The sequence below is a fragment of the Yersinia sp. SCPM-O-B-9106 (C-191) genome (assembly GCF_026183365.1).
GTDB lineage: Bacteria > Pseudomonadota > Gammaproteobacteria > Enterobacterales > Enterobacteriaceae > Yersinia > Yersinia rochesterensis.
Genome location: NZ_CP110791.1, coordinates 516,326 through 631,668, shown reverse-complemented (window position 1 = coordinate 631,668; position 115,343 = coordinate 516,326). Strand labels below are relative to the sequence as shown.

Sequence of the window (115,343 nt, the reverse complement as noted above, 5' to 3'; positions counted from 1 at the left end):
AGCGGTGGCGGTGGCAATGGAAGATGCCCTACGGCTCAACTCCTGCGCCGTGGCAGCACAGGTTTACATTGGCACTGAGCACGAGCATCAATCGATTAAAAATATCATCCAGTTAGTTGACCAGGGCATGCGCTACGGTATGCCGACCATGGCTGTGACCGGGGTGGGTAAAGATATGGCGCGCGACCAGCGTTATTTCTCTCTGGCTACCCGTATCGCCGCCGAAATGGGCGCTCAGGTGATTAAAACTTATTATGTCGACAGCGGGTTTGAACGTATTGCGGCCGGTTGCCCGGTGCCTATCGTGATTGCGGGCGGCAAAAAATTACCGGAACGGGATGCGCTGGAAATGTGCTATCAGGCGATTGATCAGGGCGCGTCCGGGGTGGATATGGGCCGCAATATCTTCCAATCCGACGCCCCGATTGCCATGCTAAAAGCGGTTCACGCCGTGGTGCATAAAAATGAAAATGCAGAAACGGCCTATAAGCTGTTTTTACATGAAAAAGGCTGAGTTAGCTGGCCGTTGACTGGCCAGTAATGACAAGGAAACCCTTGGTGATAAGGGGATTTTTTGCAATAAGGAGGAAGGTATGCATGTCACCCTCGTCGAAATTAATGTAAAAGACGACAAAGTTGAGCAGTTTATTGCGGTTTTCCGTGCTAATCACTTGGGTTCTATTCAAGAGTCGGGAAATTTACGTTTTGATGTCTTGCAGGATGAATCCATCCCAACGCGCTTTTATATCTATGAAGCTTATGTTGATGAAGACGCCGTCGCTGCTCATAAAAAAACGGCCCATTATCTGAAATGTGTCGAAGAGTTAGAGGGGTTGATGACCGGCCCGCGCAAGAAAACTGTCTTTAATTGCCTGATGCCTTAATCCATCCGGGCAGCGGCTCCCTCGCGCTGCCCTTTCTTCTATTTCTTGTTTCTTACTTCTTGCTCAATAAAAACATTCTGCTCAATAAAATACTCAATTTGCGCTTAGTAGAGGTTTATTATCGGCGAGCTAATAAGTTGAAGATCAATGCCAGCAATATCCGCGTTATCAGATAACACCTATCAATAAAATGTTTGCTTTGAGTTATTCTTAGTGCCGAAGATAATAATGACGGTATTGCTCACTCGGTGCTGTAATACCCACCGTAAACAGGAGTTTCTATGAATATGACTCATCGCCTCATGCTCACTTTGGCTTTCTCCGGCACTCTGTTAGCCAGTTCTGCTAACGCCAACAGCTTATTAGACTCAGTAAAAAGTGCCGCAGATCAGTACAGTAAATCAGGCGACAGCTCATCTTCACTGTCATCACTGACCGGTTTACTCAATGGCGGCGATAAAGCTCTCAGCACCAGCACTATGACCAATGCCGCCGGTATTTTGCAGTATTGCGTGCAAAATAATGTGTTATCAGCCAAGGGTACTACGGCGGTTAAAGATCAATTGATGAGTAAACTGGGGATCACCAGCACTGAAAATGCCAAGAGCCAAGACTATCAGGAAGGCCTCGGTGGATTGCTGAAAACCGGTGAAGGAAAGCAACTGAATTTAAATGACCTGGGTAGTGAGCAAATCACCGAAAAAATTAAAACTAAGGCCTGCAATTTAGTGCTGAAACAAGGTCAGTCATTCTTGTTGAAATAACAAAATGAGGAATGACAGAGCGCAGCTTACGGCTGCGTTTTTTTATACTGAGATAGCCAGCTAATCGGAGATAAATATGTTTTTATTTTTTCGCCGGTTCAGGATGAATATTTTTACTGGGTATTTATCTACCACTTAAGAAAATATTCTGGCGGTGATAGGCCATTTGCCCTTCATCGGGGAAGAACTGAATCGGTAACCGCAGTTTTCGCCCTTCATATTTAGCGAAATTCTCTTCACTGATACTGCTTTTGAGTTTTTTGATCTGAGGAGATAACACCATTTCCAGATGTTCATTAAAGGTTATTAATCCCTGATCAAAAGCCCGGTCATGCAAGCTCGACAGGCAGAGGCCATTACTGGGATTAAGCCGATGCTCTACACCCTGGCTCCAGGGGCGAATATGGCTGGCGACTAATAATGCCGGTTCTTCTAACTGCGTAATACAGCAGCGGCTCTCATAAACTTGCAATACGTTTTTACGAAATAGCTGCTGGCCAACCCGCGCTTTAATAATGGCGGTTCTTTCTTTGCCACTGAAATCTTTAATGCCGCTATCAAAGAGTTTGGTCACTGGTTTTTCTAACTGGCCGATGGCCTGCTGACATTGCTGCTCAAAAACTTCAGCATTTTCATTTAGTTCCAGCCATAAGGCACGATCTGCATTAGATGCACCACTCAGCCCTTTTCGGCCCGAGTCGATAATAAAGGGATCCAAACTAGCGAAATTAACTAATTTCATCGCCAATGCCGAGGGTGTTCGGCCAATTAATGCAGCGTAATGAATAATATCGGGATTCTTAGAATGTAATTTGCCAAAAGGAATTTGGCTATACAGCGTAAATGCCACTAACAGTTGATCCCGGGTCCAGTGATTTGCCGCCGCCATACATCGCCATCCAGAATGAGTGAACCGCCTTATTGAATGAGCTAACTATGCCAGGTGTGGGAGGGAATGGCTATGGGGTGTCCCCCGAACACATCACATGGAGAGATAAATATTATGGATAAACAAGACTGGCATCCGGCAGATATTATTGCAGCACTAAAAAGAAGAACGCGGGATTATTAAATCTTGAGCAAAACCGTCGATTGATTATCAATAAATTCCCCCCGCACATCGGGGGAGAATTTATATTATTCACTACAACATTAAACTGTTTCTTCTGATTCAAGCGGCTTTTGATTACGACTGACGACCACTTTGAACACCCAGTAGATAAAGCTGGCAGCAACTAATGAGTTGATAGTTGGGATTCCCCACTCGATCACTAGCCCGACAACACTGCCAACTATGCTGGCTATAATCGCGACCCAGCCAATGACAGGCGTTTGTTTTTCATCAGGTAATTTCCCTTCTTCTCGACTTTTATCCAGAATTTTTCGATGGGAGCGCAGCACATAATAATCCACCAACATGATGCCAATAATCGGTGGGAATACTACGCCGAGCACCGTCAGGAAATCGACAAACCGGTCGAGTATCCCCAACACTGACAATGTGGTGCCCAGCACGCCAATGACCAGTGTGGTTGATATATATTTCAGCCTTTTTCCCGTCAGCCCCTCGACCGCATTAACAATGCCGAGTGAAGAAGAGTATAAATTAAGGTCATTAACCCTTAAGGTGGAGAACACCACAACCAGCAAACCTACGCCACCTGCGGCTTGGGACATGATTGTCACGACATCTGCCGTCCCCAAGGTTTTCGCAATCATGATGGCCAACCCATTGACCACAAACTCGCCCGCAACAATAGTGAAAATCGTCACACCCAGAACATGTTTACCATTTTTGGAGTAGCGCGTCAGGTCTGGCGTCATCAAGCTTGCCACAATAGCGCCCCCAACCACGATAGTAATCCCCGCGCTAATAGACAAAGATTCGCCCGGCGGGATTAATTGAATAATTTCATTTAAATTATGGCCAGATAATGTGCTGATGGAGATATAAGCCACCAGTAAAATAAACATCGGCACCGCAATTCGCGCTGCAATGCGTAATGCTTTAAAACCAAAGGCAACCAGGATGGTCAATAAGCTCCCCGATAATGCAGCCGCTAATCCGAATCCCAGTTTATTACCGAGGGCGAAATCGAGTGATTTGGCAAAAATAGCGTTTTGAATACCAAACCAACCCAGCAAACTGACTGCCACGACAATCCCAATCAGTACCGATCCCAGGCGACCAAACCCACACCAACGGGCCAGTAAACTACCGGAAATCCCTTCGCGCATCCCCGCCAGCCCCAGGCCGTAAGTCACGACACCAAATATAATGCTGCCGATAAGAATTGCGGTAAATGCATCAATTAGCGTCATAGAATTACCGAGTACAGCGCCGAGCATAAATTGATCTAGCGCGGTCAGCATACCCATATGAACAATAGCGACACTTAGAAATGAAACTCTTTTATCTTGCGGTACCCGACTTAATGGATAATCTTCAATTTTGATCACGATGAGGTGTACCTTGTTGTCCAGATAGATTATTGTCCAGATAGCTTGTTGTTCAGATAGATTATTGTCCAGATAGCTTGTTGTTCAGATAAATTGGATTCCTTTTGCCACCAGGCGATCGGGAATGTAATTATCCAAATGCGCCAGTTTGCAAAACTCCTCAAACTGTTGCAGCGTGTGGACATCAGCCTTCTGATAAATTGTATATATTCTGTTTTCTATCGTTTTAGTGCTGATGTTATATATCTTTGCAATTTCTTTAACAGAAAATCTTTGCAGCATTAAAAATATAACATCAAGTTCAGCTCGAGTGAAAATACTGTTATTAATTTCAGTTGTCAGAATACTGGGCTTTTGTTGATTAATATATTTTAGTGGGGATAAGGTATTAAGTGGCTTAGCATTCCACATTACGCCAATAACTTCTTTTCTATCGTTATAGACGGGCAGTTTCTCGCTGATATACGGAGTCAGAGTATTTTTCCCATACCAATAATGGGTTTCTATGACAGTAACCCGATCCTGAGTTTCCTCTGTTTGTTTGTCGTGCTCTATCAGATCGAGAGAAAACTCAGTCCAATCCCCTGGGAAATCATGGTCCATCTTCCCCTCAACCTCAAAATCCAAAGGTGTATTGGTGTAGAGGTAAGCGGCCTTATTCATATAAATATGGCGGGAGTGCAGATCTTTAATGCCCCATGGTTCACTTAAGTTTTCCATCATGGCAATAAGGCCCTTGAAATAAATTTCATTATTTTTATCGGGCAAATCCATGGCAACCTCACCGATGAAGAATGGGTTAAATTTCTTTTGCCAGATAGTGCCGCGTATGCTTTTTAGCATACCCGTCTAAATTGCCATATGCGCGATAGCCTAATTTTTCATAAAAACCTTTGGCTTGAAAATCGAAAGTATCGACATAAGCCATGTGACAACCGCGCTTTAAAGCCTCTTCTTCAGATTTTTCCATTAGCTGGCGGCCATAACCGCTTTTACGATATTCGTCACTGACCCAAAGGTATTGAATTTCAAGCCCACCCCACCAGGTTCTGGCAACCAATCCCGCCACGATTTTGCCATTATCATCCGTCACAGTTAAGAATAGCGGATGGATATCTACCGGTTGTGTTTTATCATTGTGCGCCCAAAGACCATCAATAACATACTCTTCATCTTCTGGGTTTGGTTTATCGGTAACGTTGATATTCATTTTCGGAACATACCTTCCTATCTCAAGAGTTAAAATTGCCATCAGATTAATCGATCACAGCTGTCTGTAATATCATTTTCCTTAAAGTGTTACAAGAGTGGTTTTCACCCGTTCCCACCGCCCCCTTAAGTGTTTATATTTACTGCGACAGAGCTAAAAAACACCAATATGTATTGTAATGGCAATCTTTCTTTCTTGTTCTGTCTGCAAATGCTGATAACGCCTCACCAGGGCCTCATCGGGGAAATCTATACATAATTCACGGCTCCACCCACAGAGCAAGAGTCACTTGCCATAGGGGGAGCCGCTCATCTCTCTTCCAATGCATTAAGTTTATTTCTTAATATTGCCCCTTTAGCCAAGAATGAATTTTTGCGGAGCAAGAACTAAAAAGCCACCTTACGGTGACTTTCTTTTCATATGCATCATGCGAAAATAATACTCGCCAGTTAACGCCAATTAACGCCAATTAATTGAATTATAAGAATTATCTTAATCGAAAATTTAGTCTACCAAAGTGGGTAGCGGCTAATAACAACTTTCCCCACGTTCTGGCGTGGATCAAAGCGCCGCCAGGTCTGTTTAGATTCGGCAAACTTAATGGCTGGCTTGATACTCAAGCGCCTTAGCCAATTTAGAATCTGGTTTTGCCAACTTATTTAAACGTTTTTCATCTATGTTACTCATCTGCCCTAAAGCTGCCGCCGTTTGACCTGAATGCCCTATTAGCTGTTGCTTAGGTACATTGACCATCAATACTGCCGCGTCTTTCAGCGCCTTGATATAATCATCCTGCTTATGCAGGTTATAATGTTTTAAATCCATTTTGTTCTGTAATAGCTGGCCCCAATAAAACTCAAGGAAAGGGACTGCCGGATAAGGCTTACCCGTTTCAGGATTAAGGTTTTTATCTGACTTATCGTAAGAGATACCGCGTAAATAATAGAGCATTGAGCGATACGGATCGTCCTGAAAACCGCTCATGCCTAGGGTATTAGGCAATTGAGAAAAAGTAATGGGTTTTCCCTCAGCATCAATAGGAAGAAAGTGTTTGAGTTCCGTCATCTTTTGTTCGAACTGAGCTTGGGTCAGCGCCTTTCCGTTGCTGTCACGACTAACATTTTGCCCCACCAGGACACTTAAGGTCACATCGCCACCGCCACCAGGTACATCCCAAAAACTATTAAACGCATGATGCCCATCAGTCAGGTAAAGCTTCCCCGCCGGTCCGATATCAACCGTGTTCATATCCGCTTTTTTAGTGCCAATAGCCAGTTTACACCTATATGAAGAGGGATCTTTTGGTGTTGATGACGCATTCATTTCAGCCAGTTTTCCGGCCCCTTGAACTTTACATAACTCATTGAATAGACGCTTAGAATCGTGAGCATAATCAGCTAGATCGCCCGCAATCTGGAGTTTACCTACCGCGATTTGGGTCGGATGCAACTCGCTGAGTTTGATTTGAATAATATCGCCAGATTTAGCCTGTAAATCATTCTGGGAAAGGGATTGTGCTGCGTGCAAATTAACTGAGTAGAGCATCAGCCCAGAAAGCAGCAAAATGAAAGCCGAAAGCACCCCACCAGCCAACCTTGCTTGCATAGGCCCAGTCGGACATAAATCAATCTTATTCAAATACATATTTCACTCCTCAAGTCGGCAGCAATGTTTTCACCATTTCATTGGTTTTAAGCTATTCATGATATTACTGTCCTCTGTTTTTTACCATGAAGACACATGATGATTTTTACTTACTCATTCTGTATCTAAAGGTAATTAAATAATTACAGATTGCACATATAATATAAAAAATAATGAGATAACTTTTTATAAATTATGAAAAAAATTCAGATAATGTTATTTCACATTTAATTTAATAATAAGAAAATTCCACCTATCCATCTTATGTAGGATATTTCACATAATTGTAATGGATAAGTATCACCAGCTTATTTTATCGACAAAAAAACATTGAAAATAACGCTTTTATAAGCATGATGCGCACAAATTATCTTATACTTATCTACCCCAACATATTGGGTAAGGGCCTTTATTGTGTCGCATTCCTGTTATTTTACATTAATTGTTGGCGTATTATCACCAGCATTGACTATTCCGTTCGCCAGTCATGGTGCGGAATTGTCTCCTATTCAACAAAGTATTCATCAACAGGAACGGCAACGGGTACTGGAAGAGCGCTTGGCACCCTCACTTCAGTGCCATTGCTGACTTGCTCGTTGAAAGGCTTGTTTGGCGTAGTATCAGAACTGTGCTGCCCCCACTTTCCTTCTAAAGACAGACCAAAACCATTGGCAAAACGATTGGAAATCAGTAAACGATCTTTATGATCAGATTTACGTGTGTCTTTTATCTCATGTCGATAATCAATTGTTGTTGCAACAGAACTAAAACTGATAATAGAGACTACTACCAGTAGTAAGTGATTTTAATTTCATTTTTATATAATCCTGGTCGGTATTCTGAATTAAATACTGGGGTTTATTTCAGTAAAAAAAACAAATTAGTCGTCAAAAGGTATCTGACATAGTCATGTCAGATACCTTGGTCATAAATAATGGCTAATAGAGACTAAGGGAAACACTTTCGCTCTAGCGGTAAACACACTCAATAATTTCACATTTCTTATTGGTCATATCCCGATCGACCCAACTGCGATCGGCTATACCGGCCTGCGTGGCGGCCAATTTTCCACTGTCGTGTAGCTGATATTTTTGCGCTTCTGCCAATAATCGCTCTGCATCGTGCTGGGGAATAACGATAACGCCGTCACCGTCACCCACAATAATATCCCCAGGATAGATCTGTACGCCACCGCAGGCGATAGGGACGTTCACCTCACCTGGCCCGTCTTTATAAGGGCCAGCGGGTGTACTGCCAGTGCCATACACGGGCAGGGTCATCTGCTGAATGTTGTAGAGATCGCGCACCGGGCCATCCAAAACTACGCCAGCAGCCTGTTGCAACTGGGTGTATGTCAACATGATTTCCCCCATTAGCGCTTGGCTGTTGCCGCCGTCGTTGGAAACCACCAGAACATCGCCAGGCGTCAGCATGTTCAGTGCTTTGTGCACCATCAGGTTATCACCGGCACGTGCTTTTACGGTCAAGGCTACGCCGACCATGTTGTCCGTTAGCGCTGCTGAGAGCAGACGAATCTGACTGTTCATAGCACTCAGTCGCCCCATACAGTCCGCGATATTTGCCGCAGGAATAGTTCTGAAGGCCGCCACCAGCTCTGGGGCAGGCAGAGTACGCTGAGTAAATACTCGGAATCCAACGCTCATGATATTTTCCTTATTTTTTGATCGATGTCCTGAGAGTGATATTCATCCGTGTCATTCTGTTCAGGCTTGAAGGTCTGCTGCATCATTTTTCTGTCCAGAACGCCGTCCCACGCGGAGATAACAATAGCGGCAATGCCGTTACCAATCAGGTTGACAATCGCCAGTCCGGTGCCGACAAAACGGTGGATCCCGAGGATTAATACCATCCCTGCGACAGGTACAACGGGCAGGACGATCAGGGTACTGGTGAGCATCACGAAAGCTGCACCGGTCACGCCTGCCGCGCCTTTGGAGGTGAGCATGGCAACCAGCACCAAAATGATCTGGCTGGTGAGCGACAGCTCCGTATTGGTGGCCTGAGCGATAAACAGAATCGCCATCGTCATGTACAGATTGGTACCGTTAAGGTTAAAGGAGTAACCGGAAGGCACTACCAGCGCCACAACGGATTTCGGGCAACCCATCCGCTCCAGCTTTTCCATCAGGTGGGGTAGCACGACCGACGAGGATCCGGTGCCGAGGATAATCAGCAACTCTTCCTTGATGAATTTCAGATAGGCAAACAGACTGAAGCGGCAGAAGCTGGCAATCGCCCCATAAACGAGCAGCACGAAAACAATCAATAACAGATAAAACCCCAGCACCATCTTGATCAGCGGAATCAATGATGCCATTCCGTAGGCGCCGATCGTATAAGCAATAGCCCCGAATGCCCCGATGGAGGAGAGTTTCGAAATCAGGTGAACATTATGGAAAAATACTTTAGATGCGCTATCAACAAAATTAAAGACCGGTTTGCCTTTATCACCGATAGCGGAAAGCGAATAACCGAACAGAATGGAAACTAGCAGGATCGCCAGCACATTACCTGACGAGAAAGCACTGACGAAAGTTGTAGGAATAATATTCATCGCAAAATCGACCAGATTTACGTCCTTGGCACTTTCGGTATATTTGTTCAGCGCGGAGGTATCCAGTGTGGCGGGATCGATGTTAAACCCAAGGCCCGGCTGAATAATATGGCCGCCGAACAGGCCAATAATCAGCGCCACTATTGACATCACGCTAAAGTAGATTAGGGCCTTACCGCCCACGCGACCAAGTTCTTTCATGTCGCGCATACCAGCAATTCCCGAGACTACCGTACAAAAAATAATGGGGCCGATGATCATCGCAATCAGTTTGATGAAGCCGTCACCGAGTGGTTTCATTTTTACGGCGAGGTCAGGAAAAAAGTAGCCGAGAGAAACCCCGACCACAATCCCAATAATCACCTGAAAATAGAGCTCTTTATAAAATGGTTTTCTTTTCATTTTTATCATCCCATAGTAATAACCAAGCTCTGTACAGGAAGTTATAAAACCCTGGTGAACTGCACATCGCCCTTTGTGTCTATCAATGCTGAGCTTTCAATTATCGGTCAGGTCGTCAGAGCAGGAAAGCCATACAGGCGGGCTGGATTCTCGACCAACAGCTTATTGCGCAAGCTTTCATCTGGACAAAAATCGAGCATCAGATTGACCAGTTCGCCATCGTTGGGCATGTCGTTGCTGATATTCGGGTGCGGCCAGTCGGTTCCCCACAGAACACGGTCGGGTGCGGTCTCGATAAGCGCCTGAGCAAAAGGAATGGCATCATTGAAAGGGCGGATTCCCGCTGAAATACGCTCGGAGCCGCTGACTTTCACCCACGCTAACGGATTGTCACGCATCAACTGCAAGAGCTGCTGGAAGGGTTGTTGCTCGAGACCCTGCGCGGTTTTTGCCCGTCCCATGTGGTCGATAATAAACGGGAGATCGATTTTGCCGATGATCTCTTCATAGGTCAGGATATCCTGCGCATCAAGGTGCAGCACCACGTGCCAGCTCAGCGCTTTCACGCGTTCTAGGATAGAGAAGAAGGTCGGTAAATCGGGAGCCCCCCCGAGATGCTTAACGAAATTAAAGCGAACTCCGCGCACACCGCCCGCATGTAGGCGTTCGAGCTCAGCATCACTTTCGCTGCCGTCCACCATCCCAACGCCCATATAGCGACCGTTGCTGCGGGCGATGGCGTCCAGCATTGCGCTATTGTCTGTACCGTGGCAACTGGCCTGAACAATCACCGCGCGCGCGATACCCAACCAGTCGTGCAGCGCCAGCAGTTGCTCAAAGGGGGCGTCATCGGGAGTGTATTTGCGATTCGCACCGTAAGGGAAGCGCGAACCAGGGCCAAATACGTGGCAGTGGGCGTCGCAGGTTCCGGCTGGCAGCGTCATTCTCGGTTTGACCGGATGCGGATCCGGGGTTTTACATGTCTTCATAATTGATTCCTTGATTGACGTTGATGATTAAGCCAGCTCGCCGCTAACCTGTGGGAAAATACGCTGATAACCTTCGGCATATTTTATTTTCAGGTTTGAGTTACGCGATGCTTGCACACCGCGCTGTAACGCCACTCGGGTATAGTATTCCCAGAGATGTTCCTGTGCTGCCATGGATTCAAAGGCTTTACACTTCTTCTCCCAGACCTCAGAGATATCCAGTAGCACTTCGGGTTTCCATTCGCACTGCTCTGGCTGGTGGGGTTCAAAAAGAAATACCGGTGGTGCACCAATAATTTTCTTTTCCGGGCAGTGACCGTGCGCCTGCGCAATGATCCTTGCTTCCTGTGCTACGTGAGTCGCGAGCGGATGGTCGAAGTTATAAGGGTCTTTCAGGGAGTGGGTCAGCACAAATTCAGGGTTAATGTCTCGATAAAGATCAGCCAGATTGAACAGCACATTATCGCTGATACGCAACGGGTAGTCCCCGGCGTCCATGAACAGAATATTTTTCGCCCCAAGAATTTCAGCGGCTTGCTGCGCCTCTTTTCTGCGCTCCTGCTTCACCGTCGCCATCTCCATACCCGGCTGACGCCATAGTTTGGCCGACTCGCCGCGTTCGCCAAAGGAAAGGCAGACGATAGTAATATCCCAGCCGCGGGAGGCATAAAGTGCAATCGCACCGCCAGCGCGCCAGACGAAGTCAGCGGAGTGGGCACTGACGACTAATGCGGTTTTATTTTTGGTGTTCATAGTGACTCCTGGTAGAAACAAAGTAGAGAACAGGGTTATTTAGGCTTTAGGGAATAAGGGCTTCACCACGCATGATGAGCCGAGCAGTACGCATCAATGCGGCCTGTTCAACGTCACCCGTAGCACTGAGTTTGAGGAATACGCTGAGTTCACCGGAGGGGTGCTCAATAGAAAGGTATTGCTCGTTACCACCGGGTAAGTCGGCCAAATCATGTGCAACACTACCGGGAAGAACTGCGGCGGTCGCAACGGTAACGGCACCCAAAACACCGATTGCAGCGTGGCAGGTGCGGGGAATAAAGGTACGGGTGCAGAGGGTTCCCCCTTTCTGTGGCCGGGCAACCATGCTGATTTTTGGCACGGACTTATTGGCGAGATCCTTAATACCCATCATTGCTCCAGCTTGTAGCCGAAGACGTTCGATGTGGGCAGCCAGCTCTGTATCAGCATTCAACTGCTCTTTCGTTTCGTAACCCGAGATCCCCATATCCTCTGCGGCCACAATAATCACCGGCATACCGTTATCGATGCAGGTCACCCGAATACCATCAATGACGTCGCAAAGCTGGCCGGTCGGCAATAAAGAGCCACATACCGAGCCTGCCGTATCGAGAAAATTCAGCAGAACGGGTGCCGAGGTTCCGGGTACGCCATCAATGTGGGCATCGCCGGTATAGGCCGGTTTGCCGCCGGGGGTTTGCAGCGTCACTTCCGCAATCATATTGGTATTTAACGTGCGGATGCGGATCACCGTCTGATCACCCTGTGCCACGATCAATCCCGCCTCGATCGCTGCCGGGCCTGCCGCAGCCAGCATGTTGCCGCAGTTGGGGGTGGTATCGACGATAGCGTCGTCGAGAGAGACTTGGGCAAAGAGAAAATTGATGTCGGCCAGAGCGTCGTCAGCCAATGAGAGGATCCCGACCTTACTAGTTAACGTTGTTGCGCCACCCAGACCATCGATCTGACGCTCATCGGGCGATCCCATGACGGAAAGAATTATGCGATCGCGTTCGGCGATCTCTTTTGGTAGATCGGTGGCAAGGAAAAAGGGGCCTTTTGAGGTTCCGCCACGCATAAACCAGCAGGGTAATGTTTTCATTACGTCGTATCCTATTTAGCCTGTCAGGTTATGAGAGATAACCTTTCTATTGATATGGACACGTTAACAAGCGCCGAAGTAATGAAAAAGACGCAAAGCGTACTAGCTGATTTGCATTTTTCGCATAGCTGAATGCATGGCAAAGGAGACCCTACTCAGTACATGGCGCGAAGTATGGTGGAAGAAAAGAGAGAGGATCAGGGGAGTGCTTCAGCCCCAATGCTCTGGTGGAGGATGTCGATAGTACGCTGTGCCAAGGGCGTTAATTGGCGTTGGGCTGAGGTCGCCAATACAACCCGATTGAGAATGGGCGGTGACGTTGGGATCGCCACTAATCCTTCTGGACGATAGGGGGCATCCAACGCGTTTGCCGGTAAAATAGCATAGCCGAAGCCTTTTACTACCAGCGCCAGCAGGGAGGATACGGCATCAATCTCCATGACCACATTCAGGGCTACGTTATGTCGGGCGCACTCAATCTCAACCAGATTACGCAGCATATGCTGGCGACTGGGGATGATCAGCGGGTAACGAGCCAGATCCTGCAAAGGGATCACTGTTTCGCAGGCAATGGTCGCAGACGCCGGAGCAATAAGGCACAGTTTCTCCGTCCAGAGCAGTTGGTAATTCAGGTGGGTGCTCGGTAATGGGTTATACAACAAGGCGATATCTAGCTCGCCCAGTATCAGTCTTTTTTGTATCCAATAGGTCAGGTTTTCTGTAATCGCCAACGAAGAGTCAGGAAACTCCGCAAAGAAGGCGGTCACCAGATCCACCGTCAGCAACTTGCCCAGCGTCGGGGTCATCCCGACAGTTACGGTTCCTTTGAGGATCCCACATTCGCCTTGCAGGGCCAATTCAGCGACCTCCACTTGGCGCAAAATTCCCTTGCCGTGCTCCACCAATTGACGTCCCGCAGGGGTTAGCGTGACGCCACGACCATTGCGCTGTAATAGGGTTTGATTGAGATCAATCTCCAACTGGCGCACCTGACGGCTGACTACCGACTGCGACTGATCCAGCGTGAGAGATGCCTGAGTAAAACTCCCCAGCTCCGCAACCCGAATGAAACACTGTAGTTTTTTTAGATCCACGATCGCTTAAGTCCAGAAATAATATGAGCTAATTATCCTTAAGGATAAGCGGTTAATGAAAGACAACGTTGTGAAAGGGTTCACAGATGGCTCATGAGTTTGATAGTTCAGCGGCAACATTCGCTTTTGGCACCCCGCGCCCACCATTTACGGTTTTGTCGAACGCACCTTAGTATCAGTCAGGGCCATGATGGTAATCCTTCCATATGCCGCCGTGAGTATATAAACGTTATCGAACCAACATATATACTCACACGCAGGTTGATGTGGGGTAACTCAGATTGACGTCGGTTGACTGAAAAGAGAGGGAAAGCCTTGCGGGGACTGGATTTTAGGCAAAAAAAAAGCCACCTTACGGTGACTTGTTTTTCATACTAATGGTGCGAAGGCCGGACTCACCAATATCAGACAACCCACTGATATCAATGTAATTTATTTTTAACACTAAGAGCTTGTACCCGCACTTGTACCCACAAACACCATTTCGTACAAAAATTGAGCTATTTCAAACTATTGTTGATAAGAGCCCAAGACTCAAGATTATACTATTTTTTACCGACAAGTAATCGTCTGAAGGATTAACTCCTCTCTGCTAACATCCCCGGATAGTGTTTGGCGATAATGCCATTCATCTTGTCAATCAACTCAGGCTTCCTAAACGTCAGATGTGCAGAGCCTTTCATGAAGTACTTTATCAAAAAGTAATCATCTTGATAGTCCTTTGCCATGTGCGAATTGGCGTGAATATGCTCAGACAACCGGCTTGTCACATCGCCCCGGTTGTCTGGGATCGCTTTACCGTCCAGCAAGTGCAACATGCGCTCTAAATCCGCCAACTGGTCTCGCCGGTAACCCTGGTTCAGGGTAAAGCCCCATTGGTTGCAACTGACCAGATTGCTGATGATCAGCTTTTTACCAAATCGGCATGGGCTATTGGTTTTATAGTGCCAAGACAACCCTTTGAATAAATTGATGACGCCGCGTTCAAATACCTCGTCTTTCTGCTGGTGAAGTTGCTCAAAGGTACTGAGTATGTTGGCTTCGCTGACGGCAGGAATATTATCTCCCTCAAGGTTTCTGTACCACTGGTCACGGGCTTGGGCATCCATCAGGCTCAGCATCCCTGATTTTTTCATCAGGTCTCGCCATATACCACGATCGAGATTGCAGGTAATCACTTTCATGGCTGTTTCTGCTTTCTCCATGAACCAGCAGCCAGTACGGAAGTCTTGCCGCATGGCCCAGTCCTTTGCAATTCCACCGCCGATGCTGCTGGTAATGGCTGAAATATCCTCAAGCTGGTGGATAAGCGCGTCAATCTGCACCAGTGCGGTATTACGTGCGGTGATGATACGTTCAATGCTGGTGGAGCAAATCACATCGGTGTGGCCGGTTAGAATCTGCGGCTCGTCGATAACTGCGCTGAGTGAAGTAGACATCGTAGGAACTCCATAAAAGCAAAACGCCAACTCTTGTTGTTGGCGTCGAGGAAGAGGGATTTTTCAGGTGGCAGTGCCTGCCGTTCAAGACAGTTCCTGATACACCGCGATATAGACATAACCGTGACTGCCCAGCGTATCCGCTTCACAGACAAATTCTCCATGCCGAACCGTAATGCCTTGCTGACGGCGTGGATCCAGCGCCCCGGACAGCAGCTGCGATTCCAGTTTGGTTATCAGCGCGGGGAATACCGCATCAAGAGCCTGAGTGGCTTGAGGGGAAAAGGTGCCGACAATATTGGCTCTGTCACTCAGAAAGTGCAGGTGTGTTCCCTCCTGTACCAGCCTGGCTCCCAAACGTGGCGTAATGTCACGTTTCAGGCCCCATGTTGGGGAAGTAGTAATGTGGTTATTCATGTTAACGGTCTCTGTGGAATAGGATTTAGGGGTTCGGTTGGGTGCAGCAAGGTGGGCGGGAAATGTGCACGCCACAAGCCAGCAGCCTGGCGAGCCCGCACGATATCGCCCTTGCTCAACATCGGGTCTTGCGCCAGTGCGCTGAACCCGTTACGACCAATTCGCACTAATGCATATTTCTCAACCAGTGTGTTTATGGTGTCACCCACGGAAATCTCTTGTTCTATCTGCTGTGCAATCACCTGTTCATCGTGATAGGGCGTATCGTTGAGGCTCAGGCCGTAGTGGTGCTCCAGCAGGAAAGTGAGCAGTCGCTGATAAATAACAGGCACGGGTAATGCGCCCGATGTGATGGGACATGGTTTCATGGGGATGTTCTCAATGTGGATAATGCGGGATTACGTCAGGAGACGAGCGGTGGTATCACCAGTCGAATGTGGTGAAACCGGGCAACACATTGCCCAGAGCATCAATATGTAGGTAGGTTAGCCCATGACGTTTCATCAATGTGATGACCAGACAGCGGCAGGCTTTGGAGAGGCCCAACTGTCTGAGTCGCAATACCGGGTGGTTCCAGGCATTAAGTCGAATCAGGTAGCCTGTGCCGGTAAAATGGATCCATTCGCCATCGCCGAATGCCACCTGACAATGGGATATCCGGTACAGCAGCGCATTGTCACCCTCGGTGATATGTGCGGTACTGCATTGCAGACCGCGAAGGGTCAGGATGTGGGTTTGTTGGATAGTCGTTAACATGGCAGCCACCCCAACTCGGCTAACGAAACCGGCTCGCTCTCACCGATAATCAGGTGGTCCAGTACGCGGATGTCGACCATGTTCAGTGCATTAACCAGCCGGGCAGTCAGTGTACGGTCAGCCTGGCTAGGAGTGGGGTCTCCGGCCGGATGATTGTGGGCGATGACAACGGCAGCACAGCGGTGGTGCAGTGCCCGAATAACGACTTCGCGGGGGTAAACTGTGGTGGCATTAAAGGTGCCGACAGAAACGGTTTCACTGGCCATTAAGCGGTGGCGGTTGTCCAAAAAAAGCACCATAAAACACTCCCGCCCCTGAGGGCGAAGATGGAGTTGCAGCCAGGCTTTCACTGCCTCGGGTGAGGTCAAGGTATAGGGCCGGTGTCGGAGTTGGGTTTCCAGTATCGCCAGTGCCTGGCTGATAATCTGTTGCTGGGCAAAAGGCAAGGTGGGGAGTGAAGCACGCATAGGCTGATGTGGCATGGGGGAACTCCTGCTTGTCAGTCAATCAAGTCAAAAATGGCCTGGCTTTCAGGGTGTTGTAAAGCATATTTGCGCAATCGGTAGAAGTGTTCGGTCATCGCCTCACTTTCCGTTCTGCAGGCACAATGGCTGTAGGTCATCAGGCAGGCGATGATTCCGGCTGCTTCACGACTGACGGTGGCCCCGTTGCCATTGAGTCCGTTAAACAACGCGTAGTCTTGCTCCGTACCCGGCACCATAAATGCGCCGCCGTCGCTGAGCGTATAGTAGTCCCAGAAGTCGCCGCGATAGTCATCACACAATCGATCCAGCCAACCAAACACCTGTGGTTCAATCAAAATCCATTGCGGTATCTCACCAAAATGGTCTGGCCAGAAGTGAATGCGCTGAGAGTCGGTAACCGGCGTGGCGGTTAGTGTATCCATCTGAGTTGTCGTTGGGATATTCATGAGTAATGTCCTTCTTTAATAAAGATAAATAGCAAAACAGGCCCTCCGGGAATACCGGGGAGCCTGTTTATTTAATGAGTTAAGAATTTGATTCAATATTTAAAGTCGTGAGTGAAGATAGGACGCGGGGAGAGGCAGGACCTCTTAGATTAAAAACCCGTTATCGTCGGGATAACGGGCGGTGGTTTTCCCTGAATATTGGCATAAAGTCTGTGCCTGACTGCTGTTTTAAAAACCTTTTGCTGACAGGTAACCCTATCAATTTTATCGATGGGTAAAGAGAAAAGATAATGGGTTGTGCAGATCAATAACACGAAACCGATCGTTGAAATCGATCGTCACTGGAGGTGTAAGGCTGCATCATGCCACTGCTTGCTTAAGTTGTTCAGCCATGACCCACAGTGCCCGATTGAGTTTGATGTCACCATCAATACCACTGATAGCACGGGTCCGGGCACGTTTTCCTCCAGTGCTCTTACCCGATAGCCCGCCTTTGGTCAGATTCTCCTGCACACGCTGAAATGTTGTCCAGAGGTCATCTTTCTTATCTTCCCAGCGACGAGGCATCAGGATTTGGGACTCCGTGACTGGATGGTGCTCCTCACCGTAACGATAGGTCAGTGCGGCGTGGGCCAGTGCATGTTGGTGCTCCGCGGACAGCGTCAATGACTGCATACTTTCACGACTTTCTTCTATCTGGTCAAATATCCCCAGTACTTCGTAGGCCCCTTCAATCACCTTTTCCACCACATCCCCTTTATGCGGTACACGAATTTCGCCAAAACTCTGACCACAAACCAGACCGTTGCTACAAATTTCACGAAACATACCCGGCAGCATTTGATAACTACTGGAGCCATCATGGCTGTTGAGCAGAACAATCTCCTGCACTTCTCTCTGCGTGATTTGCCCTGTTCGGCGTAACCGCACCATATGCTTGGTATGCTCACGTTTATCCAGGTCTCGTACCCGGGTCTGGCAGGCAAAGAACGGCACAAACCCTTCTTCGCGCAATTTATCCAACAAGGTAATAGTGGGAATATAGGTATAGCGCGCACTGCGGGAGGCATGCTTGTCTTCGCCAAATACACTGGGTACATAGTAGGCCAGTTCATCATGGGTCAAGGGGCGGTCGCGGCGAACGGAGTTCACCCGGCCAAAGCGGGACGCTAAACGGGTCATGATTAATTCCTTAACAAAAAGTGGGCATAAAAAAGGCCACCCCGAGGTAGCCCTGATTGAATGACAAAATTGTTTACGGTATCGCGGGAGGTAAAATCGGTTGGGCAATGTGCTCCTTATCAGGCAAAGCTGCGGGCTCTTCAGCCCGGCTTCTTTCATCCCGATAAAGCTGCAGTTTCACCAGAAGCGGTGTCTTACGCGACTGCAGGTAGCTCAAACACCATTCCCGCTTCACCACCATTCTCACCGGTGCGGGTAAAAGCTCATAGGCTTTGGTGAAGACAGATTCAACAAAAATATCGTCGTTTAATTTATCTTCAGCGATATTCAACAGCCCATTGATAACGATATTTTCAAGCAACGGTTTATATTTTGATAAGCGAGAAACTGACGGTTCAACAGAGCTGTCCAGTTCAGGCTCTTCAACTGTTTCAATTGGTATATCGACAGGAGACGTCTTTCGGGCAAAGCTTAATTTATCTTTCAGCCTGCCGAGTTTCCCTTTGGTATTTTCAGGCATATGACTATTATCCTCCAGGCCAGCAGGTCGGGTGTTCAGGTAAGCGTGGCAAGTTTTTTGACAATCCGGATTAGGTGTAACGTCGTGAGCGCTGCCCCCATACTTTTGATTGTTATAGAGTCGCTGCGCATTAAAGTGACCCCTGTAACGATCAACACAACAGGCCAGGTAACATCCGGCATTTCAGGTTTGCAGGTGTCTTTCGGCATAAAGAGTTCCTTTCTATATACTGCTCTGCGGATTGAGGCATTGTTTCCAGGAGATCCCCTTTAACAGTTCAGATAAGCCATGACTGGAAAAACTCCCGTATTCATGACCCATTTGTAATACAACGATTTTACTGCTGGGTGGAAGGTGGCTGAGTGATTCAAAGAATGTCTGGTCCGGGCTAAATTCATCTGCTCCGACCTTCAGGGTCAGCTGTGACATAGGACCTGAAGACGTCCAGTGACCTTCTGTTCCGTATCGGACTGCAAAATCACCATTTTCACCACAGGCCAGTTCAAGCTGTTTACCCGATTCATTTTCTGTCGTGAATATTATTGAGCTTTCATTGCGGGCCATTTTCCAGTCACTGCTTTGTGTCGATGTGATAGAAGGCTGATTATTAGTGGGATCCTCAATGTCCACGGCATCAAAACTATCGCCATCTTTAAAACGAATTAAAGTCGTACCGCGATAAGTCAGCTTGACAGGCCATTGCACTCGCCAGCCAGTACCTGCTTCCGCATAATCAATTTCGTAAGACCTGACGCCGTCGCGATCCATGCCTTTCCCTGTAACCACTTCAATCACTGAGCCACACTGAGGGGGAGATTGCTTATATTTGTTGATGATTGCGCAGCCATTGGCTTTCAGGTCGGCAACGACTTTGCTCACAATTGCCGGATCAGTTTCCTTTGGTGCCGGTTCGGGAAGAGCTTGTGGTTTTAGCGGATGTACTGGAACGAAATTAACAGAATCATCCCGCACAGTGGGATCGTCGTTCTGCAGAGTCAGATAGACAGGGCAATCATTGTCACCCACACGGCAAGACTTGGCTATTGCACTGCGCAACGGCCACCCGTTGAAGCCAATGTATTCTGCACCCACTTCATCCTTGCACCAGGTTCTTTCCATTGTGATATGACGGCTAGCGTGTGGGACCGTGACAGTGGACATCAGGCAAGTCACTGCTTTTACAGGTTGATCGTCGTCACGTACCGTCGATTTCTGGATACTCTCAGGGACAAAAGATGCAATTCCGACCGAGTCATATCCTTCTTTCTGCAAATTACTCATGTTCAGGGCATCATGCATATTACCAGGACGAACCTTGCCAATAGCGCTGACCATCTTATTATTTAAACGCTTTAAATTGTCACCGCCTTTATCATTGAGAAAAAAGGTATAGCGTTCAGGATGAATTTCTCCATAGACATCCAGCGCTGAAGATACGGCGGGAATAAGCAACGTTACGCTGCTGAGTGATAACATAATGAATCTACGCATGAGATATCCTTTCAATTAATTAATGGCTGGTGCAATCCTGCCAGGTGATGTCCTGCAGAGCCTCTTTCAGGCCCTGAGCACTGAAGGGGGCTGATTCCCCACTCTGACGCGAGGAGAAAGTGATATTGTCTTTTGCACTGCTGTATTTGAGTGCGGAAAAGGCTGAACTGTTCAGGCTGTACGCCTTCTTGCCTATTAGCAATTGGACATCATTAAGGCCTTCGCTATTGACACGGTAATGTCCTTTCGTATCTTCATAAGTCACTGCCAATTGACTATCACTGCAACGCAGCGTCAGGGTTTCTCCTGCTTTATTGTTCGTGTTCAACGCAAACTCCATGACATCGATATTGCCGTACCATTTCCCCCACTGCTGCTCCCCGACGACGGCTTGTGTTGTTGCGCTAAAGAGCGTCATTCCTGCAAGTAGCAGTCCTGCACGTATAGTTTTAGTCATTGAGTCTCCTTAAACCCCGTTTAATGGGGGCATGTTGTCGATAGGCTCGATGGCCTAATGTAATGAAAATCAGAATATTCTTTTGATAGATACAGAGAATGCTTCTGTGCAATCGTATTCATTTTTCGGGAGATGGGATAATCGTTAGTGCAGATCAATAAGCTGAAACCGATCGTCATAACCTATTGATTATAACGATCGACTTGTAATAATTGATAGGTATTACCTATTTATGCGTGGTGTTTCGATCGGTGTGTTAGATCAATGAGTTACAAATATCTGGCTAATAAATTACTCAGATAGCATCACCTAAGTGATATAGAACTGAAAAAAACTGAGTTCGCTTTATTAAAAATTCATAGCACAAAGAAAAATAGATATACAAAATAGTATTATTTTCCCTTCTTCTTTTTCCTCTTACGTTTGGAAACTTTACTTCTAATTACAATTTCATTTTCTCTAACTGTAGAATCGGTAGAAGCACTTTCATTAATATGATCAAGCACATCAGGAATATCATGTAAATCAGTAGAGCTTAATATTTTTGGAGTAATTTTCTTTTTATTGATACTGATGAGTTTCCTGCTCTTATGGACCTCCCATGCTTTTTTGAATCGCTTAATAAAAAAATCATCTGCTACATAATTAAAGATATACATGAATTTTATGGCCATGTATTTTTCATAAGACCCTGATGGTCTAAAAATAGACAATAATTCGCCATGATGAGTGGGCGGTGAATTATATATTGCGGATGGAGTGCCATCCAATGTTCTTTTTTGTTTTGTATTCAGCCTGCTCCTGTCCTTCTGTATATAATTCCATGCCCATTCACATTTTTTCTTCTCTTTTGTTGATAACGGAAAGTTAACGTTTAAAGTATAGCGTCGCTCCCATTCCAGCCGGATTAATTTCATAAAATCAAGTTTTGCGCGTAAATTAGTAGGTACTCTGTCAAAAAAATCTATAACAGCTTGTGTGCGCTCTTTGTTATTAACTGGGTATTGAGTAAGTTGAAGTTTGCTGTAAATAAAATCGTGATCTTCTAAGTATGTGCCAGGTCTTAATTTAGAAACAATATTTATATCAGGGAGTAATAATGAATTTTGTTCATGAGGTATGGTTTTTATATAGACCCATGCAAAGTAACATGCGTCTGGACATTTTTTAATCCATGAAAATTCACTTTCTGGCACTTTAAGATTTTTGAAGATATCAAATAAAACGGTGTAAATTGCTTTTACTGATTTGTCCTTTATGGTTATTAATGCCTGATTAATTGCATTTTCCGCAAGTTCAAAATCCTGCCCGAACACATCATTAACATCATAAACCCCCTTAAGATCGGAAAGTATATTGAAGATTATAGCTTTGTCTTTATCGGATAAATACCAGAGAAATAATCTAAGATCTCTTTTGTTATTAATTCTCGCACTATGAATTGACTGAGTCATATCTATCTACCTTCACTATCCGGATTGCTCTTTACACTAAAAATTTAGTGTAATAGCTAGTTAATTAAGTAGTCAATTTTTTAGTGTTTTTATAGGCTAAATTGTAGTGCTTGATATCATTGAGTGACCTGTTTCTTCTGGCTTATCAGCTATTTTATGAATTCATAATTTCAGTGTTTAATGAAATTCTTCTACGCTCCTTCAATTCGATTCATATGTGCAGTCTATAAGCTAGCCACACTTAATGAGATTATGTAAAACCAAACATATTCAACCCATGACATGAAAGGATGCCGTCGGCGTCCTCCTGAATTACACCGGGACCTCTCATGAACATGATTGATATTTATAACGACAAAATGGTCGACATGGCTTTTATCGTCAACTTCACTGGTATGACTGATAAATGGTTTTATAAACTTATCCAGGATGGTAAGTTCCCTGCACCTATTAAAATGGGGCGTAGTTCTCGGTGGCTGGAAAGTGAAGTAGTAAACTGGTTTAAAGAAAGAATTAACGAATCCCGTGTTGAATAAAATTACTCTTTACATCCTGCAGTAATAGTCACTAACTTTATACATACCTTTTAGTCTCTCAAGCCTTTATCTTCCGGGATAAATACCTTATTTCAATTGAGGCTCTTATTTTATTGGTGTTATCATTGTTCATAATTGACATCATAGTAGGATTATGATTACACATTACTATTGTTATCACTATTTATTTCATAGTAGTAATAGTGATTAACCCATTAGTTCAATCGTTACTTAACCGTTCAGTTAAATTACCAGAAAAACAATATAAAGATGCAAGTGTGTATAAATACGTATAATCCTTACCACAATCACCCAGGTGTATTGTGGCTATATCACGGATATAAAAAGCATGAGTAAATCAAAAGATATATTCCTAAACTGCTCTGAGTTCCATAATGAAAACAACTCAACGGTAGTATCCTTAACAGATAACAGTATTAACATTGAAAAGCTCCATCACGTATATACGTTACTAAAAACGATAATACGTAAAAAGACATTGCCCTTTAAAATATTGCTTAATAACTCGAATTATAAACAAACCCATCATGCTATCGATGTATTGGATGTCATGCGTCTGCTTGACCAGATACCGGATACGTTCCTGCAGTTTCGTAAGCTTCATCCATTAATTACCTGTTTCCAACAAGTACGTAAACGCTATGATTTTTATTGCAGAGTTTACAATGGCGTGATGATCAATTCAGATACGACTAATACCGCTATCATGCTGAATAAGCTGGTAACCGAATATCGTGATGAAGAGAGTAAGTCTGCTTTCAGGCAAGACCTCAGGAAATACCAGAGAAATTCAATTAAGAATCTGAAGGGGGTAACGAATTATATTCAGCATCTTTTTAATCAACATGCACGGTTGCTGGTTATTCGTCTGGACCTGTCATGGGCAAAAATACATTCAGGCAGTATTACGCCAGAAATAGCAAAGCAACAACGTCAGCAGTTGCTTCGCAATATGAAAAGAAAGCGACTATTCAAACATGTACTGGGAATGGTATGGAAACTGGAATATGGGTCAGACAGAGGTTTCCATTATCACACCCTGTTCTTCCTCGATGGTAATAAAGCTCGCCAAGATATCCGTATCTGTAAACAGTTTGGTGAGTATTGGACGTCGGTTATTACAGAAGGCAAAGGCACGTACTTCAACTGTAATGCACAGCCTGAACGTTATGTGAAGCCAGGTATAGGAATGGTGAAACATGACGATATCGATAAGCAGGAAGGACTACAGCGTGCCGTGGGATATCTGACAAAGATAGATACCTTTGCACGACTGGCGTTACCCGGCAACGTAAGAACTTTTGGCAGAGGTGAAGTGAAAACCCTCAACAAAACTGGCAGGCCCGGCAGGAAGCGTGCTCAATCTTCGTAATACCTCTACAGACCAACATGATGCCTGCGGTTCTCGTGGGCATTTTTCATTCAATGCCGGAGTTCATCATGTCTGAATTTGTATTTGCGCCACACGCCATCACGCGCCACGGAGAATGGGTTACCCCCTTAACCGCAGCGCAGGAAGATTACGATATTCTGTTTTGTGAATATTGCAGACTGAAAATAAGCGTTGTTATTGATGAGCTTACCGGTGTGAAAAGTTTTGTTCATACACCTGGCAGTTTGGACGGTGTAAAGCGGTTGACTACCTGTTGTTTCAGTTCTGCAAATGACCGTCAGAAATCTAAGGCCGGTGAAAATGCCCAACAAACTGAGTGGGGGATAATCAAACCCCGTCGGCTTTCCTGTAATACCCTCAAACGACGCTGGAAGTGCTGCTGGTGCAATCATCACTGGTACGGGACCAAGCAGTGCCCCAAGTGCCAAGATTGGTTGTACGCGTTACCTGCGTGATGAGCGTTGGCCTTAAGCCGCTTTGCGTGAACTGGTGACGACTAGTAACTGCCAAAATGACATTAACATCTAGAAATATAATGAGTTGTATTGACCAAATATTCTTGGATAACATCTAAAGATACTCAACCTTATAATTTTTATAGCTTAAATTACTTACACAAGCCTGGCTGTGCCACCGATGCTGAAGGATAGATAAGATCCTAGAAATCAATTAGAGTAATCTTATAAAAAATACCGCCCTCCTCGTTACTTATGGTGTAAAAGATGGACATCTTGCTGGCCCCTGGCGTGCTGGTGCGTAATGGCATTTTGCATATTGCTTCAATATTGAAAAATGATGCGGCTCCCGGCTATGTGACTATTCTATTAGTCGCCGCTCTTTGTATTATCATAGTACGCTGGCGAAAGCTGGTTAAGCGCCGTCTTACTGCACTTGGCAGCATCCATGCCATTATTGCCAAAACCCCGGAAGATGAATTTAGCCAGCATGTAACTAATGTCGATGCCAGTATCGCTGCCTTAAATATGACAGAAGAACAGCAAAATGTGGCCGAGGCATGGAAGGAATATCGGGAAACCCATATTGTCGACGATCAGGACGGTAAGCTTGTCGTTCGCAATGCTGTTCGCCCTAGTCAGTTTTTTAATTTGGATGATTTGCATTTCACACAGGGATTCTGGCGCATCGTTCCGGGATTGTTTGTAACTATTGGTCTTTCTCTGACCTTCCTCGGCTTGATTTCTGCGCTTAATTCGATGAGTACCTCTCTGGACGATGGCGGTAGCGCGGCATTAGAAGGTTTACTTACCATCGCCTCAGCGAAGTTCATCATGTCGCTCACGGGCCTTTTCTGCTCAATAGTTTTTACCATAGGCTTGCGTAGCGGCACCTCACAGCTGGAAAAAACAGTTCATAGCCTCAATAGTTTGATTGAAAAACGCCTGACATTTATCAGTCTGGAAGATTTATCCATTCGTCAGCTAAAAGCTACGATTGAAAGTCGAGAACATTTCCGAAAGCTGGGACTTGAGATGGTGGCAGAAATTGGTCGACCACTTCGCGAAGATCTGCCAAGAGCGATTTCGGAATCCATCAGCTCAGCAATTACCCCAGTCATAGAACAAGTTAGCCGCTTAGGTAATGATGGTGTCGGCGAAATGGTACAAAGTCTCTCCTCGCGTTTTTCTGAAGATGTTGGCCGGGCCTTAACACAAGCCAGTGAGCGTATTTCGCTGGCAGGCGATCAAATCAAATTGCTCGCGGAAAGAATGGATCAAAGCTCAGGGAAAATGGGCAACGAAATGGAAAGCGCTATTGGGCGCTTAGGTCTGGCGGTTGAAACACTGCGGGAAGGTATGTCACAAACAGCTGAAACAGCAACGTCTGCATTTAATCAAGGTGCCGAAAATCTGCTGGCAACCATGAACTCAACGCTACAAGGCATTAAAGACAGTACGGGTGATGGCGCAAGAGCAATGGGCGAAGCAGCTGCAGATATGAAAGCCGCCGCCCTGGGGATCCGAACAGAAATGGAAACCGCAGCAAAACAGGGCGCAGAAGCCGCACAAGCTCGCATGTCAGAATCTGCCTCACAAGCGAGTGATGCTATCGGCCAGGCTGCGACAAACATACTGAGCGCATTTGATAATACCGCCGGAGAGATCACCAAAGCGACAGAAACGATGACTCAGAACGCCAGCAGCCAACTTCTTTCCCCTCTTTCTACCATTGCGGAAAAACTGGAAGGCGTCATGGGTATGCTTGACGAAACAAGTACCGCTTTACGTCGTGCTTCAGATGGTATTAAAGAGGGAGCCATTGCCTCTGAAAATGCATCAGGTAGCTTCCGCTCGTCGGCTCAATCACTCACTGACGCAGCTAACCCGATCCGCTCGGTGATGGAGCGTATTGAAATCAGCACGCGTCAACTACGTGAAAGCAGCGAGAATAGCCTTTCAGCTATTGCCAACGCAGCGAAAACGAATGCTGAGCAATCCGCTATGACACTGTCGGCAGCGCAAGAGACATTGGGTGGACAGCAGCGTGCGGTTGAATCCACTCTGACTAACCTTCAGTCTCTGATCACTGCATTACGTGGTCAGGGTGAACGGCTGGATAGTATTGATGAGAAGCTCGGCAAGGCGTTCGACTCTTATCAGGAGCAAGTTGCAACGTCTGTAGAAACACTGTTTGATCACGTTAAAACTATGCAGTCCGCGTTAATGCCAGCACTGGATACAATGCAGGGTATTGTCCACCAGGCCGAAAACTTTGCGCCTAAACAGGGACGCATGTCGTGAGAGGGAACGCCAATCGCAAGCGTTCAAATGAAGAGGAAGAAGAATCCGTCTTTGTTTCAATGACGGACATGACGGTGAGCTTCCTGTTTATCGTTATGGTGCTGCTCGCATTCTTTGCCAGCCGGTATAACGATAAAAATACTGTTCCCCGCGACGAATATGAACAAGCTGTTCAATCACGCGATAAAACGATTGAAGATCTCCGCTCTGAAATAGCAGCATTGAAGCGAGTTGATCCTTTGGAACAGTATATGTCTCGCGCAGCAACAGCTCGCCTTAACCTACTTTATCAGCTACGCGATAATCTCAAACAGTCTTTTCCATTGTTGCCAGTTGATGTGATTCCTGAGGAAGGAACTCTGCGTTTCCAAGGCGAAGGGCTATTTATCAGCAATAGTTTTGCCTTAAACGATGACAAGCGAAAGATTGTCGAAGCGCTGGCAAAAACCCTCGACTCACTCCTGCCCTGCTATACCTTTAACCAGAATACGGGTTGGAACAAAAGCTGTAATCCTTCATTCGCCATCATTGAGGCTGTTCAGATTGAAGGCCATACTGACTCGAAAGGTGATGGTGTTTATAACCTGAATCTTTCGACTAACCGTGCAATAACGACATTTACCAGCATGCTTGCGGCTGCACCGGATTTGGTCGCACATTTCAATATGCGGCATCAGCCGGTTCTTTCGGTTGCGGGCTACGGTAAAATGCGTCCTGTTCGCCCTAATGACACACAACAGAATATGGCAATGAATCGCCGCATCGATCTTCGCATTATTATGCATACACCAGCCAATGCTGCAGAAATTGAAGACATTCGCCAGCGTCTGATTGAACCGTTGAAGAAGAGCATGCCATGAAATTGAGCGATATCTTTCTGAAGCCAGTCGCACTTTTCAAGCCAGCAATAGCGGTATCAAAAGGTTTATCGGCCAAGATTCAAGCCATTCATGAGCGCTGGCCAGATGTAGTTAGAGAGATTGCCGAACACGATCGTGAAAAGGTTTTACGCAAGCTGCTCGGGTATGTAGAAAGCTGGCAATGGGATGAGGTGAAAATGTCATTCATCTGCTCTGGGGCACCGATTGTTTTTGATAAAGAATTCAGAACTCAGGACGACTTTGCCGCGCTGCAAGAGTTTTATCTGCGGGAAACCATTGTTACGGACTCATCATCCTTTATTTCCGCAATGATTTCGGCATACATTCGCAGTTACGAACCTGGTTCAGCGCACACAACCAAAATTAAAAACTGTCTTGATATCTCCAGCGAGCACATGAGCGATAAATGGAAAGATGTTATCGATCAATTACCTGAATTCTTTGACGCTAATCAGGCGCATCAAGCGTTGGCCGAAAAAATGGTGATGATGGACTCACCATGGAAAGAGCTCAAACAGTTTGGCATCACACACCCGCACGAGCCGGGTTTAATGTCGCATGCTCATCTAGCGTATATCGCGTTGCTTAGGCCTGAATTAAATGAAAAAGCAACCATTAAGAAACTATTTGCCTGGTTGAAACCCGATGGCAAAAGTAACGCGTTAATGAGTGGTGCTTCTGAGGCCATCAATGCGTTGTTGTCACATTGGCTGTATAAGCAACCCGACGAGGGGCTCTCACGTTTTCTGACTGAAACACTTGTAGCTTTTTACGAAGATCCACGCCTGAGTCGCGGGGGCGTATGGGGCAGCGTGGATGAAAAATGCCGTAATCTCATCATTAACTGGCTTACGCGTGAGAACATTTTGTTCTTCCTGGATGTGGTCTCGAAAGTGGAAGACAGCCATATGTGGGAACCACGGCGTGAATTTTGGTTAGGGCTTTATAACCAAGGAAAAATCACTGCAGCGTGGGTAGCGTTTAGCAGCATTGCCTCCCAAAAAGCAAAAGAAATGAAAGGTTCTATGAGGGACTCTTCAACGCTGAACTTCGGAATTCAAACGGCTCTTGGTAATCGTGATAAAACCTCATTGCTCATTTTACAAATTGGGAAATGCATCGTAATTGAAGGTTCACACAGTTATAAAGTTCATATTTTCAGAAATGATAACAAACGCAGCCCAGAACTGTACCAATTACAATACAATTGCGAACAAATCCGTATGCTACCGAATCCTGTTGCTATTCCACATTTCAGCGGCTGGCAGGATAAAGTGCGTGAACAAATTGAGTATCTGTCATGACATTTACCTTCGATCATAATGCAGAAACGATCACTCTGAATATTGCTGAAGAAAAACAGAGTTTAATCAACCGTCTGTTTAAACGGCAGCAATCCGCAACATTATCTGGTCTCACACATAACGATCGCGCCTTAGCTTTCGCTATAGCCGATCTGAAAGCCCTGGCGGAAGAATTTGAAGAACATTTGCACATAAGTCATGATTCTATAGAAATGAGTCACCGGTTGACTGGCCTACTTGACTCAGAAACAGCACAGAATCTGTGCTTACCTCCTCTTGTCGATTTGACATTAAAAACCGACATTGAAGGTTCATTAGGTAGCGATAATTTTCGTTTACAACATGAATGGCTACGCAACGGTGTTCGCCAAATACCACAACGAACAGGGGCAATTTTAGCCACATCTCAGGGTTTACGCCGGTTGCCATTATGGATGATGGAGGCCATTGAAGTCGCAGAAAAATTTACACCGGGCGGCGGTGAAGCATCCGACTGGGAATCGCTGGCTCGTTTCAGGCAGTCTCTCGATCCCGGCGTCCAGATGGGCAATGAGCTCAATGCCGTTCGGGTATCGATGACCGATTTTATGCAAGGTTTAGAAGTCTGTATTGCGGATCGTTTTTCTATTTCCACCAGCTCAAATGGCTCTGATGATTTCGAAATAGTCCCTTTCTCTGGCAGGAACATAGAAGAGCTAGAAAATAACGGAAAAGCTGTCAGCGAAGCTGCAGGTGAGCTACGTGAACAAACTTTACGTCGTTTCCAGCAACGTGTCAGAACTCAAGGGGCTCTTTCCGCTTATCGTGTTGGCGAAGGCAATTATCTGGTCATTGACCGAAGCGCACGCCCTATTCTTGACATCATGGTACAGAAGCAAAAGTCTGCACCTGAAGAGCGACGCGCTTTTATCGAAAACCCACGACCTGCAATTACCGATGCTGTTGAAAAATACCTGAGGCAATCAGGTAAGCTGGATGGGCTCGATGAGGTCGGCGAGGAAGAAGCAATTGAAGCCATTTCAGGTCCCGCTTTTATCGAAACCGTTGAGTATTCCGAACGCGTTAAAGGTATTTTGCATTACCGAAAAGGTGCTGTTTCAGCGCACATGACTGGCGAAACGGTCTGGTTACCAGAGGTAATTCCCGACGCTCTAGCCAAAATTATTGATGCGATGGATAGCCACGCGCTGGCAAATGTCTGCGAGCAGATACGTAATGCCATAGATGCATCGCAACAGGAAGTTGAAGTCGCTTCTTATCCAATTAAAGCCACCGAAGACACGTTAGGCGCACTTGAAAAGCGACTGGCTGATCTTAAACAGATCGAGGCCGCGACAGAAATAACAGAAAAGAAAGATAAGCCCACAGTTGATAACCCACATGCTGCTACGGTTATCCTTGATACCAAAGATAATTTTGAAGAAATATCTTGGAGGCCGGACCTTACAGAACGTCCTGTATTTATCGACGAGCAACTGCCTACAGGCGTTAAAACCGCATTGCGATCGCATCAACTAGAGAGCTTTAGCCTGCAACTTTCTTCGTGGAAGTCAGGAATGCCTGGCATCTTGAACGCAGATGAACAAGGATTGGGTAAGACGCTTCAAACCATTGCATTTCTTCGCTGGTTAAAAGAGAACAACCGCGTCAATACTGCCAGCAATAAAGAATGCGGACCGATATTAATTGTGGCGCCCACATCCCTCCTGGAAAATTGGAATGCAGAGGTAGTACAGCATACTGATGGCGAAGGGCTCGGCCATTTGCTCCGCCTATATGGTTCATCATTAAGTCAGTATAAAAATTTCGATGCTAAAGGTGTCGAGACAAAAGATGGTACTCACTTACTGAATTTTCGGCAGCTACATGAAGCGATCGAGGAGGGCAAAGGCCATCGCTTCTGGATATTAACAACTTACACAACGCTCACCAATTATCAGCATTCCCTTGCGAAAATTCATTTCTCAGCCGTTGTCTTTGATGAAATTCAGGCAATAAAAAATCCTGACTCGCTTCGCGCCCGTGCAGCTCGAGCCATCAATGCTGACTATCGAATTGGCCTTACAGGCACACCTATTGAGAATACAACAAGTGACCTATGGGCGGTCATGGATCAACTGGCCCCCGGGTCTCTCGATACGTTACGTAATTTCAATAGCCTGTACAGCGAACCTGATGAACAGAATATGCTTCAACTGTATCAGCTGGTTTTTGAGCCTCGCAATCAGCTACCGCCTTTAGCGTTTCGTCGTTTAAAAGAAGACGTTGCGAAAGAGCTGCCCTCTAAAACACGTTTTCTGCATCCTCGTTTAATGCCTGAAGGGCAGGCAATTGCCTACGAAACCGCCCGGCTCAAACTTTCGCAAGGTGGTCCTGGCGCCGCACTGAAAATACTACAGCATATACGTGGCGTTTCAGTTCACCCGGCGATGGAGATGAGTGGAAACAGTCAGAGTTTTATCGATGCTTCTGCTCGCCTGAATGCATGCTTCAAAATTCTGCATCACATTAAGGCAAAAGGTGAACGTGTTCTGGTTTTCATTGAGCATCGAAAGATGCAATTCCGTTTTATGGAGTTAGCACGACAAGAATTTGGCCTTGAGAAAATTGATCACATTAATGGCGATACGCCTATCCAAAAGCGTCAGACTATTGTACGTCGATTCCAGTGTCATCTTGAACAGGATGGTGGCTTTGACTTATTAGTTCTCGGTCCCAAAGCGGCAGGAACAGGCCTGACATTAACTGCCGCCACTCACGTTATTCACTTGTCTCGCTGGTGGAATCCGGCTGTTGAAGAGCAATGTAATGACCGCGTTCACCGCATCGGACAAAAGTATCCAGTTCAAATCCATATGCCTATGGCCATCCATGCAGGTTATCAGGAGCATTCTTTTGACTGTTTGCTTCAAGGACTAATGTCACGAAAGAGAAACTTAGCACGTGCTGCACTCTGGCCAATGGGCGACAGCGCAGGTGACATCTCGCAACTGCAAGTGGCCTTGAAAAAGGAACAAAGTAAGGCAAATGGAGATGTTCTGGAAATTAGTATTCGAATGATGTTTGAAAGAGATGCTGAAACTGATGGTGCGCAGATGCATGATGGCTCCTATCGGATAAGCTAATTTCCATGATTTGTTTAAATCATAATAGAGGTAACAAGGATGTAACGGTCAACTAATACCGTAGCTCTTACCATCGGAGTTATAGAGCTGCGACTTGCAGACCTATAACCCATTATTTAAATGTGGGAAATTTGAACAATCATAGCGATTGCGATAAAACATTGATTGGGAAAGAATCACAAAGGTGAGGTCAATGGAAAGGAAGCAACAGTCCGAGGTCTGCGTACATCGTCTTGAAAAAGAAAAACCCTATTACTTTCCACCAGAGCAACAAAAATCTACTCCAGATTCCTTTTTCCAGCATACGTTAAAGCTAGCTTGGGATAATCGCGATTACATTGCGACCTGCTGCTGTGATCCGGCTCAGGAACTTAAGCTTTATATCAGAAGCCACAAAGGCTCCGGTCCATTTACTCTCTGCCGTAACCCAAACACCGGCCCCAGGCACAAACCGTCCTGCTCATATCACTCTCGTGTAAATACTGATGGTGGTGCAAAAGCATATTCATCATCGGCTGTCAGGGAAGAGGAGGACGGGACTCTGCGCATCGGGCTGGATTTTTCGTTATACGTATCAGCGGCTGCCCCTGAACGCGCAGCTCCGGCTGCAGTGCATCCCCCAAGGGAAAGAAAGCAAGTCAAACGCCTTAGGAAAATGAAAATGCTAGGTCTTCTTCATTTGCTTTGGGAAAATACGGGGCTTAACGAATGGGCACCCTGGCTGGAAGGTAATAGAAGGCTTACAACAGTAATGAGCCGTTTGTATAAGGAAGCCAGCAACATTAAACAAGGCCGCACAGTTCTGGCCAATGTTCTGTTGTTACAAGGAAACGAGCATGGCAATAAGAAGGCTGTCAATTACGCCTGCACGAAAAGTCGCCGTCTGATCGTCATCTCAGAACTGAATGAGTGGTCTTCAGCTCTGAATGTTGGTAATAATCTGCCTCTGGCAGGAACAACGAAGAACGGCCCCCCTGTCGGGATGCCATATCTAACCATCGATTACTCCCGTTGGGAAAGTTCCTTAGCCAGATTTCCACGTGATGTAGCATGGTGGCGACGTGGTGGTAAAATTATCGCAATTGCAGTTACAGACGTGCCAGAAGAGAGAAAATCTGCGAAGTCTAACAGGGTATATTTTTCCGCAAGTGTTCGTCAGGTTGTTTTAATGATGGTGAGTGAACGGTGGATCCCACTCGATTCATCTTACGAAGGGCTTATTGAAGAAAAGCTAGCTAAGGAACGACGCCAGTTTATCAAGCCATTGATTTATGATTCTGCGGAAGATCAGTATCATCCCGATTTCATACTCACGGATGTTAATGGTTCAGACTTCGTTCCACTTGAAGTTTGGGGGCGCGACACTGAGGATTATTTACAGCATAAAGCAGTTAAAGAAGAATGGTATCAGCAGGAATTTGGTGACTCCTGGTGGTCATGGGACGCTGTAAGGGATCGGAGGAGTGAAGAAATACCGACCTTCCCACCGCGAAAGAAACACTACGAATTCAGATACCCTATCGAGAAAGAGTCTTAGGGAAGTATGTAAGCTGCTGATGTTAATCTAACCCTTTGATTAGCTCAATACAGTTGGAACCCATCACATTAGTCAAAGAATAAGTGATATCAGAGCAGAGGAAACATCACGATGGATCTTGTGGATAGTATTGAAGCAGGCAAACTGACACTCAGTGAATTGATTGATACCCTAGCCGAAGATGAAAGTTATGAAACATCCAAGTGGAATCAGCGATATCGTGAATTTACGGCGCTGCTACAGCAAGCCCCTACATTCATGGGGCCTGAAACGGATGATTTAGTCAAACGACTTTGGTATGAACGTGATAACGGTATCGCCAGCATTCGTCAGGGTGTTCCGTCTTTGGCGGAATATCAGCAAAGCCTACCACTGCTCAGAGAATTAACCGAGCGTATTCGCCAGCAGCCGGATGAAGCAACTTACCAATATGTTGGCGATGCTCTACAGCAGGCTAAAGAGACCGGACTCCTGAAGCGTATGTATTGGAGTTTGAGAAATCGTGTTTTTGCCGCGTTTTCGCCTGAAACCTGCACCAGTACTGTGGATGAGAATGCTTTTAATAAAGCGGCAGAATTCCTAAATAAGCAATTCCACCTCGGTTTGGTACTGACCGGAAATTGGTTACAGAAAAATCATGAATTGAAACAAGCCATACATGCCCAATCTCCCAATGCAGATCCTTATTACGTGAATATGGCTATTTGGCATTTCTATGAATTGCTCCGTGAACGCGATAATGAACAGAGACAGGAGAAAGCCTCCAGCAATATATCCACATCCGACACTGAGTTGACGGATGTTAAACCCCCTTCGCATTCCCCAACTAACGTGATCTACTTTGGTCCACCAGGCACTGGCAAGACCTTCACATTGCAGCAAAAGATGAAAGAGTATACCTCTCATGCTGTACCAGCCGATCGTGATGCCTGGCTGGATTCTCGCCTTGAATCGTTGAGTTGGATGCAGGTTATAGCACTGGTGTTGCTCGATCTTGGTAAACGAGCGAAAGTTCGCCAAATGACGGAACACCAGTGGTTCCAACGTAAAGCGCTGCTGAATGGCCGTAGTAGCAACTTTTCGCAAACTGCTTGGGCGACGTTGCAATCCTTCACCATACCAGGATCAACTACTGTTGCTTACAAAGGTCGTCGTGAACCTGCAATCTTTGACAAAACTGCAGATAGTGAATGGTTCTTGGTTGAATCTCAGTTAGAGCAAGTGGATGAGCTGTTTTCTCTTTATGCAGAGTTAAAGCAAGGTCCTAAATCTGCCGAAGCCATCCAGCGTTTTGCAGTGGTTACTTTCCACCAATCTTACGGCTATGAAGAATTTATTGAAGGTATCCGCGCGCGATCTGACGAAAGTGGCAATATCTCTTACCCTATTGAGCCGGGGATCTTTATGCGCCTGTGTCAGCGTGCCAATGCCGATCCAGCACATCGCTACGCCATTTTCATTGATGAGATCAATCGTGGCAACATCTCCAAGATCTTTGGCGAATTGATCTCGCTCATTGAAGTAGACAAACGTGCAGGTATGTCCAATGCAATGAGCCTGCAACTGTCTTATAGCGGTGATCACTTCAGCGTACCCGCCAATGTCGACATTATTGGAGCCATGAATACAGCAGACCGTTCTTTAGCTCTGATGGACACAGCTTTGCGCCGTCGCTTTGACTTTGTCGAGATGATGCCAGATCTCTCGTTGTTGAGTGGAACTAAGGTGAAAGGCATAGAACTCGAGTCGTTGTTAGAGAAACTCAACAGCCGCATCGAAGCACTTTACGATCGAGAACATACACTAGGGCATGCTTTCTTTATGCCGGTAAAAAATGCACTCGATGCCGGTGATGAAGAGGCTGCATTTAAACAACTGAAGATCGCATTTCAGAAAAAGATCATTCCGCTGTTGCAGGAATACTTCTTCGATGACTGGAACAAGATCCGGCTGGTGCTGGCAGACAACCAAAAGCAAAACGACAGCCTACAATTCGTGATTGAGAAAACCGACGATCTAGATACGCTTTTTGGTAACAATCATGCTTTACGACGCCATGATCAGCAATCGACAGCTTACGAGCTCGAAGCATTTGATGAAGAGATCTGGAATATGCCGCAGGCTTACCGTGCTATTTATCAGCCACAGCAGACCACTCTTAATGAGCGGGCAGTAAACCATGAGTGAAGTGATCTCTGTTTTTGAATATGATCTGTTAGGAAGCGGAAAAGCGGCATCAATTGGCGCAAAACCAATTCCTCAACAGGTCTTTGATTATTTAGAAGAGCTTAGCCTAACCAGTACTCAAGGAAGCCAGTTTCTCAAACTCACCTCCCGCTCAGGTTTCAAATTGCTGCAGGTGCAAAACTACGCGGGGATGCTTTCCACACCTCACGGTTTCCAGCTTGAGATACTGCCCAAGGTTGGTAAAAATCTCACAGCTGTGAATGCACGTGAAACATTGCTGACAATGCTAAGCCATCTGCCTGGGTTTCGACATATTCAAACCCAGCAAGCCACTCTCCAGGCTCAGCGCATGCCTTTGCTTGAAATTTTTATCAGTCAGTTTTTGCATAGCGTCAGCCAATTACTTAAACAAGGTTTACGATCCAACTATATGAGCGAGCAAGGTAACCTGTCTTTTATGAAGGGTAAACTAATGCTTTCCGCGCAGTTGCGACATAACGTGGTGAGTCGTCATAAGTTTTGTGTCGATTATGATGACTACATGCCGGATTGTGCAGCCAATCGGCTCTTACACTCCACGCTGGATAAGCTTCTTAGTCTGAAACTGTCATCAGAGAATCAGCGCTGGCTTTACGAGCTGCGCTTTGCGTTTGACGGTATCCCACTTAGCCGGGATATTGAGAGTGATATAAGCAGCTTACGCCTGGAGCGTGGTATGGCTCATTACACCGAGCCAATGGCTTGGGCGCAGTTGATTCTGAGGGGAATGAGCCCGAGTGCCTTGCAAGGAAACGCCAAAGCCATGTCTCTCTTGTTCCCTATGGAAGCGGTATTTGAGTCCTTTGTTGCTCAAACTCTTCCCGACGAATTGCCCTCTCACTTCAAAGTTAAATCGCAGGCTGCCACTTATTCCTTGGTGAAACATGGGGCTTACGACTGCTTTAAGCTTCGCCCCGATCTGTTGGTTCAATCACGCCAGCCGGTTCAAACCAAAATGGTGATGGATACAAAATGGAAGCTGGTGAATAACAGCCAGCAAAAAAAAACCCTGTATGGACTAGCACAATCTGACTTCTATCAAATGTTTGCCTATGGCCAAAAATACCTTAGTGGAACAGGCGAGATGTATCTGATTTACCCCGCGCATGATGACTTTAACCAACCGATACCGCAGCACTTTGCTTTTTCAGAAACCCTAAAATTATGGGTTGTGCCATACCAGATAACAGCAAAGCCCGGTGAGAGGATGATGTGGGCGGGGGATGTGTCCAATATATAGTGACTAAGCCAGTTGGAATGAGCCAGTCCAAAACATCGAAGCTGTCGCAGCTGAAGATGGCTGTCTTGGTAGGAATCGAGACTGCAGACTCCTCATTTACCCAGACTCGTAAAGCCTTGCCGCTAGCAAGAAGCTCTTATCAAACGTACAATCAAAACCCTAAAATAGCCCTTTCCAAAAAAGAATTGCTTTTAACAGGACTCATTGTGAATAAACAACAACTTGCGGCAAAAATCTGGGAATCTGCCAACCAGATGCGCTCTAAAATTGAAGCCAACGAATACAAAGATTACATACTCGGCTTTATCTTCTATAAGTACCTAAGCGACCAGCTGGTGCAGTTTGTCATCAAACAGGGTATGACGCCCGAAGATATCAAAGCCCTCAATGAAGAAGACGCCGACACCGTTAAATACGTGCAAAGCAACCTGGGCTACTTTATTGCCTACGATAATTTGTTTTCTACCTGGGTTGATTCCACATCCGACTTTGATGAATCTAACGTACGCGATGCGCTCTCGGCCTTTAGCCGTTTGATTTCGCCAACTTACAAAAAACTGTTTGAAGGCATTTTTACCACCTTAGAAACCGGTTTAAGCAAACTGGGTGAAAGTGCTGGCAAACGCACCAAAGCCATCAGCGATTTACTGCACCTGATCAAAAGCATCCCCATGAATGGTAATCAAGGGTATGACGTACTGGGCTACATTTACGAATACCTACTTGAGAAATTTGCCGCCAATGCAGGTAAAAAAGCCGGTGAGTTTTACACGCCTCATGAAGTCTCAGTACTCATGTCGAACATCATCGCCCACGAGTTAAAACACAAAGATACCATCAAAATTTACGACCCTACCTCCGGCTCTGGTTCGTTGCTGATCAATATCGGTGAGGCATTCGAGAAATACGCTAAAAGCAAAGACAGCATCACCTATTACGCCCAAGAGTTAAAAGCCAATACCTACAACCTAACCCGTATGAACCTCATCATGCGCGGTATCAAAGCCAGCAACATTAAAACCCGTAATGGCGACACCCTGGAAGAAGATTGGCCGTATTTTGATGATAGCGATCCTCAAGGCTCATACTACGCCTTGCATGTCGATGCCGTGGTGTCCAACCCGCCTTACTCACAAAACTGGGACCCCAGCTTTAAAGACAGCGATCCACGCTATTCACGTTTTGGCCTGGCACCTAAAACCAAAGCCGACTTTGCTTTTTTGCTGCATGACCTCTACCACCTAAAACCCGATGGCATTATGGCCATTGTTCTGCCCCATGGTGTCTTGTTCCGTGGCGGTGAAGAAGGTCAAATTCGCAAACAACTTATTGAACAGAATCATATTGATACTGTTATCGGTTTACCGGCCAATATCTTTTTTGGCACCGGCATTCCTACAGTGATTTTGATACTCAAGCAAAAACGCCAAAACACCGATGTATTGGTGGTCGATGCCTCCAAACACTTTATGAAAGAAGGCAAAAACAACAAACTGCAAGCCAGTGATATCAAACGCATTACTGATGCAGTGATTAACCGCGAAAGTATCGACAAGTTCTCGCAACTGGTGAGCAAACAAACCCTGCGCGACAACGGCTACAATCTCAACATACCGCGCTATGTGGATTCTTCTGCGGCGGCACCAAGCTGGGATTTACACGCCACCATGCTCGGCGGCATCCCCAACAGCGAAATTGCCGAGCTACATCATTTTTGGCAAGCTTTCCCACAATTGCACGATACTCTGTTTACGCCAAAATCCGCCGCTTACAGTGAGCTGGCTATTGCCAAACAAGACGTCAACGCCAGTATTAGTGGGCATCCGCAAGTGTTAGAGTTTATCAGCGCCTACAACCAAGCCTTTAATGGCTTTGATAACTACCTAAACACCCAGTTAATACAAAACTGGCAAAGCGTAAAGCGTAATCAACAAGAGGCGGTATTAAGTGCCGAGCTATTTACTCGCTTAGCCCCGATTGCCCTCATCGACAAATACCAGGCTTACCAATTTCTAAACAACCAATGGCAGCTCATCAGCGCCGATTTAGAAATGATGCAAACCGAAGGCTTTGCCGCCGCCAAACAAGTTGATGCCAATATTGTTATAAAGAAAAAAAACGGCCTGGACACTGAAGTACAAGACGGCTGGAAAGGCCACATACTGCCGTTTGATTTAGTGCAACAAACTTACTTAAGTGATGATTTACAAGCTCTGGCAACTCAAGAAACCCGCCTGGCAGAAATCGCCAGCACGCTGGAAGAAATTTTAGAATCCCTGACCGAAGAAGAAAAAGAACAAGATACGGTCAAAGAAAGCCAAGACGGCTTTGCCAATGCCGAAGTCGGTAAGGCAGCCAAAGTCTTCTTGAAAGAGCAAAAAGATGCCAAAACTAAATTTGCCGAAGACAGCTATGAAGCCAAAATTATTCGCGCGAACAAATTAATCGATGAAGAAAAATCCCTGAAAAAAACGGTCAAAGATGCCGCCACTGCCCTGCACTTAAAAACCAAAACAACTATCGAAGCATTAACTGATGAACAAGTGAACAACCTGCTGCACCTTAAATGGATTGCGCCATTAAGCACCGAACTCGCTGCTATGCCAAACTCCGTGATTAGCCAACTCACTAGCCAAGTGCAAGCCCTTGCCGATAAATACGCCGTCACTTACTCGCAAGTGGCCAATGAGATAAAAAACACCGAGCAAGCACTGGCACAGATGATGAGCGAGCTCACCGGCAATGAGTTTGATATGCAGGGCTTGGCTGAACTCACCCGCTTATTGAAGGGCGAATAAGATGAGTATGGATAATAAGGTGCCAGAGATTCGGTTTAAAGGATTTAGTGGTGAGTGGGTGGAAAATATATTATCGGAAATTGCAAACGTCATTGACCCACATCCAAGTCATAGAGCTCCTGATGCTGTAGATAATGGGGTACCTTTTATCGGTATTGGTGACATTTCAGATGTTGGTCTTGTCGATTGGAAAAATGTAAGAATTGTTCCTAGCCGTATTTATAGTGAGCATTCGGCGAGATACACCATTGAAAAAGGTGATTTTGCTTATGGTAGGGTAGCCTCTGTTGGGAAAATAATTGATTTATCGAATAATGTTGGTTGCGTATATACATACTCACCAACCATGGCAATAGTTAAGCCTACAAGTTTGTATCCTGCATATCTGAGATACTACCTACAAACGGAAGTTTTTAAGGATCATGTAGCTAACAAAACATCAGGCTCAACACGTAAATCACTGGGTGTTCAAGACTTTAGATGTTTGCCAGTTTGGCTCCCTTTAAAGGACGAACAAACCCAAATCGGCAACTATTTTCAAAAACTCGATGAGCTAATCAATCAACACCAACAAAAGCATGACAAGCTCGACAACATTAAAAAAGCCATGCTGGAAAAGATGTTCCCCAAACAAGGCGAAACCATACCAGAAATCAGGTTTAAAGGATTTAGTGGTGAGTGGGTGGAAAATATATTATCGGAAATTGCAAACGTCATTGACCCACATCCAAGTCATAGAGCTCCTGATGCTGTAGATAATGGGGTACCTTTTATCGGTATTGGTGACATTTCAGATGTTGGTCTTGTCGATTGGAAAAATGTAAGAATTGTTCCTAGCCGTATTTATAGTGAGCATTCGGCGAGATACACCATTGAAAAAGGTGATTTTGCTTATGGTAGGGTAGCCTCCGTTGGGAAAATAATTAATTTATCGAATAATGTTGGTTGCGAATATACATACTCACCAACCATGGCAATAGTTAAGCCTACAAGTTTGTATCCTGCATATCTGAGATACTACCTACAAACGGAGGTTTTTAAGGGGCATGTAGCTAACAAAACATCAGGTTCAACACGTAAATCATTAGGTGTTCAAGACTTTAGATGTTTGCCAGTTTGGCTCCCTTTAAAGGACGAACAAACCCAAATTGGCAACTATTTCCAAAAGCTCGACGCCCTAATCAACCAGCACCAGCAACAAATCACCAAACTCAATAACATCAAGCAGGCCTGCTTAAGTAAAATGTTTGTATAGGGAGAGTACATGACCATCTTTAAAACCGAAGCGCAATTTGAGCGGGCCTTTATAGAGGTACTCACCAACAAAGGTTGGGAGCCGGAGATACTCAAAAATAAAACCGAAGCGGATTTACTGCAAAACTGGGCGTCTATTTTGTTTGAAAATAATCGCCAGCGGGATCGCTTAAACGATGTGCCGCTTACCGCGACTGAAATGCAGCAAATTATTGAGCAAATCAAAGAACTTAAAACCCCGCTTAAGCTAAACGGTTTAATTAACGGTAAAACCGTGGCGATTAAGCGCGATAACCCCGCCGATACCTTGCATATGGGCAAAGAAGTCAGCTTAAAAATATACGATCGCCAGGAAATCGCCGCCGGCCAAAGCCGTTACCAAATTGTGCAGCAACCCAAATTTGAACGCGGCAGCCCTTTGCGCAACGACAGACGTGGCGATGTGCTATTACTGATCAACGGTATGCCGGTTATCCATGTCGAGCTAAAGCGCAGCGGCACTCCGGTTAGCCAGGCCGTAAACCAAATTGAAAAGTACAGTAAAGAGGGCGTATTTAGCGGCCTGTTTTCGCTTATCCAAGTGTTTGTGGCCATGGAGCCAAACGAGACCAAATACTTTGCCAACCCTGGGCCAGACGGCAAGTTCAACCGCGACTATCAATTTACCTGGGCCGATTTTAATAACGAACCCATGAACCACTGGAAAGACATCGCTTCTACCTTGCTTTCGATCCCTATGGCGCACCAGTTGATTGGTTTTTATACCGTCGCTGACGACACCGACGGCGTGCTTAAGGTAATGCGCAGCTATCAGTATTACGCCGCCAATGCGATATCTGACAAAGTGGCCAAAACCAACTGGCAGCAACTGGGTAGCGCTACCAATAACCCTGACCGCCTCGGGGGCTATGTGTGGCATACCACCGGTTCGGGTAAAACCATGACCAGCTTTAAATCGGCACAATTGATTGCACAATCGAAAGATGCCGATAAAGTGGTTTTTTTAATGGACCGGATCGAGCTGGGCACCCAGTCGCTAGCGGAATATCGCAATTTTGCTGGCGATGGCGAAGACGTTCAAGCCACCGAAAATACTCATGTACTCATTACCAAATTAAAAAGCACCACTCCCGCCGATACGTTAATTGTTAGCTCTATTCAAAAAATGAGTAATATTTTTGAAGAAGTTGATGATGAGGGAACAGCAACAAATTCGGCCGACATAGAAAAAATTCGCGCTAAGCGCTTGGTGTTTATTATCGATGAGGCGCACCGTTCTACCTTTGGCGACATGCTGATTATTATTAAACGTACCTTTCCGCGCGCCTTGTTTTTTGGCTTTACCGGCACACCGATTCAAGAAGAAAACGAAAAAAACGGCAATACCACCAGTACCGTATTTGGCAACGAGCTACACCGCTACAGCATTGCCGACGGTATTCGCGACGGCAATGTTTTGGGCTTTGACCCTTACAAAGTCTGTACCTTTAAAGATAAAGATCTACGCCAGGCCGTCGCCCTTGAACAGGCTAAGGCCGATTCGGTTGCAGATGCAATGTCTACGACTGCCAAAAAGAAAAAATTTAATTATTTTATGAATGATGTGCCAATGGCTGGCCATAAAGATGCAACAGGTAAGTATGTCAAAGGCATCGAAGATTATGTGCCAAAAGAGCAATATCTCACTGAAGCCCATCAAGAAAAAGTAGTAGAAGATATTCTGGCTGAGTGGGATGTGCTCAGCCAGGCCAATAAATTCCACGCCATTTTGGCCACTAGCAGCATTGCCGAAGCCATTGACTATTACCGCCGTTTAAAAGCCGCCAAACCTGAACTTAAAGTATCGGCTCTATTTGACCCAAATATTGATAACGACGGCAGTGGCGACCGTGGCCCCACCTTTAAAGGCGATGGCCTGGACGAAATTATGGCCGACTATAACGCGCGTTATGGCCAGGATTTTGATTTTGCCCGCCACGCGGCCTTTAAAAAAGATTTAGCGGCACGCCTTGCCCATAAAAAGCCTTACGAGCGCATCCATACCGAGCCTTCAAAGCAATTAGATTTATTGATCGTGGTGGATCAAATGCTCACTGGCTTTGACTCTAAATGGCTTAATACCTTGTATTTAGATAAGGTAATTAAATACCAAAATATTATTCAAGCGTTCTCACGCACCAATCGCTTGTTTGGCCCCGACAAACCCCACGGCATCATCCGTTATTATCGTTATCCACACACCATGGAGCAGTACATTAACGATGCGGTAAAACTCTATTCCGGCGACAGACCTATCGGCTTATTTGTTGATCGGTTAGAAAGTAACCTTAAAGCCATAAATGAATTAGTGGCGGACATTACCGAGCTATTCGTCAGTGCGGGTGTTGAGAACTTTGAAAAACTGCCAGACGATATAGAAACCTGCGCCCAATTCGCCAAATTATTTAACACCTTTAGCCAACACCTGGAAGCAGCTAAAGTACAAGGTTTTCATTGGGAACAGTCGATCTATTCCTTTACTGAAAATGATGTAGAACATGAGGTAACGCTGGCCATAGACGAACAAACTTACCTGAGCCTGGTTCTGCGCTATAAAGAGCTGGTAGGCAAAGGTGATGGCGGTGGCGCAGGTGAGGACGATGTGCCCTTTGATATCAGTGGTTATTTAACTGAGATAGATACCGGCAAAATCGATGCCGACTACATGAACAGCCGCTTTGATAAATATTTAAAAGAGCTGAACCAACACCAAGACTCTGCGAATATTGAAACCACATTAAATGAGCTACACAAGTCGTTTGCATCGCTCACCCAAAGCGAACAAAAGTACGCCAAGCTCTTCTTGCACGACTTGCAGCGCGGCGATGCGCAGTTAATTGAAGGCCATACTTTTAGAGACTACATCAACACCTACAAAAATAATGCTGAAAACGCGCAATTAAACGCCGTTGTTAATGCTCTTGGTTTAGATAAAGAACGGCTCATAGCATTAATGGCTGATAGTGTTAATGACAAGAATCTCAACGACTTTGGTCGCTTCGACGCATTAAAAGATTCGGTAGATAAAGAAAAAGCCAAGGTCTATTTTGAAAAACAAGACGGTGTAACCCTACCTCTATTTAAGCTGAATATTCGCATTGATCAGTTTTTAAAGCAGTTTATTTTGGCACAAACGGATGATTTCTTAAGTGACAGAGATGTTGTTGGTGATGTGATGGACGTCCCTCCCTCAGCGTAAGTCCTGCCACACTTATGCTGAGTGTTCTTTTTCAGAGGTACTGCATCATGAACTCAATAAAAGTCATTTGTATCGATCTGGCTAAATCTGTCTTTCAGATCTGCGTCTACCGGACAACAAATGTTATTTTCCATCATGATTTCCTTTTACGTTGATTAAAACGCAAAAAGCCCCTGTCTTTTGACAGAGGCTTTCAGTGATATAAAAACTATTGAATGAGACGTATTACAATAAAAGACTGGTGATGGTTATTTGAATAGATTATTTACTTTTGCATAATCAAAAGGTGAGATAGCTTGCTGCCTGTTTGCATCCAGATAATCCGCCCACCACTGAATCATCAGTCTACGTTCATCTAAGTGCTCGGCTTTATGAATATAAGCCGCACGCACAGAGTTACGCTCCTGATGGCTCATCTGCCTTTCTACTGCATCCCTCGACCACAATCCCGACTCTATCAATGAACTACAGGCCATAGTTCTAAAACCGTGGCCACAGACTTCAACCTTCGTGTCATATCCCATAACGCGTAGAGCCTTGTTCACCGTGTTTTCACTCATGGGCTTACGTGGGTCATGATCACCGATAAAGATCAGCTCACGATTTCCACTCATGCTTTTGATCTTTTCCAGAATGGCGAGAGCCTGGCGGGATAAGGGGACAAGGTGAGGAGTGCGCATTTTTGAGCCCCGGTGCGAATGTTTAACACCTTCCAGTGGTTCACGCTCTCCAGGGATGGTCCACATGGCAGTTTCAAAATCTACTTCTGACCAACGGGCAAAGCGTAATTCACTGGAGCGGATAAAGACCAATAAAGTCAATTCTACCGCTAGCCGAGTGAGTGGCCTGCCACTGTAGTAGTCGATGCGATGAAGCAACTCTGAAACGCGGTTTAACTCAAGTGCAGCACGGTGCTTTCTTTTACCAGTAGCAACGGCACCAGCCATCTCCTGCGCGGGGTTATAATCAATTAAACCGCTTTGTACTGCATAGCGCATTATTGCTGTGGTTCGTTGTTGCAGGCGGGAAGCCACCTCAAGACGCCCAGACATCTCTACGGCTTTGATTGGAGGCAAAAGATCACGGGTTCCGAGGTCTGCGATATTCCGTTTGCCAATGGCTTGAAAGAGATTGTCCTCTAAGCTTTTGAGCACTCGAGCACTGTGAGCTTCTGACCATTGACGATTACTGGCATGCCACTCTCTGGCTACCACTTCAAAAGTTATCGCTTCTTGCTCCTGCTCTACCTTAACGGCTTTCTTGCTCTCACTTGGGTCCACACCGTTAGCTAACTGCTTACGAGCTTCGTCACGCCGTGCTCTGGCATCTGCCAACGATATTTCAGGGTACTTCCCCAGCGCCAGCATCTTTTCTTTACCGCCAAAGCGATAACGTAGCCGCCAATATTTGGAACCATTAGGATGAACAAGCAAAACCATGCCTTCGCCGTCAGTGAGCTTATAGGCTTTTGCTTCTGGCTTGGCCGTACGAACCTTCACATCACTCAGAGCCATGTTGAGTATCCTTTCAAGGGTTCTGCGTGGGTACAAACATTATCGAACCGGGATATACCCGCAATTGTACCCACATCAGTAAGTTGATGTAGATTGAATCAGGTTGACTTATGTTGAGTGAAAAAGCGAGAAGAGCCTTGCGGGGACTGGATTTTAGACATAAAAAAAGACCTCAGTTGAGGTCTATTTACATACTGTTGGTGCCGAAGGCCGGAATCGAACCGGCATGCCTCGCGGCGGTTGATTTTGAGTCAACTGCGTCTACCGATTTCGCCACTTCGGCACTGAAGTAGTATGCGGAGAACGAGGTGAATTATACCTACCCGAAGTCCGCATGCAACTGTTATCCCACTAAGTTTAGTCTAAGTGTTGAAAAAACCGCCATCAACGCCGTTTTAGCAGCAAATAAACACTGATTAGGAGGAAAAGTATACTCGGTAACAGTGCGCCGATGACCGGAGGGATGCTGTAAACCAAGCTAAGTGGGCCAAAAATCTGATCCAATACATAGAAAACAAAACCAAAGAAGATACCGGTAACCACCCGAACCCCCATTGGTACACTGCGTAATGGACCAAAAATAAATGACAGCGCCATCAGCATCATCACGGCAACTGAGAATGGCGCAAATATCTTGCCCCACATATTCAGTTCGTATCGGCTCGACTCTTGCCCACTTTGTCGCAGGTATTTGCTGTAATCATGCAATCCGCTGATAGAAAGTGAATCTGGGTTCATAGCAACCACACCCAACTTCTCTGGTGTTAAGTTAGTTCTCCACTCACCGGTTAGTGTCTGTGAACCAGTCACTTTATTTGGATTGCTTAAATCAGATTCATCAACCTGCGATAAGCGCCACAGATTGTCTTCAAACGTCGCGGTAGCGGCATAACGCACCGAAAGCAGGCGATCCTGTTTATCAAAATGATAAATATTGACCCCGGTTAGCTCGTTATCACCCGAAACTCGCTGGATATAGATAAAGTCGGAGCCATCTTTTGCCCACAAACCAGATTGCGTCGATAACAATGACCCCCCGTACATCTGCTGTGCACGGAAGTTACGTGCCATCTGCTCACCTTGCGGGGCAACCCACTCACCAATAGCCATGGTCAGCAACACTAATGGAATCGCGGTTTTCATCACCGAAGCGGCGATTTGCATGCGGGTAAAACCTGATGCTTGCATCACCACCAATTCACTGCGCGTGGCCAAGGTGCCCAGGCCCAATAAGGCACCTAACAGCGCTGCCATCGGGAAGAATATCTCGATATCCTTAGGGATACTTAGCAAGGTGTACATACCCGCGGAAACCGCAGAATAATCGCCCTGCCCGACTTTGCGTAGCTGATCGACAAACTTGATAATGCCGGACAACGATACCAGCATGAATAAGGTCATCAGGATGGTATTGAGGATAGTCCGTCCGATATAGCGGTCTAATACACCAAACATCAGGCAGCCCCTCTCAATCGAGCACGTAACTTACGAGCCGGCAGGCCATCCCACAGGTTCAATATCACCGCCACTGCAAAGTAAACACCGTTCACAGTCCACATCCAAATCAAGGGGTCCAACTTGCCACTACTTGCATTAGAGCGCAGGGAGCTTTGTAACAGGAAGAAAATCAAATAGAGCAGCATGGCGGGCAACATACTCAGAACACGGCCCTGACGCGGGTTGACTACACTGAGCGGCACCACCAGCAATGCCATAATGACCACAGAGACAATCAGTGTTAAACGCCAATGAAACTCCGCACGCGCATCAGGTTTGGTAGAGTCCCACAGCTGTTTCATGGTCATCTGCTCAGCGACATTATTGTTTTGCTGTACTTCCTGATGACCGATAATAGCCTGGTAATCGACAAAATCGGTGATACGAAAATCGCGCAATAATGCCGTGCCTTCATAGCGGGTACCTTTGTTTAGGATAACCACTTGTGAGCCGTCAGGCCGTTTGGTCATATGGCCGCTGTCTGCTACCACGACAGAGGGGCGTTGATTACCGTTTGGCCGCAATTGTGCCAAAAATACACGGTTAAACTCTTTGCCCGTCACATTACCGATAAATAAGGCTGAATTGCCATCAGTTGAAGACTTAAACTGCCCACCAGCCAGAGCAGCCAAGCTAGGGTTAGCTCTGGCGTCATTCAGCACTTTGTCTTGATGTTTAGAAGACCAAGGGCCAAGCCAGATAGTATTGACTACCGCCAGCGCTGAAGTTATCAGTGCCAAAATTAATGCAGCCATAATCAAGGACTTTTTGCCCATGCCGCAGGCATGCATCACGGTGATTTCACTCTCCGTGTACAATTTACCTAGCGTCATCAATAAGCCAAGGAATAAGCTTAATGGCAGGATAAGTTGTGCCATTTCAGGCACACCGAGCCCTAAAAGGGATAAAACCAAGTTTGTTGGGATTTCACCGTCGACCGCAGCGCCCAATATCCGTACTAACTTCTGGCTAAAGAAGATTAATAGCAGGATGAACAGAATCGCAATTTGGCTCTTAAGTGTTTCCCGTACCAGATATCTAATGATGATCACGCTAATACGCCTGTGAAAACTTGTCTTTTTGCAGGAAAATCGATAGTTTCATCGTTAATCCGCCATTTATTCTCATCATATGGCAACCTTCACAGCTAAAATAGTATTACAACATCTAGCGTTTAGGTGTCCTATAGGAACATGCTTATAGTCGCCAAAACAAAACAACTTATGCCGTTAAGGTTAACACACGTCGTTAACACAACGGAGAGAGATCGTTGCGGAGTGCTACATTCTAGCGGTAGCTCCCGCCTTTGTCTTTAAGATTCAGGAGAGTGCATGGAGTTCAGTGTAAAGAGCGGCAGCCCGGAAAAACAGCGCAGTGCCTGTATTGTAGTCGGCGTTTTCGAACCCCGCCGTCTATCTCCCATTGCCGAACAACTCGACAAAATTAGTGATGGCTACATCAGCGCTTTACTGCGCCGTGGTGAACTTGAAGGCAAAGTCGGGCAGACGCTGTTACTGCACCATGTGCCGAATATTCTCTCCGAGCGCATCTTGTTAATTGGCTGTGGCAAAGAGCGTGAGCTTGATGAGCGCCAGTACAAGCAAGTGATCCAGAAGACCATCAATACCCTTAATGACACCGGCTCAATGGAGGCTGTTTGCTTCCTAACTGAACTGCATGTTAAAGGCCGCAATACTTACTGGAAAGTGCGCCAAGCGGTAGAAACAGCGAAAGAGACGCTTTATACCTTTGATCAGCTTAAAAGCAATAAAACCGAGCCTCGTCGCCCGTTGCGCAAAATGGTGTTCAATGTGCCAACCCGCCGCGAACTAACCAGCGGTGAGCGCGCCATCCAGCATGGTCTGGCAGTGGCGTCCGGCATTAAAGCGGCTAAAGATTTGGGTAATATGCCACCCAATATTTGTAATGCCGCCTATCTGGCCTCGCAAGCGCGCCAGTTGGCCGATGCGTTCAGCACCAACATCATCACCCGCGTGATTGGTGAGCAGCAAATGAAAGAGCTGGGAATGCACTCTTATCTCGCTGTTGGCCATGGTTCGCAGAATGAATCATTGATGTCAGTGATAGAATATAAGGGTAATCCAAACCCGGACGCTAAGCCAATTGTGCTGGTGGGCAAAGGATTGACCTTCGACTCCGGCGGTATTTCGATTAAGCCGGCCGAAGGTATGGACGAGATGAAATACGACATGTGCGGCGCTGCAACTGTCTATGGCGTGATGCGCGTGGTGGCTGAGCTGCAATTGCCATTGAATGTAATTGGTGTGCTGGCGGGCTGTGAAAACATGCCGGGTGGCCGTGCTTATCGCCCAGGTGATATCCTCACCACCATGTCTGGCCAGACAGTTGAAGTGTTGAATACCGATGCCGAAGGCCGCCTGGTGCTGTGTGATGCATTGACCTATGTCGAGCGTTTCGATCCAGAACTGGTGATTGATATCGCGACATTGACCGGTGCTTGCGTTGTGGCATTGGGCCATCACATCACCGGTTTGATGTCGAATCACAATCCACTGGCTCACGAGCTGATTGGGGCGTCTGAACAGGCTGGTGACCGTGCATGGCGCTTGCCGCTGGGTGATGAGTTCTATGAGCAGTTGGATTCCAATTTTGCCGACATGGCGAATATTGGTGGCCGTGCTGGTGGTGCCATTACTGCAGGTTGCTTCCTGTCGCGCTTTACTCGTAAATATAGCTGGGCACACCTGGATATCGCGGGTACGGCATGGCGTTCGGGCAAAAACAAAGGTGCAACCGGCCGGCCGGTCGCGTTGCTATCCCAGTTCTTGCTTAACCGCGCAGGGCTAAACGGCGACGATTAATCGTTTGATGTACATTACGTTACTTCAAGGGCACACTTTCGTGCCCTTTTACGTCGTAGAGAACTTATGAAAAACGCCACTTTTTATTTGCTTGAACACGACACGCCCGCTGGTGAGCTACGTGCTCATGAAGCATTGGCCTGCGAGGTTGCGGCTGAACGTTGGCGGGCGGGCAAACGGGTGTTGATCGCCTGTGAAAGTCAGGAACAAGCCCAGCGGCTAGATGAAGCCCTGTGGCAACGGGCACCTGAGCAATTTGTGCCCCATAATCTGGCCGGTGAAGGGCCAAAGTATGGTGCGCCAGTCGAACTGGCGTGGCCAGAACGACGTGGAAATTCTCCTCGCGACCTCCTGATTAGCCTACTGCCAGAGTTCGCAGGTTTTGCCACCGCTTTCCATGAAGTGGTAGACTTCGTGCCTTACGAAGAAAATTTAAAACAGTTGGCGCGCGACCGATATAAGTCTTATCGCAGCGTCGGCTTCCACTTGACCACGGCAACGCCGCCAACTAATTGAAATAAAAAGAAAATGGAAAACACACCTTCTAATATCGACAAAACTGAGCCGTCCCTCGATAAAACATACAGCCCGCAGGAAATCGAACAGCCGCTGTATGAACACTGGGAAAAACAGGGTTATTTCAAGCCGAACGGCGATACCAGCAAAGAAAGTTACTGCATCATGATCCCGCCACCGAATGTGACCGGTAGCCTGCACATGGGTCATGCGTTCCAACAAACCATCATGGATACCTTGATTCGCTACCAGCGCATGCAGGGCAAAAATACCTTGTGGCAAGCCGGGACTGACCATGCCGGTATCGCGACCCAAATGGTGGTTGAGCGCAAAATTGCGGCTGAAGAAGGCAAAACTCGCCACGATTATGGCCGTGAAGCATTTATCGACAAAATTTGGCAGTGGAAAGGCGAATCTGGCGGCACCATTACTCGCCAAATGCGCCGTCTGGGCAACTCTGTGGATTGGGAACGCGAGCGTTTCACCATGGATGATGGCCTGTCCAATGCCGTTAAAGAAGTGTTTGTTCGCCTACATAAAGAAGATCTGATTTACCGTGGCAAACGTCTGGTGAACTGGGATCCGAAACTGCGCACCGCTATTTCTGATTTGGAAGTGGAAAACCGCGAATCCAAAGGCTCTATGTGGCATCTGCGTTATCCGCTGGCCGATGGTGCCAAAACAGCCGAAGGCAAAGATTATCTGGTGGTCGCCACCACCCGTCCGGAAACGGTGCTGGGTGATACCGGCGTGGCGGTAAATCCAGAAGATCCGCGTTATAAAGATCTGATTGGTAAAGAAGTGATTCTGCCACTGGTGGGCCGCCGCATTCCGATCCTCGGTGATGAACACGCCGATATGGAAAAAGGCACCGGCTGTGTGAAAATCACGCCAGCGCACGACTTTAATGACTATGAAGTGGGTAAGCGCCACGCGCTGCCGATGATCAACATTCTGACGTTTGACGGCGATATCCGTACAGAAGCCGAAGTGTTTGATACCAATGGCGAAGCGTCCGATGCTTGCAGCGGCGCAATTCCAGAACAGTTCCAAGGTCTGGAACGTTTTGCTGCCCGTAAAGCCGTAGTCGCTGAATTCGATAAACTCGGCCTGCTGGAAGACGTTAAAGCGCACGATCTGACGGTACCTTATGGCGACCGTGGCGGCGTAGTTATTGAGCCGATGCTGACCGACCAATGGTATGTTCGCACCGCGCCATTGGCTAAAGTGGCCATCGAAGCTGTCGAAAACGGCGAGATCCAATTCGTACCGAAACAGTACGAAAACATGTATTACTCATGGATGCGCGACATTCAGGATTGGTGTATTTCCCGCCAATTGTGGTGGGGTCACCGCATTCCGGCTTGGTATGACGAGCAGGGTAAAGTGTATGTCGGCCGCGATGAAGCCGAAGTGCGCCGCGAAAATAATCTGGGCGCCGATGTGGCCTTGCGTCAAGATGAAGACGTGCTGGATACCTGGTTCTCATCTGGCCTGTGGACTTTCTCCACACTGGGCTGGCCAGAGCAAACTGAAGCACTGAAAACTTTCCACCCGACCAGTGTTGTGGTCAGTGGCTTCGACATTATTTTCTTCTGGATTGCCCGCATGATCATGCTGACCATGCACTTTATGAAAGATGAAAATGGTAAGCCGCAGGTGCCGTTTAAAACTGTGTATATGACCGGCCTTATCCGCGATGACGAAGGGCAGAAAATGTCCAAGTCGAAAGGTAACGTTATCGACCCACTGGATATGGTTGACGGTATCTCGCTGGAAGAGTTGCTGGAAAAACGTACCGGCAACATGATGCAGCCGCAGCTGGCAGACAAAATCCGCAAGCGCACCGAGAAGCAGTTCCCGAACGGCATTGAGCCGCACGGTACTGATGCCCTGCGCTTTACGTTGGCCGCTTTGGCCTCGACTGGCCGTGATATCAACTGGGATATGAAGCGCCTGGAAGGTTATCGCAACTTCTGTAACAAGCTGTGGAACGCTAGCCGTTTCGTGCTGATGAACACCGAAGGGCAAGATTGCGGGCAGAATGGCGGCGAGATGGTGTTGTCACTGGCTGACCGCTGGATTCTGGCCGAATTCAATCAGACTATCAAAGCCTACCGCGAAGCAATGGACACTTACCGCTTCGATTTGGCGGCCGGTATTCTGTATGAATTTACCTGGAACCAGTTCTGTGACTGGTATTTGGAACTGACCAAGCCGGTGATGAACAGCGGTTCTGAAGCTGAATTACGCGGGACTCGTCATACTCTGATTGAAGTTCTGGAAGCATTGCTGCGTTTAGCGCACCCTATCATTCCTTACATCACAGAGACTATCTGGCAGCGGGTTAAAACCCTGAAAGGCATTACTGCGGACACTATTATGTTGCAGCCTTTCCCAGAATATGATGCCAGTCAGGTGGATGAAAAAGCCCTGAGCGATTTGGAATGGATCAAGCAAACCATTATTGCGGTGCGTAATATTCGGGCAGAAATGAACATTGCGCCAGGTAAACCGCTGGAAGTGATGCTGCGCGGAGCCAATGCTGAAGCTCAACGCCGTGTGCTGGAAAACCAGAGTTTCATCCAGTCGCTAGCCCGTTTGTCTTCTCTCACTCTGTTAGCTGACGGTGATAAAGGCCCGGTATCTGTGACCAAATTGGTTGAAGGTGCAGAGGTGTTGATCCCAATGGCTGGCCTGATTGATAAGGCCACCGAACTGGAGAGGCTGGCAAAAGAAGTAGCGAAGCTGGAAGCCGAGATTGAGCGCATCGAAAGTAAATTGAGTAATGAAGGATTTGTGGCGCGCGCGCCAGAAGCCGTGGTTGCCAAAGAACGCGAAAGAATGGCGGCCTGTGCCGAAGCTAAGCAGAAGTTAATTGAACAACAGGCGACTATCGCCGCACTGTAATTCAATCTGACATGAAGTAAGCACTCACTGGGGGCCATAATAATTTGGCCCCCAGTTTTTTTTGCCATTGCATTTAATTCGAGTTGTCGGAAGGCGGCCAACGCACATACAACTTGAAGTATGGCGGGTATAGATGGTATTACAGATTATAACTAAGTTATTACCTTTGGGTTTATAGAGCATGACCACAGCCACACCTATCCGCCTGTTGGTGCGCCCCATCCTCGCCGCAGACAATCTCGCTATCGCTAATGTCATCCGCGACGTTTCGGCTGAGTTCGGCTTAACCGCCGACAAAGGCTATACCGTGTCCGATCCTAATTTGGATCACTTGTATGAGCTGTACAGCCAGCCACGCAGTGCTTACTGGGTGATTGAAGTGGATGGAAATATTGCGGGCGGCGGTGGCGTGGCACCGTTGTCTGGTGGCGAAGCTTCCCTTTGTGAGTTGCAGAAAATGTATTTTCTGCCGATATTACGTGGTAAAGGGCTGGCAAAACAATTGGCATTACAAGCACTTGAGTTTGCCCGCCAGCAGGGTTTTAGTCACTGTTATCTGGAAACGACAGCGAGCCTGACCAGTGCTGTCGGCTTATATGAAAGATTGGGTTTTGAGCATATTAATGGCCCGATGGGAAACACCGGTCATGTTGATTGCGAAGTCACGATGTTGAAAACATTATGATTATTCAGGGCGTATCAAGCGCCCTGAATAATTAGCGGAAACCTATAGCTTCACATGACCCAAAGTCATTGGCGCTATAGCAAGGCAACAAACAAGCAAATCCCGATGAGCTGACACAAGTCAGTGATTCGGGTGAGTGAGTGCCGCTAACACCGCTATAGCGTCAAGCACCAAAAAAATTACCCAAAGTCATTGGCGCTATAGCAAGGCAACAAACAAGCAAATCCCGATGAGCTGACACAAGTCAGTGGTTCGGGTGAGCGAGTGCCGCTAACACCGCTATAGCGTCAAGGACGACGGGGAATTAGTGGCGCTTGCCGTCGTCGTCCTCATCCACCGACTCTTCGTCGTCGAACTCGCCGTCTTCATCATCTTCTGCGTTTGGATCTTCGTAGTAAGTGCCCCAACCGTCGTAATTCACGCCACAGGTTTCAGCCAAAGCAATCAGCTGTTCAACCTGCGCATCAATAATTTCAGCATTTAGAGCAACTTCGCTAATCACATCACAGCACATCACCATTGAGCCGTCTTCTATTTCCAGCTCTTCAGCATCTGTCACTTCATAACCCAGCTTGAATGCTTCAACAGCCGCTTTCTCCAGAACTTCGAATTTCTCCGCAGAAAGATGGTGCTCAATGGTGTACAGCGCATCTGGATCGCTGCCATCGTCCAGCAGTTCTTCGATGATCAGGCGGGTTTCGTCACGTTGTTCGTCCAGCATTTCGCGGTTTGCCATGCCTTTATCCTCAGTCAATGGGCTTAGTATGGCGCTATTTTCCCACACCCACGCTATTGCCTCCACTATAAACGAGAAAGATTTATTGATTAGGGTTGTATTTGAATATTTATCCGTATAAATTGAATTTAAATTCAGTTTAACCCTTCAGGATGAAAAAGATGAACACGATAAGTCAGTTCTATAAACGTCACTTTCTAAGGTTATTAGATTTTACTCCCACCGAGATTATAGCTCTGCTCGATTTGGCTGTTGAGCTGAAAAAAGCCAAGAAATCCGGCTGTGAGCAACAAAAACTGGTAGGTAAGAATATCGCGCTCATCTTCGAAAAAGACTCGACTCGTACTCGATGCTCTTTCGAAGTTGCCGCATATGATCAAGGTGCGCGCGTGACTTACCTCGGCCCAGGAGGAAGCCAAATTGGGCATAAAGAATCAATTAAAGATACTGCCCGAGTATTAGGCCGCATGTATGACGGCATTCAGTATCGTGGTCACGGCCAAAAAGTGGTTGAAACGCTGGCAGAATTTGCGGGCGTACCGGTATGGAATGGCCTGACAAATGAATTTCACCCAACTCAATTACTGGCCGACTTGCTGACAATGCAGGAACACTTACCGGGTAAGCCATTGAGTGAAATGACATTTTCCTACTTGGGTGATGCCCGCAACAACATGGGTAACACTATGTTGGAAGCTGCTGCACTGGTCGGGATGGATTTGCGGTTAGTGGCACCAAAAGCATGCTGGCCGGAGGCCGAACTGGTGGCGGCTTGTCAGGCGCAGGCCAAAAAGACCGGCGGTAAAATCACACTGACAGAAGATATTGCCGAAGGTGTAAAAGGTGCCGACTTCCTGTATACCGATGTTTGGGTCTCAATGGGCGAACCGAAAGAAGTGTGGCAAGAGCGTGTTGCTCTCTTGAAACCTTATCAAATCAATATGGATGTAGTGAAACTGACCGGCAATTCGCAGGTTAAATTCCTGCACTGCTTGCCCGCATTCCACGATGACCAAACCACCGTCGGCAAACAAATGGCGGAGCTTTATGACTTACCGGGCGGCATGGAAGTCACCAACGAAGTGTTTGAATCCGCGCATAGTATTGTGTTTGATCAAGCAGAAAACCGCCTGCACACCATTAAAGCCGTGATGGTCGCGACATTGAGCAAGGCATAAAAACACTCAATTTTTTGCTGATGAATCGCCCCATCAATAGGCGTTATTGGCGCAGATAGTTTGGGCGCAACCAGCGCGGAGAAAACGGAGCGTACACGTAGTACGTGAGTATTTCGAGCACTGCTTGCGTCCAAAATAGCAAGTAAAATAGCCTATTTTACAGATACCTTCACAACAGCTTTGCGCACGTTGGTTGGCTCGCCCACCGCGCATAATGGCTTATGCACTTCCCCTGGGTAAAACACCACGAAATCACCGGTTTTCATCACAAACTGCTTCTCATCAACCCCCGCCGGTAAAAAGGCGATATCTTTATCTGCTAACCAGTCGGTGTCAGGTTTGCCAGCAGGTAAGCTACTGAAAGTCATCCCCTCGACACCCTCCAGGATGATTTGAATATCCAAGTATTTAGCATGATATTCCGCTCGGCGATTTTCCAAGTAGTCGGTGCAGTCATTGGAAATCAATACAAACATATTATTGCCATCAATATCGTGTTTGCCCAATGGGGTTTCTGCGGTGATGTGGCTTTTCACATATTCAATAGCTTCTTTTAATTGCGCAGGTAAATAAGGTACTAATTCCAAATGATGGATGTTTCCGGTGATCATGCTATTCCCTTTCTTATAAATTAAATGAAATGACGTTTCATTATAACCATTTCATTCTTTATTGAGTGAGAAGTCTCTGACATTTATTCATACCGACCACAGGTTTGAATCACCTCAGAATCATTACTTTTTTGTAAAGTTTTTTTATCACTAATTGTTATAACAAATAACTGTTGAGACTTTGACCACAGACAGCAAAGCTATTATCGTGAGAAAATGCGATGAAATAGTTTTAAAAACAATAATTTCCGCGCAATGTTTATAATTTCCACCCGCTATCCATACTTATATATCGATGGTCATGATCCATTTCAGGGAGTCTCAATGAAAGCTAAAATTCTGTCATTATTGGTTTTGACAGCACTATCTGGCAGTGCCTTTGCAGCAACGCCACCAGATACGCTGGTTGTCGTGCAATCCCTGGATGATATTGTTAGCCTTGATCCAGCTGAAAGTAATGAACTCTCCAGTATTCAGACCGTGCCAAGTCTCTATCAACGCCTGGTGCAAGCCGATCGTGATAATCCGGCAAAAGTCGTGCCTATTCTTGCTGAAAGTTGGCAGGGTGATGCCGCCGCCAAAACTCTCACAGTGAAATTGCGTCCAGACGCGGTATTCTCATCCGGTAATCCGGTGAAAGCGGATGACGTGATTTTCTCCTTTACTCGCGCGGTCAAAATGAACCGTTCACCTGCCTTTATCCTGAATGTATTAGGCTGGGATCCGAGTAATATCGACCAACACTTGAAAAAGATCGATAACAATACCGTGCAACTGAGCTGGGGCGCAGATGTCAGCCCTGCGGTGGCACTGAATATTTTATCAACGCCGATCGCCTCCATTGTTGATAAAAAAGCCGTGACCGCCAATGTTAAAGACGACGATTACGGCAATGCTTGGTTGAAAATGCATTCAGCCGGTAGTGGCCCATTCAAAATGCGTGTTTATCAGCCGCATCAGGCCATCGTACTGGATGCTAACCCGACGTCACCTGGCGGTAAGCCACTGATTAAAAATATCATTATTAAAAACGTGCCCGACCCAAGTGCTCGCCGTTTGCTGATTCAGCAAGGTGATGCTGATATCGCCCGTGAATTAGGGCCAGACCAAACCGCAGCACTGAAAACTCAGGCCGGTGTTAAAGTTGTCGAAATCCCGTCTGCCGAACAAAACTATTTAGTCTTTAACACCGCCAACCAGGCGAATCCGCTGTTAAGCAAACCTGAATTCTGGCAGGCTGCCCGCTATTTGGTTGATTATCAGGGCATTACCAAAGATTTGCTGAAAGGCCAGTATTTTGTGCATCAAAGCTTCCTGCCGGTCGGTTTGCCGGGCGCGTTGGAAAGCAATCCGTACACCTTTGACCCAGCTAAAGCCAAAGAGATTCTGACAAAGGCCGGAATTAAAGATGCCACGCTGACACTGGATGTTGAGAACAAACCGCCATTCATTACCATTGCTCAGTCGTTGCAAGCCAGCTTTGCCCAAGGTGGCGTGAAATTGGTATTACTGCCAGCCGCGGGTAGCCAAGTTTATGGCCGCGTACGTGCCAAACAGCATCAATCGGCTATCCGTCTGTGGATCCCAGATTATTTTGATGCGCACTCTAACGCCAGTGCCTTTGCTTATAATGACGGCAAGAGCAGCACGGTTGCCGGTTTAAACGGCTGGGTTATTCCTGAGCTGAATAAACAAACGCTGGCGGCAGTCGCCGAGTCCGATCCGGCCAAACGTATCGAACTTTACACTCAGTTGCAGGAAGAACTGCAAAAAAACTCGCCATATATCTTTATTGATCAAGCCAAAGCACAAGTTGTGCTGCGAGATAACGTAAAAGGCTATCAACAAGGTCTAAATGCCGATATGGTCTATTATGATCGAGTGAGCAAATAGCCCATGCCTTTCATACTTGGCATAACGGGTTGATATATAGATAAATGTAATCATGAAATAGTGAGTTGCTAGTTAATGTCTGTAGCACTAAATCAAACGCCGGGAACTCTATCCCGGCGTCGTCTTTGGGGGTTTTTACAGGGGTTATTGACCCTGGCCCTGACCTTGTTCGGTCTACTGGTTATCACCTTTTTCCTGTCGGCGCTGTCGCCGGTGGACCGGGTGTTGCAAATCGTGGGCGACCACGCCAGTGAGGCCACTTATCAGCAAGTTAAACACCAGCTTGGGCTGGATCAATCGCTACCCGTGCAGTTCTGGCATTATCTCGAGCGGCTGGCTCATGGCGATCTCGGCATTGCCAGCGCTAGCGGTCAGCCAGTGTTGCAAGACTTGCTGACCGTTTTCCCGGCCTCATTGGAACTGGCAACATTATCACTGGTGATTGGTGCCGCACTGGGGGTTATCCTCGGCTTGTTGTGCGCCCGCTGGGCCGGTAGCAAGCTGGATGCCACTATCCGCTTTATGACATTGCTGGGGAACTCCGTGCCCATCTTCTGGCTCGGTCTGTTGATGCTGTTGCTGTTTTATGCCCGGCTGCAATGGAGCCCCGGCCCTGGCCGCCTCGATGATATTTATCAATATACCGTGGAAGCAAAAACCGGTTTTGCCCTGATTGATACCTGGCGCTCCGGTGATGCCGGTGCCTTTGGCAATGCCGTCGCTCATTTGATCTTGCCGGTTGCCCTGCTCTCTTACTACGCGCTGGCCAGTATTACTCGCCTGACGCGCTCGGCCTGCTTGAGTGAGCTGAATAAAGAGTACATTACGTTGGCAAGAGCCAAAGGCGCGGGTGAGATGCGCATTTTACTCACGCACGTGTTGCCGAATATTCGCGGCACTTTGTTGACAGTGATTGCGCTGGCCTATACCAGCATGTTGGAGGGCGCAGTGTTAACCGAAACTGTCTTTGCCTGGCCGGGCATTGGCCGCTACCTCACCAGCGCGCTGTTTGCCGGCGATACCACCGCCATTATGGGCGGGACACTGTTGCTCGGTATGTGCTTTATTTTGATTAACAATGTGACGGATCTGCTGGTTCGCTTGCTGGATCCGAGAACGCGCTGATATGCCAATGACAAAATTCTTCCATGCACTGAAACGTTCGCCCTCCACCAGCATCGGGCTGTTTATTCTCTCCTTGCTGGTGTTCATCGCGATTTTCGCCCCGTGGCTGGCACCCTTTGATCCCAACTGGCAAAACGCGGCTGACCGCCTGCTACCACCGGGTCGCGATCACTGGTTGGGGACTGACAGCTATGGCCGCGATATGCTGTCGCGCCTGATTTACGGGACGCGCCCAACCTTGGGGCTGGTGCTGCTGGTGACCGTGATAACCCTGCCGCTGGGTTTGCTGGTCGGGGTGCTTTCCGGCTATTACGGCGGCTGGCTCGAACGTATTCTGATGCGCGTCACTGATGTGGTGATGTCGATGCCGCGTCTGATTCTGGCTTTTGCTTTCGTCGCCATGCTCGGCCCCGGTTTAATTAACGGCGCACTGGCATTGGCGCTGACCACCTGGCCGGCCTATGCCCGTCAGGCCAGAGCAGAGATTCAATTACTGCGTAAAAGTGATTATCTGGCCGCCGCTGAAATGATGGGAATCAAAGGGTTGCGCCTGCTGTGGGGCCATATTCTGCCTATGTGCCTCCCCTCGGCAGTGGTGCGGCTGGCATTAGATTTAGCCGGGATCATCTTAGCCGCTGCCGGGCTTGGTTTCCTTGGGTTAGGTGCTCGTCCGCCGATGTCAGAATGGGGATCTATGGTCGCCGACGGCATGCAGGTTATTTTTGACCAATGGTGGATTGCCGCGATTCCGGGCTGCGCTATCTTACTGAGCAGCATGGCATTTAATCTGTTAGGCGATGGCCTGCGCGATATTTTGGACCCTCACCATGACTGATAAAATTTTTGCCGTCGACAATCTCTGTGTCGATTTCCAACAACAGCGGGTGGTGGATAATATTTCATTCCATCTCGGCCACGAGCGGGTTGCGCTGGTGGGAGAGTCCGGTTCGGGAAAATCCATTACCGCCAGAGCGTTGATGGGGTTAGTGCGCACGCCGGGCAAAGTCAGTGCCAAAAAGCTGAGTTATTATGCGGATAACACCGACGTACAGGGCAATGCTGGTCAAGTTACTGAACACGATTTACTGCAGTTGAAACCGAAGCAATGGGCCGCATTACGTGGCAGTGAAATTGCCATGGTGCTGCAAGACCCGCGCTATGCACTGAATCCGGTGCGCACCGTGGGGAAACAAATTGAAGAATCTCTGTTGTTGCATAATGCGCTTTCCGGTGCGGATACCCGCGAGCGGGTATTAAATGCGCTCGCCTCGGTCGGGCTAAATGCCAGTGCCTATCACAGTTATCCCGGCCAACTTTCGGGTGGCATGGGCCAACGGGCGATGTTAGCCATCGCTTTGGTGAATAACCCACGGGTATTAATTGCTGATGAACCCACCTCCGCATTGGATGCCAAACTGCGCAACCAAATATTGGAGTTGATTGTCGAGCAGACTGAGCAGCGCAATATGAGTTTGTTGCTGATAAGCCACGATCTTCCGCTGGTTGCCGAGCATTGCCATCGGGTGTTGGTGATGTATCAGGGGAAACTGGTGGATCAAGGCGCAGCGGCTGACTTACCCCATTCAACTCACCCTTACACCCATACTTTGTGGGCCTGCCGCCCGAACGCCAGCACCTATGGCACTGATTTACCAGTATTAGATCGCAGCGCTGATTTCTCTGGAGGTTCCCGTGGCACTGATTGAAGTCAAAAATCTACGGGTCAGTTTTGCCCAAAAAAATCAGTTGAAAACGGCGGTTGAGTCGGTCAGTTTTACCGTTGAAGAGGGTGAAACTTTCAGTCTGATTGGTGCATCTGGCTGTGGTAAATCTACCGTATTACGCACTCTGGCGGGCTTGCAGCGCGAGTGGCAAGGCGAGATAACCTTGCTGGGCCAACCTTTGCAACCAGGGCACCGTTTTACCGGCCAACTGCGCAAAGAGGTGCAGATGGTGTTCCAAGACCCTTATGCTTCTCTCCATCCTCAGCATAATATTCAGCGCACATTGGGTGAGCCGCTAAAGATTCATGGCGAGCAACATATTCAGCAGCGAATTGATCAAGCTTTAGAGCAAGTGGGCTTACCGGCTTCTGCGGCACAGCGCTACCCTCATCAATTCTCCGGCGGCCAGCGCCAGCGGATTGCCATCGCCCGCGCCCTGTTATTGCGGCCCAAACTGTTGCTGCTGGATGAGCCGACTTCAGCATTAGATATGTCAGTTCAGGCAGAAATTCTCAACTTACTCAATCACTTGAAACGCGAACACGGCATGACCTATTTGCTGGTTAGCCATGACAGTGATGTGGTCGCACACATGTCCGAGCGCGCAGCCATGATGGAGAGTGGGAAGATTGTAAGAGAGTTTACGCGGCGGGATTTGGAGTTAGCGGAACATTTTATGGGGTAACATTTCTCCTTCAATTGCCAATCATGCTTCAAGTAAGCTAACAGCAGCTTGCGAAATATCAAATTTATACTGAATTTGTACACACAATCACATCAACTAAAAACCCTCAATCATCGCCACCAATCCGCAGTGGCGCTGACTTATGTCGTCCTGTGTAAAAAGGCGGCATAAAAATGCCTATTTTGGGGTGCTCTGAACAGGGAGTAACCTAACGCCGTTTTCCTTGTCCTAAGTCAAACTTGTTTACCGCCACCTATATATAGTGCTTCTAGTGATTTAAAAACCCATATGTAGTAGTTATCCACAAAATCATCCACACCCCCTCGCAACCCTGATGTGCTGCGGGTTGTCTTGTGGATAACCTTTGCGGCAGTACACAGGAGCGACATTGTGAAAACAGTAGTGATTAAACGGGACGGTTGTCAGGTACCTTTTGATGAGGTGCGAATCAAGGAAGCGGTCGAGCGCGCAGCGCTGGCAGTTGGCGTGGTAGACGCAGATTATTGTGCAACTGTTGCTCGTGTGGTCGCTCAGACGATGGAGAACCAGCCGAAAGTTGATATCCGCGACATCCAAACTGCGGTAGAAAACCAACTGATGGCCGGTCAATATAAGCAGCTCGCCCGAGCTTATATCGAGTATCGCCATGACCGGGATATCTCGCGCGAACTGCGTGGTCGCCTGAATCAGGAAATTCGCGGTCTGGTAGAGCAAAGTAACCAAGCGCTGCTGAACGAAAATGCGAATAAAGACAGCAAAGTCATCCCAACTCAGCGGGATCTGCTGGCCGGTATTGTCGCGAAACATTACGCCAAACAACATATTTTGCCACGGGATGTGGTTTTGGCTCATGAGCGCGGTGAAATTCACTACCACGATTTGGATTACGCGCCGTTCTTCCCCATGTTCAACTGCATGCTGATTGACCTTAATGGCATGCTGACCCAAGGTTTTAAAATGGGTAATGCGGAAATTGAGCCGCCAAAATCTATTTCTACCGCCACCGCAGTGACCGCTCAGATTATTGCGCAGGTCGCCAGCCATATCTATGGCGGCACAACCATTAACCGTATTGATGAAGTCCTGGCGCCATTTGTCACGGAAAGCTTTAACAAACATAAGGCGGTAGCCGAAGAGTGGCAGATCCCCGATGCCGCCGGTTATGCTATGTCGCGTACTGAAAAAGAGTGCTACGACGCATTCCAATCACTGGAATATGAAGTCAATACCCTGCATACCGCCAATGGCCAGACGCCGTTTGTCACTTTCGGCTTCGGGCTGGGCACTAGCTGGCAATCGCGCATGATTCAGCAGGCGATTCTGCGTAATCGCATTGCCGGTTTGGGCAAAAATCGCAAAACCGCAGTGTTCCCGAAACTGGTTTTTGCTATCCGTGATGGTCTAAACCATAAATTTGGCGATGCCAACTACGATATCAAACAGCTGGCGCTAGAGTGCGCAACCAAGCGCATGTATCCAGATATTCTCAATTATGATCAAGTGGTTAAAGTTACTGGCTCTTTCAAAACGCCAATGGGCTGCCGCAGCTTCTTGGGTGTGTATGAAGAAGATGGCAAGCAAATCCACGATGGCCGTAATAACCTTGGGGTTATTAGTCTTAACCTGCCGCGTATTGCATTGGAAGCCCAGGGCGATGAAGCAAAATTCTGGCAATTGCTGGATGAGCGCCTGTTGCTAGCCAAGAAGGCCCTGATGACCCGCATTGCGCGTCTGGAAGGGATCAAAGCTCGCGTGGCTCCTATCCTATATATGGAGGGGGCTTGTGGGGTGCGCTTGCAAGCGGATGATAATATTTCAGAAATCTTTAAAAACGGCCGCGCATCTATCTCTCTGGGCTTCATTGGTATTCATGAAACAGTTAATGCCCTGTTTGGTCATCATGCACATGTCTTTGATGACGAAAAATTACGTGAAAAAGGCGTGGCTATCGTCGAGCGTATGAGACAAGCCACTGATAACTGGAAAGAAGAAACCGGCTACGCCTTTAGTTTGTACAGCACGCCAAGTGAAAACCTGTGTGATCGTTTCTGCCGTCTGGATACCGCAGAATTTGGTGTGGTCGAGGGTGTCACCGACAAAGGCTATTACACCAACAGCTTCCATCTGGATGTTGAAAAGAAAGTTAATCCGTATGACAAACTGGACTTCGAAGCGCCTTATCCACCATTGGCTAACGGCGGTTTCATTTGTTACGGCGAATACCCGAACTTGCAGCACAACCTCAGAGCGCTAGAGGATGTCTGGGATTACAGCTACAGCCGAGTGCCTTATTACGGCACCAATACGCCGATTGATGAATGTTATGAATGCGGTTTTACCGGCGAATTCTCTTGTACCAGCAAGGGTTTCACCTGCCCGAAATGTGGTAATCATGAGCCGTCGAAAGTGTCGGTCACCCGTCGGGTATGTGGTTATTTAGGCAGCCCGGATGCACGGCCATTTAACGCCGGTAAACAAGAAGAAGTGAAGCGCCGCGTTAAGCATTTGGCAAACGGACAACTGGGCTAACCCACCAAAGACGAAGGCCCAAAGTAATTGGAGTTGCAGGTAGGCAGCAAGCGAACTTATCCCGATGAGCTTACTGATGTAAGTGATTCGGGTAAGTGAACGTAGCGAACACCCCTGCGGCTTCAAGTACGAGGGAGGCACTGATTATGAATTATCATCAATATTATAGTGTCGATGTCATCAACGGCCCCGGCACCCGCTGCACACTGTTTGTCTCCGGCTGTGTGCACGAGTGTGTGGGCTGTTATAACAAAAGCACCTGGCGACTGAATTCGGGTAAACCATTTACCCAAGAAATGGAAGATCGGATAGTTGCGGATCTGAATGATTCGCGCATCCATCGGCAAGGGTTATCCCTCTCCGGCGGTGATCCGCTACATCCGCAAAATCTGCCCGCCATTCTGCGATTGGTAAAACGTGTACGCCAAGAGTGCGACGGCAAAGATATTTGGGTCTGGACCGGCTATACACTGGCTGAACTGACCACCGAGCAGCTACAAGTGGTTGATTTAATTAATGTACTGGTCGATGGTAAATTTGTGCAAGACCTAAAAGACCCTTCACTTATCTGGCGCGGCAGCGGTAACCAAGTTATCCATCACCTGCGGTAATTTATTTTAGCCATTCTGTTCACTATTCCATTCTGTGCTTTCCAATGCGCAGAATGGTGGTGGCTATCGCTGTTCATATCTCCCCCCAAAATACACTTTCCCTTGTAAAAATCGCGTTATCAACCGCGTAAAACTTCATCGTTCTGCCATCTCAGCTTAACCCTACTGTCATTAAAAACCGCCAGCATAGCGGTGAGAAAACTTACGGGCTATCACCATGACACTCCGCCACCTGCTCATCAATATTGCTACTTTTGTTGTTTCAGTGTGGATGGCTGTCGGGAGTGTTGATACATAGAGAAGGGTTATCTGCCATGCACTTATCTAGACCACCGACCAGTTATCCCACCCGCTATCAACAAATTGCGGCCCAGTTAGAGCAAGAGTTGCGCGGCGCTTATCGCTGTGGCGACTATCTGCCTTCCGAGCAACAATTGGCTGAACGCTATCAGGTGAATCGCCATACTCTGCGCCGCGCCGTCGATGAACTGGTCGAGCGCGGCTGGCTGCAACGCCGGCAGGGCATCGGCATTCTGGTGTTGATGCGCCCTTATGATTATCCGCTGCATGCCAATGCGCGCTTTAGCCAAAACTTATTAGATCAGGGCAGTGACCCCACCAGTGAGCGCTTACTCGCGGTTTTACGCCCCTGTATTGAGCATGTCGCCAAAGCTCTGTCTTTGGATGAAGGGACGACAGTGATTCATTTGCGCACCTTGCGCCGAGTCAATGGTGTCCCAGTCTGTGTTATTGATCACTACCTGCCAGACCTGAATTGGTGGCCTGCATTACAGCAATTTAACTCCGGCTCACTGCATCAATTCATCGCCCAACATCTACAACAGCCATTAAGCCGTAGCCAAACTCGCATCAGCGCACGCCGTGCTCAAGCCAAAGAGAGCCGCTTGCTGGAAATCGCCACCCACGCCCCATTGCTCTGTGTGCGCACCTTGAATATTGGAGTTGCTAGCCAGCAGGTGGCGGAGTATTCCGTCAGTCTGACCCGCGCTGACATGATTGAACTGACCATGGAGCACTAAATGGAAAGTACCTCGAGCACGCGGCAAGGCTGGATGTCAGTGTTGGCCCACAGCCAACCGGCGCAATTACTTGCCCATTGGCAACCTTTGAATCTATCACCGCAATATCAAGTCATTCGTGCTCCCGAAATTGGTTTAAACCAATTGCAGGCGCGGATGGGCGGTACTGGCCGCCGATTTATTCTGGGCGATATGACCATCACCCGCGCGGTTATCAAACTCGACGATAGCGCGGACACCTACGGCTACAGCTACATTGCCGGGCGCAATAAGCCCCATGCAGAACTTTGTGCCGTGTTGGATGCGTTATTACAGCTTTCAATAATTAACGGTAAACCTGCTGGCCTGAGTGAATTGTTACTGAAAACCGTCATTCACCCACTGGCGGCGATACAGCAAGAACGGCGGGAATTACGCGCCCAAGCTATCGCCACCAGCAAAGTTGATTTCTTCACCTTAGTGCGAGGAGAAGATTAATGAGCTTATTAACCCATTTCGACCAACCGGTTGATGATGCCCAACATGCTTTTCGCCGTATTCTCAAAGCGTTAAGTGAGCCTGGGGTCTTGATTTCGCTACCCCATAGTCGCGGCTGGCCACCATTAAATCCCGCCGCCACCAGTATTTTGCTGACTCTGGCAGATCAGGAAACGCCGCTCTATTTAGCACCAGCGCTTAACAGTGATGCCGTGCAGCAGAATGTGCGTTTTCATTGCGGAGCGCCCCTGACGGCCAGCATCAGTACCTCCAGCTTTGCCTTATTTGACCATGAGATAACCGAAGATTTGCTGGCTAACTGCCCGGCGGGTAATGAACTTTCGCCGGAGCACTCCACCACGGTCATTCTTCAGGCCGAAAACCTGCATCACGGCGTACCTCTGCGCCTACGCGGGCCGGGAATTGAACACTACCGCACGGTCGCGCCGCAATTACCCTCTGCGGTGCTGAATTACTTGCTTAACCGCCCCGCCGCATTCCCTGCGGGACTCGATTTTCTACTCACCTGTGGCGAGAACCTAATGGCAATCCCACGCACTACCCATGTGGAGGTGTGCTGATGTACGTTGCCGTCAAAGGGGGCGAAAAAGCCATTGCCGCCGCCCATCAGTTACTGGAACACCAGCGCCGTGGCGATACACAAATCCCGGCGGTCGATTGCGAACAAATTGAGCAACAGCTAGGGCTGGCGGTGGATCGGGTGATGACCGAGGGCGGAATTTATGATCGCGAATTGGCCGCATTGGCCATCAAACAGGCCAGTGGCGATCTGGTGGAGGCCATTTTCCTGCTGCGCGCCTACCGCACCACTTTGCCGCGTCTGGCAGTCAGCCAACCGCTGACCACTGGCAATATGCGGCTGGAGCGCCGTATTTCCGCCATTTACAAAGATTTGCCCGGCGGCCAAGTGCTTGGCCCGACTTACGATTACACCCACCGGCTACTGGATTTCACCCTGCTGGCCGCAGGAGATGCCCCGCGCCCGCCCAATAGCAGGGAAGCATCGTCAGAAGATTTATCGCAAGTTTTTTGCGCCCATGTGTTTGATTTATTGGCCCAAGAACAATTAGCGCATGTTGAGCAAGATGACGATACCCCGCCGGAAGATATCACCCGCAATCCGCCGGTTTACCCATGCAATCGCTCGGCACGGCTGCAACAACTGGTGCGCGGTGATGAGGGGTTCCTGCTGGCGCTAGGATATTCCACCCAGCGCGGTTATGGCCGCACTCACCCATTCGCCGCCGAGATCCGCACGGGCTACCTGACAATTTCCATTGAGCCGGAAGAACTGGGATTTGCCATTGATATCGGCGAAATCCTGCTGACCGAATGCGAAATGGTGAATGGTTTTGTCAGCCCAGAGTCAGAACCGCCGCACTTTACCCGCGGTTATGGGCTGGTGTTTGGCCGTGGAGAGCGCAAAGCCATGTCGATGGCACTGATGGACCGCGCCCTGCAAAGCCGGGAATATGCCGAAGATGTCACCAGCCCGGCGCAGGATGAAGAATTTGTATTATCCCATGCCGATAATGTCGAAGCCGCCGGTTTTGTCTCTCACCTCAAACTGCCCCATTACGTGGATTTCCAAGCCGAACTCGAGTTACTCAAGCGCCTGCGGTGTGAGCATTTACTTACTTTACAACAGCCATCCACTCAGCCACTCACTTCACAACCGCAGGAGCCGCGCCATGACTGAAATCCTCGCCGGTTATAATCTGGGCTATCTGGATGAGCAAACCAAACGCACCCTGCGCCGCGCGCTACTCAAAGCCGTGGCCATTCCCGGCTATCAGGTGCCATTTGGCGGGCGTGAGATGCCGATGCCCTATGGCTGGGGCACCGGTGGAATTCAGCTAACCGCCTGTTTGATTGGCCGCTATGACGTGCTGAAAGTGATCGACCAAGGGGCTGATGACACCACCAACGCGGTGTCGATCCGCCGCTTCTTCCAGCGGGTCAGTGGGGTCGCCACCACGGAAAAAACCACTGACGCCACCTTGATCCAGACCCGGCACCGCATTCCAGAAACAGCGCTGACTGAAGATCAAATTCTTATCTATCAAGTACCTATCCCAGAGCCACTGCGCTTTATTGAACCGCGCGAAACTGAAACCCGCAAAATGCATGCTTTGGAGGAGTACGGCGTGATGCAGGTCAAACTGTATGAAGATATCGCCCGCTACGGCCATATCGCCACCACCTATGCCTATCCGGTGAAAGTGAATGACCGCTACGTGATGGACCCGTCGCCAATCCCGAAATTTGATAACCCCAAGATGCACATGATGCCCGCGCTGCAACTGTTTGGAGCCGGTAGGGAAAAACGTCTGTATGCCCTGCCGCCCTTTACCAAGGTAGAAAGTCTGGATTTCGACGACCACCCGTTTACCGTGCAGCAATGGGATGAGCCTTGCGCCCTGTGCGGTTCGCGCCACAGTTATCTTGATGAAGTGGTGATGGATGATAAAGGCAGCCGGATGTTTGTTTGCTCGGATACTGATTATTGCCAGCAGCAATTGGCTGAGGCCGCTGCACCAGAGGTAAATATCCCATGATTTCACAAGCCGCTATTTTAGCATCCATTACTTTAAAAACCCCCGTCGCCCATCCGCTGTTGTCGGTGGAGAATCTCACCCATTTGTACGCGCCGGGTAAGGGGTTCAGCGATGTCTCTTTCCAACTGTATCCCGGTGAAGTATTAGGGATTGTTGGCGAATCTGGCTCGGGGAAAACAACTTTGCTGAAATCCATTTCAGCCCGCCTGACACCGCAACAGGGGCAAATTATTTACCGCCCTGATGCACAGCAAGCACTTGATTTATATCAGATGGCAGAAAGCCAACGCCGCCGTTTACTGCGCACTGAATGGGGCGTGGTTCATCAGCATCCACTTGATGGGCTGCGGCCACAAGTCTCGGCGGGCGGCAATATCGGCGAACGGCTAATGGCCATCGGGCAGCGCCATTATGGCGAAATTCGCCAACAAGCAGGCCGCTGGCTGGAGGATGTCGAGATCCCATTATCCCGTCTGGACGACATGCCCACCACCTTCTCCGGTGGGATGCAACAGCGGCTGCAAATTGCTCGCAATCTGGTGACTCATCCAAAACTGGTGTTTATGGACGAACCGACTGGCGGTCTGGATGTGTCGGTGCAAGCACGGTTGCTGGATTTACTGCGCAATCTGGTGGTGGAAATGCAACTGGCGGTGGTGATTGTCACTCATGATTTGGGGGTTGCCCGCTTATTAGCTAACCGCCTGCTGGTGATGAAAGAGGGCCGGGTTATCGAAAGCGGCCTAACTGACAGGGTGTTGGATGATCCTCACCATCCTTATACCCAATTACTGGTTTCATCCGTGCTGCAAAACTGATTGAGAGCTGACTATGAACTCCCTGCAACTGCCCATGACTCCCCTGCAACTCAAAGTTGAAAATCTCAGTAAAACCTTTGTGTTACACCACCAGCACGGCATTCGTCTGCCGGTGCTACATCAAACTTCGCTGGAAGTCAGCAGTGGAGAATGTGTCGTGCTACACGGCCATTCCGGCAGCGGAAAATCGACCTTACTGCGCTCCTTATATGCCAATTATTTACCCGACAGCGGCCATATCTGGGTGAAACATCAGGGTGAATGGCTGGATATGGTGAGCGCCGAAGCTCGGCAGATTATGGCCGTGCGCCGCCATACTGTGGGTTGGGTCAGCCAATTTTTGCGGGTGATCCCGCGGATCAGTGCATTAAATGTAGTGATGCAGCCCTTGCTGGAGCTAGGGATTGACCGGCAAATCTGCCAACAGCGGGCGCAAGACTTGCTAACCCGCCTCAATGTGCCGCCGAGATTGTGGGATTTGGCCCCCTCCACCTTTTCCGGCGGCGAACAACAGCGGGTCAATATCGCCCGTGGTTTTATCGTCGATTACCCTATTTTACTGCTGGATGAGCCGACCGCCTCACTGGACAGCACCAATAGCGCGGCAGTGGTTAGCCTGATTGATGAAGCTAAACAGCGCGGAGCGGCGATTGTCGGGATTTTCCACGATGAAAACGTGCGAAATCATGTCAGTGACCGCCTACTGACCATGACCCCACCGCCCTCTAATGTCAGCACGGAGATCTCATTATGATCCTCAATAACATTAATCTTATTCTCGAGGATCAGGTGGTCAGCGGATCACTGGAAATCCAGCGGGGTGTGATCCGCAGTTTCAGTGATCGCCCGACACAACTTTCAGCGGCTCTTGATGGACAAAATAGCTGGTTATTGCCGGGATTGATCGAGCTGCATACTGATAATCTCGACAAGTTTTTCACCCCGCGCCCCAATGTGGATTGGCCCGCGCATTCAGCAATGAGCAGCCACGATGCGCTGATGGTGGCCAGCGGCATCACCACGGTGTTGGATGCCGTGGCTGTCGGCGATGTACGGGATGGCGGTCATCGGCTGGATAATCTGCAAAAAATGATTAATGCGGTGGTTGAGAGTCAGCGGGCGGGATTGAATCGAGCTGAACACCGGATTCATTTACGTTGTGAATTACCCCATGACAGCACCTTGCCACTGTTTGAAGAACTGATGATGCAGCCAGAGCTTTCATTGGTTTCTTTGATGGATCACTCGCCGGGCCAGCGCCAGTTTGCTTCACGGGCTAAGTACCGTGAATATTATCAGGGGAAATATCATCTTAATGACTCGCAAATGGCAGAATTTGAAGAAGAGCAAATCAGCCTTTCAGCCCGCTGGTCAGGGCAAAACCGGCAGGCCATTGCCGCTCACTGCCGCCAACGGGGCATTGCACTAGCCAGCCATGACGATGCCACTGCCGAACATGTGGCGGAATCACAACAATTGGGCAGCGTCATTGCCGAATTTCCCACCACCGAAGTGGCGGCCAGGGCTTCGCACCAACATGGGTTACAAGTTTTGATGGGTGCGCCCAATATTGTGCGCGGTGGCTCCCATTCCGGCAATGTGGCGGCGCACCAACTGGCGACACTGGGCGTATTGGATATTTTATCTTCCGATTATTACCCCGCCAGCTTGCTGGATGCGGCATTCCGTATCGCGCAGGACTCGACCAACAGCTTCACTTTGCCGCAAGCGGTCAATCTGGTGACACGTAACCCGGCCAGGGCCTTGGGGCTGGAGGATCGCGGTGTCATTGCCGAGGGAAAACGCGCGGATTTGATCTTAGCTCGCACCCATGATGGCCCGCAGGGTCAACATGTTTACGTGCAAAATGTCTGGCGGCAAGGAATACAGGTGTTTTGATGGCGCGCTTAATCTATCTAATGGGCGCTTCCGGTGCCGGTAAGGATTGCCTGCTGTCCGCACTACGGGCAGCAATGCCCGTCAATATGATGGTAGCGCACCGCTATATTACCCGCGAGGCCCACGCGGGCGCTGAAAATCATATTGCGCTGAGTGAGCAGGAGTTTTTATTGCGCGCCGAACAGGGATTATTTGCGCTGTGTTGGCAAGCACATCAGCATCATTATGGGGTGGGAATTGAGATTGATATCTGGCTGCAACGCGGGCTGGATGTGGTGGTGAATGGCTCCCGCGCTTATTTACCTGAGGCCCTACGGCGCTATCACCACCAATTACTGCCGCTGTGTCTGACCGTTTCGCCCGCTATTTTAGCCCAGCGTTTACAGCAACGTGGCCGTGAAAACAGTGAGCAAATCGAGGCGCGTTTACAGCGGGCGCAACATTATCAGCAACAACTGCCAGTTAACTGCTTGCAACTTTGCAATGACGGCGAGCTGTACCACACACTGGGGCAATTGCAGCAATTACTGGCAATCGGCTCGTCATCAGAACACACCAAAGAGAGTCAATCATGGAACTGACATTGTTAGGAACCGGATGCGCCCAACAGGTGCCGGTGTTTGGCTGTGAGTGTGTGATTTGCGCCAAAGCCAGAGTGCAGCCCGCGCTACGCCGTAAATCTTGCAGTGCAATGTTGCGTTATCAGGGGGAAACGACCTTGATTGATGCGGGGTTGCCGACACTGGATCAGCAGTTTGCTGCGGGGGAAATTCAGCGTTTTTTGCTTACACATTACCACATGGATCATGTTCAGGGGTTATTTCCGTTACGTTGGGGGTGCGCAAATGCGATCCCGGTCTATGGCCCTGCGGATCCTGACGGCTGTGACGATCTGTATAAGCACCCAGGAATACTGGCTTTTCAGCCGCCATTAAGGGCATTTCACCCGATTAAATTTGGCAATTTACGGGTCACGCCAGTGCCCTTAAATCACTCAAAAATCACCTTCGGCTATTTACTGCAAAGCACCAACAAAATTATCGCCTATTTGACAGACACCATTGGGTTACCGGCTGATAGCGCGCTATTTTTAACCAGTAAAAACATTGATTTACTGGTGCAAGATTGCAGCCATCCGCCACAGGATCTTTCACAAAATAATCCACCGCCACGTAATCATAATGACGTGACAATGGCGCTCGCCATCAGTGAGTTATTGCAGCCCAAAGCCACTTTACTGACCCACATTAGTCACCAGTTGGATGTCTGGGCGCTCGACAACACACTGCCCGCCGGCATCACTATTGCTCAAGATAATCAGATAATTAGCTTATAATAATTGCTCCCCAAAGTCATTGGAATCGCAGGTAGGCAGCCAGTAAACGAATTCCGATGAGCTTACGCCAGTAAGTGATTCGGGTGAGTGAATGCAGCTAACACCCCTGCGGCTTCAAGTACGAAGGGGATGTTGCATTTGAGCTGATGATAAAACCGTCACGCCCTCTTTCGGCGGAGCAAAAGCTTGATCCAGCAGCGCTTGCGCCACATCTTTGGCTTTAATTAAGCGCCATTTATCAGGTAATAAGGCAAATAGCGGGGCGCTGAGACTTTCCATTAATCGTGGTGCCGTGCGCTGACCCGCCAGCATGGAAGGCCGGGCGAAAGTAAGTTGTGGCCAGCCCTGAGCTTGCAAATCCCGCTCAGCCTCACCTTTGGTGCGGTTATAAAACAGCCATGAATTTGGATTCGCCCCTATCGCGCTCACTAGCAGGAAATGCCGCGCACCAAGCCGCAAACCGGTTTCACCCGCTGCCAGCACCAGCCGATAATCCACCTGCCGAAACGCCGCCTGACTGCCCGCTTGCTTACGGGTGGTGCCCAGACAGCAAAAAACTAAATCCACTGGCTCATTGAGTGTTTTTAGCAACTCGCCGATATTCTCGCCTTGCGGATTAATCAGTTTATTCATAGCAGCCAATGGCTTACGAGTTGGCGCAATAATAGATGTCACGCGGGCATCCAAACGTAGCAAGCGCAGTAATTCGCCCCCTACCAAACCACTTGCCCCCAGTAATAGTACCTTCGCCATCTAACCTCCCAATAAAAACACTAGCACCACCCAACATGGAGACAATCATCAAATCAATTGTTATGAATAATAAATACCAGAAACACCAAGACATAGCGAAGAAACTATGCCCAAAGTCATTGGAGTTTTGCAGGTAGGCGGCAAACGAACTTATCCCGATGAGCTTACTCAAGTAAGTGATTCGGGTAAGTGAGAGTAGCTAACACCCCTGCAACTTCAAGGACTAAGGGCATGTATTCCAATACAATTTCTTGCCAAAACCAAGGGTATTATTGGTCATCTTGATTTCCAGCAAATTGAGCTGCCAGAGGGGAGCGGAGGCGACTTTAGCCACCGGGAAACGGCGGCAATAGCGCTGGCGGGCGAGGTGTTCGGCATCGCCCGTTAATTCAGTTATTTCGCCGCGATATTGAATGCCTTTTATCAAGGCCACGGTACGCGGTTGGGTGGCAATGGTTCCGACAACCTGCGGGTTTACCTGCATCAGCTCGCCGTGGCGAGTGTGTTTTTCTGTCATCAGATAAAGCGCCATTTGGGCTTCATCAAAGACATAAAAACAGTTGGCGCACCACATATCCATACCGCTGCCAGCGCACAGCGTCAGGACATGTTGCTGGCGCAGGAAGCGGGTAATGGAGATCAGGTCATCAGGGTTATTCACGTCACTCATATTCACATCACTTTCCAGCTAAAAACAGCTTTCAGTGTACATCAACTTTAGCTCGATTAACTTTTGCCTCTATTAGCTTTTACCTCTATTAGCTTTGCCACATCAGACGGTCGCGTGATGTCAGGGTGTCTGCTGGCAAAGTGGCGAGCACCGCCTGATAGCGTTTGGCCTCTTGTGGATAGCCCCGAGCCGCCTGTAATAACAGCCGCAATGCGCTGTCATAATCAATGCCGCGCAAATCGCGGTAAGGCCACAATTCGGGTTCCGCAATAAAAGGCAGTAAATAATCAATGCCTTGCTGCACATTACGGCCATCCTGCACCCACTCCCAGCGGCCTATTTCTACATGCTCGCCGTAGCGGCACAGCAGCAAATGCGCCTCCATATTGAATAAGGAATAATGGAAAGGCACGGTGCGCTCCAGTTCCATCCATTGCTTACCGTCTTGCGCTATTTGTGCCGCCAGCCGTTGGGTTATCCCCTGGCGAATAATGGTGGAAACCAGCCCACGATCGCCATAGAACATCGCATTTGCCGCGCGCTGCACGTCATACCAGGTGCCGTGGTTGTTGTGCCAGACATATTCCGAATGGCCCACTTCGCTGTGGAACATCCAGTGGTTAAAGTCACGGAACCACTGCTGCAACACCGCGGTATCCTCGGTATCCAGTAGCTTGGCGGGCAATATCAACCCAATGGTATCAATCACCATCCACATCAGCCGGGTATCGATTAACCCCGTCCCACGGCCAGAAACAATGCCGGGGATGGCCTGACCATAATTCAAGTGCGGGTTCATCCGGGTTTTGGCATCTAAAAACCAACAACGGATCTGCTCTGCCGCCACCTGAGCATAGCGGCTATTTCCGGTAAAATAGTAAGCCAGTCCGAGGGTTAGGCAGCGGTCACACATCCGTTCAATGCGCTGCGTGTCGGTATCGTCATTCTGGCTCTGTGGATTGGTATGTCCATCGCGACGCACATAAGGCAATCCATTGGGCTTACGCGGATTCGGCCACCAGTAAGTGCCAAAACTGTAATAATCGTGAATGTCGCCACTGACGGGCAGTAGCGTTTTGTGTGTCACACTTTCCGGCGGTTGATCGCGCAATGCATCGGCTTCACTTAATAACCGGCGCAATGCCGGTTGTAATGGTGAAAATGGCTGCTGCAATACCGCTTTCGCTTTGGCAAGGCAATCCACATCGAGCGTGTACAATTTCATTGGCGTCATGGGCATTGCTTCCTTTATGCAGCCTGACTGGCAACCCGCACGCCAGTGGCGGCATCAAAAATGTGGATACCGGCCAGCTTAGGCTGCAAATACACGGTCTCCCCTGCATTCACCGCCAAACGCTGTTTGAACACCGAGGTAAAGCGGCCCCCACCAGTGCTGCAAAATAGCTGCATATCCGAGCCGGTATTTTCAATCGCGGTAATGGTTGCTTTCAGTGCGCTGGCGTGGTGCGTTTCATCCACCACATTGACCTGCTCCGGACGAATGGCATACACCACATTTTGCCCATCAGTCACTTGCAAACCGGCTGGCAATGTCAGCAAAGAGCCGTCTTCCAGCCGCAGCAGGAATTCTCCATCCTGTTGTTGATCTCCAGTATTGAGCACTACGGTGCCTTTCAACTGATTGATCTCCGGCGATCCGATAAAGCCGGCGACAAATAGATTGGCGGGACGATCGTAAAGATCCAGTGGCGAGCCGACTTGCTCAATGCGCCCATCGCGCAACACCACGATCATCTGCCCCATAGTCATAGCTTCAATCTGATCATGAGTGACATACACCGACGTGGTTTTTAGCCGCTGATGTAATTCGCGGATCTCGCCCCGCACCTGAGTACGCAATTTGGCATCCAGGTTCGACAAGGGTTCGTCGAACAAGAACACTTGTGGGTTACGCACGATGGCACGGCCCATGGCAACTCGCTGGCGCTGACCACCGGACAAATCTTTCGGGAGCCGCTCCAACAAAGCTTGTAAGCCCAGTAATTCCGCCGTGGATTCCACTTTTTTATTGATATCCGCTTTGGACATTTTGGCCATTTTCAGCGCAAAACCCATGTTCTCGCGCACCGTCATTTGCGGATACAGAGCATAACTTTGGAATACCATGGCAATGTCGCGCATCTTGGGTTCAACGTCAGTGACGTCTTTATCATTGATGCCCACCGTGCCGCCGGAGATCTCCTCCAGCCCGGCGATCATGCGCAGTAAGGTGGATTTTCCGCAGCCGCTCGGGCCAACTAACACGCAGAACTCACCGTCAGGGATTTCCAGCGATACATCGCGGATCACATGGGTGTCACCGTAAGATTTACAGACATTTTTAAGTACAACCGATCCCATTTTGTTTCTCCCTAGCCTTTAACCGCGCCAGACATGATCCCGCGATTGAAATGTTTTTGCAGACCCAGATACACGATGATGCTTGGCAACATCGCCAACAGAGTGATGGCAATAAAGATATTTGGTGTGATGGTCTCGTCAGTGCGTAATGTGCCGAGGATCACCGGAATAGTGTTCAAACTGTCCTGATTCACCACAATCAGTGGCAACAGGTATTGGTCCCAAATCATGATAAAGCCGAAAGTCACCACCGTGCCCAATGCCGGTTTAACCAGCGGTAAGATGACGTGGAAGAAGATTTGCCATTCACTGGCACCATCAATGCGCGCCGCCTCTTCCAGCTCTTTCGGGATAGCCGCCATAAACTCGGTCAGCACGAAGATAGAGAAAGCCCAACCCACGACCGGCAGGATCATGCCTAGATAGCTGTTGTACAGCGAGGCATCAATCACCGGCAGCCGCCAGTTGATTATCATATACAGCGGGATGGCGATAACTTCTTCCGGCAGCATCATGGTCGACAGAATAATCAAGCTGGTCAGCGAGACCCCGACAAACTTTTTACGGGCTAGCGCATAGGCCGCCAGAGCACTGACCGACACCTGTAAAATGGTGCCGAAGAACACCACGACGATGGAGTTCAGCAGGTATTGCCAGACGCCGATATCCATCCAGGCGAAGATAAAGTTATCCCACGAGAATTGATTGGGCCAGGCCAGCAGCTCCCCCGGTTTTACCGGTGTGCCGCTGAATGCGGTGGCAATGATGCCCCAATATGGGCCGACAAAAACCACCAGCAACAGACCATAAATTACCCAGCGGCCGATACTGTTCCAACTTTTACTTTTCATTACCAGTCTCCGGCTCGGGTTAGTAACGGGCTATACGCTTTTTCAATGTGAGATGACAAATAGTCAGCACCACAGTGAAAGCGAATAACAGGAAGGACACCGCTGACGCATAACCATAATCAAACTGTTCAAAGCCCAGCTTGTAGATATGAGTCATTATCATTTCTGTCGCATTAGACGGGCCGCCGCCTGTGGTGGCATAGACTTCAGCAAACACCCGGAAACCACGGATAAATGACAGCATCAGCACCACAGAAAGCGCGGGGATCATGCCCGGCAAAGTGACGTAACGCAGACGGTTCCACCAGTTAGCGCCGTCCACATTCGAGGCGTCGTACAAATCACGGCTAATCCCCACCAGACCCGCAATAAAGATAACCATGTTGTAAGGCACGGCTTTCCAGATATGCAGCAGCATCACGGTCCACAGCGCTTGGTCGGTATCGGCCAGAAAACCCTGCGCTTCAATGCTAAACCACGACAAAATGTGGTTGACGACACCGTTGCTGGTCGGGTTAAACAGAATTCGCCACATTTCGGCGACGATCGCTGCACTGGTCACCGCTGGCAAGAAGATTGCAGTACGGATAAAACGCAAATGCCGCGCTGGCCCTTCCAATAGCATCGCTAAGAAGAAAGCGATAAAAGCGGCCACCACCATGGTGACCACCACATATAACAGGGTGTTGAAAACCGCAGAATGCAGTGCTTCATCACCCATCGCGCGGGAAAAGTTGTCAAACCCGACCCACTCATTTGGCTGGTTAAAGTTAACCTTGTAAAAACTCATCACCAACCCTTGTAGCATCGGGATGAATTTAAACCAGGTGAAGATGACCAGTGCCGGGGCCAAGAACAGCCACGGAACCAGATTACGTTTTAGTCGGGGGGTTAGCGTTATCATGATTTACTCACTGCCCTAAGACATTCTGTTTAGCCAACTCATCATTCACTTTCTGATTCACTGCTTTTAATTCAGCAGGAATATCACCTTCACAGTTGGCTAAGATGCGGTTGAAACCTTCAGCAGTGACCTGACGAATTGGCGTCCAGTTAGGTACTTGCGGAATATAGCGGCCATGTTCGGCGTACAAATCTGCAAACATTGCCCAGCGTGGGTCGTTATAAACTGCTTTGGTATCAACCAGTTTATTAATGGATAAGCGCACGACCGGCATATTGTTGCTGCCCATGCCCATGCCGATTTGTTGGCCTTCAGGTGAAATCATGAATTCTATGAATTTCTGAGCAGCTTCTTTTTTCTCGCTACTTTTCATCATAAATACCGTGGTACCTTCGGCCAGTGTTGCCTGCCCTTTTGGCCCTTTTGGCGGCGGGATCACTTCAAAAGCATCTTTACCAGGATCTTTATCAAATAGAGCAATATGGTATGGGCCGGTGACGAACATGCCGCTTTGACCGGAGCGGAAAGAAGGGATGGCATCGGCGGTGGTGGCATTAATCGCGCCCGGCTGTGCCGTTTTGTCACACACCATGCCGCGAATGAAGCTCAGTGTTTCAACTGCTGCGGGTTCTTCCAGTGAGCCTTTAAATTTGCCCTCACCGGCCGGGCGAATGAAGTCACCACCGGCTTGCCACAGATAGGAGCTGATAAACCAGCTGGTGTAACCACGGGTGGTGGAGGCAGGCAAAATAAAGCCGTAAGTATCATTTTTGCCATTACCATCGGGGTCATTAAAGGTAAAGGCTTTGGCCAGAGTGCTGATATCTTCCCAGCTTTTCGGTAACTCTAACCCCAGTTTTTCGCGCCAATCTTTACGGATAAACAAAGCAAAAGTTTGTGCTGAAGTGGGTACGCCATAATATTTACCATCAATATATTGGGCACTCTCCCAAGCGGTATCTAAGATATCTGACCCGCCAATAATATTTTTCGGTTCAATCGGCTCAACAATACCGAGCTGAACAAACTGCCCGATAGCCGCCGCATCGTTGAAAATCAAGTCCGGCAAAGCATTACCGGCCGCAGCCCTTGCCAGGCGCTGTTCAAAATCGGTGGTGGCATTGAAATATTCAATTTTGATGCCGGTTTTCTTCTCAAAAGTTTCAGCTTCTGCTTTATAAATATTTTTTGAATCATTACTGGCGCGTATCCACACCTGTAATGTCTCTGCTGCGTGGAGAGAAGGAACTCCCATGGCTAAATAAGTTAACACCAGCAAAGATTTTATTTTTACTTTTGACATTATCATTTTTGTCTTCATCTTAGCGTCCTCGTTGAAATCTAATTTTTATGAATTTACCCAGAAGTTTAAATAACAGAATAAAATCACGAAACACTCGACAACATTAGAACTCAGAGGAAAACAAAAAACTACACCATAAAAAACAAAACTTAATTCCATTTTAAAATTTATGCTTAAGATCACACTTGAAAAATGAGACAAAATAACAATTAAGTTAAATTAACATTTAAAAACATGAAGTTATAATCTTCATTTAAAAAAACAAAAAAACCGTGTCATTATTTAAATTGCCTAAAAAATGTCTAAAATAGAGATTTAATTTGATGCCAATCACAATTTAAATCATTTATTCACAGATGATTTATAATATCGATCTAGATCACAAAAGTCCTAAAACTTTACCCTAGAATTCAAATCCATCTGAAATGAAACAGCGTTCTCTTTATTGATAATGCACCAATAAATTTAATAACCTTGTTTTTTGAAAGGTAAGGAAAACTATTCATTAAAAATGAATAAATTAATTAAATTAACCAAGACACTTTATTTTTAATCATGTAAATCATAAAAAATAAGGAAAGTATGATGAAAATGTTGGGTAAAAATAACCTATTACTGGCTATTCTTCTTGGCTCCTCGCCCTTTATTTACGCGGCAGAAAGCCACCCATTATTATTAAAGATGGATGATATAAACTATAGCATTGACCAAATTAAACAAAACAATCCGCTATATGAGAAATCCTATAAAAATCTGATAGCTAAAGCAGACATTGCCCTGAAAGCGCCGCTCTACTCTGTCATGGATAAAAGTCTGTTGGCCGCCAGTGGTGATAAACATGACTATTACAGCTTCCCGCCTTATTGGTGGCCGGACCCAAGTAAGAAAGACGGCATGCCTTATTTACGCAAAGACGGCGAAACGAATCCTGATGCCAATAGCGACGCGACTGATAAAAAACGCATGAACAGCTTCAGTGCCGATGTCTATTATCTGGCATTAGCTTACAGCTTTACCGGCAAGCCAGAGTATGCCGAAAAAGCACGCGATTTATTGGTCAATTGGTTCGTCAACCCTAACACCCGAATGAACCCGAATCTACAATATGCTCAAGCTATTCCAGGCATCAATGAAGGCCGAGGTATTGGCTTGATAGATAGCCGGGCACTGGTAGACGTGATTGATGCGGTGGAATTGATAAGGCCCGCAAATGTCCTCAATGACGCCGACTATCAAGCGATCAAACTTTGGTACAAAGATTTTTATCAATGGATGACCACCAGCCAAAATGGTTTCGAAGAGGATAATTGGCATAATAACCACGGCACCTATTTTGATATGCAAGCCGCCTCTTTTGCGTTATTCAGCGACCAAAAAGCCGCCGCACAAAAACGCTTAGAAATCACGCAACTGCGCCGAATTCCGTCACATTTTGATATGCAAGGCCGCCAAAATGCAGAACTGGAACGCACCCGCCCATGGCATTACAGTAATTTCCATCTGGAAGCCTACAACAAGCTGGGCCGCCTGGGTGAAGTCGCCGATAAAGATATCTGGAACTTTAGCCTTGATGAACACAGTTTGAAAAAAGGCTATCAATATGTCGCGGGCTTTATCAATACCGACCAGGTTTGGCCGTACAAAGACTTGGACGGGGTACAAGATAAAAAAGCCTTGGTCAATATGATAACGGCCGCCCGCGCCTACCCGGCTGACACTGATTTCCAACAGAAAGCGCAATACCTGATTGCCCAATATCCGGATGCCGTTGAAATCCTGCTTTACCCAATAACACAGCCATTGAACACAAAAAAATAAGCACCGCGAGGACACACCAGATATGAAGCAGTTTACGGATCGGCAGATGGCAAAAATCCGCCAGCGCGCTGTGCTACATCAGGAAAATACAGTGCAATATCAAGGAAATCCAGTGCAGCAGCCGGATATTATTGCCACGCTGATTGCGGGTAATCAGGTGATTTTGGACTCAAAAACACAAGTCCCGACCACCGGTATCGCCACCTGGAACCATTACTATTATTGCCCTGATCACGGTGTGATGTTGGAGTGGGATCGCCATTCACCGACTCAACACCGGTGCCCGATAGACTCGCATCTGTTTAGCGGAGAACCCTATGACGGCGCCTGGTGGCGGGCGCTTAATGGCCTCAATGCCAAAGCTTGTAATCAGCTCGGTTTACTGTGGCAACTCACTGGAGAAATACGTTACTTCGAAAAGGTGCGGGATATTCTGATCAATTACGCCCGCTACTATCCTGACTATGAAGTTCACGGGGGGATTCCGTACAACGGGCCGGGCAAAGCCAATGCGCAGACATTGTGTGAGGCCAATTGCCTGCTTGATTTTGCATTGGGTTATGACTTTATTGCCGATGCGCTCAGTCAGGAACAACGCGATTGTATCGCCGGGCGTTTATTGCGGGAGGGTGCGGATTTCTTAATGCAACACCGCACCCGCCAGTTGCATAACCATGAAGTGAAGATCAGCAGCGCTATCGCGGTGATCGGCTTGATCCTCGAAGATGAACACTATATTGAGTTTGCGGTGAATGCCGAGTATGGCCTGCGTTATCAGCTAGAACATGGGTTGTTCAATGAGGGATTATGGTTTGAAGGCTCGGTGCATTATCACTTTTATGCGCTGCAAGGCTTCTGGTCATTTGAAAAACTGGCCGCCGGTAGCCGCTACAGTCTGCTGGCGTTGCCTTATTACCGCGATATGCTCAGCTTCCCTTTAAAACTGCTGATGCCCGATGGCACATTCCCGCGCATCAATGATTGTACTGCGGGTCAAGAGCAACTCAATCATGCCCATTTGTATGAGTTTGCTTTTAAAACCTATGGTAATGATGAATATGCTGCCGCCCTACAGCATATTTATCGCCATGAGCCGCGCCTAAATTTGGATGCTCTGCTGTATGGCGTTGAAGAATTACCACCACAAATGATTGATGTCATTCCAACAGATACACTGCATGCACCGGATTGCGGGCTGACCATCTTGCGCCAACCGCAGTCTGGTCGTGCTTTGTTGGTAAAACACAGCCCTTACGGAGGTGAACACGATCATTATGATCGGCTAAATTTAATTCTGTTTGAGCAAGGGCAAGAAATTCTGCCGGATTTAGGCACCACTGGTTATGGCGCGCAGCTACATTATGGTTACTACAAAAATAGCGCCACTCACAATACGCTTAGTATTAACCAGGCAAATCAGCCGCCCGCTGTGCCAGTGATTCATAACTGGCATCAATCGGCAAAATTTAGTTGGTTGGATACAGAGGTAGATTGGCGTAAAAAAGCGCCCGAGTTAGACAGCCATACTCGTGTTCAATGGGATTGCGAAGCTTATCGCGATGTAAAATTCCGTCGCCGTATTTTGTGGCTGGATGACGCCATTATTGACCTCAGCAGTATCATTAATCCACATCAGCAAGAGTGGAGCTGGACACTGCATATTGACGGCATGGCAATGGAATCAGTCGGGGAAAGTACCACCTTCAGTAACAGTGGGCCGATGCAATATTTACATCAGGTTACCGCCCAACCACTCAATGGCGTGATTCAGTGCCACTATCAAACAGCAGCAGCACACCCATTATCACTTTGGCTCGCTGCGGATGCCACCCTATTCCAAGGGCTGGCACCAGCAAACCCGTCGGTGCGTGATATCAGTTATCTGGTTTTGCGTCATCATCAACCCGAGTCACTGGTCACTTGCGTATTTGATATGAATAACCACGACCCACTGTTGGATGTTCAAGTGGACAATAATGGCGAGATATTATCCATCAAATTAACTCGTCAACAGCAGGTTATACAGGTGAAAATTCCCTTTACCGACAGTAACCTACCGCTATTCAGTTAATTTTATTCCGGATGGGGCAATCATTGCCCCTCTGTGTCGATACTTATCTCTTTTAGCAGAGACATTCCCAGCACATCCCCCCATAGAAAAGGATTTATGGCGAGAAACAGCCTGATAACGTGATTTAGTTAGCATTTACTGCATAAGATACATATGAATTTATATGCAAAATAAGCGTATAAGTTCGGATGTAACAAATAATTATAGATTAACAAATAAAATACAAAATCTATTAAGAAGCCGCACTCATTGCTGGCAATCGCATAATAATAAACCCGCCAATGTATCCGCCATGTTAAATATAATCTTACTGTATTGCATAACATCCAGTACAGTTTTGAATAAATACCGTTAAAAACGAATAAAAATAGTTATTTATTCATTTTTTAGTCAAAAGGTATTTTAAAATCGGATAAAAACGTGACCCAAGTCACAGAACGAATGAGTGTTATGACTAGAATAGCCGCCATCAGTTCATTTTTTGAAAACCTTGTTTAAAACGGCAACCTTGTTTAAAACCAGAAATTTGTTTAAAAAACCAGAGACCTTACACAAATGGAAAATAACAACAAGAAAATGGCACATATAAGGCGAACAACGCATTTAATGATGCCCGCACACCGTAGTTATTTTAATTTTTCTTATTACCATTATAGATAATCTCCCTCCTGCGATGACATCCATTTTTATTGGATAGTCATTGTCTATGCTCAATTTTTAACAGCGACGAAAAGCGCGTTCTTGCCTTGGCGTAATGTTAACTATTGTCTGCGTTATTCGAAAAGACGAACAATCGTAATATTTTCATGCCTAACAGATGGGTGCATTTTATGACTCAATCTCTATTAGTGCGATGTTTACGTCTTTCAGCAGAAACATAGCTATCTCGTAAAAAATTAATGTCACCTTTGTCATCGATGCTTCATGACATAAGGACAACTGCGCCTTAAATTCAGTCCTTTTTTACACCAAAGAAATGAATGATATAAAGGCAACGTGTGCGCAGACAAGCAAACCATTTATTAATGAATATTAATTCATTGATACGGATTGCTATACACAGAATTTATTAAACGACTAAATCCAACTTGAAAAAATGTTGGACGGGTTCATATACCCTAAATAAAAAAAGAGAGAAAAATAAATGAAAAAGTTAAATATCGCGGCCAGTACCTCAGCAATACCCTGCTTTGAAACTCAACGCGAAGTAGTAGATGTTTTACACACAGACTTTACTGATGTTGCTGCTGTGGTGCTTTCTGTTCAGGATATTAATAATGATGTCATTGAAAGCATTCATTCATTAGGTCTGGATATTCCTATTTTTGCAGCGGTTTGTTGTGAAGAAGAACTAAATACTGATGTATTACCGTCTTTAAATGGGGTGTTTGAGCTGTGCGGTGACAATACTGATTTTTACGGTAAACAGCTGGAATCCGCCGCTGAAAAATATGAGAAAGAATTACTGCCGCCCTTCTTCAATACATTAAAAAAATATGTAGAAATGGGAAATTCCACTTTTGCCTGCCCAGGACACCAAGGGGGCCAATTCTTCCGTAAACATCCCGCTGGCCGTCAATTCTTTGACTTCTACGGCGAAACTATTTTCCGTTCTGATATGTGTAATGCTGACGTCAAATTAGGTGATTTACTTATTCATGAAGGCGCACCTTGTGATGCTCAAAAACATGCAGCAAAAGTATTTAATACCGATAAAACTTATTTCGTACTGAACGGGACTTCTGCCTCGAATAAAGTGGCCACTAATGCTCTGTTAGCCCGTGGTGATCTGGTGCTATTTGACCGTAATAATCACAAATCCAACCACCATGGCGCACTGATTCAAGCTGGGGCAACACCGGTATATCTGGAGACTGCCCGTAACCCATTCGGCTTTATTGGCGGTATTGACGCCCACTGTTTCGAAGAAAAATACCTTCGTGAACAAATACATAGCGTCGCTCCTGAGCGAGCCAATCAAGCTCGCCCATTCCGCCTGGCCATTATTCAATTGGGGACTTATGACGGCACCATTTATAATGCTCGTCAGGTCGTGGATAAAATTGGTCACCTTTGCGATTATATTCTGTTCGACTCCGCTTGGGTGGGCTACGAACAATTTATTCCGATGATGAAAGATTGTTCACCATTATTACTTGAACTGAATGAAAATGATCCGGGGATTATCGTTACGCAATCAGTACATAAACAACAGGCTGGTTTCTCACAAACTTCGCAAATTCATAAGAAAGATAAACATATTAAAGGTCAGGACCGTTATTGTAACCATAAGCGTTTTAATAATGCCTTTATGCTACACGCATCCACCAGCCCATTTTATCCATTATTCGCGGCATTAGATGTTAATGCCAAAATGCATGAAGGAAAAAGTGGCCAGCGCATGTGGTTAGATTGTGTTAAGACTGGTATTGAAGCCCGTAAAATGATTTTAAATACCTGTAAAATGATTAAGCCTTTTGTTCCGGTAGAGGTTGATGGTAAACCTTGGCAACAATATGACACCAATGCCATGGCACAAGATTTGCGCTTCTTTAATTTTATTCCGGGCGAAAAATGGCATGCTTTTGAAGGCTACGAAGAATCACAATATTTTGTTGACCCATGCAAACTATTATTAACCACACCTGGGATTGATACCAATACTGGCGAATATACTGCATCGGGTATTCCAGCGACTATTCTAGCTAACTTCCTGCGTGAAAATGGCATCGTGCCAGAAAAATGTGACCTTAACTCCATCCTGTTCTTATTAACGCCAGCAGAAGACTTGGCAAAAATGCAACACTTGGTGGCGCAAATTGCTCGTTTTGAACGTTTCATTGAAGAAGATGCATTATTAAGTGAGGTATTACCAACGGTTTATCGTAATAACGAAACTCGTTATAAAGGATATACCATCGGAAAACTATGTCAGGAAATGCATGATCTTTATGTCAGCTATGATGTGAAACAACTGCAAAAAGAAATGTTCCGCAAACAATATTTCCCTAAAGTCGTGATGAATCCTCAGGATGCCAATATTGAATTCGTCCGTGGACATGCCGAATTAGTACCATTGTGCAAAGCAGAAGGTCGAATTGCCGCTGAAGGCGCACTTCCTTACCCACCGGGAGTATTGTGTGTTGTCCCTGGTGAAGTTTGGGGCGGCGCAGCTCAACGTTATTTCTTGGCACTTGAAGAAAGTATTAATTTATTGCCCGGTTTTGCACCTGAATTACAAGGTGTTTATTTACAAGTCGATGAAGACGGATGGAACCGTGCATACGGCTATATGATGAAAAATAAATAACTCAAACCTGCGGGGAATTATCCCCGCAGTCTCTGAAATTTTAAAAGAGATAATAAAAATGAGTAAAACAAATAATAAGATGGGAGTCGTCCAGCTGACTATTCTGACCGCCGTCAATATGATGGGGTCCGGCATAATTATGCTGCCAACCAAACTCGCCGAAGTTGGGACGATTTCTATCGTTTCATGGTTAGTTACCGCAGTGGGTTCTATGGCACTGGCTTACGCCTTTGCTCAGTGCGGGATGTTCAGCCGCAAATCAGGGGGGATGGGCGGTTATGCAGAATACGCTTTCGGCAAATCCGGCAACTTTATGGCCAACTATACCTATGGTGCATCCCTGTTGATTGCCAATATCGCCATTGCGATATCAGCCGTCGGGTACGGGACAGAATTACTGGGTACCACTTTAACGCCACTCGGTATTTGTATCGCCACCATCGGCGTGTTGTGGTTGGCAACTGTGGCTAACTTCGGTGGCGCGCGCATTACCGGACAAATCAGCAGCGTCACTATCTGGGGGGTCATTATCCCGGTGGTAGGCATCTCTATTGTGGGCTGGTTCTGGTTTAGCGGCTCGGCCTATATGGCAGCATGGAATCCACATAACGTGCCGACCTTTGAAGCTATCGGCTCCTCTATCTCTATGACGTTATGGGCTTTTCTGGGATTGGAATCTGCCTGTGCCAACACCGATGCAGTAGAAAACCCTGAACGTAACGTTCCGATCGCGGTATTGGGCGGGACTTTAGGTGCAGCAGTTATCTACATTATTTCGACCAACGTCATCGCCGGTATTGTGCCGAATATGGATTTGGCGAACTCAACTGCGCCGTTTGGCCTGGCATTCGCTTATATGTTTACCCCAGCCGTGGGTAAAATCATCATGGCATTGATGATTATGTCTTGTGTCGGTTCATTGCTCGGCTGGCAGTTCACCATTGCTCAGGTCTTTAAATCCTCTGCTGATGAAGGTTTCTTCCCGAAAATTTTCTCTAAAGTCAGCAAAGCTAATGCGCCAATCAAAGGGATGCTGACCATTGTTGTCATCCAGAGTGTCTTGTCGCTAATGACCATTAGCCCGTCATTGAATAAACAATTCAATGTGCTGGTCAATCTGGCGGTCGTGACCAATATCATCCCATACATCCTATCTATGGCAGCGTTGGTGATTATTCAGAAAACTGCCAATGTTCCACCAGCCAAAGCGCGCAAAGCCAATATCATTGCCTTTATTGGTGCAATGTACAGCTTCTATGCGCTTTACAGTTCTGGTCAGGAAGCCATGACGTGGGGCGCGATTGTGACGTTCCTTGGTTGGACACTGTACGGCTTGGTTTCACCGCGCTTTGAGTTTGCAGCAAAGACTAAATAAGCAACAGAATGGCTCATATCGAGCAAGATAGGGCCAATTTAAACTGATCAGGTGCCAGCAGATAAAAAAGTCAGGATGCAATAGGAAATTCCGGTAATAATGTTCCTAACCGCCACCCCGGACTGGAATAAGATTATGTCGGACAGCCTTTGGCATCTTTATTTGCTGCGCACCGCCAGCGGCATGCTGTATACCGGCATTACCACTGATGTGGCCAGAAGACTCACGCAACATCAAGCAGGAAAAGGCGCAAAAGCGCTGCGGGGCAAGGGGGAGTTAGCGCTGGTATTTCATTGTGAAGCAGGGGATCGTTCAACTGCCTTAAAACTAGAATATCGGGTGAAACAGCTTAGTAAGCAGCAAAAAGAAAAGCTGGTGATGAGCCAGCCTTCTTCATTGGTATCTCTGCTAGAGGTTAGAACCGATTAAACGGCGCAGAAAACACCACTTCGCCATCAGCGTCAGTCAGTGCATCGTCTGCCAACGCATACACTTGAAAGGCTTCTTCAGTATCAGGCCAACGGCAGGTTAATTGATGACGGGCGGCCGGAACAAAACCAAAACGCTGATAATAAGCTGGCTCACCTAATACCACGACAGCGGCATAGCCAAACTCATTCAGAGAGTCGAGACCTTCATAGACCAGCTTCTCCGCCAGACCTTGCCGACGCAGGCCATCCTCCACTGCCAGCGGAGCCAGCGCAACCCATTGCCGGTCTTCACCGCCCACATCCACCGGGCTGAATGCGACATAACCAACCACACCGCCCTCATCATCCGTCGCCACAACACCCAGCGTCAGTAAGCCGTCCTCGCGCAGTTGTTGCACCAATTCCGCTTCATCATCTCGCTTGAATGCCTCGCGCAATAAGGTGTCAATCCCCGGCGCATCGACTGGAATTTCAACCCGGATCAGCATGATGCTAATGTACGGGAAGCACCCACCGCACCCTCTTGCTGACCTGCTTCAATAAATTCAGCCAATTGTTGCAGACCTACTCGCAGTAGCGTCGGCATGGATTCCAATTCAATGGCATCCATCAGATTTTTCACATACAGGCCCAATTCGGTATCCCCCTCAATTCGCAACCGGCGCTGAAAAAACAGTGTATCCGGATCTTCTTTACGGGCAGCGATCAAAATCAGATCGTTGGCATCACCACTAAAGCTAACATCTGCCTCAGCCTGTTGGCTGACCACCAGCCTACCGCTTTCTACCGTCATAAACCATTGCAATGCGAGATCGCGCACTTCAATTTTTAACCAGCGAGACTCTAAAAATTCCAAATCACCGTCCAGCAGTGCCTGACGGAATTGCCAACCCAACACCTGTTCTAGTACCTGGCGCTGTAAGGCAAATGGTGTCAATTTTAACGGACCCCGCAGCAGCGCAGGCCCTTGGCGCACAAGGCGCGCTCGTAGTTCTCCCAACACAGGCGGTGACTCCTCTAAATCCAGATAAATATGTTATATCGATAAATTTTGCACCAAGTTGTCTCTGAAAGTCTTGCTAAATATCAGGAGAATGGTGCCAATGCCAAAGAAACTGCCCTAAATCAAGGTCAGTTCACAGCAGGTTAACTAAAATCGCCCTTCGCTATATTCTAATATCATCTTCGGATAGGGAAAATTCTATGGAGCTGCTTTGTCCTGCCGGCAATTTACCCGCATTAAAGGCCGCAATTGATAATGGTGCTGACGCAGTTTATATCGGCTTGAAAGATGATACTAACGCCCGCCATTTTGCCGGACTGAATTTCACCGAGAAAAAGCTACAGGAAGCGGTCAATTACGTTCACAGCCGCAAGCGCAAATTACATATCGCTATTAATACTTTCGCCCACCCCGACGGCTATTCCCGTTGGCAGCGAGCGGTGGATATGGCGGCGCAACTGGGGGCCGATGCTCTGATTTTAGCGGATTTGGCCATGTTGGAATATGCCGCTGAACGCTACCCAGAGGTTGAGCGCCACGTGTCGGTGCAAGCATCTGCGACCAATGATGAAGCTATCCGTTTCTATCAACGCCATTTTGATGTGGCACGGGTCGTTTTACCGCGCGTGCTATCCATGCATCAGGTTAAGCAATTGTCCCGCACCAGCCCGGTGCCGCTGGAAGTCTTCGCCTTTGGTAGCTTGTGCATTATGGCCGAAGGCCGCTGTTATCTTTCATCCTATTTGACCGGTGAATCCCCCAATACCGTGGGTGCCTGTTCACCAGCGCGCTTTGTTCGCTGGCAGCAAACCCCGCAAGGGATGGAATCTCGCCTCAATGAGGTGCTGATCGACCGTTATGAAGATAACGAAAACGCCGGTTATCCGACCCTGTGTAAAGGGCGCTATCTGGTGGATGGCCAGCGCTATCATGCACTGGAAGAGCCGACCAGCCTGAATACCCTTGAACTGCTACCAGAATTATTTGCCGCAAATATTGCCTCAGTGAAAATTGAAGGGCGTCAGCGCAGCCCGGCTTATGTCAGCCAGGTCGCCAAAGTATGGCGGCAGGCAATTGACCGCTATCAGGCAAACCCTGCGCAATTTTCTGCTAAAGCAGAATGGATGGAACAACTGGGCGCAATGTCCGAAGGCACCCAAACTACCCTGGGCGCTTATCATCGTAAGTGGCAGTAGCCGGAGGAAGTATGAAGTACGCCTTAGGCGCAGTGCTCTATTACTGGCCAAAAACCGATATTGAAGCTTTTTATCAGGCCGCAGTCAGCAGCAGCGCCGATATCATTTATCTTGGTGAGAATGTTTGCACCAAGCGCCGCGAAATGAAAGTGGGTGATTGGTTAGCTTTAGCCAAAGAAGTTGCCGCCAGCGGTAAGCAGGTGGTGATTTCCACTCTCGCCTTGTTGCAAGCGCCATCAGAGTTAAATGAGCTAAAGCGCTATGTGGAAAACGGCGAATTCTTGCTGGAAGCGAATGATTTGGGTGCGGTGAATATGGCGGCCGAACGCGGTTTGCCGTTTGTGGCCGGTCATGCACTCAATTGCTACAACGCTTATACCCTGCGGATTTTACATCGCCAGGGGATGATGCGCTGGTGTATGCCAGTTGAGCTATCTCGCGATTGGCTGGCTAATGTGCTGCAACAGTGTGAAGAGCTGGGGTTCCGCAATCAGTTTGAAGTCGAAGTGTTGAGCTACGGCCATCTGCCATTGGCTTATTCTGCCCGCTGTTTTACTGCGCGTTCAGAAAATCTAGCTAAAGACCAATGTGAAACTTGTTGCATTAAGTACCCACAAGGGCGGCCAGTGCGGTCACAAGAAGAGCAGCAGGTGTTTATTCTCAATGGCATTCAAACTCAGAGTGGCTACTGCTATAACCTCGGTAATGATTTGATTTCCATGCAAGGTTTGGTGGATATCGTCCGTCTTTCGCCACAAGGTATTGATACACTGAATGTTATCGACCAGTTCCGCGCCAACGAGCAAGGTTTAGTTCCCCTGACCTTGGCCAATAAAGCCGATTGTAACGGCTACTGGCGGCGATTAGCCGGGCTAGAATTGGTGTCCTAATAGATTAGGCGGGGGGCCACGGCTCCCCATTTATTCACATTGATTATTCACGCAGACAATCTGTCCCCTTTCAGGCCGCATTTATTCCCCTCCCGAAAGACACTATTTCGATTATGCTCTTATTCATGCATGGCTGTTATGGCTGTGATTTATTCACATGGTGAATATAGTAATCCGTAGTTATCTCTTTAAAATCAATGCGGTTATCAATAAACGCGCTCGCCCTTCAAGCGACTCGACTAAGGTTAAGATGGACGATTCTATGAATGATAACAACGTTTCTATGGCGGATAGCTCGCCAGTACCGCTTTCGGTTCTCGATTTATCACCAATAGCACTGGGTAAGACCCCACGAGATGCATTTCATGCCTCGCTGGATTTAGCTCAACATACTGAAAAGTGGGGATATCACCGCTATTGGCTGGCTGAACATCATAATATGACTGGCATTGCCAGCGCCGCGACCTCCGTGCTGATTGGCTATATTGCCGGTGGCACCAGCACCATCCGCGTCGGTTCTGGCGGTGTTATGCTGCCAAACCATTCGCCACTGGTGATTGCTGAGCAGTTTGGTACCCTTGCCTCGCTGTATCCTGACCGCATCGATCTCGGCCTTGGCCGGGCCCCCGGCAGTGATCAGCGCACTATGATGGCGCTACGCCGCCATCTCTCTGGTGAGGTGGATAATTTCCCGTCCGATGTACGCGAACTGCAAAACTACTTTGCCGATGCGCAACCAGGGCAAGCGGTACAAGCCGTCCCCGGCCAAGGTTTGCATGTCCCGCTGTGGCTGCTGGGTTCTAGCCTGTATAGTGCGCAATTGGCCGCCGCCATGGGCCTGCCCTTTGCTTTCGCCTCGCATTTTGCACCAGACATGCTATTCCAGGCGCTCAAACTGTATCGGGAGAATTTCAAACCTTCCGCTCAGTGGCCAAAACCTTATGCGATTGTGTGTGTGAATGTCGTCGCCGCAGATAGTGAGCGTGATGCCCGTTTTCTGTTTACCTCGATGCAGCAACAGTTTGTCAATCTGCGCCGTGGCACACCGGGCCAGTTGCCGCCGCCTATCGACGATATGGAAAAAATCTGCTCGCCAGCCGAACAGTTTGGTGTCGACCAAGCGCTGCGCCTGTCTATCATTGGCGATAAAAGTAAAGTCCGGCACGGGCTTCAGTCACTATTGCGGGAAACTCAGGCCGATGAATTGATGGTCAATGGCCAGATTTTTGATCATCAAGCACGATTGTATTCATTTGAAATAGTTGCCAGTTTGCAGCAAGACTTGCAACCCGCCGAGCGGCTGTAATTCATTCACAGGTTGAATATCGCAGACATAAAAAAACCAGCCCGAGGGCTGGTTTTTTTTAATCATCAAAGATGACTAAGACTTATGCATCACCGAAACGACGGCGAGCGGGTGCGGCTGGCGCTGCGGCATCATCGCGACGTGGTGCTGGTGCAGCTGAGCGCTGACCATCACGATTGCCACGACGTTGTTCGCCACCACCAGCTGGAGCACGGTCGCTGCCGAATGAACGACGAGGAGGAGCACCTGCGCCTTCACGACGTTCGCCACCGGCTGAACGGCCAGCACCACCACGGCGCTCACCACCACCGTTACCACCCGCTGGGCGCTCACGGCGCTCATGCGGCTGTGCATCACCCAACAGCTGCATGTTCAGCGGCTTGTTCAGGATACGGGTGCGGGTGAAGTGAGATAACATTTCGCCCGGCATGCCTTTTGGCAGCTCGATAGTTGAATGCGAAGCAAACAGCTTGATGTTGCCGATATAACGGCTGCTGATATCACCTTCGTTAGCGATAGCGCCAACGATATGACGAACTTCAACACCATCATCACGACCCACTTCAATGCGGTACAGTTCCATCTCACCAACATCACGACGTTCGCGACGTGCTGGACGCTCGCCACCGTCACGGCTGTCAGAGCGAGGTTCACGACGGCTGTCATTGCGATCACGGCCGCGATCGCTACCACGGTCATCGCGAGAATTGAATTCACGCTGTGGACGACGCGGTGCTTCTGGAGGCAAGATCAGAGGACGTTCGCCCTGTGCCATTTTCAGCAGTGCAGCAGCCAGAGTTTCAATATCAAACCCTTCTTCTGGTTGCATCTTAGCCAGCAACGCACGGTACATATCCAAATCACTGCTTTCCAACTGTTTGCTGACTTTATCCGCAAATTTGGCTAAGCGACGTTCGCCCAGTACTTCTGCGTTTGGCAATTGGACTTCAGGGATAGTCAGCTTCATGGTACGTTCAACGTTCTGTAACAGACGACGTTCACGGTTCTCGACGAACAGTAACGCGCGGCCTGCACGACCCGCACGACCAGTACGGCCGATACGGTGAACATAAGACTCTGAATCCATAGGGATATCATAGTTTACAACCAAGCTGATACGTTCAACATCCAGCCCACGAGCAGCAACGTCAGTCGCAATCAGGATATCCAGACGGCCATCTTTCAGGCGATCCAGTGTCTGCTCACGCAGCGCCTGGTTCATGTCGCCGTTCAATGCAGCGCTGTTGTAACCACTACGTTCCAGAGCTTCTGCAACTTCCAGCGTCGCATTTTTAGTACGCACGAAGATGATGGCTGCATCGAAATCTTCAGATTCCAAGAAACGAACCAATGCTTCTTTCTTGTTATAACCACCACCGACTCTCCAGAAACTCTGGCTAATGTCAGGGCGGGTCGTCACGCTAGACTGAATGCGGACTTCCTGTGGCTCTTTCATAAAGCGACGGGTGATACGACGAATCGCTTCTGGCATGGTAGCAGAGAACAGTGCAGTCTGATGTTCTGCTGGGATCTGCGCCATGATAGTTTCGACGTCTTCGATAAAGCCCATACGCAGCATTTCATCTGCTTCATCCAACACTAAACCGCTCAGGTTGGACAGGTTAAGAGTACCGCGTTTCAGGTGGTCTAACAGACGACCTGGGGTGCCGACAACAACTTGTGGCCCTTGGCGCAAAGCGCGTAATTGAACGTCATAACGCTGACCGCCGTACAGGGCCACCACGTTAACGCCGTTCATGTGTTTTGAAAAATCGGTCAGTGCCTGTGCAACCTGAATAGCCAACTCACGGGTCGGTGCTAACACCAGTACCTGTGGCGCTTTCAATGTTGGGTCAATGTTGTGCAACAGCGGCAGACCAAATGCGGCTGTTTTACCACTACCGGTTTGTGCCATGCCGAGAACATCACGGCCGTTCAACAGGTGTGGAATACATTCCAACTGAATAGGAGATGGTTTTTCATAACCAAGATCAGTCAGAGCGGAAAGAATTGGAGCGGACAGCCCCAGATCAGCAAAAGAGGTTTCAAGCTCAGTAGTCATGTACACGTGCCTCATTAATAATGGCAGCCAGTCTACATAACTCGTCGAGAAAATTTTCAGTCATTTTCATTGAAAAGTGTGAACCGGCTCAAATTAGATTATAAAACGAACAAAAAGGCCATCACCTGTTAGGGTGATTAACGTTGGTAAAAACCAAGGTATATCAGGCTAATAATTGTTCGTCAGCTATTGCTGGTCCGATTCCGATAGGTCGTCTTGTTCTTGGCCCAAAAGCGCCAATTCCAACAATGCATAGCGGTGCTCAACAAAGTTATGAACGTTGTTAGCTACCGTCAGTTTGAACAGCGCCGAAGCAGTGTTCTTGTCCCCCAGACTTAGGTAATGTTTACCTAAATAGAAGTCAGTTTCACTGAGATGCTCAGCGAGCGAAGTGTTATCCATTGCATCTGCCTTGAGCCGTTCCATCAGCGTTTTTTCGCTGATTGTGCCCAAGTAGAATTCGACAATATTCCATCCCCATTGCCCTCTGTCCGATTTTTCATAGCGCTGTTGTAGCGCTACTGCAGCTGTCTTAGGATCGATTTCTCTTTCCACCAGATACAGCCATAACGAACGGAAGGGATCATTTGGATCGTCTTGATAAAACGCCTGCAGATCATCCTGCGCCAACGGGAGTCGACCGCCATAATACAGAGCGATACCCCGGTTTAAACGCGCGTAATTGTAAGTTGGATCAAGCTCTAGTACAGAATCAAACGCTTCATAGGCAGCATCAAAATTGCCTGCCTGCGTTAAATAAATGCCCAGATAGTTAAAAACTTCTGGCATATCAGGACGAATAGCTAACGCTTGCGAAAAATCATTTCGCGCTAGTGCCCGTAGCCCGAGGCTATCATACAGCACTCCGCGCTCATATAAAAGCTGCGCGCGCTCATCATCCGTAAGTGCCCGACTTGCAAGGATTTGTTCCATGCGCGCCAGAATCACTTCCTGCTGCAACGTAGGTTGCAACGGAATTGCCAACACCTCGTCTTTACGCCAATCATGGTTGCTGCATCCTGCCAGCATCAGTGCTGTCACAACGTAACACCAGCGCAAGAAAGGCTTCATTTCCTACTCCCGAAGACAAACATTGGATAAATATCCTTTCATCCATTTGTTTAATACAAGAGCATCCTGCCCTCGAGATAACACAGCCCCTCACTCATCAGCAAGGAGCTGTGGAATACTAATTACTCAGCTGCCGGAGTTTCTACAGCAGGAGTGGCAGTTTCTAAAGCTTCTTTGATACTCAGGCGAATACGTCCCTGACGATCAACTTCTATTACTTTCACTGGAACTTCCTGGCCCATTTGCAGATGGTCAGTCACTTTATCAACACGCTTGTCAGCGATTTGAGAAATGTGAACCAGACCTTCTTTACCGCCACCAATGGCCACAAATGCACCGAAGTCAACAATACGGGTCACACTACCATTATAGATACGACCTACTTCGATTTCGGCAGTAATCTCTCCGATACGGCGGATAGCATGCTGTGCTTTTTCGCTGTCGGTTGCCGCAATCTTAATGGTGCCATCATCGCCGATCTCAATGGTAGTACCGGTTTCATCAGTCAACGCACGGATCACTGAACCACCTTTACCGATCACATCCTTGATTTTCTCAGGATTGATTTTTATGGTGTAGATGCGTGGCGCGAACTCAGAGATATCGCCACGCGGTGTGCTGATAGCCTGTTCCATAACACCCAGAATGTGCAGACGCGCACCCTTAGCTTGGTTCAGAGCCACCTGCATGATTTCGCGGGTGATACCTTCGATTTTAATATCCATTTGCAATGCGGTGATACCGTCACGGCTACCGGCTACTTTAAAGTCCATGTCGCCCAAGTGATCTTCGTCACCCAGAATGTCAGACAGCACCACAAAGTTTTCGTCTTCTTTAACCAAGCCCATTGCGATACCGGCAACAGCGGCTTTAATCGGCACACCTGCATCCATCAAGGCCAGAGAAGCACCACAAACAGAAGCCATTGAGGAAGAACCGTTAGACTCGGTGATTTCAGAAACCACACGAATCGTGTAAGGGAATTCACTCGGGCTTGGCATTACTGCCAACACACCACGTTTTGCCAGACGGCCATGGCCAATCTCACGACGTTTCGGTGAGCCAACCATACCGGTTTCACCAACACAATATGGAGGGAAATTATAGTGTAGCAGGAATGAGTCAGTACGCTCACCCATCAGCTCATCAATATTTTGTGCATCACGTGCAGTACCCAATGTTGCAGTAACCAGTGCCTGAGTTTCGCCACGGGTGAACAACGCAGAACCATGAGTACGTGGCAATACGCCGGTACGCACATCCAGACCACGGATCATATCTTTTTCGCGGCCATCAATACGCGGCTCGCCAGCTAATACACGGCTACGCACGACGTTTTTCTCAACACTGCCCAGGATATCCTGAATTTCAGCAGCATCTAAAGTATCGTCTTGCGCTAACAGCGCTTCAGTCACGTCAGCTTTGATAGCATCAACTTGTGTGTAACGCTCTTGTTTCTCGGTGATACGGTATGCGTCACCCAGACGAGCAGCAGCCAACTCAGCAACACGCGCGTGCAGCGCTTCATTCACTGGTTCTGCATGCCAATCCCACTTAGGTTTGCCCGCTTCAGCAACCAGAGCGTTGATATTTTCAATCACAACTTGTTGTTGTTCGTGACCGAAGACAACCGCGCCTAACATTTGATCTTCAGACAGAATTTGAGCTTCTGATTCAACCATCAATACTGCAGCAGCAGTACCGGCAACAACCAAGTCCAGACGGCTTTCTTTCAGCTCGTCAGTGGTTGGGTTCAGCACGTACTGGTCGTTGATAAAGCCAACGCGCGCAGCACCGATTGGGCCGTTGAATGGAATACCTGACAGGCTTAGCGCAGCTGATGCACCAATCAATGCCACGATATCTGGGTTAATTTGTGGGTTAACCGAAACAACAGTCGCAATAACCTGAACTTCATTCAGGAAGCTGTCTGGGAACAGTGGGCGAATCGGACGGTCAATCAGACGTGAAGTCAGTGTTTCGCCTTCACTTGGGCGGCCTTCACGACGGAAGAAGCTGCCTGGGATACGACCAGCAGCGTAAGTACGCTCCTGATAGTTAACTGTCAGAGGGAAGAAGCTCTGGCCTGGTTTGGCTTTCTTTTGGCCAACAACAGTGACGAATACTGCTGTGTCATCCATGCTTACCATTACAGCAGCAGTTGCCTGACGGGCCATCATGCCAGTTTCGATGGTGACGGTATGTTGGCCGTACTGGAATTTACGAATAATCGGAGTCAGCAAAATAGTATCCTTATACTATGCGGTGCCGGATCGTATTGACGATCTCATCCACCTGTTACTAATACCTTCACACTGCATCCTCGCGACTAATGACAACCCTTAACTCCCATTGAGTTAAAGTCTCTCATTAGCCGCGCGAACCTCTGCACCGGAAGATCCTTTTTTTAAAATATAGAACAACAACAATATACTAACGTATTTTATCATTGCTTCTTAGAAAAAAGGGGCCAATTTGGCCCCTTTCTCCCGAAACTCGCAGACTTAGCGACGCAGACCCAGACGCTCGATCAGGGAAGCATAACGCGATATGTCTTCACGCTTCAGGTAGTCCAGCAGCTTACGACGCGTGGATACCATACGCAGCAGACCACGACGACTGTGGTGATCTTTTTTGTGCTCGGAGAAGTGACTTTGCAAATGGTTAATTTGAGCAGTCAACAGAGCAACCTGAACTTCGCTTGAACCGGTGTCATTGGCACCGCGACCGAAGTCAGCAACGATTTTAGCTTTCGCTTCAACACTTAGAGACATGATACAACTCCAAATATATAGATAAATTAAGACAGGCGCCGATCTCTAATTCAGCAACCCAATATGTAAGCCGCACTATTCTACTCTTTGAACTGCGGGATCGCAAGGTAGGCCGCTAGGCCCTACTCAGCATATTCCACAACCAAGCGCTTAGGAGCCACTCGGCCATCTTCTGCAATGGTGCCAATACCAATGAAATTACGCTCTTCGCCTTCAGTGATACGAACCATTCCTTCGCCTGGCGCACCGGCTACATGCACCGGCTGCCCTTGTTTTACATAAGCAGCAACAGCAGGTAACAGATTGACTTCAGGGAAATTTAATACTGCACTGTCCATCGGCAATAGCAGCGCATCCAGTTCCGCATTTGGCGAACGCTCTGCTGCTTGTGCCGCTTCAACCATCGCCGTTAACTGCTCTAAAGTCACCATGCGATCACTTGGATAAGTCGCTACCTGCAAACGGCGCAAATAACTGACATGCGCGCCGCAACCCAACAATTCACCCAAATCATCAACAATGGTGCGAATGTAAGTCCCTTTAGAGCAATGAATTTCCAGCTCCAGGTCATTACCTTCCCAGCGGATAAAGAGCAGCTCGTACACAGTAATACTGCGCGCTTCGCGCTCTACTTCAATCCCCTGACGGGCATATTCATACAGTGGCTTGCCTTGATGCTTCAACGCAGAATACATGGATGGCACTTGCTGGCTATCACCACGGAAACTGTCCAGAGCGGCATCCATCTGCGCCTGCGTGACATTAACTTCCCGCTCGCTGATTAATGCGCCTTCGGCATCCGAGGTATCAGTCCGTTGACCTAAACGGGCCACAACACGATAGCGTTTATCTGAATCTAGCAAAAATTGGGAAAACTTGGTCGCTTCACCCAGACAGATAGGCAACATACCGGTCGCCAAAGGATCAAGTGCACCAGTATGACCTGCGCGGTTTGCGCTAAAGAGGCGTTTTACCTTTTGTAAAACGTCATTAGAGGAGAGGCCCAGCGGCTTATCCAATAACAGAACGCCGTTAATGTCACGGCCGCGACGACGTGGACGACCCATTACTTCTCCTCGTCGTTTCCTGGATTAACCTGACGTTCTGCATCATTTTTGATGACGTTAGTCACCAGGTTAGACATCCGCATCCCTTCAATCAGAGAGTTGTCATAAGCGAAAGTCAGTTCTGGCACGATACGCAAGCGCATTGCTTTACCCAGCAGAGTGCGGATATAACCGGAGGCATCTTGCAGTGCTTTAATGCCATTTTTTACTGTATCCGGATCAGCATTGTCGGTTAACACATTCAGGAAGGTCACAAAGACTTTAGCGTAAGCCAAATCACGAGATAGCTCGATACCTGACACTGTCGCCATGCCAACACGAGGGTCTTTGATTTCGCGCTGTAAGATGAGTGCGATCTCTTTTTGCATTTCTTGTGAAACACGCTGAGAACGGCTGAATTCTTTTGCCATTTGGATTCTCCAGACAAATTGGGGGGCCAAGGCCCCCCAAATGGATATAAGCAGATCTAAGGCGATTAATCGATAGTACGTTTGATTTCGATAATTTCGAAGACTTCGATCACATCACCCGTACGGACGTCATTGTAGTTCTTAACGCCGATACCACATTCCATGCCATTACGAACTTCGCTAACGTCATCTTTGAAGCGGCGCAGAGATTCCAGCTCGCCTTCATAGATAACCACGTTGTCGCGCAGAACACGGATTGGATTATTACGCTTAATCACACCTTCAGTAACCATACAACCAGCAATGGCGCCAAATTTCGGTGATTTGAATACGTCACGAACTTCAGCCAAACCAATGATTTGTTGTTTGTACTCAGGTGCCAGCATACCACTCATCGCCTGCTTAACTTCATCAATCAAGCTATAAATGACTGAGTAGTAACGCAGATCCAAGCCTTCAGTTTCTACTACACGACGCGCTGAAGCATCAGCACGAACGTTAAAGCCAAGGATGATTGCGCCAGAAGCTGCGGCCAGTGTTGCGTCAGTTTCGGTGATACCACCAACGCCTGAACCCACAATGCGGACTTTCACTTCATCGGTAGACAGTTTTTCTAGTGAATCACAGATAGCTTCACAAGAACCCTGTACGTCAGATTTGATGACGATGTTCAGTTCAGAAACTTCACCTTCGGTCATGTTAGCAAACATGTTTTCCAGTTTAGATTTCTGCTGACGAGCCAGCTTAACCTCGCGGAATTTGCCCTGACGATACAGTGCAACTTCACGGGCTTTCTTCTCGTCACGAACAACGGTAACTTCGTCACCAGCAGCTGGAACACTGGACAAGCCCAGGATCTCAACCGGAATAGAAGGACCAGCAGACGTGATATCACGGCCTAGCTCGTCACGCATCGCACGTACACGGCCATACTCGAAGCCACACAGTACGATATCGCCTTTGTTCAGCGTACCTTGTTGAACCAGCACGGTAGCAACTGGGCCACGGCCTTTATCCAAGAAGGATTCGATAACAACACCACTTGCCATGCCAGTACGAACTGCTTTCAGTTCCATGACTTCAGCTTGCAGCAGAATTGCTTGCAGCAGATTATCAATACCGGTGCCGACTTTCGCAGAGACTTCGATGAATGGAACATCGCCGCCAAAATCTTCGGATATAATACCGTATTGAATCAATTCAGTTTTAACACGGCTTGGGTCAGCGGCTGGCTTATCGACTTTATTCACAGCAACCACAACTGGCACGTTCGCCGCTTTGGCATGCTGAATAGCTTCGATAGTCTGTGGCATCACGCCATCGTCGGCTGCAACAACCAGCACCACGATATCAGTCGCCTGAGCACCACGGGCACGCATTGAAGTAAACGCGGCGTGTCCCGGTGTATCCAGGAAAGTGATCATGCCGTTTTCAGTTTCAACGTGATAAGCACCGATGTGCTGTGTAATACCGCCGGCTTCACCTGACGCCACTTTCGTGGAGCGGATGTAATCCAGCAGAGAAGTTTTACCGTGGTCAACGTGGCCCATGATGGTCACAACTGGAGCGCGGTGCTCAGCTGCAGCTTCAGCGCCGGTATCACGGTCGCTCATCAGCGCTTCTTCCAGCTCGTTTTCACGACGCAGGATAACTTTGTGGCCCATCTCTTCAGCAACCAGCTGTGCTGTTTCCTGATCGATAACCTGGTTAATGGTTGCCATTGCACCCAGTTTCATCATTGCTTTGATGACCTGAGAGCCTTTAACAGCCATTTTGTTTGCCAGTTCAGCAACAGTTACCGTCTCGCCAATCACTACATCGCGGTTAACGGCAACAACAGGCTTGTTGAAGCTCTGTTGTAATGTGCTTGGTTTACGTTTGCCTTTACGGCCAACAGCACGTGCTTCTTCGCGATCAGCTTTAGACTCGGAGAGTTTATTGCCTTTCTTCTGTTTAGTTGCTTTACCACCACGAGTGCGGCTGCGGCGATCACCTTCAACTTTGGCGTCGTTTTCATCTTCCGCGGCGCGCGCATGTTGTGAGGTGGTCACATGGTAATCGGCAGATTCAGTCTGCTCAGTCACAGGTGCTGGCCATTTACCTTCATTTTCGGCTGCCATTTTACGGGCTTCCTCAGCAACGCGTTTAGCGTCTTCCTCGACCTTACGGCGTGTTTCTTCTTCTACAGAGCGTTTCAGCTCGGCAGCTTCAGCTTCACGGCGTGCTTTATCAGTCTGAGCTGGCTTGGTTTTTTCGTCGGTTTGTTGATTCGTCACTTTTTCTTTTTCCGCTGCTTGGCGTTTAGCTTTTTCAGCGGCCTCACGTTTGGCTTGTTCTTCGGCCGCTCGTTTAGCTTTTTCTTCAGCGATTTTCTGCGCTGCTGCTTCCGCTTCACGTTGTGCCTGCTCTTCCGCTTCACGCTGTGCCTGCTCTTCCGCTTTCGCTTGTTCAGCTTCCGGCGTATTTACATAAGTGCGTTTCTTGCGGACCTCTATTTGCACCGATTTACTTTTTCCGCCGGTGCTCGGAATATTCAAGGTGCTACGCGTTTTGCGTTGCAACGTGAGTTTATTAGGCGCACTACCGTGTTCACGGTTTAAGTGCGCCAGCAATGTTTCTTTTTCTTGCTGGGTAACTGAGTCTACTTCAGACTTCTTGATCCCTGCATCAGCAAATTGCTGTACCAGGCGATCAACTGGAGTCTGAATCTCAGCTGCCAGCGATTTTACGGTTACATCTGTCATGCTGTTCCTTCCTGCTACAGTTTATTACGCGTTATCGCCAAACCAACAGATATTACGTGCAGCCATTATCAGCTCGCCGGCTTGCTCATCGCTAAGCCCTTCAATATCTGCCAGATCATCGATACCCTGCTCGGCAAGATCTTCCAGCGTACACACACCGCGCGCAGCCAATTTAAATGCCATGCTACGTTCCAGACCAGCCAGATTCAGCAGATCATCAGCGGGTTTTTGGTCGCCAAGACTTTCTTCTTGTGCCAGGGCCAGCGTGGTCAATGCAGCTTTGGCGCGGTCACGCAGCGCTTCAACCGTATCTTCGTCAAGACCATCGATTTCCAGAAGTTCTTTCATTGGCACGTAAGCCAATTCTTCCAGAGAAGAGAAACCTTCCTCTACCAAGATGGTGGCAAAGTCTTCATCGATATCAAGATATTTGGTGAAGGTATCAATAGCGGCATGAGCCTCGGCCTGATGCTTCGCCTGAAGATCGTCCGCCGTCATTACGTTCAGTTCCCAGCCACTCAGCTGTGCCGCTAAACGCACATTCTGGCCATTACGGCCAATTGCCTGTGCCAGGTTACTGGCTTCAACGGCAACATCCATTGTGTGTTTGTCTTCATCAACCACAATTGACGCAACATCAGCTGGCGCCATGGCATTAATAACAAACTGGGCTGGATTATCATCCCACAATACAATATCAATGCGCTCGCCGCCAAGTTCGCTGGAAACAGCTTGAACACGGGCACCACGCATACCAACACAAGCACCGACCGGGTCGATACGTTTGTCGTTGGTTTTAACCGCAATTTTAGCACGCGAACCTGGATCACGGGCAGCGGCTTTAATTTCGATCAATTCTTCGCCGATTTCTGGCACTTCAATGCGGAACAGTTCGATCAGCATTTCAGGGCGTGAACGGCTGACAAACAGTTGAGCACCGCGAGCTTCTGGACGAACATCGTACAAAACACCACGGATACGGTCGCCTGGGCGGAAGTTTTCACGCGGTAACATGTCTTCGCGGTTAATAACAGCTTCGGCATTATGGCCCAGATCCAGTGCAATACTGTCGCGGTTAACTTTCTTAACCGTGCCGGTAACAATCTCACCTAAATACTGGCGGAATTGCTCAACTACCATAGCCCGTTCTGCTTCACGCACTTTTTGTACGATAACTTGCTTGGCAGTTTGGGTGGTAATGCGGTCAAAAGTGACAGATTCAATCTGATCTTCAACATAATCGCCCAACTGGAGCGATGGATCTTCATATTGAGCCGCGTCTAACGTAATTTCGCGAGTTGGCATCGTGACTTCATCAACGGCAACCCAACGACGGAAGGTGTCGAAATCACCGGTTTTACGGTCGATGCTGACGCGAACTTCAATTTCTTGTTCGTATTTTTTCTTGGTCGCTGTCGCTAGAGCGGTTTCCAACGCCTCAAAAATCTTCTCGCGCGGAAGGGATTTCTCATTGGAAACTGCTTCTACAACAGCCAGAATCTCTTTGTTCATCCTAGTTGCCTCATCCAAACTTTAAAAGTGGGGTACCAGGTTCGCTTTCTGGATGTTGCTCAGCGCGAACACTTCATCTTTTCCATCCACAGTAACCGTGATCATTTCACCATCAACGGCTTTGATAATGCCCTGCCATTTACGGCGGTTCTGCATAGCCATACGCAACACCAAAGTAACTTCTTCACCAAGGTAACGAGTATAGTGTTCAGCAGTGAACATTGGGCGTTCAAGGCCCGGAGAGGAAACTTCTAAGTTGTAAGCGACCGTAATGGGATCTTCGACATCCAAGACAGCGCTGACCTGGTGGCTGACATCAGCACAAGCATCAACAGTGATTCCGTCGTCACTATCAATATAGATTCGTAGCGTCGATTGGCGCCCCCGGATGAACTCGATGCCGACTAATTCATAGCCTAAGGCCTCTACCGGTGCTGAAATTATCTCTGTTAACTTTTGTTCTAATGTGGACAAGCCCACCCCCAAGACATAAAAAAAGGGCCTAATAGCCCAGTGATTCTGCTGTCAAATAACAAAAAACCCCGAAATTCGGGGCTTTATGCAACTGGACCCTGTTTGCCGCAAAGCGGTTTCGGTACAACTTTCTGACAAGTATTTTTTTCAAATTGAAATCGAAAGTATCTGAGGTCTACCGAATACAACATTTGAAAAAAAACACTTTAGGAAAGTGGTTGCGGGGGCCGGATTTGAACCGACGACCTTCGGGTTATGAGCCCGACGAGCTACCAGGCTGCTCCACCCCGCGTCCGAAAACGTGGCAAATATTACGTTGATAACGACAAAAAAGCAAGTTATCTGTCTGATTTGGTACCGAGGACGGGACTTGAACCCGTAAGCCCAATCGGGCACTACCACCTCAAGGTAGCGTGTCTACCAATTCCACCACCCCGGCACTGATTCAAATGGTTGTTTTTACTGATTAAGTCGTCACAACCACTTTAAAACTTTCTTTCTATTTCTGACTACTGACTTCTTTTGAAACATTACTGCGGGATATCACTACTCGGCTTAGTCGGCGCTACTGGTGCTGTAGTCTGTTCAGCTTTTGCTGGCTGACCCAGATTTTCCCACTCGCTGCCTTTATTGCCCTGGTTGGTGCTCATATTGCCCAAAATCAAGCTAATGACGAAAAATAGCGCCGCCAATACAGCCGTCATGCGGGTCATAAAGTTACCGGAACCATTCGAACCGAACAGAGTTGCAGAAGCACCTGCTCCGAATGAGGCTCCCATATCCGCGCCTTTACCTTGCTGCAGCATGATCAGAGCAACTAGCCCAATCGAAATCAGCAAGAAAATAACCAGAAGAGCTTCGTACATAGTTGTACCTGTATCCTTGCGGGTTCACCGCATGCCAAATGCTTCTCACCCATCAAGCGGGGGACTTATTCACCCACTTAAGCGGGTGTGAATACTAACCAAAGCGTCTAGTACACGCAAGGGCAATTTCATTACATAGGTTTATTTGCGGAAAAAAACGTCAAGTTATTCAACTTCAGCATAATTTACAGGGGAGAGAACCCCCTCCCCTGCTAAAAAATCATTATCCTGCCGCTTTTACCGCATCAGCAATCCGATTCGCCATTTCAGAAATCAGTGCCTCTTCAGCATCACCTTCAACCATCACTCGGATTAATGGTTCAGTACCTGACTTACGCAACAGAACTCGGCCACGGTCGCCCAGTTCTTTTTCAACCTGGCGGGTCACTTCTTCAACTGAATCTGATTTCAGTGGATTATGATCACCAGAGAAACGCACATTGACCAGAATTTGTGGCAATAACTTCATACCGCTGCACAAATCCTGCAAGCTCATATGGTTACGCACCATCGCAGTCAGCACCTGCAAACCAGCCACAATACCATCACCAGTGGTGGTTTTATCCAACAGGATTACGTGGCCTGAGTTTTCAGCACCAATTCTCCAGCCTTTTTCCTGCATAGCTTCCAGCACGTAGCGGTCGCCTACTTTAGCGCGAACAAACGGAATGCCCAGCTCCTTCAACGCCAGTTGCAACCCCATATTGCTCATCAGAGTGCCGACAGCGCCGCCTTTCAGCTGGCCTTGACGTAGACCTTCACGAGCAATGATATAGAGGATCTGGTCGCCATCAACCTTATTACCCAAGTGATCGACCATCATCAGCCGGTCACCGTCGCCGTCAAATGCCAGCCCAACATGCGCTTTTTCGGCAAGAACACGTTCTTGCAGCAAGCGAACATCTGTGGCACCACATTGCTCGTTAATGTTCATACCATCCGGCTCACAGCCGATAGTAATGACGGTTGCACCTAGCTCGCGCAATACGCTTGGCGCAATGTGATAAGTTGCGCCATTAGCGCAATCGACCACAATTTTCAGTTCATTCAAGCTGAGTTCGCTCGGGAATGTCCCTTTGCAAAACTCAATGTAACGGCCCGCAGCATCCACGATACGGTTGGCTTTGCCCAGCTCCGCAGATTCTACGCAAGTTAATGGTTTTTCCATCTCGGCTTCAATCGCCTCTTCCACATCATCAGGCAATTTAGTGCCGTCAATTGAGAAGAATTTAATGCCATTATCATAGAAAGGATTATGGGATGCCGAAATAACGATGCCCGCTTCTGCACGGAAAGTTCGCGTCAAATAAGCGACCGCGGGGGTCGGCATCGGGCCGGTGAATGAAGCGGATAGCCCTGCAGCAGCCAGACCGGCTTCCAGTGCTGATTCCAGCATATAGCCAGAAATGCGCGTATCCTTACCGATGATAATTTTACGAGAACCATGTCGAGCCAGAACTTTACCGGCAGCCCAGCCCAGCTTTAATACAAAATCTGGCGTAATCGGGCTGTCACCCACTTTGCCGCGAATGCCATCTGTACCAAAGTATTTACGGTTACTCATAATTTTTATTTATCCCTTCGCTGAAAGTGTTGCCTCGACGATACACATCGCCTCGACAGTTTCTTTGACATCATGCACTCTGACAATCTGCGCGCCTTGCATTGCGGCAATGACAGCGCAAGCGACACTCCCGATAACCCGTTGTTGTGGCGGAACATTTAATAGCTGCCCAACCATAGATTTTCGTGACATCCCGACCAATAATGGCAGATCAAAATGGTGAAGTTCGGCCAACCGTGCCAGTAGTTGATAATTATGCGCCAGATTTTTACCGAAACCGAAGCCCGGGTCGAGTAACAATTTACTTTTTGCGATACCGCCCGCAACACAACGGTCAATATGGTGCTTAAAAAACTGATTTATATCTGTCATAAGATCATCGTAATGAGGGGACTGCTGCATACTTTGTGGCTGCCCTTGCATATGCATCAGGCACACCGGCAAACCGGTTTTTGCCGCAGCTTCAAGCGCACCGGGTTCTTGCAACGAACGAATATCATTGATTAGGTGAGCGCCGACACGAGCTGACTCAGTGATTACCGCTGCTTTGGATGTATCTACAGATAGCCAAACATCAAAACGTTTCGCCAATGCTTCCACCACAGGCACGACCCGATCAAGCTCTTCTTGCTCACTAACTTCAGCCGCACCGGGGCGAGTGGACTCACCACCAATATCAATTAGCGTAGCACCCGCTGATAACATCAGTTGGGCGTGTTGTAATGCTTTATCAAGATTATTGTGATGCCCACCATCCGAAAATGAATCTGGTGTGACATTCAGAATACCCATAACCTGCGGGCGAGTGAGATCCAACTTCAGACCTCTAGCCGTTAAATGCATACTATTACGCCTCAAAAAAAGAAAAACCCCGAGCAAGCCCGAGGTTTATATTAATCACATCGCTTTTAGATGCCAACAGTAGACTTACTTATCGCCCAACTGCTCTGACATAGTATTGCCCGGCGTTGGTGTATGTGGCTCATCAACCGGTGTTGGTGCCTTTGGCGTACTATCGTTGTCAGATGATTTAGTCTTGTTTGCATCATCCCAACCCGCTGGCGGGCGGACTTCTTTGCGATTCATCAAGTCATCAATCTGTGGAGCATCAATAGTTTCATACTTCATCAAAGCATCTTTCATGGTATGCAGAACATCCATGTTTTCCATCAGCAAAGTACGCGCGCGCTGATAGTTACGCTCGACAAGTAATTTAACTTCCTGATCAATAATACGCGCTGTTTCATCGGACATATGCTTGGCTTTCGCAACAGAACGGCCAAGGAACACTTCGCCCTCTTCTTCAGCATACAGCAACGGCCCCAGTTTCTCGGAGAAGCCCCACTGTGTCACCATGTTGCGTGCGATAGACGTAGCGACTTTGATATCATTCGATGCACCGGTAGAAACTTTTTCCGGGCCATAAATGATTTCTTCAGCAAGACGACCACCATACAAAGTCGAGATCTGGCTTTCCAGTTTCTGACGGCTGGCACTGATTGCATCACCTTCCGGTAGGAAGAATGTCACACCCAATGCACGACCACGCGGGATAATGGTCACTTTATGTACTGGGTCATGCTCAGGTACCAAGCGACCAATAATCGCATGCCCTGCTTCATGATATGCCGTCGATTCTTTCTGCGCTTCTGTCATTACCATGGAGCGACGTTCCGCACCCATCATAATTTTGTCTTTCGCTTTCTCAAACTCAGACATTGAAACAACACGTTTGTTACCGCGAGCGGCAAACAGTGCGGCTTCGTTGACCAGGTTAGCCAAGTCAGCACCAGAGAAGCCTGGTGTACCACGAGCGATGACGGAAGCATCAATATCGGTATCTAATGGCACGCGGCGCATGTGGACTTTCAAAATCTGTTCACGACCACGAACATCCGGTAAACCCACCACAACCTGACGGTCAAAACGGCCTGGACGCAGTAACGCCGGGTCAAGAACGTCTGGACGGTTAGTTGCCGCGATGACGATGATGCCTTCATTACCTTCAAAGCCATCCATCTCCACCAGCATTTGGTTCAGAGTCTGTTCACGTTCGTCATGACCGCCGCCCAGACCTGCGCCACGCTGACGGCCTACCGCATCAATTTCATCAATAAAGATGATACAAGGCGCGGCTTTCTTAGCCTGTTCAAACATGTCACGGACACGGGATGCACCCACACCAACAAACATTTCTACGAAGTCAGAACCCGAAATGGTGAAGAATGGCACTTTAGCCTCACCTGCAATGGCTTTCGCCAGCAAGGTTTTACCCGTCCCCGGAGGGCCGACCATCAATACGCCTTTCGGAATTTTACCGCCCAATTTCTGGAAACGGCTTGGCTCGCGTAGATATTCAACCAATTCACTGACTTCTTCTTTTGCTTCGTCACAACCGGCGACATCAGCAAAAGAAGTTTTTATCTGATCTTCTGTCAGCATTCGGGCTTTGCTCTTGCCAAAGGACATTGCCCCTTTGCCGCCGCCGCCCTGCATTTGACGCATAAAGAAGATCCAGACCCCAATCAGCAACAGCATTGGGAACCAAGAAATAAAGATAGAAGCCAGCAAGCTCGGTTCTTCCGGTGGCTCACCAACAACTTTCACATTTTTAGTCAATAAGACATCTAACAGCTTTGGATCGTTGACCGGAATGAAAGTCGTATATTTGCTGTTATCTTTCTTACTGACGTTAATTTCACGTCCATTGATACGTGCTTCACGAACCTGATCTTGGGTTACGTCGGACATGAAAGTAGAGTAATCCACTCTACGACCATTCGATTCGCTGGGTCCAAAGCTCTGGAATACAGACATCAATACGACTGCAATAACTAACCAGAGTATTAGGTTTTTCGCCATGTCACTCAAGGGATTAACCTCATATTACAACTGTGTTAACAAACAGCGTTAGGGTACTACAGTTTCCGCCCTGTCGCTACAATGTACACTTCACGTGATCGCGCACGAGAAGCGTCTGGCTTACGAATCTTAACTTTCGTAAACAGGGAGCGAATTTCCCGTAGGTATTCATCAAAGCCATCTCCCTGGAACACTTTCACCAAGAAACTTCCGCCTGGTGCAAGTACATCACGACACATTTCCAAAGCTAATTCAACCAGATACATTGATTTAGGTATATCAACTGCCGGAGTACCACTCATATTCGGGGCCATATCAGACATGACCACCTGAACTTTTTTATCCCCAACGCGCTCAAGTAAAGCTTTCAGAACCAGTTCATCACGAAAATCGCCCTGAAGGAAATCGACACCAACGATAGGATCCATTGGTAGAAGATCACATGCGATGACTCGCCCTTTACCGCCGATCTGGGTTACAACATATTGAGACCAACCTCCGGGTGCAGCGCCTAAATCGACGACTGTCATACCGGGTTTAAAAAGTTTATCGTTTTGTTGTATTTCATCAAGTTTAAACCAGGCACGGGAGCGAAGCCCCTTTTTCTGTGCCTGAATGACATATTTATCGCTAAAGTGTTCTTGTAACCAGCGACTCGAGCTACCTGAACGCTTTTTATTAGACATCTCTTTTTCCAACTATCTTAATTAAGAGTCCGCGCATCTATTGCTTAGCTCGCGTAAACTCCCTCTCGGCGTAGACCGATTTGGTGATACACATGAGATGGCGGTAGAATGAACCGTTTTCAATCCCAACTTAAGCAAAAAAGACGATGAATCTGAATAACAAACAAAAACAGCACCTGAAAAGCTTGGCCCATCCATTAAAGCCAGTAGTCATGTTAGGCAATAACGGATTAACCGAAGGGGTGCTGGCTGAAATCGAACAAACGCTGGAACATCATGAACTTATTAAGGTGAAGATCACTGCTGAAGAGCGTGAAACCAAAGCCCTAATTGCTGATGCCATCGTGCGTGAGACCGGTGCCGTTAACGTCCAAATCATCGGTAATATTTTAGTGCTCTATCGTCCAGCAAAAGAGCGCAAAATTATTTTACCGCGTTAATGACGCTTGTTTTAGAGAAAAGGTGCCATGCACTTTGTTCTGATAAAAGGCCGCAAGCGGCCTTTTACTTTTCTTTACAACTTCATTTTTTATAAATAATGCATGCTTACTGTTCAGTTGAACAAGTATTACACATAATCTACGGTAAGAATTTCATATTCTACTTCGCCACCTGGAGTACGGATAACAACTACGTCATCGACTTCTTTACCAATCAGGCCACGAGCAATAGGTGAGTTAACGGAAATAAGATTTTGTTTAAAATCAGCTTCGTCATCACCCACAATCCGGTATTGCTGCTCTTCTTCAGAAACCACATTTAATACACGCACAGTGGAACCAAAAATAACGCGGCCATTATTTGGCATTTTGGTGATATCAATCACCTGCGCATTAGAGAGCTTTGCTTCTATTTCTTGAATGCGGCCCTCACAGAACCCTTGCTGCTCGCGGGCTGCGTGGTATTCCGCATTTTCTTTTAAGTCGCCATGTTCACGGGCAGTAGCGATATCAGCAATAATTTTAGGGCGACGAACGCCTTTCAAAAAATCCAGCTCTTCGCGCAATTTTTCTGCGCCATTTACCGTCATCGGAATCTGTTTCATCTTTTAAATACCTCTAAATCTATCCTGTTCAAAAAACCGTCATCCTAACGTTTTCGAATGAAAATGCGGCAAGTCAGATACTTTACCCGCCTCCAGGCGATAAACAAAAAAAATCACCCCCGGAGCTAAAACCCCAAGTCAGGATCGATTTTGCATTTTGATATGCATTTTAACGTAGAGTTCCTTTAGGGTCATCGTTTACTTTCGCCCTCGTTGCACCGTAGTATGGCAACACGTTATTCAGCAGTTATATCGAAATTATGCATTTTTCACGAATTGTCAGTGGATTGGCCTGTGCTATTGCGATCAATATCAGCATATCTAATGCCAATGCGGCTCAAGTTGAGAATTACACACAATATCTGCCTGATGGGGCAAATCTTGCGTTAGTCGTGCAAAAAATCGGGGCCACAACCCCGGTAATAGACTATCACGCTCAGCAAATGGCATTACCTGCCAGTACGCAAAAGGTCCTGACTGCGCTGGCGGCATTGTTGCAACTTGGCCCAGATTTTCGCTTTAATACCACATTAGAAAGCCACGCCACAATCACGGATGGTGTATTACGTGGCAATTTAATTGCTCGTTTTGACGGTGATCCCACCTTAACACGCCAACAGTTGCGTAATATGGTGACGACACTCAGAAAAGCGGGTGTAAAACAAATCGCCGGTGATTTGATTATCGATACGTCGGTTTTTGCCAGCCATGACAAAGCCCCTGGTTGGCCGTGGAACGACATGACGCAATGCTTTAGCGCCCCGCCAGCTGCGGCGATTGTCGACCGGAACTGTTTTTCAGTCTCCCTCTATAGCGCCCCGAACCCCGGCGACATGGCGTTTATCCGAGTCGCATCTTATTACCCGGTGCAGATGTTCAGTGAAGTCCGCACCTTAGCTAAAGGTTCGCCTGATGCACAATATTGCGAATTAGATGTGGTGCCCGGTGAGTTAAACCGGTTCACACTGACGGGCTGCCTGACACAACGCAGTGAGCCGCTGCCCTTGGCCTTCGCAGTACAAAATGGTGCCAGCTATGCCGGGGCTATTTTGAAGGATGAATTGAAGAAAGCTGATATCCAAATTGATGGCAGTTTGCGCCGTCAAACTACGCCAAATCCAGCAGGCACCCTGTTAGCTCAAGCGCAATCAGCGCCGCTACATGACTTATTGAAAATCATGTTGAAAAAGTCTGACAACATGATTGCGGACACGGTATTTAGAACTATTGGTCATCAGCGGTTTGGGGTGCCAGGTACATGGCGCGCTGGCGCTGATGCTGTACGCCAAGTATTGCGCCAAAAAGCGGGGGTAGACCTCGGAAATAGTATTGTCGTGGATGGGTCTGGCTTATCACGGCATAACCTTATTTCACCAGCAACCATGATGCAGGCGTTGCAATATATTGCTCAACACGATCAAGAGCTTAACTTTATCTCGATGCTGCCATTATCAGGCTATGACGGCACATTACGTTATCGTGGTGGGCTACACGAAGCCGGGGTTGACGGCAAGGTTTCAGCGAAAACAGGTGCTTTGCAAGGCGTGTACAATCTGGCCGGATTTATAACTACCGCCAGTGGGCAGCGTATGGCCTTTGTACAATTTTTATCTGGCTACGCGGTACCACCTGAAGACCAAAAAAATCGTCGGGCACCATTAGTTCGTTTCGAAAGTCGCCTGTATAAAGACATTTATCAGAATAACTAACATCCTTATTATGATAGCGAAAAACCATGAAACTACTGATTGTTGAAGATGACGAACTGTTACAACGAGGGATCGCCATGGCGCTGACTAACGCGGGCTATCCCTGTGACTGCGCGGGTACCGCCGCAGAGGCGCACAGTTTGTTGCTCACCAGCCAGTACAGCATGGTGATTCTTGACCTCGGTTTACCGGATCAAGATGGTGCCGTATTGC

At 47.8% G+C, this 115,343-nt stretch carries 104 protein-coding genes, 3 tRNA genes and 1 pseudogene (2 of these 108 running past the window's edge); 51 read left to right on the top strand and 57 right to left on the bottom strand.

The features are described 5' to 3' along the window. The 3 genes from lsrF to OP863_RS02860 form a co-directional block, all read left to right on the top strand. Positions 1-514, top strand: partial view of a 3-hydroxy-5-phosphonooxypentane-2,4-dione thiolase gene (lsrF, locus tag OP863_RS02870; RefSeq protein ID WP_038636585.1) — the 3' portion only. It extends 362 nt beyond the left edge of the window; only the last 514 of its 876 coding nucleotides appear in the window; its start codon lies off the left edge, out of view; it ends in the stop codon at positions 512-514. A 79-nt stretch (positions 515-593) separates the two neighbouring features. Then, positions 594-884 (top strand): (4S)-4-hydroxy-5-phosphonooxypentane-2,3-dione isomerase, encoded by a 291-nt coding sequence (gene lsrG, locus OP863_RS02865; RefSeq protein ID WP_145589145.1) that lies wholly within the window; start codon positions 594-596, stop codon positions 882-884. 281 nt (positions 885-1,165) lie between these two features. Further along, positions 1,166-1,648: a DUF2501 domain-containing protein gene (locus OP863_RS02860; RefSeq protein WP_265525870.1), complete on the top strand. Its 483-nt coding sequence runs from the start codon at positions 1,166-1,168 to the stop codon at positions 1,646-1,648. A gap of 124 nt (positions 1,649-1,772) precedes the next feature. Here OP863_RS02860 and OP863_RS02855 read toward each other — a convergent pair whose 3' ends face one another. From OP863_RS02855 to OP863_RS02835, 5 genes are all read right to left on the bottom strand, one after another. Then, entirely contained in the window at positions 1,773-2,537 is a 765-nt protein-coding gene (locus OP863_RS02855; protein ID WP_265525869.1) for an HNH endonuclease, read from the bottom strand. 263 nt (positions 2,538-2,800) lie between these two features. After that, positions 2,801-4,108 carry a cytosine permease gene (locus OP863_RS02850; protein ID WP_265525868.1) on the bottom strand — a complete coding sequence of 436 codons (1,308 nt, stop codon included), beginning with the start codon at positions 4,106-4,108 and terminating at the stop codon, positions 2,801-2,803. Between the two features lie 84 nt (positions 4,109-4,192). Continuing rightward, the gene (locus OP863_RS02845; RefSeq protein WP_050291621.1) at positions 4,193-4,882 is read right to left on the bottom strand and encodes a helix-turn-helix transcriptional regulator; all 690 of its coding nucleotides are present in this window, start codon (positions 4,880-4,882) and stop codon (positions 4,193-4,195) included. A gap of 25 nt (positions 4,883-4,907) precedes the next feature. Beyond that, entirely contained in the window at positions 4,908-5,318 is a 411-nt protein-coding gene (locus OP863_RS02840) for a GNAT family N-acetyltransferase (RefSeq protein WP_038636601.1), read from the bottom strand. Between the two features lie 597 nt (positions 5,319-5,915). Then, complete coding sequence (locus tag OP863_RS02835) at positions 5,916-6,962, bottom strand: ParB/Srx family N-terminal domain-containing protein (RefSeq protein ID WP_265525867.1); 1,047 nt, start codon at positions 6,960-6,962, stop codon at positions 5,916-5,918. Positions 6,963-7,376: 414 nt separating this feature from the next. Here OP863_RS02835 and OP863_RS02830 point away from each other — a divergent pair, with 414 nt between their 5' ends. Continuing rightward, positions 7,377-7,550 carry a hypothetical protein gene (locus tag OP863_RS02830; protein ID WP_265526305.1) on the top strand — a complete coding sequence of 58 codons (174 nt, stop codon included), beginning with the start codon at positions 7,377-7,379 and terminating at the stop codon, positions 7,548-7,550. Here OP863_RS02830 and OP863_RS02825 read toward each other — a convergent pair. The 19 genes and pseudogenes from OP863_RS02825 to OP863_RS02735 all read right to left on the bottom strand — a co-directional run. After that, positions 7,531-7,777: pseudogene (locus tag OP863_RS02825) on the bottom strand (oligogalacturonate-specific porin KdgM family protein); the annotation flags it as partial. The gene OP863_RS02830 and the pseudogene OP863_RS02825 sit on opposite strands and share 20 nt — an antisense overlap. Before the next feature lie 153 nt (positions 7,778-7,930). Next, the gene (locus OP863_RS02820) at positions 7,931-8,626 is read right to left on the bottom strand and encodes an RraA family protein (protein WP_145588208.1); all 696 of its coding nucleotides are present in this window, start codon (positions 8,624-8,626) and stop codon (positions 7,931-7,933) included. After that, positions 8,623-9,939: a C4-dicarboxylate transporter DctA gene (gene dctA, locus OP863_RS02815; protein ID WP_145591792.1), complete on the bottom strand. Its 1,317-nt coding sequence runs from the start codon at positions 9,937-9,939 to the stop codon at positions 8,623-8,625. Before dctA ends, OP863_RS02820 begins: the two co-directional genes overlap by 4 nt. Positions 9,940-10,046: 107 nt before the next feature. Then, positions 10,047-10,928, bottom strand: coding sequence for an amidohydrolase family protein (locus tag OP863_RS02810; RefSeq protein WP_145591791.1), 882 nt, complete (start codon positions 10,926-10,928; stop codon positions 10,047-10,049). Between the two features lie 27 nt (positions 10,929-10,955). Further along, entirely contained in the window at positions 10,956-11,681 is a 726-nt protein-coding gene (locus tag OP863_RS02805) for a PIG-L deacetylase family protein (RefSeq protein WP_145591790.1), read from the bottom strand. Positions 11,682-11,727: 46 nt separating this feature from the next. After that, positions 11,728-12,783, bottom strand: coding sequence for a 4-oxalomesaconate tautomerase (locus tag OP863_RS02800; protein ID WP_145591789.1), 1,056 nt, complete (start codon positions 12,781-12,783; stop codon positions 11,728-11,730). A gap of 197 nt (positions 12,784-12,980) precedes the next feature. Then, entirely contained in the window at positions 12,981-13,877 is an 897-nt protein-coding gene (locus OP863_RS02795; RefSeq protein WP_145591788.1) for a LysR family transcriptional regulator, read from the bottom strand. 578 nt (positions 13,878-14,455) lie between these two features. Further along, complete coding sequence (locus OP863_RS02790; protein ID WP_265525866.1) at positions 14,456-15,316, bottom strand: DUF4942 domain-containing protein; 861 nt, start codon at positions 15,314-15,316, stop codon at positions 14,456-14,458. An 84-nt stretch (positions 15,317-15,400) separates the two neighbouring features. After that, the gene (locus OP863_RS02785) at positions 15,401-15,733 is read right to left on the bottom strand and encodes a type IV toxin-antitoxin system YeeU family antitoxin (RefSeq protein WP_145538123.1); all 333 of its coding nucleotides are present in this window, start codon (positions 15,731-15,733) and stop codon (positions 15,401-15,403) included. Continuing rightward, entirely contained in the window at positions 15,730-16,101 is a 372-nt protein-coding gene (locus OP863_RS02780; RefSeq protein WP_265525865.1) for a TA system toxin CbtA family protein, read from the bottom strand. The genes OP863_RS02785 and OP863_RS02780 overlap by 4 nt, the downstream gene beginning before the upstream one ends. Before the next feature lie 55 nt (positions 16,102-16,156). Next, positions 16,157-16,489 carry a DUF5983 family protein gene (locus OP863_RS02775; RefSeq protein WP_145495972.1) on the bottom strand — a complete coding sequence of 111 codons (333 nt, stop codon included), beginning with the start codon at positions 16,487-16,489 and terminating at the stop codon, positions 16,157-16,159. Next, a complete protein-coding gene (radC, locus tag OP863_RS02770) occupies positions 16,483-16,956 on the bottom strand; it encodes a RadC family protein (RefSeq protein WP_004722498.1) in 474 nt (157 codons plus the stop codon). Before radC ends, OP863_RS02775 begins: the two co-directional genes overlap by 7 nt. Before the next feature lie 32 nt (positions 16,957-16,988). Beyond that, positions 16,989-17,420 (bottom strand): antirestriction protein, encoded by a 432-nt coding sequence (locus tag OP863_RS02765; RefSeq protein WP_265525864.1) that lies wholly within the window; start codon positions 17,418-17,420, stop codon positions 16,989-16,991. 360 nt (positions 17,421-17,780) lie between these two features. Further along, the gene (locus OP863_RS02760; RefSeq protein WP_050079011.1) at positions 17,781-18,602 is read right to left on the bottom strand and encodes a DUF932 domain-containing protein; all 822 of its coding nucleotides are present in this window, start codon (positions 18,600-18,602) and stop codon (positions 17,781-17,783) included. A 73-nt stretch (positions 18,603-18,675) separates the two neighbouring features. Next, positions 18,676-19,122, bottom strand: a complete 447-nt coding sequence (locus tag OP863_RS02755) for a hypothetical protein (protein ID WP_265525863.1) — start codon at positions 19,120-19,122, stop codon at positions 18,676-18,678. Positions 19,123-19,157: 35 nt separating this feature from the next. Further along, positions 19,158-19,331 (bottom strand): hypothetical protein, encoded by a 174-nt coding sequence (locus OP863_RS02750; protein WP_186370023.1) that lies wholly within the window; start codon positions 19,329-19,331, stop codon positions 19,158-19,160. Between the two features lie 13 nt (positions 19,332-19,344). Further along, complete coding sequence (locus OP863_RS02745) at positions 19,345-20,613, bottom strand: hypothetical protein (RefSeq protein ID WP_265525862.1); 1,269 nt, start codon at positions 20,611-20,613, stop codon at positions 19,345-19,347. Between the two features lie 19 nt (positions 20,614-20,632). After that, a complete protein-coding gene (locus OP863_RS02740) occupies positions 20,633-21,070 on the bottom strand; it encodes a hypothetical protein (protein WP_145586855.1) in 438 nt (145 codons plus the stop codon). A gap of 392 nt (positions 21,071-21,462) precedes the next feature. Continuing rightward, positions 21,463-22,524 (bottom strand): hypothetical protein, encoded by a 1,062-nt coding sequence (locus tag OP863_RS02735; protein WP_050290234.1) that lies wholly within the window; start codon positions 22,522-22,524, stop codon positions 21,463-21,465. A gap of 329 nt (positions 22,525-22,853) precedes the next feature. On the opposite strand from OP863_RS02735, the gene OP863_RS02730 reads away from it, so the two are divergent. From OP863_RS02730 to OP863_RS02670, 13 genes are all read left to right on the top strand, one after another. After that, complete coding sequence (locus OP863_RS02730) at positions 22,854-23,060, top strand: helix-turn-helix transcriptional regulator (protein WP_207967640.1); 207 nt, start codon at positions 22,854-22,856, stop codon at positions 23,058-23,060. Between the two features lie 349 nt (positions 23,061-23,409). Continuing rightward, positions 23,410-24,453, top strand: a complete 1,044-nt coding sequence (locus OP863_RS02725) for a YagK/YfjJ domain-containing protein (RefSeq protein WP_265525861.1) — start codon at positions 23,410-23,412, stop codon at positions 24,451-24,453. A gap of 68 nt (positions 24,454-24,521) precedes the next feature. Beyond that, positions 24,522-24,929: a hypothetical protein gene (locus OP863_RS02720; RefSeq protein WP_265525860.1), complete on the top strand. Its 408-nt coding sequence runs from the start codon at positions 24,522-24,524 to the stop codon at positions 24,927-24,929. Positions 24,930-25,196: 267 nt separating this feature from the next. Beyond that, positions 25,197-27,233, top strand: a complete 2,037-nt coding sequence (locus OP863_RS02715) for a hypothetical protein (RefSeq protein WP_265525859.1) — start codon at positions 25,197-25,199, stop codon at positions 27,231-27,233. Then, on the top strand, positions 27,230-28,093 hold the full coding sequence (locus OP863_RS02710; RefSeq protein WP_019084202.1) for an OmpA family protein: 864 nt from the start codon (positions 27,230-27,232) through the stop codon (positions 28,091-28,093). Before OP863_RS02715 ends, OP863_RS02710 begins: the two co-directional genes overlap by 4 nt. Beyond that, positions 28,090-29,418, top strand: coding sequence for an EH signature domain-containing protein (locus tag OP863_RS02705; RefSeq protein WP_265525858.1), 1,329 nt, complete (start codon positions 28,090-28,092; stop codon positions 29,416-29,418). Before OP863_RS02710 ends, OP863_RS02705 begins: the two co-directional genes overlap by 4 nt. Continuing rightward, positions 29,415-32,543, top strand: a complete 3,129-nt coding sequence (locus OP863_RS02700) for a DEAD/DEAH box helicase (protein WP_265525857.1) — start codon at positions 29,415-29,417, stop codon at positions 32,541-32,543. Before OP863_RS02705 ends, OP863_RS02700 begins: the two co-directional genes overlap by 4 nt. Positions 32,544-32,736: 193 nt before the next feature. Next, positions 32,737-34,080 (top strand): DUF1173 family protein, encoded by a 1,344-nt coding sequence (locus OP863_RS02695; RefSeq protein WP_049599965.1) that lies wholly within the window; start codon positions 32,737-32,739, stop codon positions 34,078-34,080. A gap of 111 nt (positions 34,081-34,191) precedes the next feature. Next, the gene (locus tag OP863_RS02690) at positions 34,192-36,267 is read left to right on the top strand and encodes an McrB family protein (protein ID WP_265525856.1); all 2,076 of its coding nucleotides are present in this window, start codon (positions 34,192-34,194) and stop codon (positions 36,265-36,267) included. After that, complete coding sequence (locus tag OP863_RS02685; protein WP_265525855.1) at positions 36,260-37,546, top strand: McrC family protein; 1,287 nt, start codon at positions 36,260-36,262, stop codon at positions 37,544-37,546. Before OP863_RS02690 ends, OP863_RS02685 begins: the two co-directional genes overlap by 8 nt. 206 nt (positions 37,547-37,752) lie before the next feature. After that, positions 37,753-40,344 (top strand): type I restriction-modification system subunit M, encoded by a 2,592-nt coding sequence (locus OP863_RS02680; protein ID WP_265525854.1) that lies wholly within the window; start codon positions 37,753-37,755, stop codon positions 40,342-40,344. Position 40,345: 1 nt separating this feature from the next. Further along, positions 40,346-41,599 carry a restriction endonuclease subunit S gene (locus OP863_RS02675; RefSeq protein ID WP_265525853.1) on the top strand — a complete coding sequence of 418 codons (1,254 nt, stop codon included), beginning with the start codon at positions 40,346-40,348 and terminating at the stop codon, positions 41,597-41,599. Positions 41,600-41,608: 9 nt separating this feature from the next. Then, a complete protein-coding gene (locus tag OP863_RS02670; protein ID WP_265525852.1) occupies positions 41,609-44,836 on the top strand; it encodes a type I restriction endonuclease subunit R, EcoR124 family in 3,228 nt (1,075 codons plus the stop codon). A gap of 248 nt (positions 44,837-45,084) precedes the next feature. Here OP863_RS02670 and OP863_RS02665 read toward each other — a convergent pair whose 3' ends face one another. From OP863_RS02665 to lptF, 4 genes are all read right to left on the bottom strand, one after another. Next, the gene (locus OP863_RS02665; protein ID WP_145523455.1) at positions 45,085-46,350 is read right to left on the bottom strand and encodes a tyrosine-type recombinase/integrase; all 1,266 of its coding nucleotides are present in this window, start codon (positions 46,348-46,350) and stop codon (positions 45,085-45,087) included. Between the two features lie 198 nt (positions 46,351-46,548). Next, positions 46,549-46,633 (bottom strand) — tRNA-Leu (locus OP863_RS02660). A gap of 101 nt (positions 46,634-46,734) precedes the next feature. After that, on the bottom strand, positions 46,735-47,805 hold the full coding sequence (gene lptG / locus OP863_RS02655; RefSeq protein ID WP_038636669.1) for an LPS export ABC transporter permease LptG: 1,071 nt from the start codon (positions 47,803-47,805) through the stop codon (positions 46,735-46,737). Continuing rightward, on the bottom strand, positions 47,805-48,899 hold the full coding sequence (lptF, locus tag OP863_RS02650; RefSeq protein ID WP_265525851.1) for an LPS export ABC transporter permease LptF: 1,095 nt from the start codon (positions 48,897-48,899) through the stop codon (positions 47,805-47,807). Before lptF ends, lptG begins: the two co-directional genes overlap by 1 nt. A 279-nt stretch (positions 48,900-49,178) precedes the next feature. Here lptF and pepA point away from each other — a divergent pair, with 279 nt between their 5' ends. From pepA to OP863_RS02630, 4 genes are all read left to right on the top strand, one after another. Next, entirely contained in the window at positions 49,179-50,690 is a 1,512-nt protein-coding gene (gene pepA / locus OP863_RS02645; RefSeq protein WP_004389286.1) for a leucyl aminopeptidase, read from the top strand. Positions 50,691-50,756: 66 nt separating this feature from the next. Then, on the top strand, positions 50,757-51,206 hold the full coding sequence (locus OP863_RS02640) for a DNA polymerase III subunit chi (protein WP_033852822.1): 450 nt from the start codon (positions 50,757-50,759) through the stop codon (positions 51,204-51,206). A gap of 12 nt (positions 51,207-51,218) precedes the next feature. After that, complete coding sequence (locus OP863_RS02635; RefSeq protein ID WP_145591782.1) at positions 51,219-54,116, top strand: valine--tRNA ligase; 2,898 nt, start codon at positions 51,219-51,221, stop codon at positions 54,114-54,116. A 181-nt stretch (positions 54,117-54,297) separates the two neighbouring features. Next, on the top strand, positions 54,298-54,801 hold the full coding sequence (locus OP863_RS02630) for a GNAT family N-acetyltransferase (protein ID WP_265525850.1): 504 nt from the start codon (positions 54,298-54,300) through the stop codon (positions 54,799-54,801). Positions 54,802-55,105: 304 nt separating this feature from the next. Here the strand turns inward: OP863_RS02630 and rraB are convergent, their stop codons facing one another. Beyond that, the gene (gene rraB / locus OP863_RS02625; RefSeq protein ID WP_038636687.1) at positions 55,106-55,537 is read right to left on the bottom strand and encodes a ribonuclease E inhibitor RraB; all 432 of its coding nucleotides are present in this window, start codon (positions 55,535-55,537) and stop codon (positions 55,106-55,108) included. Positions 55,538-55,707: 170 nt separating this feature from the next. On the opposite strand from rraB, the gene argF reads away from it, so the two are divergent. Then, positions 55,708-56,715, top strand: coding sequence for an ornithine carbamoyltransferase (argF, locus tag OP863_RS02620; RefSeq protein WP_265526227.1), 1,008 nt, complete (start codon positions 55,708-55,710; stop codon positions 56,713-56,715). 152 nt (positions 56,716-56,867) lie between these two features. Here argF and OP863_RS02615 read toward each other — a convergent pair whose 3' ends face one another. Beyond that, positions 56,868-57,326, bottom strand: a complete 459-nt coding sequence (locus OP863_RS02615; protein WP_145588218.1) for a YhcH/YjgK/YiaL family protein — start codon at positions 57,324-57,326, stop codon at positions 56,868-56,870. A gap of 324 nt (positions 57,327-57,650) precedes the next feature. Between OP863_RS02615 and OP863_RS02610 the strand changes: the two genes are divergently transcribed. The 17 genes from OP863_RS02610 to phnP all read left to right on the top strand — a co-directional run bounded on the left by OP863_RS02610 (position 57,651) and on the right by phnP (position 74,042). Further along, positions 57,651-59,219: an ABC transporter substrate-binding protein gene (locus tag OP863_RS02610; RefSeq protein ID WP_050291556.1), complete on the top strand. Its 1,569-nt coding sequence runs from the start codon at positions 57,651-57,653 to the stop codon at positions 59,217-59,219. Between the two features lie 75 nt (positions 59,220-59,294). Then, positions 59,295-60,344, top strand: coding sequence for an ABC transporter permease (locus OP863_RS02605; protein WP_038636698.1), 1,050 nt, complete (start codon positions 59,295-59,297; stop codon positions 60,342-60,344). A 1-nt stretch (position 60,345) separates the two neighbouring features. Continuing rightward, positions 60,346-61,179, top strand: a complete 834-nt coding sequence (locus OP863_RS02600) for an ABC transporter permease (protein ID WP_038636702.1) — start codon at positions 60,346-60,348, stop codon at positions 61,177-61,179. After that, positions 61,172-62,050, top strand: a complete 879-nt coding sequence (locus OP863_RS02595; RefSeq protein ID WP_145588222.1) for an ABC transporter ATP-binding protein — start codon at positions 61,172-61,174, stop codon at positions 62,048-62,050. The genes OP863_RS02600 and OP863_RS02595 overlap by 8 nt, the downstream gene beginning before the upstream one ends. Next, a complete protein-coding gene (locus OP863_RS02590; protein ID WP_038636708.1) occupies positions 62,037-62,753 on the top strand; it encodes an ABC transporter ATP-binding protein in 717 nt (238 codons plus the stop codon). The genes OP863_RS02595 and OP863_RS02590 overlap by 14 nt, the downstream gene beginning before the upstream one ends. A 390-nt stretch (positions 62,754-63,143) precedes the next feature. Beyond that, positions 63,144-65,282 carry an anaerobic ribonucleoside-triphosphate reductase gene (nrdD, locus tag OP863_RS02585; RefSeq protein ID WP_145585951.1) on the top strand — a complete coding sequence of 713 codons (2,139 nt, stop codon included), beginning with the start codon at positions 63,144-63,146 and terminating at the stop codon, positions 65,280-65,282. A gap of 146 nt (positions 65,283-65,428) precedes the next feature. Then, the gene (nrdG, locus tag OP863_RS02580; protein WP_265525849.1) at positions 65,429-65,893 is read left to right on the top strand and encodes an anaerobic ribonucleoside-triphosphate reductase-activating protein; all 465 of its coding nucleotides are present in this window, start codon (positions 65,429-65,431) and stop codon (positions 65,891-65,893) included. Positions 65,894-66,207: 314 nt separating this feature from the next. Then, complete coding sequence (gene phnF, locus OP863_RS02575; RefSeq protein WP_038636716.1) at positions 66,208-66,933, top strand: phosphonate metabolism transcriptional regulator PhnF; 726 nt, start codon at positions 66,208-66,210, stop codon at positions 66,931-66,933. Further along, a complete protein-coding gene (phnG, locus tag OP863_RS02570; RefSeq protein WP_145588229.1) occupies positions 66,934-67,410 on the top strand; it encodes a phosphonate C-P lyase system protein PhnG in 477 nt (158 codons plus the stop codon). Next, the gene (gene phnH / locus OP863_RS02565) at positions 67,410-67,991 is read left to right on the top strand and encodes a phosphonate C-P lyase system protein PhnH (protein WP_265525848.1); all 582 of its coding nucleotides are present in this window, start codon (positions 67,410-67,412) and stop codon (positions 67,989-67,991) included. The genes phnG and phnH overlap by 1 nt, the downstream gene beginning before the upstream one ends. Beyond that, positions 67,991-69,130 (top strand): carbon-phosphorus lyase complex subunit PhnI, encoded by a 1,140-nt coding sequence (locus OP863_RS02560; RefSeq protein ID WP_265525847.1) that lies wholly within the window; start codon positions 67,991-67,993, stop codon positions 69,128-69,130. The genes phnH and OP863_RS02560 overlap by 1 nt, the downstream gene beginning before the upstream one ends. Continuing rightward, positions 69,123-69,989 (top strand): alpha-D-ribose 1-methylphosphonate 5-phosphate C-P-lyase PhnJ, encoded by an 867-nt coding sequence (locus OP863_RS02555; protein ID WP_038636728.1) that lies wholly within the window; start codon positions 69,123-69,125, stop codon positions 69,987-69,989. The genes OP863_RS02560 and OP863_RS02555 overlap by 8 nt, the downstream gene beginning before the upstream one ends. After that, on the top strand, positions 69,986-70,807 hold the full coding sequence (gene phnK, locus OP863_RS02550) for a phosphonate C-P lyase system protein PhnK (RefSeq protein ID WP_265525846.1): 822 nt from the start codon (positions 69,986-69,988) through the stop codon (positions 70,805-70,807). The genes OP863_RS02555 and phnK overlap by 4 nt, the downstream gene beginning before the upstream one ends. 34 nt (positions 70,808-70,841) lie before the next feature. Beyond that, positions 70,842-71,561, top strand: a complete 720-nt coding sequence (gene phnL, locus OP863_RS02545) for a phosphonate C-P lyase system protein PhnL (protein WP_322740186.1) — start codon at positions 70,842-70,844, stop codon at positions 71,559-71,561. Next, on the top strand, positions 71,558-72,706 hold the full coding sequence (gene phnM / locus OP863_RS02540; protein WP_145591775.1) for an alpha-D-ribose 1-methylphosphonate 5-triphosphate diphosphatase: 1,149 nt from the start codon (positions 71,558-71,560) through the stop codon (positions 72,704-72,706). The genes phnL and phnM overlap by 4 nt, the downstream gene beginning before the upstream one ends. Next, positions 72,706-73,287: a ribose 1,5-bisphosphokinase gene (gene phnN, locus OP863_RS02535; protein ID WP_145591774.1), complete on the top strand. Its 582-nt coding sequence runs from the start codon at positions 72,706-72,708 to the stop codon at positions 73,285-73,287. Before phnM ends, phnN begins: the two co-directional genes overlap by 1 nt. Then, on the top strand, positions 73,278-74,042 hold the full coding sequence (phnP, locus tag OP863_RS02530) for a phosphonate metabolism protein PhnP (protein WP_265525844.1): 765 nt from the start codon (positions 73,278-73,280) through the stop codon (positions 74,040-74,042). The genes phnN and phnP overlap by 10 nt, the downstream gene beginning before the upstream one ends. A gap of 114 nt (positions 74,043-74,156) precedes the next feature. On the opposite strand, the gene OP863_RS02525 is transcribed toward phnP, so the two are convergent. The 7 genes from OP863_RS02525 to OP863_RS02495 form a co-directional block, all read right to left on the bottom strand. After that, on the bottom strand, positions 74,157-74,795 hold the full coding sequence (locus OP863_RS02525) for an NAD(P)H-binding protein (RefSeq protein WP_050291552.1): 639 nt from the start codon (positions 74,793-74,795) through the stop codon (positions 74,157-74,159). A 223-nt stretch (positions 74,796-75,018) separates the two neighbouring features. Beyond that, positions 75,019-75,465, bottom strand: coding sequence for a YhbP family protein (locus OP863_RS02520; protein WP_186368343.1), 447 nt, complete (start codon positions 75,463-75,465; stop codon positions 75,019-75,021). Positions 75,466-75,553: 88 nt separating this feature from the next. Further along, positions 75,554-76,699, bottom strand: a complete 1,146-nt coding sequence (locus OP863_RS02515) for an alginate lyase family protein (protein ID WP_038636747.1) — start codon at positions 76,697-76,699, stop codon at positions 75,554-75,556. Between the two features lie 14 nt (positions 76,700-76,713). After that, complete coding sequence (locus OP863_RS02510; protein ID WP_145588243.1) at positions 76,714-77,826, bottom strand: ABC transporter ATP-binding protein; 1,113 nt, start codon at positions 77,824-77,826, stop codon at positions 76,714-76,716. A gap of 11 nt (positions 77,827-77,837) precedes the next feature. Beyond that, positions 77,838-78,677: a carbohydrate ABC transporter permease gene (locus tag OP863_RS02505; RefSeq protein WP_265525843.1), complete on the bottom strand. Its 840-nt coding sequence runs from the start codon at positions 78,675-78,677 to the stop codon at positions 77,838-77,840. Between the two features lie 19 nt (positions 78,678-78,696). Then, a complete protein-coding gene (locus tag OP863_RS02500; protein WP_005156239.1) occupies positions 78,697-79,581 on the bottom strand; it encodes a carbohydrate ABC transporter permease in 885 nt (294 codons plus the stop codon). Positions 79,582-79,588: 7 nt separating this feature from the next. After that, a complete protein-coding gene (locus OP863_RS02495; protein ID WP_038636758.1) occupies positions 79,589-80,902 on the bottom strand; it encodes an ABC transporter substrate-binding protein in 1,314 nt (437 codons plus the stop codon). A 567-nt stretch (positions 80,903-81,469) separates the two neighbouring features. On the opposite strand from OP863_RS02495, the gene OP863_RS02490 reads away from it, so the two are divergent. From OP863_RS02490 to OP863_RS02465, 6 genes are all read left to right on the top strand, one after another. Next, entirely contained in the window at positions 81,470-82,702 is a 1,233-nt protein-coding gene (locus tag OP863_RS02490) for an alginate lyase family protein (protein ID WP_186368342.1), read from the top strand. Between the two features lie 22 nt (positions 82,703-82,724). Beyond that, a complete protein-coding gene (locus OP863_RS02485; protein WP_145588788.1) occupies positions 82,725-84,773 on the top strand; it encodes a heparinase II/III domain-containing protein in 2,049 nt (682 codons plus the stop codon). Between the two features lie 555 nt (positions 84,774-85,328). Further along, positions 85,329-85,433: a leader peptide SpeFL gene (gene speFL, locus OP863_RS19945; protein ID WP_105877053.1), complete on the top strand. Its 105-nt coding sequence runs from the start codon at positions 85,329-85,331 to the stop codon at positions 85,431-85,433. 484 nt (positions 85,434-85,917) lie between these two features. Next, entirely contained in the window at positions 85,918-88,083 is a 2,166-nt protein-coding gene (gene speF / locus OP863_RS02475) for an ornithine decarboxylase SpeF (protein ID WP_265525842.1), read from the top strand. Between the two features lie 58 nt (positions 88,084-88,141). Next, complete coding sequence (potE, locus tag OP863_RS02470; RefSeq protein WP_038636771.1) at positions 88,142-89,458, top strand: putrescine-ornithine antiporter; 1,317 nt, start codon at positions 88,142-88,144, stop codon at positions 89,456-89,458. A 135-nt stretch (positions 89,459-89,593) separates the two neighbouring features. Beyond that, a complete protein-coding gene (locus tag OP863_RS02465; protein WP_038639871.1) occupies positions 89,594-89,887 on the top strand; it encodes a GIY-YIG nuclease family protein in 294 nt (97 codons plus the stop codon). On the opposite strand, the gene OP863_RS02460 is transcribed toward OP863_RS02465, so the two are convergent. Both OP863_RS02460 and ubiT read right to left on the bottom strand, forming a co-directional pair. Further along, complete coding sequence (locus tag OP863_RS02460; protein WP_145509858.1) at positions 89,874-90,377, bottom strand: GNAT family N-acetyltransferase; 504 nt, start codon at positions 90,375-90,377, stop codon at positions 89,874-89,876. The genes OP863_RS02465 and OP863_RS02460 overlap by 14 nt on opposite strands. Next, positions 90,371-90,892 (bottom strand): ubiquinone anaerobic biosynthesis accessory factor UbiT, encoded by a 522-nt coding sequence (ubiT, locus tag OP863_RS02455; protein WP_038636777.1) that lies wholly within the window; start codon positions 90,890-90,892, stop codon positions 90,371-90,373. The genes OP863_RS02460 and ubiT overlap by 7 nt, the downstream gene beginning before the upstream one ends. Before the next feature lie 200 nt (positions 90,893-91,092). Here ubiT and ubiU point away from each other — a divergent pair, with 200 nt between their 5' ends. The 3 genes from ubiU (at position 91,093) to OP863_RS02440 (ending at position 94,284) form a co-directional block, all read left to right on the top strand. Beyond that, entirely contained in the window at positions 91,093-92,088 is a 996-nt protein-coding gene (ubiU, locus tag OP863_RS02450; protein WP_038636779.1) for a ubiquinone anaerobic biosynthesis protein UbiU, read from the top strand. Positions 92,089-92,099: 11 nt separating this feature from the next. Next, complete coding sequence (locus OP863_RS02445; protein ID WP_038636782.1) at positions 92,100-92,978, top strand: U32 family peptidase; 879 nt, start codon at positions 92,100-92,102, stop codon at positions 92,976-92,978. Between the two features lie 283 nt (positions 92,979-93,261). After that, a complete protein-coding gene (locus tag OP863_RS02440) occupies positions 93,262-94,284 on the top strand; it encodes a luciferase-like monooxygenase (protein WP_145585979.1) in 1,023 nt (340 codons plus the stop codon). A gap of 82 nt (positions 94,285-94,366) precedes the next feature. On the opposite strand, the gene OP863_RS02435 is transcribed toward OP863_RS02440, so the two are convergent. The 17 genes from OP863_RS02435 to rlmE all read right to left on the bottom strand — a co-directional run bounded on the left by OP863_RS02435 (position 94,367) and on the right by rlmE (position 112,376). Next, positions 94,367-96,346: a DEAD/DEAH family ATP-dependent RNA helicase gene (locus OP863_RS02435; protein ID WP_145509860.1), complete on the bottom strand. Its 1,980-nt coding sequence runs from the start codon at positions 96,344-96,346 to the stop codon at positions 94,367-94,369. Continuing rightward, positions 96,336-96,410, bottom strand: coding sequence for a protein YrbN (gene yrbN, locus OP863_RS19980; protein WP_223499600.1), 75 nt, complete (start codon positions 96,408-96,410; stop codon positions 96,336-96,338). The genes OP863_RS02435 and yrbN overlap by 11 nt, the downstream gene beginning before the upstream one ends. A gap of 122 nt (positions 96,411-96,532) precedes the next feature. After that, positions 96,533-97,417, bottom strand: coding sequence for a lipoprotein NlpI (gene nlpI, locus OP863_RS02430; protein WP_032819273.1), 885 nt, complete (start codon positions 97,415-97,417; stop codon positions 96,533-96,535). Between the two features lie 122 nt (positions 97,418-97,539). Beyond that, entirely contained in the window at positions 97,540-99,660 is a 2,121-nt protein-coding gene (gene pnp / locus OP863_RS02425; RefSeq protein ID WP_038636789.1) for a polyribonucleotide nucleotidyltransferase, read from the bottom strand. A gap of 261 nt (positions 99,661-99,921) precedes the next feature. Further along, positions 99,922-100,191, bottom strand: coding sequence for a 30S ribosomal protein S15 (rpsO, locus tag OP863_RS02420; RefSeq protein ID WP_038636793.1), 270 nt, complete (start codon positions 100,189-100,191; stop codon positions 99,922-99,924). A 122-nt stretch (positions 100,192-100,313) separates the two neighbouring features. Next, entirely contained in the window at positions 100,314-101,258 is a 945-nt protein-coding gene (gene truB / locus OP863_RS02415) for a tRNA pseudouridine(55) synthase TruB (RefSeq protein ID WP_145588790.1), read from the bottom strand. Next, positions 101,258-101,668: a 30S ribosome-binding factor RbfA gene (rbfA, locus tag OP863_RS02410; RefSeq protein WP_032819271.1), complete on the bottom strand. Its 411-nt coding sequence runs from the start codon at positions 101,666-101,668 to the stop codon at positions 101,258-101,260. The genes truB and rbfA overlap by 1 nt, the downstream gene beginning before the upstream one ends. Positions 101,669-101,733: 65 nt before the next feature. Then, complete coding sequence (infB, locus tag OP863_RS02405) at positions 101,734-104,412, bottom strand: translation initiation factor IF-2 (protein WP_042562590.1); 2,679 nt, start codon at positions 104,410-104,412, stop codon at positions 101,734-101,736. A gap of 24 nt (positions 104,413-104,436) precedes the next feature. Next, positions 104,437-105,924: a transcription termination factor NusA gene (gene nusA / locus OP863_RS02400; protein ID WP_038636801.1), complete on the bottom strand. Its 1,488-nt coding sequence runs from the start codon at positions 105,922-105,924 to the stop codon at positions 104,437-104,439. Positions 105,925-105,945: 21 nt separating this feature from the next. Continuing rightward, positions 105,946-106,398 carry a ribosome maturation factor RimP gene (rimP, locus tag OP863_RS02395; protein WP_005156279.1) on the bottom strand — a complete coding sequence of 151 codons (453 nt, stop codon included), beginning with the start codon at positions 106,396-106,398 and terminating at the stop codon, positions 105,946-105,948. Between the two features lie 215 nt (positions 106,399-106,613). Continuing rightward, positions 106,614-106,690 (bottom strand) — tRNA-Met (locus tag OP863_RS02390). A gap of 60 nt (positions 106,691-106,750) precedes the next feature. After that, a tRNA-Leu gene (locus OP863_RS02385) sits at positions 106,751-106,837 on the bottom strand. Positions 106,838-106,928: 91 nt separating this feature from the next. Beyond that, complete coding sequence (gene secG / locus OP863_RS02380; RefSeq protein ID WP_004389230.1) at positions 106,929-107,264, bottom strand: preprotein translocase subunit SecG; 336 nt, start codon at positions 107,262-107,264, stop codon at positions 106,929-106,931. A gap of 223 nt (positions 107,265-107,487) precedes the next feature. Then, entirely contained in the window at positions 107,488-108,828 is a 1,341-nt protein-coding gene (gene glmM / locus OP863_RS02375; protein ID WP_038636804.1) for a phosphoglucosamine mutase, read from the bottom strand. A gap of 9 nt (positions 108,829-108,837) precedes the next feature. Next, a complete protein-coding gene (gene folP, locus OP863_RS02370; protein ID WP_145588791.1) occupies positions 108,838-109,671 on the bottom strand; it encodes a dihydropteroate synthase in 834 nt (277 codons plus the stop codon). Between the two features lie 84 nt (positions 109,672-109,755). Next, the gene (ftsH, locus tag OP863_RS02365) at positions 109,756-111,690 is read right to left on the bottom strand and encodes an ATP-dependent zinc metalloprotease FtsH (protein WP_050114487.1); all 1,935 of its coding nucleotides are present in this window, start codon (positions 111,688-111,690) and stop codon (positions 109,756-109,758) included. 56 nt (positions 111,691-111,746) lie between these two features. Continuing rightward, positions 111,747-112,376, bottom strand: coding sequence for a 23S rRNA (uridine(2552)-2'-O)-methyltransferase RlmE (rlmE, locus tag OP863_RS02360; protein WP_032819268.1), 630 nt, complete (start codon positions 112,374-112,376; stop codon positions 111,747-111,749). A 146-nt stretch (positions 112,377-112,522) separates the two neighbouring features. Between rlmE and yhbY the strand changes: the two genes are divergently transcribed. Next, positions 112,523-112,816: a ribosome assembly RNA-binding protein YhbY gene (gene yhbY, locus OP863_RS02355; RefSeq protein WP_004389225.1), complete on the top strand. Its 294-nt coding sequence runs from the start codon at positions 112,523-112,525 to the stop codon at positions 112,814-112,816. A gap of 128 nt (positions 112,817-112,944) precedes the next feature. Here yhbY and greA read toward each other — a convergent pair whose 3' ends face one another. Next, positions 112,945-113,421 carry a transcription elongation factor GreA gene (greA, locus tag OP863_RS02350; protein WP_038636813.1) on the bottom strand — a complete coding sequence of 159 codons (477 nt, stop codon included), beginning with the start codon at positions 113,419-113,421 and terminating at the stop codon, positions 112,945-112,947. Positions 113,422-113,681: 260 nt separating this feature from the next. Between greA and dacB the strand changes: the two genes are divergently transcribed. Together dacB and pmrA are read left to right on the top strand one after the other, a co-directional pair. Beyond that, the gene (dacB, locus tag OP863_RS02345; protein ID WP_145509861.1) at positions 113,682-115,130 is read left to right on the top strand and encodes a serine-type D-Ala-D-Ala carboxypeptidase; all 1,449 of its coding nucleotides are present in this window, start codon (positions 113,682-113,684) and stop codon (positions 115,128-115,130) included. Between the two features lie 26 nt (positions 115,131-115,156). Beyond that, on the top strand, positions 115,157-115,343 hold the 5' end (the start) of the coding sequence (gene pmrA / locus OP863_RS02340) for a two-component system response regulator PmrA (protein ID WP_038636819.1). The gene runs 473 nt beyond the window's last position; 187 of the gene's 660 nt are visible here — the first part of the coding sequence; it begins with the start codon at positions 115,157-115,159; its stop codon lies off the right edge, out of view.

Excerpts from the sequence above, each read along its gene's own strand:
- lsrG (WP_145589145.1), top strand. The coding sequence starts at position 594 with ATGCATGTCACCCTCGTCGAAATTAATGTAAAAGACGACAAAGTTGAG.
- OP863_RS02860 (WP_265525870.1), top strand. The coding sequence starts at position 1,166 with ATGAATATGACTCATCGCCTCATGCTCACTTTGGCTTTCTCCGGCACT.
- OP863_RS02855 (WP_265525869.1), bottom strand. The coding sequence starts at position 2,537 with ATGGCGGCGGCAAATCACTGGACCCGGGATCAACTGTTAGTGGCATTT.
- OP863_RS02845 (WP_050291621.1), bottom strand. The coding sequence starts at position 4,882 with ATGGATTTGCCCGATAAAAATAATGAAATTTATTTCAAGGGCCTTATT.
- OP863_RS02840 (WP_038636601.1), bottom strand. The coding sequence starts at position 5,318 with ATGAATATCAACGTTACCGATAAACCAAACCCAGAAGATGAAGAGTAT.
- OP863_RS02835 (WP_265525867.1), bottom strand. The coding sequence starts at position 6,962 with ATGTATTTGAATAAGATTGATTTATGTCCGACTGGGCCTATGCAAGCA.
- OP863_RS02820 (WP_145588208.1), bottom strand. The coding sequence starts at position 8,626 with ATGAGCGTTGGATTCCGAGTATTTACTCAGCGTACTCTGCCTGCCCCA.
- dctA (WP_145591792.1), bottom strand. The coding sequence starts at position 9,939 with ATGAAAAGAAAACCATTTTATAAAGAGCTCTATTTTCAGGTGATTATT.
- OP863_RS02810 (WP_145591791.1), bottom strand. The coding sequence starts at position 10,928 with ATGAAGACATGTAAAACCCCGGATCCGCATCCGGTCAAACCGAGAATG.
- OP863_RS02805 (WP_145591790.1), bottom strand. The coding sequence starts at position 11,681 with ATGAACACCAAAAATAAAACCGCATTAGTCGTCAGTGCCCACTCCGCT.
- OP863_RS02800 (WP_145591789.1), bottom strand. The coding sequence starts at position 12,783 with ATGAAAACATTACCCTGCTGGTTTATGCGTGGCGGAACCTCAAAAGGC.
- OP863_RS02790 (WP_265525866.1), bottom strand. The coding sequence starts at position 15,316 with ATGTCTACTTCACTCAGCGCAGTTATCGACGAGCCGCAGATTCTAACC.
- OP863_RS02785 (WP_145538123.1), bottom strand. The coding sequence starts at position 15,733 with ATGAATAACCACATTACTACTTCCCCAACATGGGGCCTGAAACGTGAC.
- OP863_RS02780 (WP_265525865.1), bottom strand. The coding sequence starts at position 16,101 with ATGAAACCATGTCCCATCACATCGGGCGCATTACCCGTGCCTGTTATT.
- OP863_RS02775 (WP_145495972.1), bottom strand. The coding sequence starts at position 16,489 with ATGTTAACGACTATCCAACAAACCCACATCCTGACCCTTCGCGGTCTG.
- radC (WP_004722498.1), bottom strand. The coding sequence starts at position 16,956 with ATGCGTGCTTCACTCCCCACCTTGCCTTTTGCCCAGCAACAGATTATC.
- OP863_RS02765 (WP_265525864.1), bottom strand. The coding sequence starts at position 17,420 with ATGAATATCCCAACGACAACTCAGATGGATACACTAACCGCCACGCCG.
- OP863_RS02760 (WP_050079011.1), bottom strand. The coding sequence starts at position 18,602 with ATGACCCGTTTAGCGTCCCGCTTTGGCCGGGTGAACTCCGTTCGCCGC.
- OP863_RS02755 (WP_265525863.1), bottom strand. The coding sequence starts at position 19,122 with ATGCCTGAAAATACCAAAGGGAAACTCGGCAGGCTGAAAGATAAATTA.
- OP863_RS02750 (WP_186370023.1), bottom strand. The coding sequence starts at position 19,331 with ATGCCGAAAGACACCTGCAAACCTGAAATGCCGGATGTTACCTGGCCT.
- OP863_RS02745 (WP_265525862.1), bottom strand. The coding sequence starts at position 20,613 with ATGCGTAGATTCATTATGTTATCACTCAGCAGCGTAACGTTGCTTATT.
- OP863_RS02740 (WP_145586855.1), bottom strand. The coding sequence starts at position 21,070 with ATGACTAAAACTATACGTGCAGGACTGCTACTTGCAGGAATGACGCTC.
- OP863_RS02735 (WP_050290234.1), bottom strand. The coding sequence starts at position 22,524 with ATGACTCAGTCAATTCATAGTGCGAGAATTAATAACAAAAGAGATCTT.
- OP863_RS02730 (WP_207967640.1), top strand. The coding sequence starts at position 22,854 with ATGAACATGATTGATATTTATAACGACAAAATGGTCGACATGGCTTTT.
- OP863_RS02725 (WP_265525861.1), top strand. The coding sequence starts at position 23,410 with ATGAGTAAATCAAAAGATATATTCCTAAACTGCTCTGAGTTCCATAAT.
- OP863_RS02720 (WP_265525860.1), top strand. The coding sequence starts at position 24,522 with ATGTCTGAATTTGTATTTGCGCCACACGCCATCACGCGCCACGGAGAA.
- OP863_RS02715 (WP_265525859.1), top strand. The coding sequence starts at position 25,197 with ATGGACATCTTGCTGGCCCCTGGCGTGCTGGTGCGTAATGGCATTTTG.
- OP863_RS02705 (WP_265525858.1), top strand. The coding sequence starts at position 28,090 with ATGAAATTGAGCGATATCTTTCTGAAGCCAGTCGCACTTTTCAAGCCA.
- OP863_RS02700 (WP_265525857.1), top strand. The coding sequence starts at position 29,415 with ATGACATTTACCTTCGATCATAATGCAGAAACGATCACTCTGAATATT.
- OP863_RS02695 (WP_049599965.1), top strand. The coding sequence starts at position 32,737 with ATGGAAAGGAAGCAACAGTCCGAGGTCTGCGTACATCGTCTTGAAAAA.
- OP863_RS02690 (WP_265525856.1), top strand. The coding sequence starts at position 34,192 with ATGGATCTTGTGGATAGTATTGAAGCAGGCAAACTGACACTCAGTGAA.
- OP863_RS02685 (WP_265525855.1), top strand. The coding sequence starts at position 36,260 with ATGAGTGAAGTGATCTCTGTTTTTGAATATGATCTGTTAGGAAGCGGA.
- OP863_RS02675 (WP_265525853.1), top strand. The coding sequence starts at position 40,346 with ATGAGTATGGATAATAAGGTGCCAGAGATTCGGTTTAAAGGATTTAGT.
- OP863_RS02670 (WP_265525852.1), top strand. The coding sequence starts at position 41,609 with ATGACCATCTTTAAAACCGAAGCGCAATTTGAGCGGGCCTTTATAGAG.
- OP863_RS02665 (WP_145523455.1), bottom strand. The coding sequence starts at position 46,350 with ATGGCTCTGAGTGATGTGAAGGTTCGTACGGCCAAGCCAGAAGCAAAA.
- lptG (WP_038636669.1), bottom strand. The coding sequence starts at position 47,805 with ATGTTTGGTGTATTAGACCGCTATATCGGACGGACTATCCTCAATACC.
- pepA (WP_004389286.1), top strand. The coding sequence starts at position 49,179 with ATGGAGTTCAGTGTAAAGAGCGGCAGCCCGGAAAAACAGCGCAGTGCC.
- OP863_RS02640 (WP_033852822.1), top strand. The coding sequence starts at position 50,757 with ATGAAAAACGCCACTTTTTATTTGCTTGAACACGACACGCCCGCTGGT.
- OP863_RS02635 (WP_145591782.1), top strand. The coding sequence starts at position 51,219 with ATGGAAAACACACCTTCTAATATCGACAAAACTGAGCCGTCCCTCGAT.
- OP863_RS02630 (WP_265525850.1), top strand. The coding sequence starts at position 54,298 with ATGACCACAGCCACACCTATCCGCCTGTTGGTGCGCCCCATCCTCGCC.
- rraB (WP_038636687.1), bottom strand. The coding sequence starts at position 55,537 with ATGGCAAACCGCGAAATGCTGGACGAACAACGTGACGAAACCCGCCTG.
- OP863_RS02615 (WP_145588218.1), bottom strand. The coding sequence starts at position 57,326 with ATGATCACCGGAAACATCCATCATTTGGAATTAGTACCTTATTTACCT.
- OP863_RS02610 (WP_050291556.1), top strand. The coding sequence starts at position 57,651 with ATGAAAGCTAAAATTCTGTCATTATTGGTTTTGACAGCACTATCTGGC.
- OP863_RS02605 (WP_038636698.1), top strand. The coding sequence starts at position 59,295 with ATGTCTGTAGCACTAAATCAAACGCCGGGAACTCTATCCCGGCGTCGT.
- OP863_RS02600 (WP_038636702.1), top strand. The coding sequence starts at position 60,346 with ATGCCAATGACAAAATTCTTCCATGCACTGAAACGTTCGCCCTCCACC.
- OP863_RS02595 (WP_145588222.1), top strand. The coding sequence starts at position 61,172 with ATGACTGATAAAATTTTTGCCGTCGACAATCTCTGTGTCGATTTCCAA.
- nrdG (WP_265525849.1), top strand. The coding sequence starts at position 65,429 with ATGAATTATCATCAATATTATAGTGTCGATGTCATCAACGGCCCCGGC.
- phnF (WP_038636716.1), top strand. The coding sequence starts at position 66,208 with ATGCACTTATCTAGACCACCGACCAGTTATCCCACCCGCTATCAACAA.
- phnG (WP_145588229.1), top strand. The coding sequence starts at position 66,934 with ATGGAAAGTACCTCGAGCACGCGGCAAGGCTGGATGTCAGTGTTGGCC.
- phnH (WP_265525848.1), top strand. The coding sequence starts at position 67,410 with ATGAGCTTATTAACCCATTTCGACCAACCGGTTGATGATGCCCAACAT.
- OP863_RS02560 (WP_265525847.1), top strand. The coding sequence starts at position 67,991 with ATGTACGTTGCCGTCAAAGGGGGCGAAAAAGCCATTGCCGCCGCCCAT.
- OP863_RS02555 (WP_038636728.1), top strand. The coding sequence starts at position 69,123 with ATGACTGAAATCCTCGCCGGTTATAATCTGGGCTATCTGGATGAGCAA.
- phnK (WP_265525846.1), top strand. The coding sequence starts at position 69,986 with ATGATTTCACAAGCCGCTATTTTAGCATCCATTACTTTAAAAACCCCC.
- phnL (WP_322740186.1), top strand. The coding sequence starts at position 70,842 with ATGACTCCCCTGCAACTCAAAGTTGAAAATCTCAGTAAAACCTTTGTG.
- phnM (WP_145591775.1), top strand. The coding sequence starts at position 71,558 with ATGATCCTCAATAACATTAATCTTATTCTCGAGGATCAGGTGGTCAGC.
- phnN (WP_145591774.1), top strand. The coding sequence starts at position 72,706 with ATGGCGCGCTTAATCTATCTAATGGGCGCTTCCGGTGCCGGTAAGGAT.
- phnP (WP_265525844.1), top strand. The coding sequence starts at position 73,278 with ATGGAACTGACATTGTTAGGAACCGGATGCGCCCAACAGGTGCCGGTG.
- OP863_RS02525 (WP_050291552.1), bottom strand. The coding sequence starts at position 74,795 with ATGGCGAAGGTACTATTACTGGGGGCAAGTGGTTTGGTAGGGGGCGAA.
- OP863_RS02520 (WP_186368343.1), bottom strand. The coding sequence starts at position 75,465 with ATGAGTGACGTGAATAACCCTGATGACCTGATCTCCATTACCCGCTTC.
- OP863_RS02515 (WP_038636747.1), bottom strand. The coding sequence starts at position 76,699 with ATGACGCCAATGAAATTGTACACGCTCGATGTGGATTGCCTTGCCAAA.
- OP863_RS02510 (WP_145588243.1), bottom strand. The coding sequence starts at position 77,826 with ATGGGATCGGTTGTACTTAAAAATGTCTGTAAATCTTACGGTGACACC.
- OP863_RS02505 (WP_265525843.1), bottom strand. The coding sequence starts at position 78,677 with ATGAAAAGTAAAAGTTGGAACAGTATCGGCCGCTGGGTAATTTATGGT.
- OP863_RS02500 (WP_005156239.1), bottom strand. The coding sequence starts at position 79,581 with ATGATAACGCTAACCCCCCGACTAAAACGTAATCTGGTTCCGTGGCTG.
- OP863_RS02495 (WP_038636758.1), bottom strand. The coding sequence starts at position 80,902 with ATGAAGACAAAAATGATAATGTCAAAAGTAAAAATAAAATCTTTGCTG.
- OP863_RS02490 (WP_186368342.1), top strand. The coding sequence starts at position 81,470 with ATGAAAATGTTGGGTAAAAATAACCTATTACTGGCTATTCTTCTTGGC.
- OP863_RS02485 (WP_145588788.1), top strand. The coding sequence starts at position 82,725 with ATGAAGCAGTTTACGGATCGGCAGATGGCAAAAATCCGCCAGCGCGCT.
- speFL (WP_105877053.1), top strand. The coding sequence starts at position 85,329 with ATGGAAAATAACAACAAGAAAATGGCACATATAAGGCGAACAACGCAT.
- speF (WP_265525842.1), top strand. The coding sequence starts at position 85,918 with ATGAAAAAGTTAAATATCGCGGCCAGTACCTCAGCAATACCCTGCTTT.
- potE (WP_038636771.1), top strand. The coding sequence starts at position 88,142 with ATGAGTAAAACAAATAATAAGATGGGAGTCGTCCAGCTGACTATTCTG.
- OP863_RS02465 (WP_038639871.1), top strand. The coding sequence starts at position 89,594 with ATGTCGGACAGCCTTTGGCATCTTTATTTGCTGCGCACCGCCAGCGGC.
- OP863_RS02460 (WP_145509858.1), bottom strand. The coding sequence starts at position 90,377 with ATGCTGATCCGGGTTGAAATTCCAGTCGATGCGCCGGGGATTGACACC.
- ubiU (WP_038636779.1), top strand. The coding sequence starts at position 91,093 with ATGGAGCTGCTTTGTCCTGCCGGCAATTTACCCGCATTAAAGGCCGCA.
- OP863_RS02445 (WP_038636782.1), top strand. The coding sequence starts at position 92,100 with ATGAAGTACGCCTTAGGCGCAGTGCTCTATTACTGGCCAAAAACCGAT.
- OP863_RS02440 (WP_145585979.1), top strand. The coding sequence starts at position 93,262 with ATGGCGGATAGCTCGCCAGTACCGCTTTCGGTTCTCGATTTATCACCA.
- OP863_RS02435 (WP_145509860.1), bottom strand. The coding sequence starts at position 96,346 with ATGACTACTGAGCTTGAAACCTCTTTTGCTGATCTGGGGCTGTCCGCT.
- nlpI (WP_032819273.1), bottom strand. The coding sequence starts at position 97,417 with ATGAAGCCTTTCTTGCGCTGGTGTTACGTTGTGACAGCACTGATGCTG.
- rpsO (WP_038636793.1), bottom strand. The coding sequence starts at position 100,191 with ATGTCTCTAAGTGTTGAAGCGAAAGCTAAAATCGTTGCTGACTTCGGT.
- truB (WP_145588790.1), bottom strand. The coding sequence starts at position 101,258 with ATGGGTCGTCCACGTCGTCGCGGCCGTGACATTAACGGCGTTCTGTTA.
- rbfA (WP_032819271.1), bottom strand. The coding sequence starts at position 101,668 with ATGGCAAAAGAATTCAGCCGTTCTCAGCGTGTTTCACAAGAAATGCAA.
- infB (WP_042562590.1), bottom strand. The coding sequence starts at position 104,412 with ATGACAGATGTAACCGTAAAATCGCTGGCAGCTGAGATTCAGACTCCA.
- nusA (WP_038636801.1), bottom strand. The coding sequence starts at position 105,924 with ATGAACAAAGAGATTCTGGCTGTTGTAGAAGCAGTTTCCAATGAGAAA.
- secG (WP_004389230.1), bottom strand. The coding sequence starts at position 107,264 with ATGTACGAAGCTCTTCTGGTTATTTTCTTGCTGATTTCGATTGGGCTA.
- glmM (WP_038636804.1), bottom strand. The coding sequence starts at position 108,828 with ATGAGTAACCGTAAATACTTTGGTACAGATGGCATTCGCGGCAAAGTG.
- folP (WP_145588791.1), bottom strand. The coding sequence starts at position 109,671 with ATGCATTTAACGGCTAGAGGTCTGAAGTTGGATCTCACTCGCCCGCAG.
- ftsH (WP_050114487.1), bottom strand. The coding sequence starts at position 111,690 with ATGGCGAAAAACCTAATACTCTGGTTAGTTATTGCAGTCGTATTGATG.
- rlmE (WP_032819268.1), bottom strand. The coding sequence starts at position 112,376 with ATGTCTAATAAAAAGCGTTCAGGTAGCTCGAGTCGCTGGTTACAAGAA.
- yhbY (WP_004389225.1), top strand. The coding sequence starts at position 112,523 with ATGAATCTGAATAACAAACAAAAACAGCACCTGAAAAGCTTGGCCCAT.
- greA (WP_038636813.1), bottom strand. The coding sequence starts at position 113,421 with ATGAAACAGATTCCGATGACGGTAAATGGCGCAGAAAAATTGCGCGAA.
- dacB (WP_145509861.1), top strand. The coding sequence starts at position 113,682 with ATGCATTTTTCACGAATTGTCAGTGGATTGGCCTGTGCTATTGCGATC.